The organism is Nonomuraea sp. B1E8 (genome assembly GCF_039871515.1).
In the GTDB taxonomy this organism is placed as follows: Bacteria; Actinomycetota; Actinomycetes; order Streptosporangiales; family Streptosporangiaceae; genus Nonomuraea.
In genome coordinates, this window is sequence record NZ_JBDPLS010000004.1 from 567,655 (window position 1) to 661,816 (window position 94,162).

Sequence of the window (94,162 nt, forward strand, 5' to 3'; positions counted from 1 at the left end):
CGGGTCGATGCGGTCGACGTCGGGTAATGCAGCGATCTCGGCCGCCAGCTTCTCGTCCGCGGTGACCTGTACCGCGTTGACGATCCAGTACGGGGTGTACACGGCGTGCTGGGAATCCAGCAGCTTGCGTAAGCCCGCCTGGGAGTTCCTGGCCCGTTCGGTCTTGGCCTTGAAGACCTGCTCGGCCTTCGCGTCCTTGGTTTCGGCCCGGCGGGCGCCGCTCAGGTCGGCGGATCCCTTCATCCGGACCCAGAAGGTGGCCTTGTCGTCCTGCGCCAGCTGCGCCTGGACGACACTGTCGATCTTGCCCGGGTCGGGCGCCGCCTGGGCCGCCTGTGGGACGAGGAGGCCGGCGGCGGTGACGATCCCGGTGAGGATCGCACGCCAGCGGGGGGTGTGGGGCACGCGCTCTCCTTTGGACAAAAGAGGTGATCTTTACGCCTCTGTGGAGAAGAGTGAAGAGCTCATGTCCGGAAAGCAAGACTTGTCATGAAATGTTACTTTGCGAGAAAAAATGTAATCTGGTCAGCTGAAATGTCGCTATAGAGACCACGTCGCGGACCGGGTTCCGTTCCAGCTCTTCGCGCAGGTGGAGCGCCTCCCCGGGACGGCCGGGCTAGCCCTCCGCTCCCGCCGGGCGCCAGCCGAGCTGCCGCGCGACGCGCAGGAAGTAGGCCTTGATCTCGGCGGCGCTCTCGTCGTCGGGGTGGGTGCCCAGGTGGTGGAGCACGGCGCCGCTGAGCGCCTCCTGCACGGTGTCCAGGTCGACGCCGGCCGGAAAGCACCCGCTCTCGCGCGTGCGGAACAGCAGCTCGCGCACCACCGCGGCCCGCCGCCCGCTGTTGACCTGGCGGTACGTCGTGGTCAGCTCCGGGTAGTCGTCACGGGCGCCGTAGACCCGGCGCAGCAGGCGGCGGTTGCGTAGCACCGCCAGGTGGGCGGCCCACTCGTCGAGCATGTGGTCGATGTCCCGCCAGCCGGTGAACGCCGGGTCGTGGTCGTGGTTGGCCCACTCCAGGGCCCGCACCAGCAGCGCGGTCTTGTCGGCGAAGCGGCGGTAGACCGTCGCCCTGGTGACCCCGGCCCGCCTGGCGACCTGCTCGATGCTGGTGTGCCGGGCGCCCTGCTCGATGAGCACGTCGAGCGCGGCGGTCAGGATGGCCAGGTCCGCCTCCTGGCTGCGCGGCCGGCCGGCCGGCCGCGGGGACGTCGTGCGGTCGGTCATGTCGGTCGCTCCTCGTCATCCGTTGCGGGTCATCCGTTGCGGGTCATCCGTTGCGGGTCATCGGTTGCGGGGCGCCGGCCCGCGGGAACGGCGGCTCCGGGAAAGGAAACCCGTGGGAAAGGCGGCCCCAGGAGTCTAGTGAGCCGTGCCGCGCCGGGCGTTCAGCTCGCGTCCCAGGTGACCGGGAGGCGGTGGACGCCGTAGATGAGCATGTCGGTGCGGAGCGGCACCTCGTCCGGCTCGACGGCGAGCCGCAGCGACGGGAACCGCGCGAACAACGCCGGGTAGGCCGCCCGCATCTCCACCCGCGCCAGCTGCTGGCCGAGGCACTGGTGCACGCCGTGACCGAAGGCGACGTGCCCGCCGCTCGGCCGGTGCAGGTCGAGGGTGTCGGGGTCGGGGAAGCGCTCGGGGTCGCGGTTGGCGGCCGGGATCGAGATGGTGACCGACTGCCCGGCCCGGACCAGCTCGCCGCCGAGCTCGACGTCCTCCAGCGCGGTGCGTACGAGGAAGGGGATGATGCTGAGGTAGCGCAGCAGCTCCTCCACGACCTGGTCGATCCGGTCCGGCTCCCCGCGCAGGACGGCGAGCTGCCCGGGGTGGCGCATCAGCGCGAAGGCGCCCAGCGCGATCATGTTGGCGGTGGTGTCGAGCCCGGCGCCCAGCAGCGTGAAGCCGATGTTGGTCAGCTCCTCGTCGGTGAGGTCGCTCCTGGTCAGGCCGCTGAGCAGGTCGTCGGTGGGCTTGGCACGCTTGGCCAGGACCAGCTCTTTCATGTGCGCCTGCAGGGCGAGGAAGGTGGCGATCCGCTCCTCGCGCGGGAGGTCCATCCGCGTCATCCTGCCGCCCTGGGCCTGGAAGCGCTCGCTCTCCTCCTCCGGCACGCCGAGCAGCTCGCCGATCACCAGCGCGGGGATCGGCATCGCGAACGTCTCCACCAGGTCGGCGGGCGGCCCCTGCCGCTCCATGGTGTCCAGCTGCGCCGTGGTGAGTTCCTCGATGCGCTCGGTGAGCCGGCGCATCCTGCGCACGGTGAACTCGCCGGCCAGCAGGTGGCGGTAACGCGTGTGGACGGGCGGATCGGTCGAGACGAACATCCCGGGAGGCGCGGCCTGGGCGGGCCCCTGGCCGGGCTCCTCGACGGGGTGGTGGCGCAGCTCGGACCTGGCGCTGAAGCGCTTGTCGGCCAGCACGTCGCGCGCCAGCGCGTGGGAGGTCACCAGCCAGCCGCGGTGGCCGTCGGGGTAGGCGAGCGGGGTGATGGGCCGGGCCTGGCGCAGCTCGGCCAGGTCGCCGGGCGGGTCGAAGGGCGTGGGCCGCGCGGTGGGCAGCGTGATCGCTTCGGTCTCGGTCATCCGGGGTCTCCTCTCGACCGGTAAGATTTGAATACAGTACAGCTCTGTATTGGAATTGGCGACACCGGGGGCGGCGGGCGGGTCGCGTTGCGCGATCATGGTGGGGGAGCTAACCTGTCTGCATGCGAAATCACGCTCAGCTCCAGTGGTGGCGCCGCTTCTAGGCGGCGCGTGTTTCGCATTCCTCAAAGGACGGCCGCCCCGGATGGCGGCCTTTCTCGTGTCCGCCCCCGGGGCTCATCATGTTGACGTGATAAGGGGCAGCAAGTGGAGACGAGCGGATATACCACCGCGGGGGGCATCGTCGTCGAGCGCGAGACGCGCGAGGTGGACGAGGCGGCGCTCGAAGAGATCGTGACGGCCCTCGGAGAGAGACGCGGGGGAGCCTTCTCCTCGGGCATGGACTATCCGGGCCGCTACAGCCGCTGGGCGTTCGGCTACGTCGATCCCTGCCTGGAACTGGTCGCCAAGGGCCGCACCATCGCGGCCATCGCGCTCAACGAGCGCGGCAGGGTCGTGCTGCCCGCCGTCGCCTCCTGCCTGCTGGCCGCGGGCAAGCCCGTCAGCGAGCCCACGGCCGACCGCGTCGAGGTGCACGTGGCCGAGCCCGGCAGCGATCCCGGAGATCTCCTGCCGGAGGAGATGCGCAGCCGCCGGCCCACCGTGTTCACCGCGATCCGCGAGGTCATCGCCGCCTTCAAGGGCGACGACCCCCACCTCGGCCTCTACGGCGCCTTCGGCTACGACCTGGCCTTCCAGTTCGAGCCGATCCGGCAGGAGCTCGTCCGCCCCGACGACCAGCGCGACCTCGTGCTGCACCTGCCCGACCGGCTCGTCGTGATCGACCGGCAGCGCGAGACCAGCCTCGAGTTCCGCTACGAGTTCACCGTCGACGGCGCCACCACCCGCGGCCTCGACAGGACGGGCGCCACCGAGCCCCCGGTCGCCCCCGCCCAGGTGCCGCCCGACCCGGAGAAGGGCGAATACGCCAAGGTCGTCGCCGCCGCCAAGGAGAAGTTCAAGCGCGGCGACCTGTTCGAGGTCGTGCCCGGTCAGGTCTTCCACGCCACCTGCGCCGACCCGTCCGCCTTCTACCGCGGCCTTCGCCAGAGCAACCCGGCCCCGTACGAGTTCATCATCAGCCTCGGCGAGGGCGAGCACCTCGTCGGCGCCTCGCCCGAGATGTACGTCAGGGTGAGCGGCGACCGTGTCGAGACCTGCCCCATCTCCGGCACCATCGCCCGCGGCAGCAACCCGGTCGAGGACGCCGAGGCCATCCGCACCCTCCTGTCCAGCGTCAAGGAGGAGTCGGAGCTGACCATGTGCACCGACGTCGACCGCAACGACAAGTCGCGCATCTGCGTGCCCGGCACGGTCAAGGTCATCGGCCGCCGCCAGATCGAGCTCTACTCCCGCCTGATCCACACCGTCGACCACATCGAGGGCCGCCTGCGCCCCGAGTTCGACGCGCTCGACGCCTTCCTGACCCACATGTGGGCCGTCACGGTCACCGGCGCCCCCAAGACGTGGGCCATGCAGTTCATCGAGGACCACGAGGCCACCACCCGCCGGTGGTACGGCGGCGCCATCGGCGTCATCGGCTTCGACGGCTCCATGAACACCGGCCTGACCCTGCGGACCGCCCAGATCAAGAACGGCGTGGCCACCGTGCGGGCCGGCGCCACGCTGCTGTTCGACTCCGACCCCGAGGCCGAGGAGCGCGAGACCGAGCTGAAGGCGAGCGCCCTGCTCGGCGCCCTGGCCGCGGTCGGGCGGACCGGCGCGGAGGCCGTCGCCGAGACCAGGGAGCAGCCGGGCCGCGGCATGAAAGTGCTGCTCGTCGACCACGAGGACTCCTTCGTCAACACCCTGGCCGACTATTTCCGCCAGGAGGGCGCCGCGGTGACGACGCTGCGCCACGGCTTCCCGCCCCGCATGCTCGACGAGATCGCCCCCGACCTGGTGGTGCTCTCGCCCGGCCCCGGCTGGCCGACCGACTTCGGCATGTCGGCGCTGCTCGACCAGATCTACGCCCGCGACCTGCCGGTCTTCGGTGTCTGCCTCGGCCTGCAGGCCATGGTCGAGCACGCCGGCGGCACCCTGGAGCTGCTCGACTACCCCGAGCACGGCAAGCGCGGCCAGGTCGCGCGGCTCGGCGACGGCGCGCTGCTGGAAGGGCTGCCCGCGGAGTTCACCGCGGCCCGCTACCACTCGCTGCACGCCAAACGGCCCGGCGTCGTCGGCTTCACGCCGACCGCGCTCACGCCCGACGGCAACGTCATGGCCATCGAGGACACCGAGCGGCGTCGCTTCGCCGTGCAGTTCCATCCCGAGTCGATCCTGACGCAGGAGGGCGGCGCGGGCGCGAAGGTCATCGCCAACGTGCTGCGTCTCTGCCGTAGGTGAAACGCCCGCGGGCGCGTGCGGGGCTCCCCTGGAGTTCCCGCATGCTCCCCGCAGACCTGCCCGGCACGGTACGCGACGCAATGCTCGCCCGGCTCGTCGACCACCACTGTCACGGGGGCAGGTCGTCCACCACGACGACCGCCGTCGGCGTCCCATCGCCTGCCGAAGCGCTTCAATCGGCTCGGATGCGTGGCCGTACGACGGCGACCGGGCAGGAGGCGTAGTGGAGCACGCCGTGGCCGACCGAGCCGAGCACGGCCGAGCGGATCACTCCCCGGCCTCGCGAGCCCACGACGACCAGGTCGGCACGAGCGGACGCCTCGCACAGCGCCGCGACGGGATTGCCGCGGACGACCGATACGGTCACCTCGACCCCAGGGTGCCGGTTCGTCCATGGTGCCAGCACGGTGCGAGCACGTTCCTGCTGTGCCTGGTCGATGATGTCGGTGCCCGGCCTGCTGGATGGCATGTCCCAGGCGTGTACGACCCGTAGCCGGGCACCGCGTGCCCGTGCCTCCTCGAAGGCGTAGTCGAGGGCCGGGTGTACGGCGTCCTCGGGATTGAGCCCGGCCACGATCTCGCCCTGCACGATGGCGGGTGCGCCGTGGACCACCACCACGGGCCCCGCCACGTGCCCGGCCAGGCCCAGGCCAACCGAGCCCAGCAGGAGCCCGGGGAAGCCGTCCAGGCCGCGGCTGCCCACCACGATGGCCGCGGCCTCGACGGCCTCCGCACGCAGGATCTCGGTGGTGTGGCCGTAGAGCAGCTCGGTGCTCACATGGACGTCCTTGCGAGATTCCGTGGCCAGCGCGGCGGCCTCGGCCAGCATCCGCTCGCCTTCCTCGCGAGCCGCGTCGTCGAGCGAGCGCTCATACGGTTTCCCACCGTGGGCGGGCGGTGCCATGACGTGGATGATCCGCAGGTCGCATGCACGTCGGGCCGCGACGTCGGCGGCCCACACCACCGCGGCCAGCGCTGCCCGTGATCCGTCCACGCCTGCGATGATTGGTTCGGACATGCGGTCAGCCCTTGTCGCCGCAGATCGGCAACGCCCCGACGTCGAGTTCGCGCATGCGCTGCGCGGCGAAGGCGAGATCCTGGTGCTCACCGATGCACTCGACGCCTGGATGCATGATGTTTCGTGCCGTCGTCACGATTACCCCCCCTCTGGGCGGTCCACCCTCTCCGAACCACCCATCCCCTTCCCGGCACTTACCCCCCGGCTCCGCCTCCTATCAGGCGTGACGGGATGGGTCGAAGGCTCTCAGGGGTGAAGCGAGCGGCGACGCCGGCCGGCCCGGACGGGGAGGTGGTCCTCCTCGTCCGCACCCCTCCGTCCGGCGACCGTCCAGCGCACGCTGCCGGCCTGTGGGGTCATACGTCCAGCGTCACCGTGCAGGTCCACCTGTCTGCGTGGTGTTCGAAGGTCAGCAGATGCAGGGCGACGGCTTTGGGCACTGCTCCGGTCTGGGGCACGGCCGCCAGGTCGGCCATGGTCAGGTGGAGGCGCCGACGGTTCTGATCGTGTGCGGCAGCCGCTCCGATCGGGATCCGTCCGGTGGTGTCCATCAGGTAGATGACCTCGTCCAGGACGGCCACCAGTTGATCTTGAGGGTCGCCGGGCTCGATGTCGACGTCGTGCTCACCGGTGGCGGCGGCGCCGTCCAGGTCGAGGAAGCTGTCCGCCACGCCGAGCACCGCCTGGGCGATGCATTCCCCCTCCGTCGGTGCCCAGGCTTGGATCCGGGTGTCGGCGGTGTGGGGAAGCGTGCGGTGGCCGGCCTCGGCGCTCATTGCCGTTTCCCTTCTCCTTCAGCCTTTGACGACGCCGAGGGGGACCAGGCGGGCGACCCTGCGGCACAGCCCCGCCCCCTCACTGGCGCTGACCACGGCGTCGACGTCCTTGTAGGCGGTGGGCGTCTCCTCGGCCAGCCCGCGCCAGCCGGCGCCGCGTACGACAATGCCTTGAGCCTCCAGGCGATCGCGCAGTTGCCGGCCGCTGATGGACCGTGCCGCCTGGTGGCGGCTTTGGGTACGGCCCGCGCCGTGGCAGGTGGAGTGGAACGCCTCACCGCCGGCGACGCCGGTGAGCACGTAGGAGGCGGTGCCCATGGTGCCCGGGATCAGCACAGGCTGGCCCACCGCGGCCAGATCGGCCGGGAGATCGGGATGGTACGGCGGCAACGCCCGGGTGGCGCCCTTGCGGTGGACGCACAGCCGCATGCCGTCGTGTGGTTCGATCTTGGCCAGGTTGTGCGAGACGTCGTACACCAGATCCAGGCGGCTGCCGGCGATGTCGGAGAAGGCCCGCCGCACGGCCTCGCCCAGCAGTTGCCGGTTGGCCCTCCCGTAGTTGGCCGCGGCGGCCATGGCCCCGAGGTACGCGCGGCCTTCGGGAGAACCCACCGGGGCACAGGCGAGCTGACGGTCGGGCACGGTGATGCCGTAGCGCGGCATCACCTTGTCCATCGTGCGTACGTGGTCGGTGCAGATCTGGTGGCCGAGCCCGCGGGAGCCGCAGTGGATCATCACGCACACCTGGCCGCGGCTCAGGCCGAACGCGGCCGCCACCGCCTCGTCGTAGACCTCCTGCACCGCCTGGACCTCCAGGAAGTGGTTGCCGGAGCCGAGGCTGCCCACCTGGTTCAGTCCGCGCTCCATGGCCCGGACGCCGACCTGCGAGACGTCGGCGTCGGTGACGGCGCCGAAGTCCTCGCAGCGCTCCAGATCCCGCGCCACCCCGTGGCCCTGCTCGACGGCGTACCGGGCACCTCCGCGCAGGACCTGTTCGAGTTGTGACCGCCCGGCCAGGTGCCAGACGGCACCACGCCCGGTACCCCGCGGGATGACATGATCGAGGCGATCCAGAAGCCGGTGCAGGCGAGGCGCAAGCAGGTCGCGATCGAGGCCGGCCGCCAGCAGCCGTACACCACAGGAGATGTCGAAGCCGACACCGCCCGGGGAGACCACGCCCCCGGCCGCGATGTCGGTGGCGGCCACGCCACCGATCGGAAATCCGTACCCCCAGTGCAGGTCGGGCATGGCGTAGGAGGCCCGGACGATGCCCGGAAGGGTGGCGACGTTGACGACCTGCTGCAGCGCCTGGCCCTCCGGAAGCAGCACGCGGGAGGCCAGGACGACGCCGGGCACCCGCATCGGTCCTTGCCGCTCGATGCGGAAGCGATAGGGCGTCTCCTCGACGAGTTCGATCGTGTATCCCATGTTCGTCCCGATGGCGCAGGCGCCGAGTAGGTGCGAGAGACCCGCCTGGAATCACCCCGGCCCCGGACAGGTACCAGCGACAGCCTGAGAACGCTCAGCTCAGGCGAGTTCCCAGATGGTCGGTGAACCAGTCGCGTGCCAGGTCGGCGACGGTTTCGAGCGCTCCGGGCTCTTCGAACAGGTGAGTGGCGTCAGGGATGATCTCCAGGTGGTTCTCGCAGCGCAACCGCTGTTGTGCCGTCTGGTTGAGGTCGAGCACCAGTTCGTCCCGGCTGCCCACGATCAGCAGCGTCGCCGCTCGTACCGCGGAGAGGCGCGGCCCGGCCAGATCCGGCCGTCCGCCTCGGGAGACGATGGCGGCCACCTGGTTGCCCGGTTCCGCCGCCGCCCACAACGCGGCCGCCGCTCCGGTGCTGGCTCCGAAGTAGCCGACCGGCAGTCCTGCGGCCTGGGGCTGATCGCTGAGCCAGCTGGTCACCTTTGCGAGCCGTTCCGCCAGCAGCTCGATGTCGAACACGTTGCCGCGGTCGTACTCCTCCTCGGCCGTGAGCAGGTCGAACAGCAAGGTGGCCTGGCCCGCGCGGTTGAGCACCGAGGCCACGTACCGGTTGCGGGGGCTGTGCCGGCTGCTGCCACTGCCGTGCACGAAGACCACCACCCCCTCGGCCTCCTCGGGGACGACGAGTTGCCCCGGCAGCCGGACGGGACCGACATTCACCATCACCTCGTCGACACGGCCCGGTCGATCAGACGTCACCGCGCCGGCCTTCCCGCTCAGCGCGCCTTCGGCGGCGGGTGCGGCGGCCCGCCGCAGCAGCTCGACCACCTGCTCGTCGGTGATCTGGGTGAAATCGGAGTACCAGACGCCGATGGCCCACAGAGCGGCAGGTGTCTCCAGACAGATCACCTCGTCGGCGTCCTTGCGCAGGCTCGCGACGGTGTCCGGCGCGCCGACCGGGACCGCCAGGATCACTCGTGCGGCGCCGCGTGCACGCGCCACCTGGCAGGCGGCGCGAGCCGTGCTCCCCGTGGCGACGCCATCGTCCACCACGATGACCGTGCGGCCGGCGAGGTCGACCGGCGGGCGGTCATCGCGGAATCGGCGCGCCCGGCGCAGCACCTCGGCCCGCTCACTTTCTGCTACCGCGGCCATCTCCGGCGGGGTCACGTCCGCCATCCGGACGACCTCGGGATTGATCACGCGTACGTCGCCCTCTCCGACGGCACCGAACCCGAGCTCGGGCTGGTACGGCACCCCCAGCTTGCGGACCACGATCACATCCAGCGGAGCGCCCAGTTCCCGGGCCACTTCGAAGGCCACAGGCACGCCGCCCCTGGGCAGCCCGAGGACGACCACATTCTCCTCGGTGGCCAGCCCGGTCAGGCGTTCGGCCAGCTGCACACCCGCATCATGACGATCAACGAACATCGGCGTACCTGCCCCCCGGCGCTTCACCATGCCCTGACACGAATCCCCGCGTCCGTGGCGAAGGACACTCCTCTCATCACCATCAGGCGGTAAGGAGCCTGGTGCGTGGGGTCCAAGGGCCCATCAGAGTCTCCCGAGGGGACCGTCGCCTTGAGGCGACGGCCGAGGTCACGCCGCGTCAGGGCAAGGCGTGGCGTCGGCCATGGCCGCGGGCCGGCAGGCAGCGGTCAGAGGCCGACCACGATGACGGGGGCGCGTGCATGGTGGACCACGGCATGAGTGACGCTGCCCATGCCGAGCGGGGCCGGTGCTCCGCTGTGCGCCCCGATGATGACGAGATCGGCCTCGGCGGAGGCGTCGATCAGTGCCAGTGCCGGATGCCCGTGCATGTTCTGTGGGATGAGCGCGACGTCCGGGTACTTCTCCCGCCAGCCGGCGATGACCTCGGCGAGCAGGATCGCCTCCTCCTGGCCCACTTGGCCGATGTCGTAGACGAGGGGTTGCATATCGCCCGGGAATCTTGTGGCGGGATGCACCCAGGCGTGGACCGCCTGCAAGGTGGCGTGGCGCAGTGTGGCCTCGCGGAAGGCGAAGTCCAGGAGGGGGTCTTGGCCGGGTTTTCCTGTGACACCCACGACGATCTGACCGCGCTCGCCGGCGTGCGTCTGCCGGATGACGGCCACCGGACACGGTGCTCTGGCCACGACGTCGTGGCTGACCGAGCCCAGGAGCAGCTCGGTGAAGCCGCCACGGCCGCGGTTTCCCACGACCACGAGCTGTGCCTCTTCGGCCGCCCCGACCAGTGTGTCCGCCGGCCGGCCGGCGATGATGTCGGTGGTGATGCTCAGCCGCGGCCTGCCCGCCCTGGCGTGGACGGCGGCGCGGTCGAGCATTTCCCTGGCGGCGGCCTCCGCCCCTGTTCCCCACGTACGGGGTTCGGGGACGAGCGGTACGTCCTGGCCCCACCCGGGCACCGCGTACAACATCCGCAGCGGAGCGCTGCGGAGGGCGGCCTCCTGTCCGGCCCAGCTCGCGGCCTGCAGCGAGGGCGCTGATCCGTCCACGCCGACGACGACTGGCATGGTCATGGGTCACCTCGCACATCGGCGATTCACGCGGAAGATTCCACGACAGCCTCACCTGTCTCCCCTCAGGCGCAGCCTCCGGGCCGCGGACGAAGCCAGGAACGGTTCCCCTCACGACCTTCGGATCCCTTGCCCTTGCCTGTGCGTCCTATGCCGGAGACCGCGTCTCATCCCGGTCGAGACGAGCTCCCGATTCGCCCGTCTTCGGCTGGTCGCGGCCGTGGCGTGTCCGGGCACCGTGGAGAGGGCGGATCATCCCTTATCGATGGGAACCTCACGGACCTGCCGTCGAAGGACCTAAGCCCCTGTGACACTGCTGCCGACCAGGGGCAGGGTGGTAAGGGGAGAGCGAACGCCTCCTGGGAGGTGGGTCACATGTCTGCACCCCGGCCCGAAGTGGGGTCTACAGCCGAACGGACGCATCCGCTCGAGGCCGAACTGAACCGTCTCAAAGCCCGGGTCGACGAGGTCGACAAGCAGGTCCAAGCGTTGGCCGAGGTCAGTCTGGCCCTCGCCCGCGGCCTGGAGAGCGGGCCGATGGAGGAGCCCGGGCAGATGCACCCCGAGCAGGCCGCGCGGCTCGCCCACGAGCTGTTGCTCGCCGCCGGCCTGGTCAGGAGCGGAGGTGACACGACATGAGCCGTCGACATGCCTCTATCGCTCTTGACCCCGGGCAGGTGCAGGTGGAGACGCGCGGAGCCGTCTCGCCCGGGGCTGCCGACAAGGCCCGCGAGGTGGTGGCGGCATCGACCGCGTTCGCCCACGGGCCGGTGCTCTTCGCCCGGGTCAAGCTTGTCGCCTCGGCCGATCCGGCCGTGGCCCGGCCCTGCACCGCGCAGGCGAACCTCGACGTCAGCGGGCGGCTCATCCGCGCCCAGGCGGTCGCCGAATCGATGCACCAGGCCATCCGGTTGCTCGGCGACCGGCTCCGGGTCCGGCTGCGCCGCACCGGCCGGGACTGGGAGGACCTGCGCGGGCAGCGCCCGGAGGACGCCGATCATGAGTGGCGGCATTCCAGCCCTCACCGTCGTCCTCTGCCCTACTTCCCCCGGATCGAGGGGGAGCGGGAGATCGTCCGGCACAAGACCTACGAGCTCGCCTGGGCCACCCCGGATGAGGCGGCCTTCGACATGGAGCAGCTCGATTACGACTTCCACCTGTTCACCGAGCCGGAGACCGGTCAGGACAGCGTCATCTACCACGGCCAAGACGGTTACCGGCTGGCGCAGGTCAACCCCGCACCCGACCGGCTGGGCCCGGTGTCGATCCCGCTCACGGTCGGCTCCGCACCGGCGCCGGTCCTGTCCGTCGGGCAAGCGGTGGAACGTCTGGAGGCCACCGGCCGGCCGTTCGTCTTCTTCGCCGATGCCCGTACCGGACGGGGCAACATCGTCTATCACCGCTACGACGGCCACTACGGCCTCATCACCCCCAGCAGGTGACCGCCAGGCCTCATCGACGCTGGTAGCGCATCGTACGACCTGGCCGACAGCATGATCCGCTGCCCCGGCGGCCGGGCCACCACATGACGCGGGACCGGCGATATGTCTTGATTGAATAAGGGTGGGGTTTTGGACCTGACATCGGTGTCCGATGAGGAGCAGGGTGGAAGGCTCGTAGTGACCCGAGGCACCGGGCGCGGGGCTGACGAAGCATGTCGGCCCGAATGAGGCTGTCAGCCCAGCCGGCACGTGCCTGTCCGGTGCCGGGAGGACGCTCCGCACAAGGGTCCCCTCTCTGCCAGGAGGGCGGGAACCCGTGCCATTTCATGGACCTTCGTTCCTGGGGTGGCAAGCAGGGCAGGCGCCGCCGTCCTTCATCAGGAGACCGTTTCGCATCAGGAGGAGATGCATCATGACGCTTCCGGCTCGTCGTCGAGGATCGGCCATCGCCCGTCCAGGTGCGGCCATGGGGATGCGATGGGCGCCGTTCGCCCAGATCGAGGATCTCTACGACCGGATGGACCAACTGATCGAGTCCGCCTTCGGCGGCAGGGCGGAAGGCATGTGGATGCCGCTGGCCGACCTGGCCGAGACCGACGAGGCCTTCGTCGCCGACATCGATCTGCCTGGCGTGAAGAAGGACGACATCGATGTGGAGTTGAACGACCGGGAACTGGTGGTGACCGCCGAGATCAAGGAGAAGGAGACGACGGGCCGGCCGCACCACCGCATGCGCCGGACCGGCCGCTTCGAGCACCGCGTCCTCCTGCCGGGCGAGGTCAACCCCGAACAGGTATCGGCCACGTTGTCCGACGGGGTGCTCACGGTGACCGTGCCGAAAGCCGAGAAGGCCAGACCCCACCACGTCAAGGTCAAGACCACCTGACCCCGTACGGCCCTTCGCGTGATCGGCTGGGCGGCGCCCGGGTGGCGGTGACGAAGGCGCGGCGCACGTCCTTCGGGCACCGATGCGCGCAGGAGGGCGGCGCGGGCGCGAAGGTCATCGCCAACGTGCTGCGTCTCTGCCGTAGGTAAAACGCCCGCGGGCGCGTGCGGGGCTCGCCTAGAGTTCCCCGCATGCTCCCCGCAGACCTGCCCGGCACGGTACGCGACGCGCTGCTCGCCCCGCTCGTCGACCACCACTGTCACGGGGTGCGGCGAGACGACCTGACCAGAGCCGAGTTCGAGCTGCTCATCAACGAGGGCGGCAGCCCGGCGCCGCCCGGCACCACCCACTTCGACACGCCGTTCGGCGCGGCGGTGCGCCGCTGGTGCGCGCCGCTGCTCGACCTCGAACCGCACGCGCCTCCCGCCGTCTACCTCGCGCGCCGCGCCGAGCTGGGCGCGGGCGAGGTCAACCGGCGGCTCCTGGCGGCGGCCGGCGTGGTGGCCTTCCTGGTGGACACCGAACCGGCCGGCGCCTGGGAGGACGGCGAGCTGCTGTCGGCCACCGAGATGGGCCGCCACGGCGGCGCCGCCGCCGACGAGCTCGTACGGATCGAGGCCGTCGAGCGCGACGTGGCCGAGACCGCGCAGATCTCCGTCGACTACCTCGACGACCTCGGCGAGAAGCTGACCGCGAGGGCCGCCAGGGCGGTCGGGTTCACGACGGTCATCGGGTCGCTCTACGGCCTCGACTTCGACCCGTCCCGGCCCAGCAGGGGCTCGGTGATCGCGGCGGTCAACCGGCGGCTGTCCGAGCCCAAGGAGCCGCTGACGGACCCCTTCCTGCTGCGCCACCTGCTGTGGATCGCGATCGACGTGGCCAGGGAGCGGGGGCTGCCCGTGCAGTTCCACACCGGCTTCGGCGGCTCCGGGCCCGACCTGCACCGCAGCGATCCGGCCAGGCTGGGCGCCCTGGTCAGGGCACTGCAGCCGGCCGCCGTGCCGGTCATCCTGCTGCACTGTTACCCGTTCCACCGCCAGGCCGCCTACCTGGCCGGCCTCTACCCGCACGTCTACGTGGACGTCGGGCTCGCGCTCCCGCACACCGCCGCCGCCTCGGCGAGGGTCGTGGAGGAGCTGCTGGAGCTGGCGCCTTTCCACAAGCAGCTGTTCGGCTCCGGCTGCCACTCCGTGGCCGAGACCGGCTATCTGGGCGCGCTCTCCTACCGGCGGGCGATGGGCGCGGCGCTGCGGGCCAGGCTCGGCTCGGGGGAGTGGAGCGTCGCGGACGCGGCCAGGGTCGCCCACATGATCGGCTCGGGGAACGCCCGCCGGATCTACCGGCTGTGACGCGGGGCTCCGAGTGACGCGTCGAGTCCGTCAGGTTCGCCGCCCCTACGAGAGATCGAAGGGGGCGGGGAAGTGGCCTTCCCAGATCCGGCGGGAGGCCTGTTCGGGGTAGGGCCGGGTCTGCGACTCGGCGTCCAGGACACGGGTGAGCCGCTGATCGGGCCGGTGAGCGGCCCATCCCGCGTCACCGGTGGTGACGAAGCGGACCCATGCCTCCTTGAGCTCGCGAGAGAGCGCGACGGCCTCGGGGGTGGGCTCGTCGCCGATGAGCTGCGTGCCGACGGGGCTGCCCAGCGTGCCGAACGCCAGGGGGATGTCGAGGCTGTGGCAGGCGCCCAGGGCGCCGCCGAGGACCGGGGCGGTCCAGCGCAGTTCGAACAGGTACGACGTGCCGCCGGCTGCGGCGTTGGCCTCGGCCAGCTTCTGCGACGGCATGCGGAAGAGGGCGTCGGAGTACACCGTCTCCACCAGCTCCTCCGGGCCGGCCTGCGGGAACGCGGCGCGGTACGCCTCGGGGCCGTGCGGCTGCGGGGCGAGCAGTTCCAGGGCGGCCTGGGCGTCCTGCTCGGTGTAGGTGCCCTGTCGTCCGCTCATGACGCTGAAGAAGCGGAACTCGTCCCGGGTGTGGCCGACGAGCAGCTCGGTCCCGCTCGCGCGCCCGCCGGTCAGCGCGGGCCAGGGCGTTTCGGGGAGGACCTCGCCGTCGACGACGGGGCACAGGGCGGTGCCGGTCTCCGTGAGCCGTCCCCAGCTCTCCCGGTGTGCGTGGAGGCCGGCGTTGAAGGAGGTGAGCTCCGCGGCCAGGTGCCAGGGGTCGATGTCGCGCAGGGCCGCGGCGGTGGGGGCCGCCGCGCCGAGCCGGTCCGCGAACGCGGCGGTGACCTGCCGTGCCAGCGCGGGGGTGCTGTACAGCCCCGGCACCGAGTGGGCCATGGCCCGCCGGAAGAGGCCGCGCGCCGGCTTCATCGTCAGCAGGGCGGCGACCGACCCCGCGCCGGCGGACACCCCGGCCACGGTGACCCGGCCGGGGTCGCCTCCGAAGGCGGCGATGTTGCGCTGCACCCACTCCAGCGCCGCGATCTGGTCGAGGAATCCGCGGTTGGGCGGCGCGTCGTCGAGGAACGCGAAACCTTCCGCGCCCACGCGGCAGTTGATGCTCACCACGACGAGTCCCGCCCCGGCCAGCGCCGCCGGGTCGAACATCGGGTCGCTCGACGCCGCCGAGACGTAGCCGCCCACGGGGATCCACACGAGCACCGGCAGTCCCGCCGCGCCCGGATCCGGAGTGCCGACGTTGAGCGTCAGCCAGTCCGTGCCCTGCGGCGGACCCGTGTCGACCGGCAGGGACAGCGGTACCACGGGGCCGAAGTCCGCCGCCTGCCTCGTCCCTTCCCAGCGGTGCGGCGGGGCCGGCGCGGCGAAGCGGAGCGTTCCCACCGGGGGCTGGGCGTAGGGGATGCCGCGGAACACCGCGTGCCCCTGCCGCCGGCGCCCCCGCACCACACCTTCGGCGGTCCGCACCTCTGGCTGTTCAGGCAGTCGTCCGGGCATGGCACTTCCTTCCACGAGGGGGTTCCAGGTTATAAGTCAACTGTATTATGTCAACTGTATGGGAAAGGCCCCGGGGCACAAGGGAGAGGCCGGCGATGCCGAAACAGGTGGATCACCGTGGACGCCGCGAAACGATCGCCCGCGCGCTGTGGCGGGTGGTGGAGCAGCGCGGCGTCGCGCATCTGACGATGCGCGTGGTGGCGCAGGAGGCGGGCATCTCCCTCGGGCAACTGCAGCACTATTTCGCCTCCAGGGCCGCCATGCTCTCCTTCGCCATGGATTTCGCGTCCGAGCAGACCTCGCTACGCGTCGGCCAGGGACTTGAGAAGCTCGGTGACCGTCCGCACCCCCGTGACGTGCTGCGACTGACGCTCGCGGAAATGCTCCCCCTGCATGCCGACGCCCGCGCGACCAGCCGGATGAGCGCCGCCTACGTCCTGGAGGCGCTGCACGACGAGGCCGTCCACGAGCAGGCGCGCCGGGGTCTCGTCCACGGACGGGCCCAGGTCGAGCAGCTGGTCCGCCAGGCGGTCGCCGACGGGCACATCGACCCTGACCGCGACCCGGAGACCGAGACCAACCTGCTTCTCGCCCTCACCGGCTTCACCCCGCTGATCGAACTGGGCGTGATCGGGCCCGGGGACGCGCTCGCCGCGATCGATCTGCATCTGGACAGGCTGTTCAGCGGGAACGGCCGGAATGCGTGACCACCAGCCGTGCCGGCACCGTGGCTTCATCCCCCGGGCACAAGGTCACCGCCGTACGCCTGCGCGGCACGCGCGAACGCTCATGACGTCTCTCCGCGTGGCCGCACTATCGCGACCGGGCACGCGGCACGGTGCAGCACGCCGTGCCCGACCGACCCGAGCATGGCGGAGGTGAAACCACCCAGCCCGCGGGAGCCGACCACGACCAGGTCCGCCGCGGCGGAGGCGTTGACGAGGGCGAGGACCGGGTGCTCGCACACCTGCTGGTCGTCGATCTCGATGTCGGGGTGGTCCCTCCGCCAGCGGACCACCCGCTCCTGAGCCTTACGGGAGTCTTCCCGGCTTGCGTTCTCGAGCAGGTCGCTGTATCCGGATGCGTAGGCCGAGACCATCGGCATGTTCCACGCGTAGACGACGGCCAGCGACGCACGCCGGGCGCGAGCCTGCTCGACGGCGTACGCCACCGCCTGCGCCGCGCAGTCCGAGCCGTCGTCGCCCACCACGATCCGGCCATGTTCCGCGTCGGCGGATTCACGCACGATGACGACCGGCCCGGCGGCATGTCCCGCGACCGCCACGCTGACCGAGCCGAGAAGCAATCCGGTGAATCCTCCCCTGCCCCTGTTGCCCAGCACCAGGGAGTCGGCGGACAGCGACTGGCCGATCAGCGCTTCGACGACATTCCCGCTGAGCAGCTCGGTGCTCACCTCGACCTCCCCTCCCGCGGCGCGGGCGCGGTCGGCGGCGGCCGCCACCATTCCCTCGCAGTACTTCCTGGTGTCGAAGCCGGCAAGCCTCCCTTCGCACACATGCACGACCTTCAGTGGCAGTCGCCGCCGCCGGGCGTCGCCCGCCGCCCACTGCACCGCCGCGTTCGCTGCATCGGAGCCGTCCGCGGCGGCCACGATCGGTCGAGCCATATCTGCCTCCCCATGAGTTCTCCCCTCACGCCATGCTTCCCGGATCGGGCATCCGTGCACGTCGACAGCCGGGCCACCCGCGGCCGGTCCGCGGGGAAGGGGAAGCCGTCCTGCGGGAGAACCCGACGCTCGGCCAAGGGGCGTCGGCGTGGTGCACGAGGTGGGTGGCGAGGCGACGGCGGCCGGCGGAGGCCACGTTCGCCGTCCTATCGGGAGGGATCTTTGTCCACCATCTGACTGGTGCCGGAAAATCCCCTCCGGCAGGATCGTTGGGAGCTGATCACGAAGAAAGGGACGGCTCTCATGCGGATCTCGCGCGTGCCCGGCTTCGGGCGCCTGTCGTGGACGGTGGTGGCGCTCCTCGTCACCACCGCCGCCCTGCTGACGGCTCCCGCCTCGGCGGCCTCCCCAGCGTCGTCCTCCGCGACCGCGACGTACAAGATCTGGCACTGGAACATGGCCGGGCATCATGCGCACCTGGGCTCGACCACGAACGGCATCATCCAGGCGATCGCCGGATCGATCAGCTATCGCAAGCCGGACTTCGTGTCGATCAACGAGATCTGCCGCAACCAGTACGGCGCCGTGATCGATGCCCTGCAGGGCATGGGCTGGCCGCAGAATCGCACGAACTTCGCCCGCTACGAGCCGATGACGGCGGCGGGCGACCCCGGCTACTGTGCCGGGCACGGCATCGGCATCGCGATCTTCAGCCGCTTCGCGCTGGGCGAGACACTACGGCAGACCCTGCCGAACGACGGGTCGGGCAAGCAGCGCAAACTCCTCTGCGCGCACGTCGCCGCGCAAGCCGGCACCAGATTCTGCACCACCCACCTGACGACCGTCGCCACCTACAGATCCGCCCAGCTGGACCAGGTGCACGGCGTCCTGGAGTCCTACCGCTCCAGGGGGGACGTCCCGATCATCGCGGGCGACTTCAACGTGCAGCCGGACTCACCGCTGCTGAACACCTGGTACGACGCCACGGTCAACACCGACGCCAACCACGGCAACATCGGCCGCTACCACGAGCTCGACGACCGCGAGGCCGTGTGCCCCGGCTGGGGCGAGCAGACCACCGAGAGCAACACGCTCGGGGCCTGCGGCCAGTCGGGGAAGGTCGATCTGATCTTCGTCCCGGCCGAGCGGCTGACCCGCTACAGCGCCGACGCCCATCCGATCGGGCACGTCTGCGGCGGCAACCGCGACAAGCCCTGCTCCGACCACCGCATCGTCGACGCCACCGCCTCGGTCACGATCGGGGAGTGAGCTCAGGCGAGGGCGGGCAGCACGTAGACCTCGGCGCCCGGCGGCAGCGCGCAGTCGAGGCTGCCCAGCCCCCGGGCGTTCTCGCCGCACACGATCATGCTGATGTGCCTGCGGATGCGGCCGTACTCGTCGCGCAGCCGCTCCTCCAGCAGCGGATGCGTGCGCCGGAGCATGTCGAGGGCCGAGCCCAGGGTGGGCGGGGAGTCACGGTCGGCGCCGACGGCGAAGACCTTGACCTCCTGCATCCCGCTCACCCACCTGCGCAACGAGCTGGGCAGCACGAACACGACCAACATCACCGGTCTGCTCATCGGCTAGAGCACCGCCGCGCGCACGGTGAGCACGTCGGGCAGGTGGCGGCCGACCAGCGACCAGGTCTCGCCGTCGTCGCGCGAGCAGTGGACCTCGCCGTCGCGCGTGCCGAAGAACACCCCCGCCTCCGACGCGGTCATCGCGTCACGCAGCACGGTCGCGTGCACCGGCCCTTCCGGCAGGCCCGCGGAGAAGGGCCGCCACGTCTCGCCGGCGTCGTCGCTGCGGAAGACGCGGTAGCGGTGGCCGACGGGCGTGCGGTCCATGTCGGCCGTGAGCGGCAGCACGAAGATCGTGTCGGGCCGCGTCGGATGGGCCACGATCGGGAACCCGAAGTCGGACGGCAGCGCCGAGCCGATGTCGTGCCAGCTGCCGCCGAAGTCGTCGCTGCGGTAGACGCCGAAGTGGTGCTGCAGATAGAGCCGCTCCGGCCGGGCCGCGTCGGTGGTCACCTTGTGCACGCACTGCCCGAACTCGGGGAACTGCCTGCCCTCCGGCATGAACGGGGCGCGGATGTTCTGGTTGGCCGCCTCCCAGGTCAGGCCGCCGTCGGTCGTGCGGTAGAAGCCGCCGGTCGAGACGGCCACCCCCATGACCGCCGGGTCGGCGGGGTGGCTGACGATCGTGTGCAGGCACAGCCCGCCGCCGCCAGGCTCCCAGAGCGGGCGGTGGGGGTGCTCCCACAGCCCCTCGACGAGCCGGTAGGTGGCCCCGCGATCCTCCGAGCGGAACAGCGCGCCCGGCTCGACGCCCGCCCACACCACGCCGGGCTCGGACGGCGAGGGCGCGAGCTGCCACACCCGGGTGAGCGTGGCCCCGGTCTTCTCGGGGAAGGCGATGGGCGGCTGCTCCGCCTCCTGCCAGGTCTGCCCGAGGTCATCCGAATACATGACGGACGGACCGAAGTGGCCGTATTCGACGCCGGCCAGCAGCCGGGGGCCGCCGCCGCGCGTGTCGATGGCCACCGAGGGCACCGCGATCGTGGAGAACTGGATCGGCTGGATCTCGAACGGGCCACCGCCTGCCGAGCGGGCCAGGAACAGGCCCTTGCGGGTGCCGATCGCGAGCACTGCGTCACTCATGACACGCTCCCAAGTTCGCTTTGCGGCCATCGTGTCACGCGCCACCGACAGTTACCGAAGTCTGGGAGATTCCCGTCGCTCCCCACTGGTCAGGTCGCGCATGACCCGGGACGTAATCGTCGCCATTCCCACCAGGCGCTAACGTTCCGGATATGGGAGCGGTAGCCGTACATGAGGAGTCGTTTGGTGAGTTGTTGCGGTCGTGGCGGCAACGACGGCGGGTGAGCCAGCTCGATCTGGCCATCGAGGCCGGCGTCTCCGCCCGCCACGTCAGCTTCCTGGAGACCGGGCGCGCCCGGCCCAGTCGCGAGATGGTGCTGAAGCTGGCCGAGGAGCTGGAGGTGCCGCTGCGGCACCGTAACAGGCTGCTGGTGTCCGCGGGGTTCGCCCCGATCTATCCCGAACGCGCCGTCCGGGCTCCGGAAATGCACCTCGTACGGCAGGCGCTGGACAGGATCCTGGCCGGGCACGAGCCGTATCCGGCGCTCGTGGTGGACGCCGTCTGGAACCTGGTGGCGGCCAACAAGGCGGCCGGGACGTTCATGGAGGGCGTGCCGGCGGAGCTGCTGGCGGAGCCGGTCAACGTGATGCGGTTGTCGCTGCACCCGGACGCGATGGGCGGGCGGCTGCTCAACCTGGCCGAGGTGCGGGCCCACCTGCTGCACGGGTTGCGCAGGCAGGCCGAGACGTCCGGCGACGGGCGCCTGGCCGAGCTCCACGACGAGCTGGCGTCCTACACCTATCCGGGCGTGGACCTGAACGTGGCGCACGTGCCGGGGCCCGGCGATATCCTGCTGCCGCTGCGCATCGCCGCCGGTGACCGGGTGTTGTCGATGTTCACCACGATCGCGACGTTCGGCACGCCGATGGACGTGACGGTCTCCGAGCTGGCCATCGAGACCTTCTGGCCCGCCGACGAGGAGACCGCCGCCGCCTTCCGCTGACCGCCCGCCCCCGGCCGCCGCGCCCGCCGTGCCCGCCGTCGAGCCCGGGCGGGGCCGTCGCGCTCGTGGCCACCACGGCTAACGGGCCGTGGCGGGCGGGGCCGGCGCCTCCTCGCCCGTCGCGATGGCAACCTCGACGGAGATCGGGGCCGGGCCTCCGCCCGTGATCGGCAGGCCGCCGGTGACGGTGTAGGTGCGGACGTCGTACGCCCCGCCCGAAGGCGGCGCCGCCACCGTGAAGGCCGCGTGGGCCCCGCCACCGGGGACGACCGAGGTGGAGATGTAGTCGCCCGCCATGCGGCCCTGCGCGGTGTCGGCGAACCAGTCCAGCGGCATCGCCCCGTGCAGCTCCTCAGGGGCCGCCCAGGTGGCCCCGCCGTTGGCGGAGGAGGTGTAGCCGACCGTGAGCCTGCACGTGGCGGCGGTGCAGGCGGCGTCGGCGTAGCGGTAGTAGGTGAGCGCGAGCCGTACCGTGCCGCCCGCGCTGGCGCGGTCGACGCCCAGGCCGGGGATGAAGTGGTCGCCGCCGTCGCTGGTGGCCCGCATGACACGGCTCCACTCCTCGCCGGTGGCGGACCTGCTCAGCACGATGTCGTTGCCGGAGCACCGGTATTGGAAGCGGCAGTCGTGCCAGGCGACGTACACGGCGCCGGTCGCGTCCGTCTCCGCCGACGGCAGCGGCGCCGCTCGCAGCCCGCCCGCGACCGTGTGCCGCCGCACCGCCGTGACCAGCACGCTGGGTTCCCAGCTCGCGCCGCCGTCGCCGGAGCGGATGGAGCGGATCTCGTCCTCGTCGCTCAGGTACGGCACCACCACGGCCCCGTCAGGCCGCACGACCGGCTGCGCGCCGAGCCCGTTCTCAGGAGTGGCGGTCACCGTCCAGGTCAGGCCGCCGTCGGAGGAACGCGCCATCGTGATCGCGTTGCCCGCGGCGTGGTCGTCGAAGGCCGCGTGGCAGTGGCCGTAGAAGGGGCTGGACGGGCTGTTGTCGCAGACGATCCAGCTCTTGTCCAGGTCGCCGCCGCCGTCCCCGTCCCTGTCGCCGTCGCCCGCCGTGGCGACCGTGACGGGCGCGTCCCACGTACGGCCGCCGTCGGCGGAGCGGCTGGCGAGCACCGCCGTCCCGGTGATCCCGCCCCGCTCCGTCAGCGCCAGCGACGCGATCAGCCAGACCCGGTGCCGGGCGTCGTAGGCCACCGACGGGTCGCTGACCCGGTCGTGGGAGCCGCCGCCGAACGTGGTGATCCCGGGCAGCACCCCCTTCGTCCAGGTGCCGCCGTTGTCGGGCGAGGCGGCGAACGCGATGCCGGTGGCGCCGCCGTCGAAGAACCGGCCCGACTGGTGCGCGGTCACGAGGGCCGAGCCCCATTGGAAGGTGTCGGGCCCGGCCTGGGTGCCGTGCTGGCTGGTGGCGTTGGCGTACGCGTCGGACCCGATCTCGGTCAGCGGGACCGCCGCGGCGGCTGGGGAGGAGGAGGTGAGCAGGAGGGTCGCGGCGACGGCGGCCGGTACGGACAGGAGCCCGCCGATTCCTCGGCGCCTGGCGGGGGATGGCATCGTCCACCTCCACGTGGCGTGTCAGTTCCAGCTGGCACCGTTTCGCCGCCGCTGTCAACCTCCTGATCGCCGATCGGGCCCCCTCACCGTTCCGCGTGCTCGACGTCGCGGTGGATCCGCGACAGGGGCACGCCGTCGCGCTGCAGGCAGCGGACCGTCTCGTTCACCATGGGCGACGGGCCGCAGACGTACACGTCGTGCTCGGTCCAGGAGCGTAAGCGCCGGGTCACCTCGGGCAGGCGGCCGCGCATCCCGTCGTACGACGGCTGGTCCGAGACCACGGGCACGACCCGTAGCCATGGGAAGGCGGACTCCATCCTGATCAGGTCGGGCAGGTCGTACAGCTCGCCGGCGGTGCGGGCGCCGTGCAGCAGGTGGATGGCGGGCCGGCGTCCGGAGGCGATGATGGACTCCACGATCGCCTTCAGCGGCGCCAGGCCCGTGCCGCCCGCCACGCACAGCACGTCGCGCACGCTCTGCTCGCGCGGTGTCATCGTGCCCATCGGCGGCCCCAGCATGACCGTGTCGCCGACGCGCGTGTGCCTGGCCAGGGTCGTCGACACCCAGCCGCCGGGCACCGAGCGCACGTGCAGGCTGATCGTGTTGTCCTGGCGGGGCGCGTTGGCGATGGAGAACGTGCGCCACACGCGGGGCCAGCGCGCCGTCTGCACGGTGACGTACTGGCCGGACGTGTACGGCAGCCGCTGCGCGGGACGCAACGTGATGACTGCGATGTCCTGGTGGCGCAGCTCGTGGCCGACCACCTCGGCCAGCCACCAGGCGGGCGAGACCCCCGCGTCGGCCTCGGCCGAGTCGATCATCATCTTGGCGGCGGCCGCGTACGCCGCCACCCAGGCCTGCTCGATCTCGGGGCTCCAGACCTCGGCGGCGAAGCGGCGGACCGTGGCGAGCAGCGCCTTGCCCACGGCCGCGTAGTGCTCGGCGACCACGCCGTACTTGCGGTGGTCCCTGCCCAGCTGGCCGAGGAACGCCGCCATGCTCTCCGGACTGTCCAGGCTCCACACGATCCTGGTCAACGCGCTGAACAACCGGTCGCGCTGGACGTCCAGTGCCGGCGGGAACATGCCTCGCAGGTGTGGATTCTCAGCGAACAGCCGGCCGTAGAAGTAGGCCGTGGCCTGCTCGGCCACCGGCTCGATGACGGAGAAACTCTCCTTGACCAGGCGCGGATTCAACGACATATTCCCACCCCACTTGTGACCGGAAACGTATTCCGGTCTTGCCGTTCACCTCCCTGACGGTTCCGGGTGATGAGCGCACGTCCCTCCCCGGCACTTCTGCTGCGCTCGCAAATGAGTCTTACACCACCGATGACGCGTCACAACCATTTCCCTCCAATAAGGTGCGAAGCAGAATCCTGTGCAGGGCTGGCCGTACGATATTTCTCAGTTTTTCGGACAATAATCGTGAATAAAAGTCGCATTCATGTGATGGGGTGAGCCGGATGCGCCGTCCGGGCATCGCGGCGCCTCGCCGCGCGCCCGGGCCCGTCGATCGTCCGGGGGCGTGGGAGGCACGTGGCGGGAGGGGATCTTGGGGAGGGGTGACATATCGGAAAGGCTGTGCGCCATGATGGGCATGTAGCCGTCACCTCGACCGGCTGGTGGCCGAACGAACTCCACCATGCCCCTGGAGATCGCATGTCCCGTCCGCTGATCGGTATCACCGCCTACTTCGAGGCCGCCCGCTGGAGCGACTGGGTGCGGGAGGCCGTGCTCTCGCCGCCCTCCTACGCCAAGGCGGTCGACAGGGCCGGGGGCGCGCCCGTGGTGCTCCCGCCGCTCGGCCTGCACGCCATCGACGACTACGTACGCGGCCTGCGGGGGGTGGTCCTGGCCGGAGGGGTCGAGGTGGACGCCTCCGCCTACAACGGCGAGCGCGACGACCGGGTCCCCGAGGGGCAGCCGCACCGAGACCGCTTCGAACTGGCCCTGGCCAGGGCGGCGGTCAAGGCCGACGTGCCGATCCTGGCCATCGCCAGGGGCATGCACGTGCTCAACGTCGCCCAGGGCGGCACGCTGATCCCCTGGTTGCCCGACGTGCTCGGCAACCACCATCATGCCGAGCCGGGCAAGTCCCACACGCTCCAGGTCAGCGTGTCCAGCAAGCTCGGCAAGGCGATCGGCGACCGGGTCGAGGTCGTCGCGCCGCACCACCAGTCCGTCCGCCGCCTCGGCACCGGGCTGCTCGCCGTGGCCTGGGCCGACGACCAGATCGTCGAGGGCATCGAGGTGCAGGGCCACAGGTTCGGCGTGGGCGTGCAATGGCATCCCGAGCGCGATCTGGAGGACCGGCTCTTCGATGCGTTCATGGAGGCGGCCCGATAGGCTTCGATCATGCCGCTGCACCCTCAGTCGCGGGACTACATCGCCGTCCATCCGTCGGATCTGGGCGCCGATCCGGCCATGCTCGACCTGGCCGGGATCCAGGAGTTGCGCGCACATGACGGCCTGGCGGCCCAGCGCGGTCCGCTCACCAAGCTGCCGTTCGTCCGCGACGAGCGCGCCGAGGGCGTGCCGATCCGGATCTACCGCGCCGACCCCGGCGACGGCCCGCTGCCGGTCGTGGTCTATTTCCACGGGGGCGGGTGGGTCTTCGGCAGCGTCAAGCGCAACGACGCGTTAGGGCGCGACCTGGCCGTCCGCACCGGCGCGGTGGTCGTGTCCGTCGACTACCGGCTGGCCCCCGAGCACGCCTTCCCGGCCGCCGCCGACGACGCGTGGACGGTCGTGCGCGACATCTTCGCCAGGCCCGCCTTCTACCAGAGCAACGGCCGCGTGGCCGTCGTGGGCGACAGCGCGGGCGGCAACCTGGCGGCCGTCGCCGCATGGCAGGCCCGCGACGCCGGGCTCCGGCTGGCCCACCAGGTGCTCGTCTACCCGGTGCTCGACGTGGCGATGCGGACGCCCAGCTACACGGAGTTCGCCAAGGGCTTCGGGCTGGAGGCCGAGGAGATGGCGTGGTTCGCCCGCCAGTACGCCCCCGACGCCGACCCGGCCGACCCGCGGCTGTCGCCGCTGTGCCTGCCCGACGTCGCAGGCCTGGCGCCCGCCACCGTCGTGACGGCCGAATACGACGTGCTCCGCGACGAGGGCGAGAGCTACGCCCAGCGCCTGGCGGACGCGGGCGTGCCGGTCGAGCTGCGCAGGTTCGACGGCGCGGTGCACAACTTCTTCGGCCTGCCCGGCCTGTTCGACCAGGCGGGCGAGGCCCGCGACCACATAGCGGGGCGGCTGCGAGAGGCGCTGTGACCTACACCAAGCTGAAGATCGACACCCCGGCCGACGGCGTGCTGCGGGTCACGATCAGCGAGCCGGGCCGGCTCAACGCCGTCGACGCCGCCGCCCACCGCGAGCTGGGCGAGATCTGGCGCGACGCCGACCGCGACGACGGCGTCAGGGCCGTGCTCGTCCAGGGAGAGGGCACGGCGTTCTCCGCCGGCGGCGACCTGTCCATGATCGAGGAGATGACCCGCGACCACGCCACCAGGCTGCGCGTCTTCGCCGAGGCCCGCGACATCGTCTACAACGTCCTCAACTGTTCCAAGCCGATCGTCTCGGCCATCCAGGGCCCCGCCGTCGGCGCCGGGCTCGCCGTCGCGCTCCTGGCCGACATCTCCGTCGCCGGGCGCACCGCGCGGATCATCGACGGTCACACGAGGCTCGGCGTCGCCGCGGGCGACCACGCCGCGATCGTCTGGCCGCTGCTGTGCGGGCTGGCCAAGGCGAAATACCACCTGCTGCTGTGCGAGCCCGTGACGGGCGAGCAGGCCGAGCGGATGGGGCTGGTCAGCCTCTGCGTCGACGACGACCGGGTGCACGACAGGGCGATGGAGATCGCGGTACGCCTCGCCGCCGGTGCCCAGGAGGCGATCAGGCTGACGAAATACGCGCTCAACAACTGGCTGCGCCTGGCGGGGCCGTCGTTCGACGCCTCCCTCGCCATGGAGTTCCTCGGCTTCACCGGGCCCGACGTGACCGAGGGCGTGCGCGCCCTGCGGGAGAAGCGGCCGCCGTCGTTCGGCTGAGCGCCGGGTGTGCTTGCCGCCCGCGCGGGTAGGCGCAGCCCCAAGGTCGACCAGATGACCGCGCCGGCACCGGCAGGCACTGTTCGCCGTGGCCGAGAACGTCGCCCCGGCGGACGCGGAGCCGACAGCCTCGCAGGGCGTCCGGCGCACGCCGTACGAACGACGAGGGGGGAGAACGCGCGGCGATGGCCCGGTGGACGAGCGGGGTGGACGAGCGGGGCGAACGCGCCAGAACGGGCGGGCGTCGGCGCTCCACGCTTCGCGGCGGGCCCGACCGGCCCGGCCGCTAGAAGCTTCGGGGGAGTCCGAGCACCTGGGTCGCGAGGTAGTTGAGCAGGAGCTCCTCGGTCACAGGTGCCACCTTCGCGATCCTGGCGTCGGTCAGCAGCCTGGCGACCGGATATTCGTAGGAATAGGCCATCCCGCCGTGCGTCTGGAACGCCGCGTCGGCCGCCTCCCAGGCCGCCTGTGACGCCGTGAGCTTGGCGATGTTGGCCTCGGTGCCGCACGGCAGCCGCCGGTCGAAGCACCACGCGGCCTTGTAGATCATCAACCTGGCCAGCTCGATCTTGGCCTTCACCTGGGCCAGCGGGAAGGAGATCGCCTGGTTGGCGCCGATCGGCCGGCCGAACACCTCCCGCTCCTTGGCATAGTCGACGGCCACCCGCAGCCCGACCTCCGCCGTGCCGAGCGCCGAGGCGGCCAGCAGCACGCGCTCGGGGTTGAGGATGTCCCACAACACCGCCACGCCCTGGTCCACCTCGCCGACCACGTTGGAGGCGGGCACCCGCAGATCGTCGATGAACACCATGTTCGACGGCGTCGTGTTCGCGCCCATCTTGGGGATCGGCCGGTAGGACAGGCCTCCGGCGGCGACCGCCTCGGGCACGTTGACCAGCAGCACCGTCAGCCCGTGGCTGCGCGGACGCGCTTCGGCGGCCGGGACCGTCCTGGTCACCAGCAACATCCAGGTGGCCCGCTGCACGCCGGTGATCCAGATCTTCTGCCCGTTGACCACGAAATCCCCGCCGTCGCGCCGGGCCGACGTGGTGATCGCCAGCGAGTTGGACCCGGCGTCCGGCTCGGTCAGCGCGAAGCAGGTCTCGACCTCGCCCGTGGCCAGCCTGGGCAGCAGTTCCGCCCGCTGCCCGGCGTCGCCGTGCCGGTCGATCGTGAGCGCTCCGAAGCCGGGGGTCAGCACGTACGTGAACGCCGACCCGCCCGCCGCGCCCGACGCCGAGAGCGTCTCCGTGGCCACCGCCAGCTCCAGCAGCCCCTGCCCGCCGCCGCCGTGCTCTTCCGGCACCGCCAGGCCCAGCCAGCCGCCCTTGGCCAGCTCGTCCCAGACCTCCTCAGGCCAGCGCTTGTCGCTCTCGCACCGCTGCCAGTAGGCGAGGTCGTATCGGGAGCAGATGGCGCCGATGCCCCGCTGGACGGCGAGGGCGCTCTCGGGAAGGGTGAAATCCATCGCGCCATCGTAGAATCACGTTCTGATCAGGGTCGAGGCCGCCGCGCGTGGAAGACGAAGGCCGGGGGAGGGTTGCGCCACACCGTACGCCCCGCCACGACCTCCTCGAAGCGTTCGGCCAGCAGCGCACGGAAGCGCCGGGCCGAGCTGAGCGGGATGGCGTGCACGTAGGAGAACGTGGTGAACGCCGCCACCGGGCTCATCGCCGACGTCACGGCCCCGAGCAGGTCACGCTGCGTCTCCTCGGGGAACGCCGCCCACGGCAGCCCGCTGACCACCACGTCCGCCTGCCGCAGCCCCCGCTCGCGCAACAGGTCGCCGAGCCGGGCCGCGTCGGCGTGCGCCACGTCCACGGTGGGGAAGCGCTCGGCGAGCAGCTGCGCCATCAGGTCGTTGACCTCGACGGCGAGGTGGTGGCCCCGCCCGGCGAGCCGCTGCTGGATCTCCGCGGTGAACGGGCCGGTGCCGGGTCCCAGCTCCACCACGGTCGGCTCGCCCCGCTCGGGGATCGGCGCGCAGACGTTCGCCGCCAGCCGGCGCGAACTCGGGGCGACCGCGCCGATCTTGGAGGGGGCACGCAGGAACTGGCCAAGGAAGAGTGAGGCGTCGTTCGACATGGCACGACTTTAGGGGCAGGATCTTGGTGGGTCGCTCCCCCCTCCGGGCGGATGTGCGGCCAGTAGGAGGAGGCGGAGCCGTCCAGGGGAAGGCCCGGCCTTCCACGCTGGGCGGATACCGTTGTGCGCATGCGCTGGCGCGGTGTCCCTCTCGATGTCCTGCTCGCCGTCTCCGGCGTGGGCCTCGATCTGCTGACGACGGCGCACGCGGGCGACACCGAGTTCCTGCCCGCCGAGATGAACCTCCCGATGGCGCTGCTGGTGGGCCTGCCCATGGGGCTCGTCCGGCACCGGCCGGTGACCGTCACCTTCCACCTGGCCGCGCTGCTCATGGTGACCGACCAGATCGGCTCGTTCACCTCCAACACCGCGCAGATCCTCATCTGCGTCGCGCTCGGCGTGGTGGGGCACCGCTCCGGCCTGCGGGCCACCACCGCGGCCGTGGCCGTCACGATCGTCGCCACCGCGTGCAACATCGTCGACCCCGGCATCGAGCCGAGCGCCAACACCTGGATGTACTCCGTCCTCCTGCCGGTCTTCCCCGCCGTGCTCGGCGCCTACCTGCGCAGCACGGCGGGGCGGCTGGAGGAGCGCGACGTCACGCCCGACGCGCTGCTCGCCGCCGGCGGGGTCGCCATCACCGTGCTCAGCACGTGGACCTCCTGGCACCTGGGCGCGCAGCCCGTCTGGGTGGTCGGGCTGCTGGCCGTCGTGGGCGGCCTGTCGCTGGGCATCGCCAGGCGGCTGCCGGGACTGGTGGTCCTGCTGCAGGGCGTGCTGCTCGTCTCCGCCGACACGTACCTGAACAACACGGTCAACACCTGCGTGATCCTCACCCTGACCGCGATCGGCGTGTTCTCCATGCGGGTGGGGTCGTGGGCCTGGGTCGCGGCCGCCTACCTGACCGGCTGCCTGCTCACCGCGATCGCCGTGGTCGGCCACGAGACCGAGATCACCCCGGTCCGCGTCGGCGTGCTGATGACGCTGGTGGCCACGCCGATCGCGATCGGCCGCTACCTCGGGATGCGGCAGGCCGCCCTGGCCGCGGAACGGCTGCGCGCCGAGGAGTCCGCCCGCGCGGCCGTCGCGCAGGTGCGGGCCGACCAGCTGGCCGAACGCGAGCGCATCGCCCGCGACGTGCACGACATCGTCGCCCACCACGTCGGCGCCATGGTGCTGCGCGCCGGCGCCGCCCGCTACGCCGCGCCCGACGGCCCCGTCGCCGACGCGCTCACCGACATCCGCGACACCGGCCACCAGGTGCTGCAGGACCTGCGCGAGCTGCTCGACCTGCTGCGCGACCCCGACAGGCAGCCCGGCCTGCTGGCCAACCCCGCCGACGTCATCCGCGAGTCGGCCGACCGCATGGCCGCCGCCGGCCTCGACGTCGAGCTCGACCTCGACCCGGCCGCCGACAGCACCCCGCTCATCGCCCGCGCCTCCGCCGCCCGTATCGTCCAGGAAGGACTCACCAACGTGCTCAAACACGCCGGACCAGGCACGCAGGTCCGCGTCAGCGTCACCCCGTCAGGCGACGGGCTCTCCGTGGAGATCCGCAACGGCCGGCCGCCCACCGACATCGAGCGGCTGCCCTCCTCCGGGCGCGGCCTGGCCGGCATGCGCGAACGCGTCCGCGCCCTCGGCGGCACCCTGTCCGCCGGCCCCGACGGCGAGGGCGGCTGGCTCCTGGCCGCCCGCCTGCCCGCGCGCCTGTCCCAGGGGAGCATCGCGTGATCCGCGTGCTGATCGCCGACGACCAGGCGCTCGTCCGCGCGGGCGTGCGCATGTTGCTGCAGGCCGCGGGCGACATGGAGGTGGTCGGCGAGGCCGTCGACGGCGCCGAGGCGGTGCGGCTGGCCGACCGTCACCTGCCCGACGTGATCCTCATGGACCTGCGCATGCCCAAGGTCGACGGCCTGGAAGCCATCAAACGCGTGCTCAGGGCCCGTCCGGGGGTCAGGATCGTGGTGCTGACGACGTTCGCCGAGGACGCCAACGTCTACGCCGCCCTGCGGGCCGGCGCCGTCGGGTTCCTGGTCAAGGACGACGATCCCGAGCGCATGGTGGACGCCGTGCGCCGCGCGGCGGCCGGGGAGCAACTGCTGGCGCCGTCGGTGTTGCGCAGGGTCGTGGAGCGGTTCCTGGCCGCGGGGGAGGAGCACGTCGCGCCCGCCCCGCCCGCCGGGCTGACCGAGCGGGAGGTCGAGGTGCTCGCCCTGGTGGGGGCGGGCCTGTCCAACGCGGAGATCGCCGAGGAGCTGTACGTGGGCGTCACCACCGTCAAGACCCACATCGCGGCGGCGATGGACAAGCTGGGCCTGCGCAACCGCATCCAGGCCGCCGTCGTCGCCCACCGCACCGGCCTGGTCGACGCCTCCTTCCGCCCCGTACGCCCGCCCCGCGGCTGAGGGCCCGGGCCCGCGTACCGTCCGGCGGCGGCACGTCCTGCCGGGTCGCCGCCGGACGGTCCTGACCGTGGGAGGGCACGGTCGCCGGAGAGGGCCGCCGCCGCTAAGGTCGGGAGTGTGTACGTGAAGATCTGCGGGCTGAGCGAGCCCGAGCACGTTGCCGCCGCCGTCGAGGCGGGAGCCGATGCCATCGGGCTGGTCATGACCCGCAGCCCCCGCAGGATCACCGTCGAGCGGGCGGCCGCGCTGGCCGCGCTCGTTCCCGCCCATGTGCTCACCGTCGGGGTGTTCCGGGGCGAAGACCCCGAGACGGTGCGCGCGGCCGCGCTGGCCTCCGGGGTGCGGGCCGTGCAGCTGCACGGCAAACATCCGCACGGCGACTTCACCGCTCTGAAGGATCTCGGCGTGCGCCTGGTCAGGGCCGTCGACGCGGAGGCCGACCTGCGGTGCGGCGCCTTCGACGAGGATCTGCTCATCGTCGACGCGCCCCACGCCGGATCCGGCCTGCCCTGGGAGTGGGCGGCCGTGCGCGGCAGGCCGTCCGGCCGGTGGTTGCTGGCGGGCGGCCTCGCCCCGGCCAACGTCGCCGACGCGATCGCGGCCGCCGAGCCGTGGGGGGTCGACGTGTCCAGCGGCGTGGAGACGTCGCCGGGCGTGAAGGACCCGGCTCTCATCAGGGCGTTCCTGACGGCTGTGCGCGGCTGACAGGCGAGCTCGCCGAATCTGATCATGGCCTACCGCGGCGGATCCCCCACGACCCGCCCGCGGCGGTCCTTCTCACCGCCGTCGAGGCCGCGAGGGCCCGCCAGGAAGGGAGATCGGGCGGGACCGCTGCGGTGGAGTTTCACGCAGTAGGGTCTCCTGCGTGAGCGATACTTCCGCCGAGGACCGGATCTGGACGGTTCCTAACCTGCTGAGCTTCCTGCGCCTCCTGGGCGTCCCCGTGTTCCTCTGGCTGGTTCTGGGGCCCAAGGCGGACGGGTGGGCCATCGGGATCCTCGCGGTCGCCGGGTTCACGGACTGGCTCGACGGAAAGATCGCCCGGGCGTTCAACCAGACGAGCAGGCTGGGCCGGATCATCGACCCGGCCGCCGACAAGCTCTACGTCTTCGCCACCATCTTCGCGCTGCTGCTGCGGGACGTCATCCCGTGGTGGCTGGTCGCGGTCATCGTCGCTCGCGAACTCTTCGTCGCGTGTTCCTTCCCCGTACTTCGCAAACATGGCTATAAGGCACTTCAGGTGCATTTCCTGGGCAAGGCCGCCATGTTCAATCTCATGTACGCCTTCCCTCTCCTCTTCCTTGCCTCCCACACTGGGTGGTATGCCGATATAGCCCGAATTGTCGGGTGGGCGTTCGCCCTATGGGGAACGGGCCTGTACTGGTGGGCGGGGGTGCTGTATGTGGTACAGGTGCGCCAGCTCGTAATCTCGGCCAAGAAGGAGTGATCGGGTGAAGGCGGTCGTCATGGCGGGCGGGGAGGGCACTCGGCTGCGTCCGATGACCGCCAACCAGCCCAAGCCTCTGCTCCCCGTGGCCAACCGCCCGATCATGGAGCACGTCCTGCGCCTGCTCAAGCGGCACGGCATCACCGAGACGGTGGTCACCGTCCAGTTCCTGGCCGCACTCGTACGCACCTACTTCGGCGACGGCGACGAGCTCGGCATGAACCTCCAGTACGCCACCGAGGACCTGCCCCTCGGCACCGCGGGCAGCGTCAAGAACGCCGCCGACCGCCTCCGCGACGACCGTTTCCTGGTCATCTCCGGCGACGCGCTGACGGATATCGACTTAACGGACATGATCCGGTTCCATCGCGAGAATGCCGCCCTGGTGACGATCGGGCTGAAACGCGTACCGAATCCGCTCGAGTTCGGGATCATCATCGTCGACGACCAGGGCAGGGTGCAGCGTTTCCTGGAGAAGCCCACCTGGGGACAGGTCTTCTCCGACACCGTGAACACCGGCGTCTACGTCATGGAACCCGAGGTCCTCGACGCCGTGGCCACCGGGGAGCCCGTCGACTGGTCCTCCGACGTCTTTCCCGCGCTCCTCGCCCGCGGCGCGGCCATCTACGGCTACGTGGCCGACGGCTACTGGGAGGACGTCGGCACCCACGAGAGCTATCTCAAGGCCCACGCCGACGCCCTGTCCGGCAGGGTCGCGGTGGACATCGGCGGCTTCGAGCTCTCGCCGGGCGTCTGGGTCGCCGACTCCGCCGCGGTCGACCCCGACGCCGTGCTCAAGGGCCCGCTGCTCATCGGCGACTACGCCAAGGTCGAGGCGGGGGCCGAGCTGCGCGAATACACCGTGCTCGGCAACAACGTCGTCGTCCGCGAGGGCGCCTTCCTGCACCGCGCGGTCGTCCACGACAACGTCTACCTCGGCCCCGGCGCCCACCTGCGGGGCTGCGTCATCGGTAAGAGCACCGACGTGATGTCCGGCGCCCGCATCGAGGAGAACTCCGTCATCGGCGACGAATGCGTCATCGAGGCGGAGGCGTACGTCTCCAGCGGTGTCCGGGTCTACCCGTTCAAGACGATCGAGGCCGGCGCGGTCGTCAACACCAGTGTCATCTGGGAGTCGCGCGGCCAGCGCAACCTCTTCGGCCCGAGGGGCGTCAGCGGCCTGGTCAACGTCGAGATCACCGCCGAGCTGTGCGTCCGCCTGGCCAGCGCGTACGCCACCACCCTCAGGAAGGGCGAGCACGTCGTCACCTCGCGCGACTGCTCACTGGCCGCCAGGGCGCTCAAGCGGGCCGTCATCGGCGCGCTGACCGCCGGCGCGATCAACGTGCTCGATCTGGAGGCGGCCCCGCTGCCGGTGGCCCGCTTCCACACCGCCAGGGGCTCGGCGGCGGGCGGGATCGCGCTGCGCACCACGCCGGGCGACCCGCAGAGCGTGGACATCGTCATCATGGACGACCGCGGCGCCGACCTGCCCCCGGCCGCCCAGCGCAAGCTGGAGCGGGTCTTCTCCCGCCAGGAGTTCCGCCGCGCCTTCCCCGGGGAGATCGCGGAGCTCGCCTACCCGGCCAGGGCCGTCGAGGACTACACCCACGACCTGCTGCGTCACGCCGGCGTGACCGGGGTCAAGGACATGAAGGTCGTCGTCGACTGCGCGGGAGGCACCTCCTCGCTGGTGCTGCCCACGCTGCTCGGCCGGGTCGGCGTCGAGGTGCTCACCGTCAACGCCCGCCTCGACGACGTCTCGCCCACCGAGACGCTCGCCGGGCGGCGGCGTGACCTGCAACGCCTGTCGGAGCTGGTCAGCTCTTCGCGGGCCGCCTTCGGGGTCAGGTTCGACCCGGTCGGCGAGCGCATCGCCCTGGTCGACGAGATGGGCCAGCTCATCAGCGAGGAACGCGCGCTGCTCGTCGTGCTCGACCTCGTGGCCGCCGAACGCAGGAGCGGCCGGGTGGCCCTGCCCGTCACCACGACCAGGGTCGCCGAGCAGGTGTGCCGCTTCCACGGCGTACAGGTGCAGTGGACGTCCACCGCGCTCGACGCCCTCACCTCCGCGGCCGCCGGCCCGGACATGATCTTCGCGGCCGACGGGCGCGGCGGCTTCGTGGTGCCGGAGTTCAGCCCCGCGATCGACGGGCTGGCCGCATTCCTGCGCCTGCTCGGCCTGGTCGCCCGCACCCGGCTGTCGCTCAGCCAGATCGACGCGAGGATCCCCGAGGTGAAGCTGCTCAGGCGGACGGTGCCGACGCCGTGGGCGGCCAAGGGCGCCGTGATGCGCTCGGTCATCGAGTCGGCCGAGGCCGAGCCGGAGGGCCGCCGCATCGACACCACCGACGGGGTGCGGGTGGCCCGCGACGACGGCAGCTGGGTGCTGGTGTTGCCGGCCGCAGCCGAGCCGGTCACCGACCTGTGGGCCGAGGCCTCCGACGTGGACGGCGCGCAGGCGCTGCTCGAACGCTGGGCCCGCATCGTGGAACAGGCCGCCACGTGACCCCGCGGCCGGGCAGGCGCAAGAATGGCCGAGCCGGTATGTGCGCGGACGGTCCCGCAAGATCGTAATGTAGAAACGCGCGGCGGCATGGACCGCAGGGCGGGGGCGGCGGTAACTTTGTCTGCGTCCTGACCACAGTCCAGCGCCCCCGTCTTGACCTTTGCCGCTGATCAGCGTAAGTTGCGGCATTCGCAAACTTGAAAAAGCGAAGCGAGGCGCGCTCCAGAGCACCGTCGCCGCGTCTTCGCGGTAGGAGGCCGAGCCGATCGATGCCGAGCGTCTACTGCACGCAGTGCGGGCACGCCAACCCCGAGGATGCCCGTTTCTGTTCCCGCTGTGGGTCACCGCTGACCAGACTCGAGGTCTCCGGGGACACCACATCGACGATCTCGGTGGCGGGAATCGAGGCGTATGAGGCTGAGACAGGCGACATGCTCCTGGCCGAGCGGGCGCTGGTCGAGCAGCTGCCGCCCGGCGCGGCACTGCTCACGGTGACCAGGGGGCCCAACCAGGGCAGCCGCTTCCGGCTCGACAAGGACCTGACCACGACCGGGCGCCATCCGGAGAGTGACATCTTCCTCGACGACATCACCGTCTCCCGCCGCCACGTCGAGTTCTACCGCCACCGCGGCGGCCAGTTCTCCGTGCGCGACGTGGGCAGCCTCAACGGCACCTACGTCAACAGGGAGCGGATCGAGGAGGTTCCCCTGCACTCCGGCGACGAGGTGCAGATCGGCAAGTTCCGCCTCGTCTTCCTGATGCGGGGCAACTCCGGGGCATGAGGGGGCGAAGCGGGCGACCGGCGGACGCCGTCTCGTGCGTGACCATGCGGCAAGGGGAGGAGCGCGCATGACGTCGCAGGCGGCACGCTCGCACATGAGCATCGGGGAGGTGCTCGCGCTCCTGCAGGGCGAGTTCCCCGATGTCACCATCTCCAAGATCCGTTTCCTGGAGGGGGAGGGGCTGATCGAGCCCGAGCGCAGCCCGTCCGGCTACCGCAAGTTCACCCACCTGCACGTGGAGCAGCTGCGCTTCATCCTCACCGAGCAGCGCGACCACTACCTGCCGCTGCGGGTGATCAAGGACAAGATGGCGGAGGGCCTCGGCCGCCCGCGCGCCCTCCAGGACAACGACAAGCAGGAGATCAGGCTCAGCCGGGCCGAGCTGATCGAGGCCGCGAGCATCGACGAGGAGACCCTTGCCGAGCTGGAGGATTACGGCCTGCTCGCCCCGGTGGCCCGCCGCTACGACGAGGAGGCGCTCGCGGTGGCGCGCTCCGTCGGCGCCCTGGCCCGCTTCGGCCTGCGCGCCCGGCACCTGCGCGCGGTCAAGGCGGCGGCCGAGCGCGAGTGCGGCCTGGTCGAGCAGACCGTCGCACCGATACTCAAGCGGCGCGCCCCCGGCGCCATCGGCGAGGCCGACGAGGTGGCCAGGGAGCTTTCCGCACTCCTTCTCGACCTGCACGCATCCCTTGTGCGCACGGGCGTCCGGTCCGTGCTGGGGCGCTGAGAGCGCGGTGAGCTGGGAGGCGGGGGCACATTCCAGGCCTGCCGGGTGTTACGTTGAAATGCAGAAGCCAGTCAGCAGAAGCAACGACCAAATAGCTGTGCCGGGTCACCGGTCAGGAATACGGAGCAGCCCGTGTTGCAGATGGAGGTTGTGGGCGTTCGGGTTGAAATGCCCACAAATCAGCCGATCGTCTTGCTGAAGGAGGCACACGGGGAGCGGTTCCTTCCTATATGGATTGGCATGACGGAAGCCACGGCCATCGCCCTGGCCCAGGCAGAGGAGCCTCCGCCGCGGCCGCTCACCCACGACCTCTTCCGTGACGTGCTGAGCGCGCTGGGCGTAGGCCTGCGGGCGGTCAACATCGTCGCCCTGCGTGACGGCATCTTCTTCGCCGACCTGGTGTTCTCCAACGGCGTGGAGGTGAGCGCGCGGCCGTCCGACTCGATCGCGCTGGCCCTGCGCACCGGGGCGCGCATCTTCGCCAGCGAAGAGGTCGTCCAGGAGGCCGGGGTGATCATCCCGGACGACCAGGAAGACGAGGTGGAGAAGTTCAGGGAGTTTCTTGACACGATCACTCCCGAGGACTTCGGCCGGGCGGGGTAGGTATTTCAGTGCATTTACGCTTCACGACGCGCCGAGCCGGATCGTTGACTGAGCATGGTCGCGGTCCTACGGTGCAAGTGAAACCCGTGGCCGCGCTTCACGTACCCCCAGATCAGGCCACGGGATGAGAGAAAGCCGGAGGTCCGCGTGGCGGTCAGCAGCGGCGAGGGAAAGACGGCCGGCCAGGAAGATCCGGTGCGGCGCGAAAGCGCGCGGCAGCGTGCCGGGGAGCAGGGTCTGCTCTTCGACGAACAGCCCGCGGCGCTGCCGGGCGACATCGGATACCGCGGGCCGACGGCATGCTCGGCGGCCGGCATCACCTATCGGCAGCTCGACTACTGGGCGCGCACGGGCCTCGTCGAGCCCACGATAAGAGCCGCGCAGGGCTCCGGCTCCCAGCGTCTCTACAGCTTCCGCGACATCCTGGTCCTCAAGGTCGTCAAGCGGCTCCTCGACACCGGGGTGTCGTTGCAGCAGATCCGCACGGCCGTGCAACATCTGCGTGACCGCGGGGTCGCCGACCTCGCGCAGATCACGCTCATGAGCGACGGCGTCAGCGTCTACGAGTGCACCTCGGCCGACGAGGTGATCGACCTGCTCCAGGGCGGCCAGGGCGTGTTCGGCATCGCGCTCGGCCGGGTCTGGCGCGAGGTCGAGGGCTCCCTCGCGGAGCTGCCGGGGGAACGCGCGGCGGTCGAGGACACCGTCCCGGCCGACCATCCCGCTGACGAACTCGCCCGCCGCCGCCGCGCCCGCCGCACGGGGTGAGCACGGCTCCTGGCAGCCGTACGAATCGGGCGTAGTAACCTGAGGGCAGCAAGGCCGACGACCCCGTGCGGGAGAGTCCCCGGGCCCCTGGGCTCCGGGGCGCCGAAGGAGCAACCCTCCCCGGAATCTCTCAGGCATCCCGTACCGCTCGGGCGAGGCAACTCTGGAAAGCAGGCGCACCCGCCAGGCGCGCCTCACCGACGGTGCAAGCCCCACCGGGGGTGAAGCTCTCAGGTCGCGGCCCCGTGCTTGTCCGGGCCGCGCTGACAGAGGGGGAGATCCGGCACACGCCCGCGCCCTGGCGCCGGTCTCCACAGCCTCGGGAGGCATCTCCATGACCGATCTGTCCGCCCCGCCGTTCTCGTCCCGGCACATCGGCCCCTCCGAGCCCGAACAGCAGCGCATGCTCGAAGCCGTGGGCTTCGAGTCCGTGGCGGACCTGGTGGCGGTCGCCGTCCCCGAGTCCATCAGGGCCAAGGACCGGCTCACGCTGCCCGCCCCCGCCGCCGAGGCCGAGGCCATCGCCGAGCTGCGCGCCCTGGCCGATCGCAACCAGGTGCTGACCTCGATGATCGGGCTGGGCTACCACGACACCGTCACGCCCGCCGTCATCCGCCGCAACCTGCTGGAGAACCCGGGCTGGTACACCGCCTACACCCCCTACCAGCCGGAGATCTCGCAGGGCCGCCTCGAGGCGCTGCTCAACTTCCAGACCGTCGTCTCCGACCTCACAGGCCTGCCGGTGTCGGGCGCCTCGCTCCTCGACGAGGCGACCGCCGCGGCCGAGGCCATGACGCTGGCCCGCAGGGCGGGCACGTCCAAGAGCGCCGTGTTCGTCGTCGACGCCGACGCGCTGCCCCAGACCAAGGCCGTCCTCGCCACCAGGGCCGAGCCGCTCGGCATCACGCTCGTGGAACACTCCCTCGACGGCGAGCTGCCCGAGTGCTTCGGCGTGCTCGTGCAGTACCCCGGCGCGTCCGGCCGGCTGCGCGACTTCCGCGCCGTGTCCGCCGCCGCGCACGAGGCGGGCGCCCTCGTCGTGGCCGCCGCGGACCTGCTGGCGCTGACGCTCGTGGCCGCCCCCGGCGAGCTGGGCGCCGACATCGCCGTGGGCTCCTCGCAGCGGTTCGGGGTGCCCTTCGGGTTCGGCGGGCCGCACGCCGCCTACATGTCCGTACGCGAGGGCCTGCAGCGGCAACTGCCCGGCCGCCTGGTCGGCGTCTCCGTCGACGCCGACGGCGACCCCGCCTACCGCCTGGCCCTGCAGACCCGCGAGCAGCACATCCGCCGCGAGAAGGCCACCAGCAACATCTGCACCGCGCAGGTCCTGCTCGCCGTCATCGCGAGCATGTACGCCGTCTACCACGGCCCGGAGGGCCTGCGCCGCATCGCCCACCGGGTGCACCGCCACGCCGCCGCCCTGGCCGAAGGGCTGCGCCGGGCGGGCGTGGAGGTCGTGCACGCCGAGTTCTTCGACACCGTGCTCGTGCGCGTGCCCGGGCGGGCGTCCGCCGTGGTCGCCGCCGCCGCCGAGCGGGGCGTAAACCTCTGGCAGGTGGACGCCGACCACGTCTCGATCGCCTGCGACGAGAAGACCGGGGCCGCCGAGCTGGCCACGGTGCAGGCCGCGTTCGACGTCACGGCCCCCTGCACCGACGCCGAGGGCGCCGCCGACGCGCTGCCCGCCTCGCTGCTGCGCGAGTCCGCCTACCTGACCCACCCGGTCTTCCACGACCACCGCTCCGAGACCGCGATGCTGCGCTACCTGCGCCGGCTGCAGGACAAGGACATCGCGCTCGACCGCTCCATGATCCCGCTGGGCTCCTGCACGATGAAGCTCAACGCGACCACCGAGATGGAGCCGATCACCTGGCCGGAGTTCGCCGCCGTCCATCCTTACGCGCCCGCCGCCCAGGCCGAGGGCTACCTTGAGCTGATCGGCACGCTGGAGCGCTGGCTGGCCGAGGTGACCGGCTACGACGCCGTCTCCATCCAGCCCAACGCCGGCTCCCAGGGCGAGTTCGCCGGGCTGCTGGCCATCCGCGCCTACCACCACGCGGGCGGTGACAGCGGGCGCGACGTCTGCCTCATCCCCTCCTCGGCCCACGGCACCAACGCCGCCAGCGCCGTCATGGCCGGCATGCGGGTCGTGGTCGTGGCCTGCGACTCCGAGGGGAACGTCGACCTGGCCGACCTCGACGCCAAGATCGCCAAGCACCGCGACGCGCTCGCCGCGATCATGGTGACCTACCCGTCGACGCACGGCGTCTACGAGGAGACCATCACCGAGATCTGCGCCAAGGTGCACCAGGCAGGCGGCCAGGTCTACGTCGACGGCGCCAACCTCAACGCGCTGGTCGGGCTGGCCAGGCCCGGCGAGTTCGGGGCCGACGTGTCCCACCTCAACCTGCACAAGACGTTCTGCATCCCGCACGGCGGCGGCGGCCCCGGCGTCGGCCCCGTCGCGGTCCGCGGCCACCTGGCCCCCTACCTGCCCGGTCACCCGCTGCGTGACGGCTCGCCGGTGGGGCCCGTCTCCGCGGCACCCTACGGGTCGGCCGGGATCCTGCCGATCTCGTGGGCGTACATCCGGATGATGGGCTCCGACGGCCTCACGGCGGCCACCGAGCAGGCCATCCTGTCGGCCAACTACCTCGCCAAGCGGCTGGCACCCCACTTCCCGGTGCTCTACACCGGACGCGGCGGGCTGGTGGCCCACGAGTGCATCATCGACCTGCGCCAGATCACCAAGGAGACCGGCGTCACCGTGGACGACGTGGCCAAGCGCCTCATCGACTACGGCTTCCACGCGCCCACCATGTCGTTCCCCGTCGCCGGGACCCTCATGATCGAGCCGACAGAGAGCGAGGACCTCGGCGAGCTCGACCGGTTCGCCGACGCGATGATCGCCATCAGGGGCGAGATCGCCAAGGTGGCGTCCGGCGACTACGACAAGACCGACAACCCCCTGCGCAACGCGCCGCACACCGCGGAGTCGGTCAGCGCCGACGAGTGGCACCACCCGTACACGCGGACCGAGGCCGCCTACCCGCTGCCGTCGCTGCGCGACGGCAAATACTGGGTGCCGGTGCGCCGCATCGACCAGGCCTACGGCGACCGCAACCTGGTCTGCTCGTGCCCCCCGCTGGAGGCGTACGAGGACTAGACACCGGGAGGGTCAGACCTTCGGCGGCAACCGGGCAGACATGATCGCCGGAAGTCGTTAGGCTCAGGGCGACCGTCGCCAGAAGGAGCTCTCTTGACGTCCTCAGAGCTGGAGACCCCGCCTCTCGACACCGCCCGGCGTCTGGCCGAACGCGGCGACCTCGACGGCGCCGCCGCCATTCTCGGCGAGCTCGCCGCCGACCCCGACGAGCCCGACAGGGCTCAGGCCGCCGTCGGGCTGGCCGTGGTGCTGGAGGAGCGCGGCGACGTCGAGGCCGCCAGGGCCGCCGCCAGGACCGCCCTGGCGACAGGGCACCCCGAATACGCTTCGCAGGCCGCCTGCCACCTGGCCCAGGGGTTCGAGCGGGAAGGGCGGGCCGAGCAGGCCAGGGCCGCCTGGCAGGCCGTGCTGGGGGTCGGGGCGGCCGCGTACGTCCCGTTGGCCCACCTCGCGCTGGCCCGGCTGGCCGTGCGGGCGCTGGACCTGGAGGAGGCGGAGCGGGAGCTGCGGGCCGCGATGGCGGCCGGCGACGGCGAGGTCGCCGCGCGCGCCGCGCAGGAGCTGGCCGACCTGCTGATGGAGCACGGAGAGCCCGGGGCGGCGGCTGAGCTCCTCCTGGACGCCCTGGAGGCCGTGCCCGAGGAGGAGACGCCGGGGCTGCGGGTCCGGCTCGGCATCGCGCACCTGGAGCTGGCCTGCGCGGAGTTCGCGGAGACCGTGGAGGGAGGCGCGGACGCGCAGACGAGCGCGCTGGCCATCGAGCTGCTCGCCCGCACCCTGCCCCTGCGCGGGCGCGACGACGACGCGGGGCGGGTCTGGTCGTACGGGCTGGAGCACGCCGACGAGACGCTGGCCGCGGAGGTCAGGCTCCGCTACCAGCGCGACACCTGACGCCGCGAGGTCCGCAGCGAGCGCGACACCTGACGCCCGGGGCCGGTGCGCGTGACGCCCTGACCCATGCCACCGAGGCGCTCCTCCCGGGCATGCCCGCGGAATGGCGGAGGTGCTCCCGTCCCCTCCGCCTAGCGGTGGTCAGCCGCGGCGCATGATGGCCGCAGCGGCGGCCACGTTGATGACGACGATGGCCAGCCACGTGATGATCAGCCCCACCAGCCCGGCGTTGGCCACCCCGATGCCCGTCAGCGGGATGCCCAGGACCATCGAGCCCAGCGCGACCGGGATCATCGCCGCGCCCGGCGTGGACTTCTTGTGCGGCGGGGGCCCGTAGCGGTCGAGTTCGGCCCGCACCCGGGCGGCGATGGTGGCCTCGAGGCGCTCGGTGAACGAGTCGACGAGCGCCGCCTCGTAGTCGGGCCCGAGATCGCGGCGGGCGTCGAGTGTGGCCTGAAGGTCTTCCCTGATGGGACGCTGGTCCGGCATAAGGTCATCATCCATCCCGGAAGTGGTGTCGTCATCCGACCTGAGGGCTAGCGTGTCATCCTCCCCAGGTACGGTGCTTGCATGGAGGTGACGACCCCGCGCGGGCCCGCGCTCGTGGAGATCGACGAGGTGCCGGGGGCGCGGCTGCTGCTGGTCCTGACCCACGGTTCGGCCGGGGGAGTGGACGCTCCCGATCTGCTGGCCGTGCGCGACGCCGCCATGGGCGTGGGTGCCAGCGTGGCGCGGGTGACGCAGGCGTTCAGGATGGCGGGGGCGCGGGCGCCCGGCTCGCCGGCGAGGCAGGACGAGGCGTGGGAGATCGTGCTGTCCGAGCTGCGTGCGCGTTTGCCGGGGCTGCCCGTCGTGCAGGGCGGGCGGAGCAACGGGGCTCGGGTGGCGTGCCGTACGGCGAAGGCGGTCGGCGCGGCGGCGGTGGTGGCGCTGGCCTTTCCGCTGCACCCGCCGGGGAAGCCGGACCGCTCCCGGGCCGGGGAGCTACGCGGCGCCGGGGTGGACGTGCTGGTCGTGAACGGCGATCGTGACCCCTTCGGAGTGCCGGACGCCGCGGATGCCGCGCGCCTGGTGGTGCTGCCGGGAGAGGGCCATGATCTGAAAAAGGACCCCGCCCGGGTGGGCGAGGTCGTGGCGGAGTGGATCATCCGCTATGGCGGGCCGCCACGGCAGGGCAGCACCGGCCGGCGGCGCCGCCCGCGTGTGGATCAGGCCGCGCCCACCAGCGGATCGGGCCGATGAGGTGCGATGACGGTGCCGCTGGGCAGCAGCTCGCCGGTGTCCTCGAACAGGACGACGCCGTTGCAGAGCAGGCTCCACCCCTGCTCGGGGTGGCAGGCGAGGGTGCGTGCCGCCTCGCGGTCAGGCGCCTCGGCATCCGGACAGGCCGGGTCGTGCGGGCACATCGGCGTGCCTCCGATATCTCGTGGGATGCTCCCGTTCTGGAGGGGCGGGAGCCGGCTCGGGTTGTTGTCCTGGCAAGTGTGCGACCGTGTCACGCGTTTCGACATAGCCCGTTCGGGCTGTTACAGGAGGATCCCTGGTGCGTGTGACCTTCGACACAGCGTGCCTTATGCAGGATAACCGGCCAAGCGCGACACGCGCATCACGTTTGCAATCCCTTGAGAAGAGCGTCGAGCCCGCGCTCGAAGTCGATATCTGCTCTTTCATCCCGTCTGACCCATTCGTCGACGTCCGGGTCGGCCCAGCCTGACTGCTGCACCTCGACGGCGACGCTGCCGAAGACGAAGGCCCGCAGCGTGCGCACGGCCTCGGCGGCGTCCGGGAGGCCCGCGTCGGCGAGCTGCTCGGTCTGCTCCTTGACGGCGACCGCCGTCGCGCCTTTGGGCGGCTTGGTGAGGGCCAGGGCCAGCACGCCGGGATGCTCGCGCAGCGCCTCCCGGCTCGCCCGGCACCAGGCCCTGGCCGTCTCCTGCCAGGTGGAGCGCTGCTCGACGTGGATGGCGGTGACGTGCTCGGCCAGCGCGTCCATCAGCGCTTCCTTGCCCCGGGGCAGGTGGTGGTAGATGGCCATCGCCTCCACCTGCAGGGCGTCGCCCAGGCGGCGCATGGTGAGCCGGCGCAGGCCCTGACCGTCGGCGATGTGGAGCGCGGCCTCGATGATGCGCTCGCGGGAGAGGGGGACGGGTGGTCGCTTGGCGGGCATGGAGATCATCTTACTATGTAAAGGCGCTCGTTCCGGGCCGATTTCCGCACGTGTCGCGGGACGGCGTACGCTAAGCGTCGGAACGAATGACCACAGCGTGAAAGGGCCGAGTCGATGGCGTTTTTCCGTCCGCGGGTGAGCCGGGAGGCCGAGGTTCGCTTCCACGCGGACCAGGAGATCTCCAGGAGCTTCCCCGAGCTGCTCGAGAAGGCCCGTGAGGCCGAGCGGACGCTGCGCGAGCTGCAGGCCTCGGCGGCCGACGAGATCGAGCTGCTGGCCGCGGGCCGGGCCCTCGACCGGGCGCTGACCGACGCGCTGCGGGCCGCAGAGGCGGGGCAGCGGGCCACGTTCGGGGTGAAGGCCTACGACGACCGGATCGCGCGCCGCAAGGCCAAGGCGACCCCCGCGGGGGCCATGTGGACGGCCGAGGTCGAGCGCCTGCGCACGCTGCGCGAGGACAACCGCATGTGGGGCATCCCGCGGGTGCCGCGCCCGGTGCCCGCCACCGTCTGAGCGCCGGTCACCAGGCGTCCAGGAATCGAGAGCCCCGGCACGGGTGTGCCGGGGCTCCCTTGTCAGCTGGCCCAGTCGAGCAGCGGGCGGGTGTTGCTCGGGTGGCGCAGCTTGGACAGCGACTCCTTCTCCAGCTGGCGGATCCGCTCCCGGGTCAGCCCCAGGTGCCTGCCGATCTCGTCCAGCGTGTGCGGCTTGCCGTCCACCAGGCCGAAGCGCAGTGCCATGATCTTCGACTCGCGCGGTGAGAGGTTGTCGAGCACGCCGCGCAGCTGGTCGCCCAGCAGCTGGCGGTCGACGATCTCCGACGCCTCGGGGGAGTCGACGTCCTCGATGAGGTCGCCGATCGTGGTCTCGCCGTCCTCGCCGATCGTCGCGTTCAGCGAGATCGGCTGGCGGCTGGTGCGCAGCAGTTCCTCGATCTGGTCCGGGGTCTTGTCCAGCTCGACCGCCAGTTCCTCGGGGGTGGGCTCGCGTCCCAGGCGCTGGTGCATGTCACGCTCGATGCGCGACAGCTTGGACAACATCTCCAGCACGTGCACCGGCAGCCGGATCGTCCGCGCCGAGTCGGCGAAGCCGCGCTGGATGGCCTGCCTGATCCACCACATGGCGTACGTCGAGAACTTGAAGCCCTTGGTGTAGTCGAACTTCTCCACCGCCCTGATGAGCCCCAGGTTGCCTTCCTGGACCACGTCGAGCAGCGACATGCCGCGGTCGGTGTACTTCTTGGCCACCGACACGACCAGGCGCAGGTTGGCCTCCAGCATGTGGTCCTTGGCCTGCTTGCCGTCCTCGACGACCATGCGCAGGTCCTCCCGAGCGGCGGGCGGCAGGTCGGGCTGGGTCTCGAGCTTGTACTCGGCGTACAGGCCGGCCTCGATCCGCCTGGCCAGCTCGACCTCCTGCGCGGCGGTGAGCAGCGTGCGGCGGCCGATCGACTTCAGATAGGTGTGCACCGAGTCGCCCATGACCGACTGGGTGTCGTCGAGGTCGGCGGAGTCGCCGTCGTCCCCGGCGCTCAGCTCGATCTCCTCCGGCAGGTCCTCCTCGTGCTCCGGCTTGGGCTCCGGAGGGATGACGGCCTTCACGTCCGCTTGGGAAACGGTTTTTGCCTCGGCTGCCTTGCGGCCGGTAGTCTTGGCCCGCGAAGGCTTCTTGGGGGTGGCTGCCTTCTTCTGGGTGGTCTTTTGGGGGGTGGCGGTCGTGCTGAGAGACGGCTCGTTCTCGGCGGCCAGGCTCACGCCGGCCTCTGACAGCTCCCGCAATATCGTGCGGCCCTCAGAGGGGCTGATCCCGGCTTTGCCGAACGCGTCCCGCAGCTCCGCCAGAGATAGGTGACCCTGGGCTCGCCCTCGTTCGAGCAGCTGGTCGAGAGACACGGGCGGGGTCGCCAAGGCGGTTCTGGGCATGAGGACACCTCCTCCGTACGGAGTAGAAGCGATCAGGCAGGTTGTGGTGGGGCGGCTTCGTCGTCCGCACGGCGCACCAGTATCAATAACGCCAATCGCCGCCATTTGTTCCCCGTGCGGACGAATGTCATGAAAAAGGGGCGGATCGCCTCTTTCGGCGGACCACCCCTCGGCTCGCTCGCTAGTCGCCCACCTCGATCGAGACCTCGGGCATCGGCATGGGATCGGCGTCCTCCATGCGCTCGCCGGTCCAGTATTCGATGACCTGGCCGGGATCGGGGTTGACCTCGCGGGAGACGACGACGTCGTCGCCGGTGGGGTCGCCGGTGGGGTCGCCGGTGGGGTCGCCGGTGGGGTCGGACGTGGAGGTCTCTGGCCGGCCGGACGGCGACGCCTGCTCCACCACGGCCCTGGTCTCCTCGTCGACCTGCGAGAGCTTGCCCGCCGAGGCGGCCGCCGCGATGGAGGCGCCTCCGACCACGATCACGCCGACGACGGCGACGGATGCCCACATCTTGCGGGTCTGGTCCATGAAGGCTCCCTCCCTTTCTCCGGTTTGACGCAGCCGCAAGTCATCAGGTTCCTGCCCTCAACCGCACAAGGTCGGTCTTTCCGTTCGGCAACAGCGGCAGCCGGAGTTCCAGGCGCAGCTCGCGCGGGGCGGCATAGGGGGGAAGCCTATCGCGGCAGTATGCCGTTAATTGTGCAAGCGTGGGAGGTGTGTCGGGGTTGGCGGGAACGACGACGGCCGTGACCCGCTCACCCCATTCGGGGTCGGGCGTGCCGAACACGGCGGCGTCGGCCACCTCGGGATGCGTGCACAACACGGCGGTCACGGCGCCGGCCACGACCTTCTCGCCGCCGGTGTTGATGACGTCGTCGGCGCGGCCCAGCACGCGCAGGCGGCCCCCGGTCAGCTCGCCGAGGTCGGAGGTGACGAACCAGCCGTCCTCCAGCGGGGCCGGCCCGCCGAAACGGTAGCCCGAGAACAACACGGGGCCGGCGATCCTGATCAGGCCGTCGTCGCCGACCTTGAGATCTACATTGTAAAAGGGCTGGCCGTCGTACACGCAGCCGCCGCACGTCTCGCTCATCCCGTACGTCGTCACCAGCCGCGCCCCGAGATCCCTTGCCTGCTCCAGCAGCCCGGGCCGGGGCGCCGCGCCACCGAGCAGGATCGTGCGGAAGACCGACAGGTCCGCGCCCACCCCGACGAGCCGGTGCAGCTGGGTGGGCACCAGGGAGACGTGGTCGGCGCCGGAGGCGAGGACCGCGTGCGGGTCGAACGACGGGTGGATGATCGGCTCGCTCTCGGACAGCAGGGCGCGCACGAGCACCTGCAGCCCCGAGACGTGGGAGACGGGCAGGCAGCACAACCAGCGCTCGCCCTTGGAGGCCTCGACGCGGCGCAGGGAGGCCGCCGCCGAGCTGCGCAGGGCCGTGGCCGAGAGCAGCACCCCCTTGGGGGCGCCGGTGCTGCCGCTGGTGGCGATGACGACCGCCACGTCGCCCGGCACGCCTTCGCCGCCGGTCTGGAGTGCTCCGTTGACGTGGGTGGGGCGCAGGGCCGCCAGCGCAGCCTCGGAGTGGCCGGGTGGCAGGGGGAGGACGGCCGGGCCGTCGCCCGCGAGCGCGTCACGGATCGCCGCGAACAGGGCCGGTCCTGGAGGCTGCACAATGGCATGAAGCGGACGGTCCGGATGCGACGGGTTCCTCCACATGCTCGTAAGGTTAGTGGCGACAGGTCGGACAGATGTGCAGGGAGGGTCGTGACGCGTTCTCCCATGGCGCCCGAGCACCGTGACCACCACGGGGTTCATGTCTTCCGCATCCCGATGCGCACGCGTTTTCGCGGGCAGACCGTCAGGGAAGGGGTCCTGCTCCAGGGTCCCGCCGGCTGGGGCGAGTTCTCCCCGTTCCCCGAATACGGCCCGCGTGAGTGTGCCCGCTGGCTGGCGTGCGCCCGCGAGGCGGCCTTCGAGGGCTGGCCCGAGCCGGTGCGCGACAGCGTGCCCGTCAACACGACCGTGCCCGCCGTCGATCCCGCGCGGGCCCACGACATGGTGCGACGCTCCGGCTGCGGCACGGCGAAGGTGAAGGTGGCCGAGCGGGGCCAGACGTTCGATGACGACGTGGCCAGGGTGGAGGCCGTGCGCGACGCGCTCGGGCCGTCCGGCCGGCTGCGGGTCGACGTCAACGGCGCGTGGGAGGTCGGCGAGGCCGTGCAGCGGCTCAAGCGCCTCGACCGGTTCGGCCTGGAATACGCCGAGCAGCCGTGCGCCACCCTCGATGAGCTGGCCGCGGTGCGGCGGGCGTGCGACGTGCCGATCGCGGCCGACGAGTCGATCCGCAGGGCGGAGGACCCGCTGCGGGTCAAGGCGGCGGAGGCGGCCGACATCGCGGTGGTCAAGGTGCAGCCGCTGGGCGGGGTGCGCGCGGCGTTGCGGGTGGTGGAGGCGTGCGGGCTGCCCGCGGTGGTCTCCAGCGCCGTCGAGACGTCGGTGGGGCTGGCCGCGGGGCTGGCGCTGGCCGCGGCGCTGCCGTCCCTGCCGTACGCGTGCGGGCTGGGCACGATGCCGCTGCTGTCGGGTGACGTCGTGGACGACTCGCTGGTGCCGGTGGACGGGCGGCTGGCCGTACGGCGTCCGACGGTGAATTATCAGCATTTGTCGGCATATGAAATCGACTCTCCCCAGTGGCTGAGCCGGATGCAGGAGGCGTCACGTTGAACCCCGCTACCGCGCTGGCCACGGTGCTGGTCGACGAGCTGGTGCGCTGCGGCCTGACCGACGTCGTGCTGGCCCCCGGCTCCCGCTCCGCGCCCCTGGCGCTGGCGCTGCACGCCGAGTCGCGGGTGCGCCTGCACGTGCGGATCGACGAGCGCTCCGCGTCCTACCTGGCGCTGGGGCTGGCCAAGCGCTCCGAGCGCCCGGTGGCGCTGATCTGCTCCTCCGGCACGGCCGTCGCCAACTTCCACCCGGCCGTGATCGAGGCGAGCGAGGCGGGTGTGCCGCTGCTGGTGCTCACCGCCGACCGCCCGCCCGAGCTGCGGGGCACCGGCGCCAACCAGACGATCGACCAGATCAAGCTGTACGGCGACGCCACCCGCTGGTTCGCCGAGGTCGGCGTGCCGGAGGACCGGCCGGGGCAGGTGGCCTACTGGCGGTCGCTGGCCTGCCGCGCCTACCAGCGGGCGTCGGGCCCGGCCGCGCCAGGGCCCGTCCACCTCAACCTGGCCTTCAGGGAACCGCTGATCCCCGACGGTGACACCGCGTGGAGCGAGCCGCTCGACGGCGGCGCCAACGGCCCCTGGTCCCGGGCCAGGGTCGCGCCCCCGCCGGTCGCCCTGCACCTCCCGCCGACCAGGCGCGGCGTGCTCGTGGTCGGCGACGGAGCCGCCAACGTGCGCCGCTACGTCGCCGCGGCCGGCATGGCGGGCTGGCCGGTGCTGTCGGAGCCGAACGGCGGCGGACGCTACGGCGACCACGCCGTCTCCACCTACCACTACCTGCTGGGCACGCCGGAGTTCGCCGACACGCACCTGCCCGACGTGGTGGTGACGCTGGGCCGTCCCGGGTTGTCGCGGCCGCTGCTGTCGTGGTTGCGGCGCGCGGGGGAGCACATCGTCGTGGCGCCCGACCTCGACCGCTGGCCCGACCCCACCAGATCGGCCACCCAGGTGGCGCAGGCCGTGGAGATCCCGGTGGCCTCCGGCGACGACACGTGGCTGCACTCCTGGCGCCAGGCCGACGTCGCGGCCAGGACGGCGCTCGACGAGGTGCTCGACGAGTCGGGCACGAGCGAGCCCCGCCTGGCCAGAGACCTGGTCGACGCGCTGCCGAACGGAGCCCTGCTGTTCTGCGGGTCCTCGATGCCGATCCGCGATCTCGACCAGGCGATGCGCCCGCGGCGCGGCATCCGGCTGATGGCCAACCGGGGCGCCTCCGGCATCGACGGGCTGGTGTCGACGGCCATGGGGGCGGCGCTGGCGCACAACGGCCCGGCGTACGCGCTGATGGGCGACCTGTCGTTCCTGCACGATCAGAACGGTCTGATCCTCGGGCCCCGCGAGCCCCGGCCCGACGTGTGTTTCGTGGTCGTCAACAACGACGGCGGCGGCATCTTCTCGCTGCTGCCCCAGGCGGCGGTCCGCGACCCGTTCGAGCGGGTCTTCGGCACGCCGCACGGGGTGGACCTCGGTTATGTGGCGGCCGCGACGGGGACGCCGTACACGCTGGTGGGCGAGATCACCGAGCTGCCCAAGGCGCTGCGCGGCGAAGGGCCGCGCCTGGTCGAGGTGCGCACCGACCGCGAGGAGAACGTGCTCGTGCACGGCCGCCTGCGCGACGCCGCGCAGGCGGCCGTCCTGGCCCTGCTCGGGAGCTAGCCGCCCAGGGCGTCGAGCAGCCGGTTGAGCGGGCTGTCGAGCCCGTGGCGGTCGGCCAGGCGGATGAGCGCCTCGGGGTCGCGCGGCTTGGCGGGCAGGGTCAGGTCGGCGGCCGGCAGCGGCGCGCCGGAGGCCACCTCGACGACGGCGGGGGCGGCGCGCAGGTAGTCGCGGGCCGCGGCCAGGCGGGTGCGGCTGCCGGCGGGGAAACCGTCGGTGACGCCCGCGTCGAGGGCTTCGAGCAGGGCGTCGAGCGAGCCGAAGCGGGTGATGAGCGCCGCGGCGGTCTTGTCGCCGACGCCGGCGACGCCGGGCAGGCCGTCGCTGGGGTCGCCGCGCAGGGTCGCGAAGTCGGCGTAGGCACGCCCGGGGATGCCGTATTTGGCGGTGACGAACGCCTCGTCGACGATCTGCAGGTTGCGGATCCCGCGGGCGGTGTAGAGGACGCGTACGGGGCGCGCGTCGTCGACGAGCTGGAACAGGTCGCGGTCGCCGGTCACGATGTCGACGGCGCCCGCGGCCTGGTGGGTGAGCGTGCCGATCACGTCGTCGGCTTCGTAGCCCGGCGACTCCAGGCGGGCGATGCCGAGCGCGTCGAGTACCTCCTGGATGACCGCGATCTGCGGCACGAGCGCCTCGGGCACCTCCTCGGTGTCGCCGTGGGCGACCCTGTGCGCTTTGTACGTCGGGATCGCCGCCACCCGGAACGCGGGCCGCCAGTCGGCGTCCATGGTGGCCGCCATCGCGGTGGGGGAATGGCCGCGCACCAGGGTGGCGATCATGTCGATCAGGCCGCGTACGGCGTTGACGGGCGAGCCGTCGGGCCCCTTGACCGACTCGGGGACGCCGTAGAAGGCGCGGAAGTAGAGCGATGGGGTGTCCAGAAGCATGAGCACGCCTCTATCGTCGCACTCTGGCCGCTCACCCGGGCCGCTCCTCCTCGCGCGTGGGCACGCCGACGGCGAGCAGGCACGCGTCGTCCTCGGGGTTGGGGCCGCCGATGTCGGCCAGCAGGCGGTCGAGACCCGACTCCAGGTCGCGGACGGACACGTCGCGGGCGGCGGCCATGACCAGGTCGAGGCCGACGTCGATGTCGCGCGTGCGCCGCTCGACCAGCCCGTCGGTGAACATCAGCAGCAGGTCGCCGGGCAGCAGCCGGGTGGTCGCCGGCTCGTACGGGCCTGGCCAGCCGGCGCCGAGCAGCACACCGCGGGGCTGGGCGAGCCGGCTGGCCACGCCGTCGCGCACCAGGACGGGCGCCAGGTTGCCCGCCTGGCTCCAGGCGAGCACGCGCGTGCCGGGGTCGAGGTGGCCGACGATCGCGGTGGCGGTGGTGTCCTTCAGCTGGTGCATGACCAGCTCGTTGAGCCAGGCCAGCAGCCGGTGGGCGGGCCGGCCGGTCATGGCCAGGCCGACGAGGGCGTGGCGGAGCTGGGCCATGCGCGCGATGGCGGGCAGGCCGTGGCCGGAGACGTCGCCGACGGCCAGCAGCAGCCGGCCGTCGGGTGCGGGAGCGGCCTCGAACCAGTCGCCGCCCAGGTTGGCGGTCTTCTCCGCGGGCACGTAGCGCACGGCGATCCTGGCGTGCGGCAGGTCGAGGCGTCCGGCGGGACCGGGCAGGACGGCGTCGCGCATCGCGAGCATGACGTGGCGTTCCTCGGCGGCCTGCTCGCGGGCTTCGAGGAGCCGCCGGCGCGATTCGGAGACCATGCGTTCGGCGCGGCGGCGGCCGGTGATGTCCTGGATGACGCCGTGCATGCCCACGTGGCCGCCGGGCGTGGTCAGCGGTTCGAGGACGACCCGCAGGTCGCGCAGCTCGGCGGAGCCCGGTCCGCGGCGGATGCGGAACTCGGCCTGCACCGGCTCGACGCCGCGCACGACCGACCGCAGCAGGCGGTCGAGCGCGCCCATGTCGGCGGGCTCGACGAGCTGGGCCAGCTCGGGCAGCGGGATCGGGCCCAGGGCGGGATCACGTCCGAAGATCACGTAGACCTGGTCGGACCAGATGGTCTCGCCGGTGTGCGGGTGCCACTCCGCCCAGCCCATGTTGCCCAGCCGCTGGGCGTGCGCCAGTCGTACGGCCAGCAGCTCGGCGTCGCTCTCGTGCCCGAGCAGCCCGGCGGCGCCCATGACGTCGACCATGGGGTCTCACTCTCAAAGCGCAGTGGAACTGGACAATTGGCCTCACAGTACGTGAGCGACGCGGGGCGGAGTGTAGCGACGTCTTCCGGTGTCGTGAGAGCTTTTCGCGGATTTTAGGAGGTGCCGTCAGGAGTAGATTTGGGCCTGTGACGTCCTCAGATCTTTATCCCGTGTCCCGCCTTGCCGCCGTTCACGAGGCCACCGCCAAGGGCGGCCTCGACGCCCTGCTCCTCACTCCCGGTCCCGACCTGCGCTACGTCAGCGGCTACGACGCCAAGCCGCTGGAGCGGCTGACGTGCCTGGTGGTGCCCGCCTCCGGCGAGGCCTTCATGATGGTGCCCCGGCTGGAGGTGCCGGCCGCCGAGGCGTCGCCCGCCGCGCGGCTGGGGCTGGAGTTCGTGGCGTGGGACGAGACCGACGACCCTTACGCGGTCGTGGCCGCGCGCCTGGGCCGGGTGGCCAGGGTGGGCCTGGCCGACCGCATGTGGGCCATGTCGTCGCTGCGTTTCCGCGAGGTGTTGCCGGACGCCGAGCAGGTGCTCGCCGGGAGCGTGCTGCGGGAGCTGCGCATGCGCAAGTCGCCGGCCGAGGTGGCGGCGCTGCGCGAGGCGGGTCGGGCCATCGACTCGGTGCACCGGCAGGTGCCGGAGTTCCTGCGGGCCGGGCGCACCGAGCGGGAGGTGGGCCGCGAGATCGCCGAGGCGATCCTGGCCTCCGGGCACGCGACCGTCGACTTCGTGATCGTGGCCTCCGGCCCCAACGCCGCCAGCCCGCACCACGACGTCTCCGACCGGGTGATCGAGGCCGGGGAGCCGGTCGTGGTCGACATCGGCGGCCAGCTGCACAACGGCTACTGCTCCGACTCCACGCGCACCTACAGCGTGGGCGAGCCGCCCGCCGAGTTCGCCGCCTACTACGAGGTGCTGCGCCGGGCCCAGGACGCGGCCTGCGCGGCGGTGCGGCCGGGGGTGCGGTGCGAGTCGATCGACGCGGCGGCCCGCGACCTGATCGCCGGGGCGGGCTACGGCGACGCCTTCATCCACCGCACCGGCCACGGCATCGGCATCGAGACGCACGAGGAGCCCTACATCGTCGCCGGCAACGGCGAGGTGATGGAGCCAGGCTTCGCGTTCTCGGTCGAGCCGGGCATCTACCTGCAGGGGCGGCACGGCGCCAGGATCGAGGACATCGTGGTCTGCACCGAAAATGGCGGGGAACGGCTGAACACCACCCCGCGTGACCTGGTGATCGTCTGAACGCCCGTCCAGATTCCCGCGAATCGGTCGCCAGTCGTGACTCTACGACTCCTTTACGTGTGCTTAGGTATTCCTTTGACTTGTTGTGTGCCGGAGTGGAGTTGAAGGGTGTCAAGGTACGGCTGGTGTCATTCGGCGTTCGCGCCGGCGGTGAGCCTGATGGTCTCGATGCTGTTGCTGGTGTCGGGGGCGGTGGGCGCGCTGCTGACATTCGTGGGCGCGACGACGGCGCCGGCGGGCGCGGCGTTCGTGGTCACGCTCATCATCGCGGTGTTCCTCACCGCCGTTCTCCGGATCGTCAGGGCCGTGCCCGACATCCGGCGGGAGAGCGCCGCGACGGCGCGGGCGGTGGCGAACGTGCAGGCGGTGAAGCCCGGTGACGACACCTTGGTGGGGCGCCGGCTGCGCCTGTTCAGGGAGGCGGCCGAGGCGGGCAACGACTGCGAGGCGGTGCTGAGCGCCCGCTCCGCGCTCGACGACAGCGAGATGGCCAACAAGCACCATCTCGACCACGCGCTCATCTGGGCGTTGCCCGTCTTCGGGTTCATCGGCACCGCCCTGACCATGGCCGGCATGGTCACCTCGTTCTCCAACGCCCTCGACGACCAGGGCGACCCCAGCGTGCTGATCGACGCGCTGAAGCAGCACGTGCTGCCCGAGCTGGCCTCGGCGTTCGGCGTCACCCTGATCGCGCTGTTCCTGAGCGTGGTCGCGTTCGGTGCGATGGCCCTGGTCGAGCGGGCCGAGCGGGCCAGCGTGGTGGCCGCGGACGAGGTGTTCCTCATCTACATCGCGCGCCTGCCCGCCAAGCAGGCGGCTCCCGCCATGCACGGCCTCACCCAGGAGCTGGCCCAGTCCCGGCAGGAGATGGCCCAGACGAGGGGCAGGACCGAAGAGCTGGTCAAGGGCCTCGACGCGCTGCGCACCGCCGTCGAGCGGATGAGCGCGGCCGAGACCCGTCCGCAGAAGTACACCCTGGTGAGGGAGCCGTGAGGAAGCGGCCCTCCACCTCGTTCGCGCCGCCGCTCGACCTGCGCTTCATCGACCTGTTCATGGCCATCGTGCTGGCGCTGTCGTTCATCGCGATCATGCTGACCGTCGTGGCGCGGATGTTGCCGACGGAGGACGCCACGCCGCCCCAGCGGCAGCAGAAGACCGTGGCCCAGCTCGAACGCGAGCTCGACGCGGCCGTGGCGGCCCAGCGCAAGGCCGAGGCGGAGCTGCGCACCACGCAGCAGCAGATCGCCGACCAGACCGCCTTCGCCCTGCCCTGGTGGCTCATCGGGTTCTGCGCGCTGCTCGGCGTGCTCGCCGTGTTCATGAACTGGCGGCTCCGGCTGTGGAGCAAGGGGAGCCTGCCCCGGCTGCGCACCTGGTTGCTGGTGACCGTGGTGATCGCCGTGGTCACGGTGGTGATCAGGGAGCTGAGCGACCGCGACGGCTACCTGCTGCTCGCCGAGATCCCCTGGTGGGCGGCCGACGCCCTCTGCCTCGGGCTGCTGCTGGTCGCGTACGTGCTGATCACCGGCATCCGCGACAGCCAGGCCAAGCTCAGCGAGATCCGGGCCCGGCCGGTGGGCGGCGCCGCCCCCGGCGAGGAGCGCCGGCGCGTGCCGTCCGCCCGCTGACCGGGCGGGTGTGGCACAGTCGCTGCCATGTTCACTGAGGTCACGTACGCCACCTGCGCCGGTTCTCCGCGCAGGAACGAGGACCTGGTGATCGCCGGGCCGTCGTGGATCGTCGTGCTCGACGGGGCCACCGCGGCGGCCGGGGTGGACAGCGGGTGCGCGCACGACGTCCCGTGGCTCGTGGCGCGGCTCGGGGGAGCGCTGGCGGCGCGGCTGGCCACCGGCCAGGGCGATCCGCTGGCCGCGATCCTGGAGTCCTCCATCGAGGAGCTGGCGGCGGCCCACGGCGGCGGCTGCGACCTGGGCAACCCCGACTCGCCGTCGTCGACGGTGGCGATGGTGCGGGCGGATCGCGGGCGGGTCGACTACCTCGTGCTGGGGGATTCGCCGGTCGTGTGCTCCCTGGCCGACGGCGGGGTCCTGGCGGTGGTCGACGACCGGCTGGAGCGGTTGCCGGGCGGGCGGCCGTACTCGCTGGAGCTGGTGCGGCGGATGCGCAACGTGCCCGGCGGCTTCTGGGTGGCGGGCGCGCGCCCCGAGGCGGCCTGGGAGAGCGTGTGCGGGGCGGTGGCCGCCACCGGGGTGGCGGTGCTCACCGACGGGGTGGCGAGACTCGTCGACTGGTACGGATGGAGCTGGGCGGACGTGCTTGCGGCGCTGGCCGGCCAGGGGCCCGCCGCGCTGATCGCGGCCGTGCGGGAGCTGGAGTCGGCCCGCGGGCCGGTGTCGGGCAAGCCGCACGACGACGCCACCGTGGCCTGGGGACGAGTGGACGGTTAGACCTGCCCGGGCCTCCGCCCAGGGCGCCCCGGGGGTCAGCCGGCGTCCGCTGCCGGGCGTGGGGCCGGCCAGGGGAGTGTCGCCCGCGGTCATCGGAGCGGGCTGGTCGGCCACGCTGCTCAGCTCGCCAGGATGCCGGCGTGCATGGTCAGGGCGTGGGTGTGGCGCGAGAGGGACGCCGTGCCGACGCTGGAGCGCTACCTCGACAACGCCGACAGCCGCGGCTCGTGCTTCGTCGACCTGTCGCACTGGATCTACACCGCCGACCGCCGGGCCAGGGCGCACCTGGAGGACCTGCGGGACGTCGGCAGGCTGGTCCAGCGCTACCTGCATCTGCTCGGCGACGTCACCTCCTACCGCAAGGACGTGAGCTGGGGCGACCTGAACGTGTTGTCGCTCGGCGTCAGCGGCACCGAGGTGAGGGAGGCGATGGCCGGGCTGGCGCGTGAGGCCGCGGGCCTCATCGAGCCGGTACGGGAGCGCAGCCCGCGCACCGCCACCTACCTGCGAAGACAGATCGGCTGCACCGCCGGCGTCAACGGAGTTTCGGACTTCGACCGGACAGCGTAAAAGACTTGTCGGATTCCTTGACAGGCGAGCTTGACTCTGGCCAGGCAGTATCGGCGAATAAGGGTGTTATGGGCAACAAACCGTGACATTTTGTTTCTTGTAAAAGCTCGCGGCTTGAGTGGAAAATGTGGCGTTGCTAGGGTGTCTCGATGCCAGGCATGTGGATCGACCTCCTCAACGCGCCTTGACAGGTACCACTGACCACGGCACCACAGGGGCGGGGTTGTGCATGAGCGGGAGAGGTACAGGCGGTGCTGGATGGAATTCGGTCACACTGACCGTTGGCGGCTTCCCACGGCGATCAAGATCCTGATCGCCGGGGGCTTCGGCGCGGGAAAGACCACCATGGTCGGAGCCGTGTCCGAGACCCGGCCCCTGCGCACGGAAGAGGCGCTCACCCATATCGGGGCGCACATCGACGACCTCGCGGGTGTCGAGCGCAAGCTCACCACCACCGTGGCCATGGACTTCGGCCGCATCACGATCCGCAACGACTACATGCTCTACCTGTTCGGCACCCCCGGCCAGGAACGGTTCTGGTTCGTCTGGGACGAGCTGGCCGTGGGCGCGCTCGGCGCCGTGGTGCTGGCCGACACCCGCCGCCTCGACGACTGTTTCCCCTCCGTCGACTATTTCGAGAAGCGCGAGCAGCCGTTCATCGTGGCGCTCAACTGCTTCGACGGCAGCAGGCCCTTCACCGTCGGAGAGGTGCGCTCGGCGATCGGCCTGGAGCCGGACATCCCCATCGTGCTCTGCGACGCCCGCAAGCGCGACTCCGGCAGGGAGGTGCTCATCACGCTGATGGAGCACGCGATCCGCAGGGGCGTCTCCCCGGTCGGGACCATGTCGTGACCATGACCGGCTACCTTTGACCGGTGGAGGAAATCGACCGCCGGATCGTCACGCTGCTGGCCCGCGACGGCCGCATGAGCTTCACCGATCTGGCCAGGGAGACCGGGCTCTCGGTCTCGGCCGTGCACCAGCGCGTACGCAGGCTCGAGAAACGAGGAGTCGTCCGCGGATACGCCGCGATCATCGACCACGACGCCGTCGGGCTGCCGATGACCGCGTTCGTGTCGATCAAGCCGATCGACCCCGCCGCCCCCGACGACGCCCCGGATCGGCTGGCGCACCTGACGGCCATCGAGGCCTGCCACAGCGTGGCGGGTGACGAAAGCTACATCCTGAAGGTCCGCGTGGCCTCGCCGGTGGCGCTCGAAGACCTGCTGCAGCAGATCCGGGCCTCGGCCAACGTCTCGACCCGGACCACGGTCGTGCTGAGCACCCCCTACGAGCACCGCGCCCCCGAGCTGGCCGGCGAAGCCGCCGCGGAACGCACCGGCTGACCCCGTCCCGCCGGAGGTCGCGTGAGGCCCTCGCCGGCGAGGCACGCCAGGGGAGCCGGAGATCGGCGCCTTCCGGGGGAGCGTGGCCGATGATGTGGACGTGTCCCTGTCAGGGGAGACGCCGCGGACGTGGCGGGAAATGCGAGGCGGGCGATGGGGGAGTCCGAATGGCGTGGCCCGGCCGTCGCCGCGCTGCTCGCCGTCCAGGCGGCGGTGCTGGCCGCGATCTTCCAAGCGCCCCCCGGCAGCACCCTGGCGGGGTGGTACGCGATCACGTGGGCGTTGTTCGGGGCCGCGGTGTGGGTGTCGCGCGGCGTGCCGGGACCGGCGGCGGGAGGGCTGGTGCTGGCGGGCGGCCTGGCCGTGATCGCCACCGGGCTGCTCGGGCCTCCGGCGACCAGCACCGACTCCTTCCGCTACGCCTGGGACGGCCGCGTCCAGTCGGCCGGCATCTCGCCCTACGACCACGCCCCGGCCGACCCCGCTCTGGCCTCGCTCCGGGACCCGTGGCTGTTCCCCCGCTGCTCGGAGGGGCACTTCTACCCGATCGAAGGGGGCGCGTGCACGAGGATCAACAGGCCGTCCGCGCACACCATCTACCCGCCGCTGGCGGAGGCGTACTTCACGGTGGTGGACCGGCTGTCGCCCGGCGACGCCCGGCACAAGCCGTTCCAGGTCGCCGGTGCGCTGCTGGCCGCGGGCACGCTGCTGGTCCTGCTGCGCGGGAGCGATGCCCGGCGGGCCGCGTACTGGGCGTGGTGCCCGGCCGTTCCCATGGAGGCGGTGAACAACGCCCACGTCGACATGCTCGCCGTCGCCGCCGTGGTGCTCGCCCTCGGCGGGCGGGCGGGACCTTCCTCGCGGGGGGTGCTGCTCGGCGGGGCGATCGCGGTCAAGCTGGTGCCCGCCGTGGTGCTGCCCGGTGCACTGTCCGGGGCGCTGTCGGGCGGCCGGGCGGCACGGCGGGCCGCGGGGACGACGGCGCTCGCCGTTCTCGTCGTGGCCGCCGCCTACCTGCCCTACGTCCTGGTGTCGCGGGGTTCGGTGCTGGGCTACCTGTCCGGGTACGTGGCCGAGGAGGGTTACGGCGAGGCCGGGGCGCGTGACCGCTACGGGCTGCTGCGGCTGGTGCTTCCCGACTCCTGGGCCGTGCCCGCCGTCCTCCTCGTCATGGCGGCGGTGACGTTCCACGTCGTCAGGCGCGGCGACCCGGACCGGCCGTGGCGGGGTGCGCTGGTGGTCACCGGCACGGCGTTCCTGCTGCTGACCCCCGGATATCCGTGGTACGCGCTGCTGATCGTCGCCCTGGTGGCCCTGGACGGCCGCTGGGAGTGGCTCGGCGTCCCCCTGGCGGGCGCGGTGGCCTACCTCGCCCCGGCGGCGGGCACGCCCGCCTACGCCGCCGCCGGCGCGGCGGTCCTGGCGGGCGCCGTTCTCCGCAGGGCGGGCACGGCCCGGGTGGGCGCCGCCCACGGCCTTCAGTAGCGGGCGCCCGGGCTCCGCCGTGTGTCGTGTGGTGGCCGTGCACGCAGTGTTCGCTCTGGATGACCGGGCGCAGGACGTGACTGCTCCGCTCCCTGATGAGAGCGGCGTCTCGCCCCGCTCGCGCGGGCGGCGGCGAACCGGGTACCCGCCACGTGACGGATCGCTGATAATCCGAGAGTCGCAGTGAACGGGACAGAGTGATGGGAGTGCCGCATCAGGCGTGCTAATGTCATCGTTTGTCGTAACAACAAGCAGAATGGCCCGGAGTGTCCCATTAACCACATTAATGGTCAGACGGTAACGCGTCAAACGGAACGCGCCAGAGAGCAGGCGTACGTCACCCGCCTCTATGACCGTCTCGACGAGCTGCGCGAGCGCACCCAGCGACAGCTGAAGGAGGTGCTGGCCAGCGGCGCCGTCGGCACGATGCAGAACAGATCGGAGCGCGACACGTTCGCCGAGATGTACGCGGTGAGGCTCGCCCGGCTCTGGGCGGTCGAGCGCGGCCTGGTCTTCGGCCGGCTCGACCACGCCGAGGAGGGCCGCCTCTACATCGGCAAGCTCGGCCTCACCGACGACGAGCAGCAGCGCCTGCTGATCGACTGGCGGGCGCCTGTCGCGCAGCCGTTCTACCGCGCCACACCCGCCGCCCCGATGGGCGTGACCAGGCGTCGCCACCTGCAGACCAAGGGCCGCGCGGTGGTCGGCGTCGACGACGACCTGCTCGACCTCGACTCGCTCACCGACGACGACCGCGCCACGCTCAACGGCGAGGCGGCCCTGCTGGCCGCGCTGGACGAGCGGCGCACGGGCCGCATGCGCGACATCGTGGCCACCATCCAGTCCGAGCAGGACCGCGTCATCCGCGGCGACCTGAACGGGGTCCTGGTCGTGCAGGGCGGCCCCGGAACCGGCAAGACCGTCGTGGCCCTGCACCGCGCCGCGTACCTGCTCTACACGCACAGGGAGCGGCTGGAGCGCAGGGGCGTGCTCATCCTCGGGCCCAACCTCACGTTCCTGCGCTACATCGAGCAGGTCCTGCCCTCGCTCGGCGAGAACGACGTGCTGCTGTCCACGGTCGGCGAGCTCTATCCCGGCGTCACCGCCACCGCCCGCGAGCGGGCCGAGGTGGCGGCGCTGAAGGGGGACGCGCGGATGGCCGCGGTGATCGCCAAGGCCGTACGCGACCGGCAGCGGGTGCCGCGCAAGCCCGTCGAGCTCACCCTCGGCCGCCTCACCCTCACCATCGACCGCGCCATGCTCGACGCGGCCAGGAACAAGGCGACCCGCTCGCGCCGCCCGCACAACCAGGCCCGCGCGGTGTTCGTCAGGTCGCTGCTCAACGCGCTGGCCCGGCAGCAGGCCCGCAAGATCGGCAAGGGGCTCGTCGACGAGGACGACCTGGCCGACATGCGCGAGGAACTGCGGACCGAGCCGGTCGTCAAGTCCGCGCTCAACCGGCTGTGGCCGTACCTCACCCCGCAGCGCCTCCTGCTCGGCCTGTACGGCTCGCCCGAGCGCCTGGAGTACGCGGCCTCGTCCCTCACCCCCGGCGAGCGCGCGCTGCTGCGCCGGGACGGCGGCGCGTGGACCGAGTCCGACGTGCCGCTGCTCGACGAGGCGGCCGACCTGCTCGGCGACATCGACGAGCAGGTGCTGCGCGCCAGCGCCATGCAGGCGGAGGAGGAACTGGCCGCCGCCAGGCAGGCCGAGGAGAGCGAGCGCGAGGCCGAGCTCGCCTACGCCCGCGAGGTCCTGGAGCTGACGGGCCTGTCCGACGTCATGGAGGCCGAGCGCCTCGCCGAACGCCAGCGTGGCGACGGCCCCCACCTCACCACCGCCGAGCGCGCCGCCGCCGACCGCACCTGGGCCTACGGGCACGTGATCGTGGACGAGGCGCAGGAGCTGTCGCCGATGGCCTGGCGGGCCGTCATGCGGCGCTGCCCCACGCGTTCGATGACGATCGTCGGCGACATCGCGCAGACCGGCTCGGTGGCCGGCGCGCGCTCCTGGGCGGAGGTGCTCGACCCGTACGTGGCCGGGCGCTGGCGCCAGGAGCGGCTGACCGTCAACTACCGCACGCCGGTGGAGCTGATGGCGGTCGCGGCGCGCGTCCTGGCCACCGTCGATCCCGCGCTCGAGGCCCCGGTGTCCGTCCGCGAGCTGGGCGTGCAACCCTGGTCGGCGCCGCTCTCCGCGCTGGCCGAGCTGGTCAAGGGGGAGGTGGGCGAGGGCGGCAAGGTCGCCGTGGTGGTGCCCGACAGGTTGCTCGCCACGCTCGGCGCCGAGGTCGCCGCGGCCGTGGCAGGCACCGTGGTGGTGACGCCGGGGGCCGGCCGGGCGAAGGGCGCGGAGGCGCTCGACGCGCCGGTGGCCGTGATGGGAGTGACGGACGCGAAAGGGCTGGAGTTCGACTCGGTCATCGTGGCCGAGCCTGACCTCATCGCCGCCCAGTCGCCACGAGGGCCGAGCGACCTGTATGTTGCTCTCACCCGTGCCACGCAACGGCTCGGCGTCGTGCACGAGCAGCCGCTCTCCGAGGCGCTGAGGGGCTTGCCGGGCCGCTCGCAGGCGCCCGCAAAGGGGCTTTGATCCGCTTTACCGCGGGCCGCCGATCATGTACCACCTGCGAAAACTTGATGTCTCTGCTGATCGGGACACGGTTGACATCTGAGGTGGAGTCGGTAGTTTGCTGCGCAGTCCAGCACGGGACTTGGCCGGTTGGCCGTCTCTGACATCGCCGGATCCTGCGTCCGTGACGGAGTGTGACTTCGTCCACACAGCCAGGTGCAGGGCCGTCGGTCCGTCGAGTCGGGGCACCCCAACCGGGCGGGGGGTTGGACCCGGGACGGGCCCGGGAGCCCAGTAGACAACGGAATTCCGCGCTCGCCGCCGACGAGACGGGTCCGGTCCGAAGGGTTTCCGGGCCCTCTTCCCGTTCTCGTGCGCAGGACCGCCGTGCGCCGGGTGGTCCCGTCACCCGCGGGATCACCCTGCCGCGACCGCCCGCCTTTTTTCGATCTCCCCGCGCCGCGCTGCATGAAGTGGGGCCGTGGGACGGTAGCGTTTTCGCAAGCAGGCGTGCGATGACGGCGGAGGAGACCCCGGAGTGGTTCAGGACAGAACGAGCCTACCGCCCACACCCGGGCGCGACTCGACCCCTGGCGGTGGTCACGCCCCTGCCGCCGGCGAGCCGCGGCGCGTGCTGGCGGCCAGGGTCGCGGCGGCCGTGGCCGGCGGGCTGGCGCTGTTCGCCGCCTTCCCCCCGCTCGACTGGTGGTGGCTGGCCCCGCTGGGCATCGCCCTGATCGTCGCCTCCCTCCACGGCACCCGCCCCAGAAGGGCCGCCTGGCTCGGCTACGTGGGCGCCGCGGCGTTCCTGTTCCCCGGCGTGGCGTGGGTGCGCACGATCGGCGACGACGTCTGGCTCATGCTCGTCGGCGCGGAGAGCGTCTTCTACGCCGCCATGGCCGCCGCGGCGGCGCTCGTGTTCCGCCTGCCCGGCTGGCCGGTGTGGTTCGGCGGCCTGTGGGTGGCCATGGAGTGGTTGCGCGGCCTGGTGCCCTTCGGCGGGTTCCCGTGGGCGCGGGTGGGTTTCAGCCAGGGGGAGTCGCTGTTCACGACCTACGCGGCGCTGGGCGGCGTGCCGCTGGTGTCGTTCGCCGTCGTGTTGTGCGGCGCCCTGCTGGCCCGCGCCTTCCTGTCGCGTGGCGGGCACGCGCTCTGGCGCAGGGCGGCTCCCGTGGCGCTGGCCCTGGCCGTGCCCGTGCTGAGCCTGGCCGTGCCGAGGCCGGGCGACGAGGGCCGTACGGTCAACATCGGCATCGTGCAGGGCAACGTGCCCGGCCGGGGAATGAACGTGCTCGGCGACGAGCCCGCCGTCGTCCTGCGCAACCACGCGAACGAGACCAAGCGCCTGGCCCAGGCCGTACGCGAGGGCAAGCTCCCCAAGCCCGACCTGGTCGTCCTGCCGGAGAACTCCACCGACATCGACCCCTACCGCGACCAGTTCGCCCGGGAGACGATCCACGACTCCGTCCGGGACGTCGGGGTTCCCACGCTCGTCGGCGCGGTCGTGGCGATCGGCGACGAGCACCGCGCCACCCGCAGCCTCGTGTGGGACCCGGTGACCGGAGCGGGCGACTATTACGACAAGCAGCACCTGGTGCCGTTCGGGGAGTTCACGCCGCTCAAGGAGATCGTGCTGGCCCTGTGGGAACGGGCCGGCCTGGTGGGCCGCCAGTCGGTGCCGGGCGACAAGCCGGGCGACCTGAGGATGGGGCCGGTGACGATCGGCGCGGTCAACTGTTACGAGGTGGCCTACGACGGCACCGTGCGCGAGACGGTGCGTGCCGGGGGCACCCCCCTCGTGGTGCAGACCAACAACGCCAGCTACGCCCTGTCCAACCTGCCGCCGCAGCAGCTGGCGATGTCGAAGCTGCGGGCGGTGGAGCACAACAGGGCCGTCGTGACCGCGGCCACCACAGGGATCTCCGCGTTTGTCACGCCTGACGGTAAGGTCTCCTGGCAGACCCGCGAGCTGGTCGCGGACATGAACGTGGTCAAGGTGCCCGTACGCACTGAGAAAACGCTTGCAACCAGGGTGGGGGCGTTTCCTGAGTGGGCATTGATGGTGATGGGAGCGGCGGCGGCCGGAGTCGCCGCGTGGCGTGGCGGGCGGCGAGAAGACCGGATGAGGAACGACTGACATGGAGAGTCTCGGCCGGGTGCTCGTCGTCGTGCCGACATACAACGAGCGCGACAACCTTCCCAAGATCGTCGAACGGCTGCGGGCCGCCGTGCCGACGGCCCACGTGCTCGTGGCCGACGACAACAGCCCCGACGGCACCGGTGAGATCGCCGACGGGCTGGCCGCGGGCGACGACCACGTGCACGTCCTGCACCGGCCCGGCAAGCAGGGCCTCGGCGCCGCGTACATCGCCGGGTTCCGCTGGGGCCTGGACGAAGGCTACGACGTGCTGGTCGAGATGGACGCCGACGGCTCGCACCAGCCGGAGGAGCTGCCCAAGCTGCTGGAGGCGCTGGCCGACGGGGCCGACCTGGCGATCGGCTCCCGCTACGTGCCCGGCGGCAAGGTGGTCAACTGGCCGCACCGGCGCGAGATGTTGTCCAAGGGCGCCAACATCTACACGCGGGTCATGCTCGGCCTGCCCGTGCGCGACGCGACCGCCGGGTTCCGCGCCTACCGCTCGGCCACGCTGGACAAGGTGGGGCTGGCGGGGGTGGAGTCGCAGGGCTACTGCTTCCAGGTCGACCTGACGCTGCGCACGTCACGGCACGGGTTGCGGGTGGTCGAGGTGCCGATCACGTTCGTGGAGCGTACGGTCGGCAAGAGCAAGATGAGCGGCAAGGTCATGTCCGAGGCGTTGTGGCGCATCGGGCTGTGGGGTGTCACGGGCCTGCCCGGACGTCTGCGCGGCAGGCGAGGCCGCGGCTAGGGCGAGGATCACCGATCTCGGACGCGGCGGAACGGTTCGGCGGCGCCGCGCGTTGTTCCTGCTGTACGCGCGTGTGGAATCGAGGAAACGATGCGGCTCCTGCTCTTCCTGCCCTTCCTGCTCTTCCCCGTCCTGGAGATCTGGCTGATGTTCCAGGTCGGGGCCGCGATCGGCGGGCCGGCGACCGTGGCCCTGCTCATCGCCGGCAGCCTGCTCGGGGCCTGGCTGATGCGCCGCGAGGGACGCAGGGCCTGGCGTGTCCTTCAGGAGTCGATGCAGACCGGGCGCATGCCCGAGCGCGAGCTGGCCGACAGCGGCCTGGTCCTGGTGGGCGGCGGGCTGCTGCTGGTGCCGGGCTTCGTCACCGACGTCCTCGGGCTGGCGTGCGTCCTGCCGGTGACCCGGCCGCTGATGCGCCGCCTGGGCTCGTCGTTCGTCGAACGCAGGGTGAAGCGCATGGCCGCCGCCTCCCCCTACGCCGGCATGTTCCCGCCGGGTGGCGACTTCCCCGGCACCGCCTCTCCCGATGAGGGCGCGCCGAAGGGCGCCCGGGTGGTGCACGGCGAGGTGATCCGGGAAGACCGCGAATCCTGACGTTCCCGCACGAGAAAACCCCCGGGCGCCGCCCGGGGGTTTCACCGTGAGAGGAGATCAGGCGCTCTTACGACGCTGGGCTCGCAGCACGGCGAGCCGCTCGTTGAGCACCTCCTCGAGATCTTCGATGGAACGCCGCTCCAGGAGCATGTCCCAGTGTGTCCGCGGCGGTTTGGTCTTCTTGGATTCCGGCTGCTCGCCGTCCACGCGGACGGCGGTCGCACCGCACATGCGGCACTCCCACGTCGCGGGGATCTCAGCCTCGGCGGCAAGCGGAACCTCGAAGCGATGCCCCTTAGGACAGGTGTAGGACACCTCCTGGCGTGGGGCCAGATCCGTGTTACGGTCGTTCTCGTAGCTGGTTGCCCCGAGCCGGGTGCCACGAAGCGCGCGCTCGCCCATGTTTAAATGCCTCCTACAGGGCCCCCATGCGTGGGGGGTCTGTCTCCCACGGTGTCTAACGCTTGGTACCGTGATGGGATTCCCACCCGCGGGGTGATCCAATCGCGCTTGGGGCCTCGGTTCTTGCTGCGAGGCCCGGCCGGCGGTCTCCCGGCCGGGGGATCGGGGGTTCCGGGCCAGCTCAGCGCGTACGCACCGCCTTCTCAGCCGGTTGATCGGCCCGTGGCCGTTTCCCGCGACGCCCGCTCACGATCGCCGCCGCGAACCACAGCGCGCCGGCCATGATGAGGGCGCCGTGCGCGATGCGCAGCGGATACGGCCCGAAGAACTGCGGGATGAACAGCACGAATCCGAGTGCCGGCACCGTCCCGCTCCACTTGGGCAGTGTTCCTGACCGCCAGACGGACACCGCGGCCATCACCGTGCCGGCGGCGAGCAGGACGAGCCCGGCCGCGAACATGGTGACGGGGACGGCCCCGAACCTGAACTCCGCCGCCAGCTCCGTCAGCGCGGGCGCCTGGTCGCGCAGGGAGCGCCGGGCGATCACGTGGAGCCCGAACGTCTCCGCGCCGTAGTAGGGGAGTGTCAGGCCCGCGCCTGCCCAGGTCGCCGCCGCGGCCCTTAGCGACAGCCGGTCGCCGAGCACCTGGTGCAGCCCGAGCACCGCCAGGCCGAGCAGGACGAACCCGATCATCGCGGCGGAATGCCCGGCGACCCAGGCGGAGGAGGCCATGGCCGCGGCATCGTCGCCCGAGGGACGGATCGCGGGATAGAGGAAGAAGAGGATCCCTGCCGCGGCGAACGCCGCGGCGACCGGTTTGGTGGACATCGGTGCTCCTTGAAATGTGCTCCGCTCTTGTATGAGAGCAATGCTCTCCATATGCGAGGCTCATGTCAAGAGCACTGCTCTCGATTGAGGTCGGCTACCTTCTGCCGCGCCGGGTCACCAGCGGCACCAGCGTCCTGTCGCCCAGCCGGGTCATCGCCGCCAGCGGCCTGACGGCGGCGCCGACCAGCAGTGCCAGGCCCGGCCTGCCGGACGCGCGGGCCATGCCGGGGCCCAGCGCGCCCATCAGCGCGGTCAAGGCGGGCAGCGGCCGGACGAACAGGGTGATGTCGCTGACCAGCCCGTCGTCGTCCACCTCGACGACGGCGGCCTCGTGGATCTCCAGGCTTGCCAGGCGGGCGGTCGCGGTCAGCGCGCGGGTCCGGTCGTCGCCGATGTCGCTGTGGTAGCGCATGCCGGACAGGACGCTCAGCACGACGGAGAACAGCTCGCCCACCTGGTCCTTGCCCTCGAAGGTGACTTCGGCGCTGAGTGGGGAGTGCAGGGTCACGTCGGCGGCGAGCGTGGTCATGAGCGCGTCGAGGTCGTGTGCCTCGCCGGCCCGGCGGTAGGCCGCGGCTGGTGAGTCCTGAATATGAACTGTCATGAGTACATTTTATCAACCCACTATCCTGGGTCCATGAACAGGTTCGGTGAGATGCACTGCTCCATCGCCCAGGCCGTCGGGGTGGTCGGCGAGCCGTGGACGCCGCTGATCCTGCGCGACCTGTTCCTCGGGCTGCGCAGGTTCGACGATCTGGCGGAGGATCTGGGAATCTCCCGCAACCTCCTGGCCGGCCGCCTGGAGCGCCTGGTGGCGGCGGGGGTGGTGGAGAAGCGGCCCTACCAGGAGCGGCCGCTGCGCCACGAGTACGTCCTCACGGAGGCGGGCCGCGACATCGTGCCCGCCCTGACGACCCTGATGGCCTGGGGCGATCGCTGGTCCACCCCGCCGGGCGGCCCGCCCGCGCTGCTGGTGCACTCCTGTGGCGAGCGTTTCACTCCCGTGGTCACCTGCCCGCACTGCGGCGGGGAGGTCACCGCCGGCACGGTGACGGCCGTGCCCGGCCCTGGAGCGTCCCAGGGGCCGGGCACGATGCTCGTCGGCATCCGGATTGCCGACGGCGCCGGAGGGGGCGCCGGCTGAGCGCTCAGATGCGCTCGGGAACCTCGTTGCCCGCGGCGCGAATGGCCTTGGGCAGGTTGGTCAGGGCCAGGAGCACGAAACCGAGCACGAAAAAGATGATCATGGAGACGATGGCGATGCGGTAACTGTTGGTGAGCTGCAGCGCCACCGTCACCGTCAGCGAGCCGATGAACGCCGAGCCCTTGTCGCTGATCTGCAGCAGGCTGAAGTATTCGGCCTCGCGCCCCTTCGGGATCACCTGCGAGAACAACGAGCGCGACAGCGCCTGGGTGCCGCCGAGCACGATCGCGATCGCGAACGCCATCAGGTAGAACTGCAGGGCCTGCCTCTCACCGACGAACATGGCCACCACCACGATCGCGGTCCACACCACCAGACTGGCCAGCACCGTGCGCTTGGTGCCGAAGACGCCAGCCAGCCTCCCGAGCAGCAGCGCGCCGAAGAACGCCACGAACTGCACCATCAGGATCGCGCTGATCTGCACGGTCTTGTCCAGCTTGAGAGCCTCGGAGGCGAAGGCCGCGCTGTTGCCGATGACCGTCTGCACGCCGTCGTTGTAGACGAGGTAGGCCACCAGGAACAGCAGCGTCAGCGGGTAGCGGCGCAGCTCGGCCAGCGTGCGGCCGAGCTGGCGGAAGCTGCCTCCGGCCGAGCGCAGCGCCGTGGTCTCGTGCGCGGGCACCGGCCGGTTGCGCAGCCGCAGCAGCGGGACGACGGTGAAGATGGCCCACCACAGCCCCGCCGACATCATGCTGATGCGCACCGCCATGCCCTCGGCCAGCCCCAGGCTCTCGTGCTGGAGGTAGAGCACCAGGTTGAGGGCCAGCAGCAGGCCCCCGCCGAGATAGCCGACGGCCCAGCCGCGCGAGGAGACCGTGTCGCGTTCGGCCGGGGTGGAGATCTGCGGCAGGAACGAGTCGTAGACCACGACCGAGGATCCGTAGGCCAGGTTGGCCACGACGAACAGCACGCCGCCGAGCATGTAGCGGTCGCCCTCGACGAAGTACAGGCCCATGGTGGCCAGCGCGCCGACGTAGGCGAAACCGCCGAGCATCTCCCGCTTGCGCCCGGTGTGGTCGGCCAGCGCGCCCACGATGGGCAGGAACACGATCTGCAGCAGCACCGCAACCGTCATGATCAGCCCGAAGAACGCGGCCGGCCTGATGCCGGCGCCGAGCACGTCGACGTACCCCAGCCCGGGGTTGGCGAGCACCAGGTCGTCGAAGGCGGCCACGCACCGGCCGGAGGGCATGCCGGGGAAGTCCTGGGCGCAGGCGGCCGTCTTGGCGACCGGGATGAGGTAAGGGCCGAGGAAGACCGAGATGATCGTGGTGTAGAAGGCGGAGTTGGCCCAGTCGTAGAGGTACCAGCCGCGCTGCTCGCGCCGGCGGGCTGCGGGGGAGTCGTCGAGGGCCCCGGGGGGTGCGGGTGCGGGCATGGTGTCGTGTCGCTCCTATGAGGGCAGGGCGGGGATGCGTCGCTCTCAGGCGGCCAACCGGCCGGGGTGCCACTGGCCGCGACGCTGGAGGACGTCGCGCAGGCCGGTGACGTTGTCGGTCATGCTTGACGCACGGCCTATTTTCGCAGGTCGCGGTTGAAGTCCGCGTGTCGTGCCCATGACCATACAATGATCACCTTTCCGGGGAAAGGACTCAACCCATGACTGGAGTCGGCCCGGTTCGGTGGACACCTGTTCTCTACTGATGAGGCTGACAAGCGTCACCACGCAACGGCCCGCCTCCCATATCGGGAGGCGGGCCGTTCTCGCGCGTGGTGCCGGAGCAGCCTAGGCGCGGACGAACCCGTTGACCACCAGTGGCAGGCTTGCGTCCAGGCCCGCCACGTTCAGCACGCCCTCGTCGCGCGGGTCGCCGATCGAGTAGCCGGCCGCGGTCATCGCCGCCACGACGACGCGGGTGTCAGCGGCGACCGTGCGCCGGTAGGCGTCGAGTTCCTGCGTCGGGTGCTTGCGGCCCGCCCAGGTCTCGTTGTCGGTGAACAGGACCATGCCGTCCACCGTCATGCGCTGCTCGCGCGCCCACCGGAGCGGCAACGACAGGTCGGTGCCGCCGCCGGACGGACGCCAGGAGGCGATCTCGCGCAGGTTGGTGCGCGGGGTCACCTTCGAGGCGTGGACGCTGGTGTCGACGTCGATGACGTGCACATTCCCGCGCTCGATCCGGGCCAGCATGACCGCCATGGCGCAGCCGACCTCGTACGGCGTGCCGATCGGCGAGCCGCCGATCATGACGCCGCCGCCCCAGCTCATGGAGCCGGACGAGTCCACCGCGACCAGCAGCCGGCGGCCGCTGGGTTCGACGGTGGCGAACGCCAGCTCGTACGTCTCTTCCAGCGCGTCCCGGATCGCCGGGGCCGGCGCCCAAGTCTGCGCGCCGGCGCGCGGGTTCGGCTGGGCGCGGCCAGAGCCGTACACGCGCAGCGCGAGGAAGGCGTCCATCGGGTGGATGCGGGCCTTGAGCAGCGCCTGCTGGTCGGTGAGCCTGGCGACCGCTCGCCGGGTGGCGTCGCTCATGGGCTTGAGCGTGCCGATCCGGGTCATGCGGGCCAGGTTGCGCAGGAGCGCGGTCATGCCGATCGTGTCGATCAGCGCGTCCCACACCTGCGGCTCCCTGAGCATGGCGTCCGGCAGGAACTCCCACGGCACCTTGCGCTCGGTCACGACCTCGATCGCCTCGCGCGGTGTGGTGACGGCCTTGGCGGTCAGGAAGCGGTCCACCGACTCCAGCACCTCACGCGCCCGCTCGTCGGCCACGTTCCCGGCGATCCAACCGAACAGCCGCCCCCGCTCGGGCGTGTCGGCCTTGGGGTGCGCGATGCGCAGCACATCGCGCAGGTCGAACGCCTCGCCCTGCGGCGTCTTACGCTGGCGGGCCTTGCACACCCGGAACGCGACGTTGTCCGCGTCGCCGGTCAGGAACCAGGACGCGAGCGCCGTCCGCAGCGACCGGCCGACGACGGGCGCGGTGCCGCGAGCGGTCGGCTTGCCACCCACGTTCTTGTAGTAGCCGAAGAACTGGGCCAGGTGGTCCGTGGTGCGCGCCACCTTCGGCAGCGCGAGCTTGGCGGCCTGGCGGGTGGCCGCGTCACCCTTGGCGTACGCCGCCGCGAGCGCGAACAGGGCCGGGCGCTGCTTGGGAGCGCGAGGCGGACGCGCGGTCGAGATCTCCGTCAGCAGCTCGACGACGCGCGGCCCGTCCTCGGCGATCGCCTCGAACAGCACGCCGGCGTTCTCGGCGGTCAGTTTGTCCTCGCCCACGTAGTAGGTGCCGCCCGTGGTGCCGAGGATCAGGAAGTCCTCCAGCCTGCGCCACAGCTCCTTGGCGAACACATAGCCGCCTGCGGCGTTCTGCACCTGGTTGGCGCGGCCGGGCAGCGGCTGAGTCTGCGGCGTGGCGACAGCCGAAACGCTTGCAAGAGGGTCACGGTTGCGGGTCATGGATTTCCTCCTCTGGATCGACCCGCCCGGGTGGCGGATGTGGGGGAGGAGAGGGCGGATGTGGGATGCAGACCGGCTGTTGAGCGTGCTGCCACTTACACCACGAGCCGCACGAGGCGGCTCGCCAGGACTCGAACCTGGACCACTCGCTCCTGAAGCGATAACCGATCAACTTCGACCCGCCCTCCCCGTGATCGTCTGCCATGCCGGAGGCACGGATGTGGGGTTCCGGCCGGGTGCCCAGCCGACCTGGGCCGCTTGGCCCAGGCATGGGCCAAGAAGGAATCGAACCTCAACCTGGGGGGTAACCGACCAGATTCGACCCATGCCCGCGGCAGGGCTGACGAGTGGAATGGTGCGGTTCGGAGAAGACACGGATGTGGGATGTCCACCGGCGTTCGGCGCTCTGCCAACTGAGCTACCGGAGCCAAGGCTCCGGACAGGACTCGAACCTGCGACTTCCCCATTGGAAGTGGTAACCGACGAACTTCGACCCGTGCCCTCACCGAACCGCACCGAGAACCGCTGAGCGGGGAACGAGTGCGGATGTGAGAAGTGGCACCGGATGTGATCTTTTTGCAGAAAGAGATAACCGGCGCCATTCGCCCCGTACTCGCTCCGAGCCCGACGGGGTCGGGGATTCAGAACGTTTGACTGGTCGAAACCGTAGCATGGGAGGCCGAAGAGAGGGCAAGTGCATTTGCTTCAGCCGCCCGGCCCCGACCGCAAAGAGTGGCCCCGGCTTGAGGACGAGGCCACTCTGAAGTCTCCCACCCGAATGGGGGCCGATTCTCGCCCTATCGGTTGGCGAGGACATTCACCTCAGCGCCACGCTGAACAGCCTACGACCGTGCCGAAAGAAAAGCACTCTCCGCCCTTCGCAGGCTGTGGGCACCCCTGCCTCTGCGGGAGGAGAACGACCCGGAGGCGTTCGTCACGCGCAGCCGCAACCTGGAGCCCTGCTGCTCCGAGGGCGGGCACATCGAGTGGGACGCCGGCCTCGCGGCGATCGACGACGAGGAGCAGCCGTGAACGTTACGAACATCGGGAAGCCTCGTCAAGCTGCGATAACGTACTGGATTGCCTGTCACGCTGCCAGGCTGCCCGGATGCCACTGGCCGCGGCGCTGGAGCACCTCGCGCAGGCCGGTGACGTTGTCGGTCATGATGCCGTCGACGCCGAGGTCGAGCAGGCGCTCCATCTGAGCGGTGTCGTTGACGGTCCACACGTGCACCTGCATGCCGATGGCGTGCGCCGTGCGGACCAGCGCCCGGGTCGTGACGCGCAGGCCGCGGAAACCCGCCGGCACCTGCGCGCACGGCACCCTGGCTCGGGACAGGCGGGCGAGCAGCCGCCCGTAGCCGGAGGTCGCGGCGGCGGCGCGCAGCGCGGCGACGCCCCGCGGGCCGAGCGCCGAGCACACCTCCCTGCCCAGCGCCGCCCTGGCCAGGGCCAGGCGCTCGTCGGAGAAGGAGGTCAGGCAGATCCGGTCGTAGGCGTTGGTACGCCGGACCGCCGCGGCGAGCGGGGCGATGGCGGCCGGCTCCTTGACGTCGATGTTGAAGCGGACCTCCGGCCAGGTGCCCAGCAGGTCCTCCAGCAGCGGGATCTCGTGCACGCCGTCGATGCGGGCCCGTTTGACCTCCCGGTAGGGGAGCTCGCAGATGCGGCCCCGCCGGTCGGTCACGCGGTCGAGCGTGTGGTCGTGGAAGGCGAGCAGCACGCCGTCGGCGGTGGCGTGGGCGTCGGTCTCCAGATGGGTGTATCCGAGGCCGACCGCCCGCTCGAACGCGGCGGCGGAGTTCTCCGCGTTCTCCGCCGCTCCGCCACGGTGGGCGAAGGCCAGCGGGCCCGGGTGGTCGAGAAAGGCGAAACGGCGGCTGAGCACGTCCTGAAGTATGCCCTTCCGGGGGAACGGTGCGGATTACGATTCGGGGAGATTCTCCCATTCCTGGCGGCGAACCTCGGCCAGGGCGATGGCCGTCGCCACCGCGACGTTGAACGAGCCCACCCGGCCGACCTGGGGGATGTAGCAGGCGCCGTCGGCGGCGTCGAGCAGGGCGGGGGAGCAGCCGTGGTCCTCGCTGCCGACCACCAGGCACACGTCGCGGCCGAGCTCCGCCCGGTGCAGGGGCACGGCATCGGCGGTCAGTTCGACGGCCAGCACCGTGTAACCCTCTTCGCGTGCGGCCTTGACCGCCTCGGTGGCCGGTATCGCCTCGTGCCAGGTGACGAGCCGCTCGGTGCCCAGCGCGGTCTTGCCCGCCTTGGGGTTGGTCGGCGGGGTCGCGTTGCCGGCGAGCCAGACCTCGTCGACGCCGAAGGCGGCGGCGCTGCGGAAGATCGAGCCGATGTTGAACGGGCCGGTGACCGACTCGACGATCAGGCCGAGGCGGTTGTGGGTGTTCCTGCGCCAGGTGCGGTTGAGCCGCTTGACGTCGGTGGGGCGCAACTGCCTTCTCATCGGGTCACCTTCAGGATGCGGTAGGCGGCTCGGCTGGCCTCGCGGGAGGCCTGCCAGCCCTGCTCGCCGAGCCAGCGCTGCAGGGAATCGGAGCCGAGGTGTTTCTGGACGACCAGGTAGGCCACGCCGTCGGGCGTCAGCCGGGTCAGCCACCTGGTGAGCATGTCGTGCAGGGCCTGCTTGCCGATGCGGATCGCGGGATTGGACCAGATGGCGCGGAATCTCACGTCGTCCGGCACGTCGTCCACATGCACGGACCTTACTGTGTAAAGGCGGGCGGCTTCGGCATTGCGCGCGGTCAGCTCCAGGCTCCGCCGGTTCACATCGACGGCCCACACCGTCGCCCGCGGCGCGCGCGACGCCATGGTCAGCGCGATGGGGCCGTAGCCGCAGCCCAGGTCGAGCAGGTCGCCCTCCTGCGGCGGCGGCGGGACGCTCTCCAGCAGCACGCGCGTGCCGAGGTCGACCCGCTCGGGGGAGAACACGCCGCTGTCGGTCTCCAGCCGCAGGTGCAGGTCGGGCAGGACCAGGTCGGCCGAGCCCGGTTTGCTCGCGCTCTTCGGCTGCTCGGAGAAGTAGTGGGCCACGGGGCAGAACGTTACGGGATCCTGGTGCCGAACAGCACGGCCGCTCCCGCCACCAGCAGCCCGGCCATGATGGCGGCCACGATGAACCACTGGGTGATCTCCTGGTTGACCAGCTTGTAGCCGAGCGAGGTGCCGATCTGCTCGTAGACCTCGCGCAGCTCGGAGCCGGACTCGGCGGTGTAGGCGCGGCCGCTGGTGCCGTCGGACAACGACTGCAGGGTCTGCTTGTTGACCGGCACGTTCACCGGCCTGCCGTCGATGTTGACGGTGCCCTCCTGGGTGCCGTACGCGATCGTGGAGACCGGCACGCCGGCCTGCTGGGCCGCCTCGATGGCCTCGTTGACCGACCGGCCGGAGGTGTTGTCGCCGTCGGACAGCAGCACGACGGCGGACGGCGGCGGGTCGGTGACGGCCTGCTGGTCGAACGAGCGCACCGCCTCGAGGGAGTTGAAGACGGCCTCGCCGATCGCGGTGCCCGGCCGGGTGGTGAGGTTGCCGATGGCGGTGATCACGGCCTGGTGGTCGGTGGTGGGGGAGATGACCACGTTGGCGGAGCGGGCGAAGGAGACCACGCCGACGTTGAAGCGGTCGGGCAACTCCTTGGCGAAGGCCTGCGCGGCCGCCTTGGCGGCGCTGATCCTGTCGGGGTCGACGTCGTCGGCGTCCATCGACAGCGACACGTCGAGCGCGATCATGATGGTGGCGCGGTCGCGCGGCACGCGTACCTCGCCGGCGGGTTTGGCGGCTCCGACGACCAGGAGCGACATCATGACCAGGAACAGCGCGGGCGCCACGTGGCGGCGCCAGCCTGGCCCGGCGGGGGCGACGAGGTTGAGCAGCGCCAGATTGGTGAAGCGCACGGTGTAGCGGCGGCGGGCGAGTTGCGCCGCGAGATAGCCGGCCACCAGCAGCAGCACCAGCACGAACAACCACAGCCAGGCAGGGGCGAGAAAGCTCACCAGGCCTCCTTCCCGGGCCTCGTGACCACGATAGCGTCGGTGATGGTCTCCTCGTTTCGCTCGCTCACACGGGTCTCCGGTGGGCCAGGTGGCTCATGCGGCGCTGGCGCAGGACGAACTGTGCCACGTCGAACACCCAGTCGCGGTCGGTGCGCAGCACGAGGTGGGCGATGCCGGCGCGGCGCAGCGCCCGGCGGGTGCCCTCGCGTTGCTGGGCTGCCGCTTCGGCATAAGCTTGCCGGATTTTGGGTGAAAGATGCACTTCGCGTTCGTTCCCGGTCTCGGGGTCGGCGAACGCGACCCGGCCCACGTCGGGCAGCTCCAGCTCGCGCGGGTCGATCACCTCGACGGCCAGCACCTGGTGGCGGGCCGCCAGGCGCCTGATGGGGCGCTCCCACGGGCGTTCGGCGTCGGGGTCGAGGTCGGGGTGGGCGTCGAGGAAGTCGGAGACGATCAGCCGCATGCCGCGCCGCCTGCGGCTGGCCGACAGCACCTCGATGCCCTCGGCCAGGTCGGGCGGGTCCGGCACGATCTGGCCGCGGGGGGCGTCCATGAGGGAGTGGAGCAGCCCGTACAGGGCGGGGCGGCCGGTGCGGGCGGGCATGCGGTGAACGTACTCGTCGTGGATCACCAGCGCGCCGAACCGGTCGCCCATCCTGCTGGACAGGAACCCGATCGCGCCGACCGCCGCCACCACCAGGTCGCGCTTGTCGGTGTCGGCGGTGCCGAAGTCCATGCTGGGCGACAGGTCGGCCAGCGCCCACGTCTCCAGCTCGCGATCGGCGATCAGGTCGCGTACGTGGGGGATGGTGGTGCGGGCGGTGACGGCCCAGTCCATCCGGCGCACATCGTCCTCGCCGGGCACGTAGACGCGGCTGTCGCCGGCCTCGCTGCCGGGGCCGGGCAGCAGCCCCTGGTGCGCGCCGTGCAGCAGCCCGTCGAGCCGCCGGGTGACGGTCAGCTCCAGCCGGCGCAGCGCCTGCTCGGCGGTGTTCATCGGGTCACCGGTTCTGGTTCCAGACGACGACGGGCGGGGGCACGGCGTGCAGGATCTGCCGGACGACCTGCTCGGGGTCGACGCCGTCCGCCAGGGCGTCGAAGGTGAGCATCAGCCGGTGCGACATGACGTCCACGGCCACGTCGCGCACGTCGTCGGGCAGCAGGTAGTCGCGGCCCCGCAGCAGGGCCAGCGCCCGCCCGGCGGAGACCAGGCCCAGCGTGGCGCGGGGGCTGACGCCGATCTCGATGGTGTCGGCCAGCTCGTCGAGGCCGTACTCGCCGGGGGAGCGGGTGGACATGACCAGGCGTACCACGTAGTCGGCGACGAGCTGGTGGACCGAGACGTCCTCGGCGGCCTTCTGCAGCGTCAGCAGCTTGGCGGGGTCGAGCACCCGGTCGGGGACGGGCGGGGTGACGCTCATCCGGTGCAGGATCTCCAGCTCCTCGTGGGCGCTGGGGTGGGGCACCCGCACCCGGAAGAGGAAGCGGTCGCGCTGCACCTCGGGCAGGGGATAGACGCCCTCGGACTCGATGGGGTTCTGGGTGGCCAGCACGATGAACGGCTTGGGCAGCGGGTGGGTGACGCCGGCCAGGGTGACCTGGCGCTCGGCCATGACCTCCAGCAGCGCGGACTGGACCTTGGCGGGGGCGCGGTTGATCTCGTCGGCCAGCAGGAAGTTGACGAACACGGGACCGAGCTCGACGTCGAACTTCTCGTTGGAGGGGTGGAAGACGCGGGTGCCGATGATGTCGCTCGGCACGAGGTCGGGGGTGAACTGGATGCGGGCGAACGTGCCGCCCACGACGGTGGCCAGCGTGGACGCGGCGAGGGTCTTGGCGACGCCGGGAACTCCTTCCAGCAGGCAGTGCCCGCGGGCCAGCAGGGCCACGATGAGTCTTTCGACCATGTGGTCCTGTCCGACGATGACACGCCGGACCTCGTCGAGACTTTGACGCAGCAGTGCCGCGTCGTTTCCGCCCGGCAATTCTTCGGCGACGCTCATGAGCCCCATTCCACCAAACGTGCCGCAAACTCGCACGACGCCACGTCTGTGCTTTCATGGCAAACGTGGCAAGTCCCCTGCAGTACGGCGATCCGCCCCGGCTGGGGCCCTACCTGGTGCGGGCGCGCCTGCAGACGGCGCCGGCCGGTTTCGTGTACCTGGGCCAGGCGCCCGACGGGCGCGCCGTGTCGCTGGCGGTGCTCACCAGAGGCGCCGCGCTCGACGCCGCCGCGCGCGACCGCTTCGTGACGGCCATCAAGGACGCCGGTGAGAGCCGGCCGTCCGGGATGCGCGGATGGCTCGGGCGGGCGGCGCGGCCGCGTGCCGCGGTGCTGGAGGGCGCCCCCGAGGTGCTCGACATGGACGGCGGGCGGGCGCCGTGGGTGGCGGTGCCGTACGCGCCGGGCCGGCCGGGGGCGGAACGGTTCCTGGAACCGGTGATGGTGGGCGGGACGCTCATCGGGGAGGCTCACGGGCCGGACTTCGTACCGTACTGGCTGACCGACCGCGCGCCGGCGCTGCCCCGGCTGACCAGGCGGCGCAGGCCGCTGACCGAGACGCGCAAGCGGGTGCTGATGGCCGCGCTGGCCCTGGTGCTGCTGCTGCTCCTGGTGACAACCATCCTCCTGCTGCTGGTGCTCGGCCGGCAGGACAGCGAGCCGCAGCCCAGGCAGCTGCCGCCGACGGTGTTCGTGCCGACGCCGCCGCCGACGCCGGAGACTCCCGAGCCGCAGCCCTCGCCGTCGCAGTCGCCCGAGCCCAGCCGGACCGGGCCGGGAACGCCGGGAGAGTCGCCGGGCGACGAGAGCGGCGAAGAGCCGGAGCTCTGACGCGCCGGGGCCGGTAACGCGTTTGACCCTCACGTAACGTGAGACTTTAGGGTCCTGCGCCATGGAGTTCATCATTCATGACACGTTGACGCCGATGGCCGGGATGTTGGGCGGGCCGCTCGACCGGCGGCCGGACGCGCTGCGGGAGATGCTGGCGCCGCTGCGCGACGCGATCCCGATGCCGGGCGACATCGTCGACATCCACCACAACGGCGGCGGCTTCCGGGCCGACGCCGAGGATCCGCGCTACCTGCCCGCCGTCGAGCGCATGATCGAGGCCGATGTGCTGGGCCAGGTGCGGCGTGAGCTGACCCGTGCCTCCGAACGCCTGTCCCGGGCCAAGCAGGGCGACACGCTGGACGTGTGGTTCGTCATGGGCAACCCCGACAACGAGCACCTCATGACGACGGCCGGCGGCTACTACGGCATGGGCGGCGCGCCGGGCATGATCTACCTGCTGGCCTGGCCGTCAGACGAGGTGATCGGCAAGATCGGGCATCTCGCGGTGCACGAGTTCCACCACGGCGTGCGCTACACCAACGTCGAGTGGAACCCGGTCACCGTGACCGTCGGCGAGCACGTGCTGGCCGAAGGGCTGGCGGAGGCGTTCGTGCGGGAGCTGTCGGGGGCGCAGGCGATGGGGCCGTGGTCGTCGATGGTGACGGGGGAGAGGTACGACCTGGCGTACGAGAAGATCATGGCGGCCTTCGACCTCGCCGGGATGCAGAACACGCCGGCGTACGTGCTGGGCGACAGCGCGACGCGCAACTTCGGGCAGGAGCCGCGCGGCATTCCCGACATGGCGGGATATGCGGTGGGGCTGCGGCTCGTCGACCAGATCCTGGAGGCCACCGGGCTGACGGCGGCCGAGGCGACCGTGCTGCCGGCCGCCGAGCTGATGAGGCGCGCGGGCCTGCGCGGGTAGTCAGCGGGTGGTCAGCGGGTGGTCTCAGCCGGGGGAGACGAAGCCGGACTCGTAGGCGGCGATCACCGCCTGCGTGCGGTCACGGGCCCCCAGCTTGGCCAGCACGTTGCCGACGTGCGTCTTGACGGTCTCCTGGCTGACGACCAGCTCGGCGGCGATCTCGTGGTTGGACAGGCCCCTGGTCATCAGGCGCAGCACGTCGCCCTCGCGCCCGGTGAGCCGGTCGATGCCCGGCACCTTGGCGGGCGAGAAGGCGGTCTCCTGGCGGCGTCCGGCGAGGGTGCGGATCGCGGCGGGGAACAGCAGCGACTCGCCGGCCGCGACCAGCTTGACGGCCTGCACCAGCTCGTCGGGCCTGGCGCGTTTGAGCAGGAAGCCGCTGGCCCCCGCGCGCAGCGCGTCGTAGACGTAGTCGTCGTTCTCGAAGGTCGTCACCACCAGCACCTTGGGCGGGTCGTCCAGCGCCATGAGCCGCTCGGTGGCCTGGATGCCGTCGAGTGCGGGCATACGCACGTCCATCAGCACGAGGTCGGGGCGCTCGCGGCGGACGACGGGCAGGACCGCGGCGCCGTCGGCGGCCTCGCCCACCACGCTCAGGCCGGGCTCTGCGTCGATGATGATGCGCAGGCCGGCCCTGATGAGGTCCTCGTCGTCGGCGATGACGACTGTGAGAGTCATGGACTCGACCGTAGCGGCAGACGCGCGGAGACCGTCCACCCGGCCTGGGTGGGGCCGGCGTGGAGGTCGCCGTCGAGCAGGCGCACGCGCTCGCGCATGCCCGCCACGCCCCTGCCCCCCGACGGGCGGGCGCCGTCGCCTCCGGCGGCGTTGGTGACCTCGAGCCGCAGCTCGCCGTCCTGGACGCCGGCCGACAGAAGCACCGGGCCCCGGCCGTGCTTGATGGCGTTGGTGAGCGCCTCCTGCAGGATGCGGTAACCCTCCCGGGAGACGACGGCGGGCACGCCGGACAGGTCGCCGACGTCCTGCCGCACCTGCGCGCCCGAGGCGGCGACGAGGTCGCCGAGATCGGCGAGCGTGGCCTGCGGGCGCCTGCCGGCCGCACCGCCGCCGTCGCGGGCGCCACCGTGGAGGCTGTCGCGGGTGCCGTTGTGGTCGCCGCTGCGGGTGCCAGCGTGGAGGCTGTCGCGGGCGCCGCCGCGGTCGCCGTCGCGCAGCACGCCCAGGACGTGGTCGAGGTCGTCGAGGGCGGCGCGGGCGGACTGCTCGATGGCGGCCAGCGCGGTCTTGGCCGTGCCGGGGTCGTGGTCGAGCACCCGGCCCGCGGCCGCGGCCTGCAGGGTGACGACGCTCAGCGCGTGGCCGACCGAGTCGTGCAGCTCGCGGGCCAGCCGGTTGCGCTCGGCCAGCGTACGGGCCTGCTCCTCGGCGGCGGCCAGGCGCTCGGCCGGGGTGGGGCCGAGCAGGACGGGCGCCAGCCTGGCCAGCAGCGCGCCCGCCCCCGCGGCCACGACGACCAGCGCCGCCAGCGTCGCGAGCCCGCCCAGCGCCCACGACACCGCGTTCCACCCCGGCGTGACGACGGCGCCGAACACCGGCGTCGGGTTGCCGACGATGGGCAGCAGGAGCGTGAAGGCCGTGAACGGCACGATCGCCAGCGTGCAGCCGCTGACCACGCCGCCGACCGCCAGGTGCAGCGTGAACCAGGCCGCGGTCCGGCGGCGCTCCTGCCAGGAGCGGCCCGCCTGCCGCGGCGGGGTCTCGACGTGCGCCCCGAGCAGGCCCTGCGCCGCGTTCACCTCCAGCCCCCGCACCGGCAGGAACAGCCCAGTCGCCGCCACCACGGGCAGCACCGCCACGAACACGCCGATCTGGGTGGGCAGCAGGACGTTGGCGTTCTCGCCCTGCCAGATCGCCGCGACCAGGACGCCGACCATCATGTACGGCATCAGCAGCGCGCCGCCCAGGATGAGGCACGCCCACCGGCGCGGCAGGTTCCTTCTCACACCGGCGATTATATGTCGATGTTTATTCGCTCACAGAATAATGCGCCCTTAGAGAAATGCGCCGCCAGCGAAAACAATTCTTCATTGGCGCCTTCCCGCACTAGCGTTTTTCGCGGAAATACCCGCACAGGAAGGTGACGGTCATGACGGAGACCCAGCGCGCACAGTGGCCTGACCAGCTCAGCCAGCGCCTGCTGAAGGAGCGCATCCTCGTTCTCGGCCAGGAGGTCGACGACGAGATCTGCAACCGGCTATGCGGCGAGCTGCTTTTGCTGGCGGCCGAGGATCCCGCGCGCGACATCACCCTTTACATCAATTCTCCCGGCGGTTCCGTGCATGCGGGGCTGGCGCTCTACGACATGATGCAGTTCGTGCCGTGCGACGTGGCGACGGTGGCGATGGGGTTCGCCGCGTCGATGGGCCAGGTGCTGCTCTCGGCGGGGGCCAAGGGCAAGCGCTACGCCCTGCCCAACGCCCGCATCGTCATGCACCAGCCGCTCGGCGGCATCGGCGGCTCGGCCAGCGACATCGCGATCCAGGCCGAGAACATGCTCTTCACCAAGCGCAGGATGGCCGAGATCATCGCCCACCACACCGGCCAGCCGCTGGAGCGCATCCAGGCCGACTCCGACCGCGACCACTGGTTCACCGCCCGCGAGGCGCTCGACTACGGCTTCGTCGACCACATCGCGGAAGGGATGAACTGAGGTGAGTCCCCCCTCACGGACTCATCCGGGAGGTCCGCGCGCTCACCGGCCGGACCTTCCCGCGGGTGTCACAGGCGGTTCCGGCTCGCACACAGGTGCACCGCCGTTTCCCGCATGCGACGTTTCGCCCGGACGGCGAACCGTCGATCCACGCACCGCCACGCGGCGGTCCGTTTCCTCCCCAGGGCTCGAGCCCGAGGGCTCCGGCGAAAGGAAAGTCCGATGAACGGCCGTTACGTGCTGCCCTCGTTCACCGAACGCACCTCCTACGGCATGAAGGAGATGACCCCCTACACCAAGCTGTTCGAGGACCGCGTCATCTTCATGGGCGCGCCGATCGACGACACCGTGGCCAACGACGTGATGGCGCAGTTGCTCACGCTGGAGTCGCTCGACCCCGACCAGGACATCAACATCTACATCAACTCGCCGGGTGGGTCGTTCACGGCGATGGCGGCCATCTACGACACGATGCAGTTCGTCCGGCCGGAGATCCACACGGTCTGCATCGGCGAGGCGTCCTCGGCGGCGGCGGTGCTGCTGGCGGCCGGTTCCCCGGGCAAGCGGGCGGCGCTGCCGCACGCGCGCGTCCTGCTGCACCAGCCGGCCACGGAGGGCGGGCGCGGGCAGGGCAGCGACCTGGAGATCCACGCCAGAGAGATCCTGCGCATGCGCGACCAGCAGGAGGAGATCCTGTCGCGGCACACCGGGCGGGGCACGCTGGAGATCAGGAAGGACATCGAGCGCGACCGTATCTTCACGGCCGAGCAGGCCCGCTCCTACGGGCTGGTGGACGACATCTACGCCTCCAGGAAGCGCACGCCGGCCGGGGCCCGCTGACCGCCCGGATCCCCTCACCGGCGGCTGACGCACGACTTGTACACTCTTGAGGTTTCTTGGGGGAAATCGGGGGAGTGGCGTGCCGCTGGAGCAGGTCCTGATGTTGCTGTGCGCCGCCGCGGGAGCGGGGTGGGTCGACGCCGTCGTGGGCGGCGGCGGGCTGCTGCAGCTGCCCGCGATCATGGTGACCGGCATGCCGACGGTCGAGGCGATGGCCACCAACAAGTTCTCCTCCGTCTTCGGCACCGCGTCGGCGGCCGTGGCCTACGCGCGCTCCACCAAGGTCGACCGGCAGGTGGCGCTGCCGGGCGCCGCGCTGGCGGTGCTCAGCGCCGGGCTCGGGGCGTGGGCGGCGGCGTCGATCTCGGCCGAGGTGCTGCGGCCGGCCGTCATGGTGGTGCTGCTGGCGGTGGCGGCGTTCGTGACGCTGCGACCGGCCATGGGCGCCGTGCCGGAGCCGCACCTGCGCACCCAGGGCCGGGTGGCCGCTGCGGTGGCGACGGCGGGGGTGGGCATCGCCTTCTACGACGGCATCATGGGCCCCGGCACGGGAACGTTCCTCATCATCGCCTTCACCGCCATCCTCGGTCTGGACTTCGTCTCGGCCTCCGCGTCCGCGAAGATCATCAACATCGGGACGAACCTGGGGGCGCTGCTGGTGTTCGGGGCGCAGGGGCACGTGCAGTGGGCCCTGGGGCTGGGCATGGCGGTGTGCAACGTGGCCGGCGCCCAGCTCGGTGCGCGCATGGCGCTCAGGCGGGGCGCCGGCTTCGTACGCGTCATCCTGCTGTGCGTGGTGGCGGCCATGGTGGTCAGGCTGGGCTGGCAGCAGTTCGGCTGACATCCATCCGGCGCCGGCCCTCCGACGGGAACCCCAGACGGCCTCAGCCTGGCGGGCCGGCCGGTCGCCCGCCAGCCGTCCCGCGGTCATCGTGACGGAGAACGCGGCGTCTCATCCGGCCTGCCTGACTCTCACGCCGGCCGCCGAGAGGGCCTCGCGCTCCCCGGGCGGGAGGCCGGGGCCGGTCACCACGACGTCGAGCCGGGAGATCGGGCAGACCGCACTGAGGGCCTCCTCACCGCGCAGCAGCACAAACACGAGTTATGTGCGCAAATACACTGTGGCCATGCGTGCCAGCCGCCTGCTCTCGCTGCTCCTGCTCCTGCAGTCGCGTGGCCGCATGACCGCGCCCGAGCTGGCGGCCGAACTGGAGGTGTCGGTACGCACGGTCTACCGCGACGTCGAGGCGCTGTCGGCGGCCGGCGTGCCGGTCTACGCCGACCGCGGGCCTGCGGGCGGCTACCAGCTGCTCGACGGCTACCGCACCCGGCTCAACGGGCTGACCTCCGAGGAGGCCTCCTCGCTGTTCCTGGCGGGGCTGCCCGGCCCGGCCGCCGAGCTGGGGCTGGCGGAGGTGGCCGCCAACGCCGAGCTGAAACTGCTGGCCGCGCTCCCGCCCGAGCCGCGCTCGCACGCCTCCCGGATGCGCGAGCGTTTCCTGCTGGACGTGCCGGGCTGGTACCGCACGAGCGACGACGTGCCGCACCTGACCGAGGTGGCCGAGGCGGTGTGGGAGCAGCGGCCGCTGCGCATGACCTACCGCCGCTGGGGGCCACGTGAGGTCGAGCGGGTCATCCATCCGTACGGGCTGGTGCTCAAGGGCGGTTCCTGGTACTTGGTCGCCGCACCGGCGGACGGCACGCCCGGCGGCGATCCCCGGACGTACCGGGTGGCGCGAATCCTGACCGTCGAGACGCTGCCGGGGCGGTTCAGCCGCCCGGAGGGGTTCGAGCTGGGCGGGTTCTGGCGCGCGTACGCCCAGGAGTTCCGCGAGCGCATGTACACCGCCGAGGTCGTCATCAGGCTAGCGCCCGGCAGAGGCGAGCTGCTGGCGTACACGATGGGCGGCGAGGTCGTCGGCGCGGCGCTGGCCGCGGCGGGGGAGCCCGACCCTGAGGGGTGGCTCACGCTCACCGTGCCGGTCGAGTCCCTCTCGCACGCCCGCTGGCTGCTGCTGCGCATGGGCGCCGACGTCGAGGTGCTGGAGCCGCCGGAGCTGCGGGCCCTCATGCGTGAGGCGGTCGCCGAGCTCGGCAAGTTGTACGAATAATGAGGCGATATCCGGGCCTCGACTCTGCCAGCATTCCGGCATGTTTCTTCTCGCTTTCGCGGGCGCGTGCGTCCTGGTGGCCATGGCGCCAGGGGTGAGCACCGCCGTCATCATGCGCCAGACGCTGCGTGCGGGCCGTGGCTCGGGCCTGGCCGCCACACTCGGCAACGAGACCGGCATCCTGCTGTGGGGGCTGGGCGCCGCCTCCGGCCTGTCGGCACTGCTGGTGGCCTCGCAGCTGGCCTACGACGCCATGCGGGTCGCAGGCGCGGTGGCGCTGGTCGTCATGGGCGCGCAGGCGCTGTGGCAGGCCCGCAAGGGGTTGCCGCCCGCCGAAGGCGAGGTGGTGGGAGGACTGCGCGGGCCCTACCTGGCCGGGCTCGGGACGTGCCTGGCCAATCCGAAGGCGGCGGTGTTCGCGATGTCGTTCCTGCCGCAGTTCGTGCCGGCGGGCCAGAACGTGCCGTTCACGCTGGTCACGCTCGCCCTCGTGTGGGTGCTGGTCGACCTCCTCTGGTACACGCTGGTCATCTGGACCGTCGCGCGGGCCAAGGCGTGGCTGGGCCGGACCGCGGTGCGGCGGCGGCTGGAGCAGGTCTCCGGCGTGGTGCTGATCGGGCTGGGCGTACGGCTGGCGGTGGAGTCGCGATGACGATCTGGCACGACGAGCGGGGGACGGGCGAGCCCGTGGTGCTGCTGCACTCGACGGCGGCCGACTCCGGCATGTGGGACGCGCAGTGGGAGGCGCTGTCCGAGCGGTTCCGGGTGATCAAGGTGGATTTCCGCGGGTACGGGCGCAGCCCCTACCGTGCCGACGGGCCGTACAGCGACAGCGGTGACGTGGCCCGCCTGCTGGCCGCGCTGGAGATCAGCCGTGCGGCGCTGGTCTCCTCGTCGGGCGCGGGCCGGGTGGCGCTGGAGCTGGCCGCGGCCGGGCTGGCCGACCGGCTGGTGCTGCTGAACCCGATCTCGGACCTGCCTCCCACGCCGGACCTGCGGGCGTACTGGGACGAGGAGGAGCGCCTGCTGGAGGAGGGCGACGCGCAGGGCGCGGCCGAGCTGAACGCGCGCACCCTCCTCGGTCCCGAGGCCTCCCCGGAGGCGTGGGATCGGCTGGTGGCGATGCAGCGGCACGCCTTCGAGGTGCAGCTGGCCGCCGACCCCGAGCCCGAGCAGGTCGAGGGGGAGCTGTCGGCGCGAGCGATCGACGTGCCGGCGCTGGTGGTGGCCGGCGGGCACGACCTGCCGTACTTCACGGCCTCCGCCCGCCACCTGGCCGCCGAGCTGCCCCGGGCGCGGCTGGTGGAGCTGGAGTGGGCCGGGCACCTGCCGGCGCTCGAACGTCCTGAGGAGATCAGCGCGCTGCTGCTGGATTACCTTTAGTGCATGACGAACGACCTGGCGACCCTCATGAGGCAGGCGCAGGACGATGATCCGCTGCGGGCCCTGCACGCCACGACCGCGCTGCGCCGGGAGATCGAACGTCTGGAGGCGGTCCAGGTGCGGCGGGCCAGGGTGGCCGGGCTGGCCTGGGCGCAGATCGCCGAGGCGGTCGGCGTGAGCAAGCAGGCCGTGCACAAGAAGTACGGCCGCCGCTAGGTCACCCACCGGCCGGCGAACCAGCGCAGCGCGATCTGCCAGGAGTAGCCGCGCCGGATTCGATCGGCGACGTCGGGCGGCAGCGTGTCCAGGCCGCGGTGTTCCAGCAGGACCTCGGTGCCGCCCGTGACGGAGGTGAAGGAGACCTCGATCTCCATCCGCCCGGTCTTGTTGATCAGGTCGGCCCATGCCAGGCGGTGCGGCGGATCCCAGGTGAGGACCCTGCCGGTGTCGACGTGGCCGCCGTCGGACCACAGCTCGCGCAGATAGCCGTCCTCGAAGCGGATGCCGACCGCGCGGGCGGGATCGACCCAGCTGTGGCGGCCGCGCACCCACCAGCTGTCGATCTCGTCGGTGAAGGCGCGGAACGCGTCCGCGGGCTCGACGGGGACGGTGACGCTGGCCCGCACGGAGCTCATCCGTCACGCTCCACGTGGTCCTTGAACGAGCCGAGCTGTTCGGCCCAGAACGCCTGCACCTGGTCGAGCCAGGCCTGCAGCGCCGTGAACGGCTCCTGGCGCAGGGTGTAGAGGCGCAGCCGGGCGTCGTCACCGCCGGCCTCGGCCTGCACGAGACCGCCCGCCCGCAACACGCGCAGGTGCCTGCTGAGGGCGGGCGCGCTCATCTGCACGGCCTGCGCGAGCTCGCCGGCCGGGCGTGGCCCGTCGCGGAGCAGGTCGATGACCTTGCGCCTGGTGGGGTCGGCGAGCGCCGCGAGCGTGCCGTCCAGATCGTTAACGTTGTTGTTAATGGTTGCCGCCTTTTGTTAGGCTCTCTCCTTAACGATAGCGACAATTATTGCGGAGGTACGCCCATGGCCGCCGATCTCGGTTACTACACCCTGTCCGTCCGGGACATCGACAGGGCAGCCGCCTTCTACGGGCCGCTGCTGGGCTGGGAGTTCAGGCGCGAGCGCGACACGTACCTGCATGTCACCAACACCGCTGTGCCGATGGGCTTCGTCGCCGGCGAGCCCAGCGCGCAGCCGAACCTCTACTACCACGTGGACGACATCGAGGCGGCGGTCGAGCAGGTGCGCAAGCTGGGCGGCAGCACCGGGGAGGTGTTCGCCGGCCGGTCGGGGCGCGGCTGTTCCTGCACCGACGACCAGGGCACCCAGATCAGCCTGTGGCAGCCCGCCCCGGGGTTCGGCTGATCCGATGGTCAGGCGCTCCCGTGGCGCGAGCGGTTGCGACCTGGTGTTCTTCGACGTCACGAGGAACGCCTCGCGCCGGTTCTGCGGCGTGTCCTGCCGGAATCGCGCCAGGGCCGGCGCCTACCGGGGGGCAGGCCACGTACGCCTGCAAGGGGCAGTGGCCCGTCCTGCGAGGAAAGGGCCGGCGACCGGCGCTCGGGTCGCCGTCCCCGGCGGCAACGATCAGCCAGCCCTCCCCCCTTCATCTCAGGCCTGCCCCAGACGCCCCTACTCTGTGGGGTGCGAGGTGGAGATTGGCGGGGTTGTTCTCGTGGAGCCCGCTGCTAGAGGTACTGGCCCGCCTCGGCACTGTCCGTCTTCGACACACGCACCGACACCACGTTGGCGAGGTTGACGACCACGCCGTGCACGTCGTCCTCACGGTCATATCTCGCCCGCATCAACACCAGGCTGCGTCGCTCGTCCACAGCACGAGCGATCGCCGCCACCGCCTCCGGCTCCCCGTCGAAGTCCCCGCTCATCACGGAGACGTCTTCGCCGCCCATCAGGTGGAAACGAATGATCAGTGCGACATTCTCCCGCACGGCCGGCTCCTTTCGCCATAATCCGCAAGGGACCCCTGCCCAGGGTCGAACGCTGTAGGCAGCTGCGCTCCATTCGCTGGCGGCCCGCGCCGATGGGAAGGGGCCGGCACCCACGCCGCGACCGGGTCGACTTCGGGAATCGTGAGATAGAGTGGAGATACCGAGGTCTTTTCGAGCGTTGGCATTCAGGTCTGCGTCGCCCCCGGCGAACCACCACCGGCCTCTTCGAGGGCCTGGACAGGTCAGGCGACCATGACGCCGACACTTCTTTCTCAACCCGCACCGCTCAGCTCAGCCTCGCCCGCGATCCCTCGGGTCGATTCCGCGCTACGGCTCAGTCTCCGCCCGGTGCCGAACCGGCTGGCTGTGGTGGACGGGGCCTGGTGGCCCTCCTCCCGCGACGCGGCCGCCGAACTGCCCGGCCTCATCGGCGCCGTGGACCGGCTGCTGGATCGGGTCACGCTCCGCATCGGCCTGCACGGCGATGCGTGGCAGAACATCCCACGCCGCATCCCGGCGCGCGGGCGTCAGGTCCGCGTCGGCTGGTTCCGCCACACCGACCCGCGCGTGATCACTCTCAGCTTCGCCGCCGGCGAGCCGGTCGTCCTGCTGATCATCCCGTCAGGCACCGCCGCCGGCGCCGCCCGGGCCACGCTCAAGCTCACCGCCCAGGACATCGCCGGCTTGGACATCGACGCCATCCTCACCCTCGCGCATCTGTCGGCCGCCCCCGCTCCGCGCGCGACGGCCGACGACTCGGCCCGCTGGGAGGACGAGGGCGGGTCGGTCATCGGGCAGGCGGCGCAGCCATCCATGGGCCGGCCGGCAACGTCGCCATGACCCCCGTGTGCCGCCTGCCGGCCGGATCGAGCGGCCCTGGCACCGCCCGTACTGGCGGCGGGCCGATCTTCGGCCGGCAGGCATCCCAGCACCTTTCAGCGTCTCCCGTGAGGAGGACTTCCATGACCGTCATCGACACCGCCCCGCTCGCCGGGGCGAGCGCCTCGACGCCGACCCTTGTGCACCTGTCGGGGGACATCGACATCTTCACCACAGCCCGCCTGCGCCAGAGGCTGATCAACGCCCTCGACCACAGCACCGACCTGCTCATCCTGGATCTGTCCCAGGTCACCTTCTGCGGGGCAGGCGGGATCGGCGTGCTGATCGGCGTGCAAGGCCGTGCCCGGACACGAGGCATCACGCTGGCCCTGACCGGTGTTCCCCCGAGCGTGGCCCGGCTGCTGAGCATCACCGGCCTGGACCACCACTTCCCGATCATGGCGTGACCGGCATGCCGACCACCCGCACCGCCGCCGAGGCGGGCTATGACGGCAATGCGCCGTTCCCCCGCCCCGCCGCGCCCGCGCGGGCCGGTATCGTCCCGGTGACGCTGACCGCGACGATCGTCATCGCGCCGTTCATCGCGCTGGGCGCCGGCATCTGGCTGGCGTGGGGCAGCGGGATCACCCTCACCGACCTGCTGCTGGCCGCCGCCTTCTACATGGTGACCGGGCTGGGCGTGACGGTCGGCTTCCACCGGCTGCTGACCCACCGCTCCTTCACCGCCCGCCCCTGGCTACGCGTCATCCTGGCCATGGCCGGATCGATGAGCTTCCAGGGCAACCTCATCGACTGGGTGGCCGTCCACCGCCGCCACCACGCCTTCACCGACCGGCCCGGCGACCCGCACTCTCCCTACCGCTACGGCACCGGTCTTGGCGGGCAACTGCGCGGCCTGGCCCACGCCCACCTGGGCTGGCTGTTCTCCAGCGAACCCACCTCGGCCACACGGTATGCTCCCGACCTGCTCCGCAACGACCCGGCCATGCTGCGCATCTCACGCGCCTTCCCCGCCTTGTGCGCCGCCTCCCTGATCCTGCCGTTCGCGGCGGGCTGGGCGATCAGCGGCAGCCTGTACGGCGGTCTGACCGCGTTCATCTGGGCCGGACTGGTCCGCATCGCCCTGCTGCAGCACGTCACCTGGAGCGTCAACTCCCTGTGCCACATGATCGGCGAGCGGCCGCACACCACCCGCCGCCACGACCGCTCCACCGACCTGTGGCCGCTGGCTCTGCTGTCCTTCGGAGAAAGCTGGCACAACGGCCACCACAGCCGGCCCAACTGCGCCCGGCACGGCCGCAGCCCTCGCCAGATCGACCCCTCGGCCGCGCTCATCGGCCTGTTCGAACGCCTGAACTGGGCCACCGACGTGCACTGGCAGCCCGCCGACGTCCTCGGCCACCATCGCACGGTGGCCGGCAAACACACGCTGCGCTCCAGCACCCGCCCCGGCGCGCCCGGGGGACGTTAGCCCTGGTCAGCACGCTTGAGAGAAGCTCGTTCCGGACGGAGAGAAGATCTATGGTGAGGGGAGGATCTCCAGGGAAGGCGCCAGAGTGACAGGTGATGGTGAGCGGATGCTGGGCGGCTTGCTGGGTGCCAGCCAGCTGGCTGCGATGGAGGATCTGCCGGGCCTGGTCGCCGCGTACGGACGGCTGGCCGGTTTCTCCCACACCATGATCTACGTAGCTGACCTGCAGCAGCAGATGCTGGTGCCGTTGGCCGGGCGGCACGGCGAGTTCGGCGAGCCACCCGAACCGATCCGCATCGACGCCTCCATGGCCGGGCGCGCCTTCCGCAGCGTGGAGATCGTCCAGGCTCGGCACCTGCTGGATCCCGCCGCGCCCGAGACGGTGCGGGCGTCGCCGGCCGGGGACGGGCCGCAGCGACTGTGGGTGCCGTTGCTGAACGGCACCGAGCGGATCGGTGTCCTGGAAGTGACCGTGCCGCGGGAGTCACAAGGCGTTGCGTTGCTGGCCGGCCGGCTGGCCTTGCTCGTCTCGCTGCTGCTGATCAGCAAACGCCCGCACAGCGACTCCTATACGCGCCTGGTCCGCGCTCAGCCGATGACACTGTCGGCTGAGGTGCTGTGGAACCTGCTCCCGCCGAGAACCTTCGCCGACGACAGGGTGGTGGTCAGCGCCGTGCTGGAGCCCGCCTACGAGGTGGGCGGCGACGCTTACGACTACGCGATCGACGACGACACCCTGCATGTGTCGATCTTCGACGCGATGGGGCACGACGCCGCGGCCGGGCTGACCGCCACCATCGCCATGGGGTCCGCTCGCACCAGCCGCCGCCAGGGCAAAGATCTGCCCGCCACCAGCGAGGCGATCGACGCCGTGATCGCCGAGCAGTTCACCGGACGCTTCGCCACGGGCGTCCTGGCCGATCTGGACCTGCGGACCGGCCGGTTGAGCTGGGTCAACCGAGGCCACCATCCGCCCCTGGTGATCCGAGGTGGCCAGCAGGTCGCCACCTTGAGCGGCGCGCCAGATCCGCCGATGGGTTTCGGCCTGGGACTGTTCACCGGCCTGCTGCGCTACCAGCTCGAACCCGGGGACCGGCTGCTGTTCTACACCGACGGCATCATCGAGGCCCAGAGCCCGGACGGGCAGATGTTCGGGCTGGAGCGCTTCATCGACTTCATCGTCCGCCGCGAGGCCGACGGCACGTCGGCTCCGGAAACCCTGCGCCGGCTGATCCAGACCATCCTGAAGCGCCAGCGCGGCCGGCTCCAGGACGACGCCACCGTCCTGACGGTCGAGTGGCGTACCAAGCGGCAACAGCACCTCATTTTGGAGAACGTCAGGGTGCCGGTGCCGCAACAGGCAACATGAGTGTGCGGCCTGGAGATAACGCGGCACTCGCCTGGTGGCGCGGTCGCGGTGTGGTGCAGGCGGGTGGGGTGCGGGCTTGGTGGTGTCGGGTCGGCCGTGGCTGCTTTCGGTCTCTGGGGTCGGGGAGCCCAGGAACAGCCGGTTGGCGGTGAGAATGATCTTGAGCGAAGTGTGACGTCCCGCGTCGGTATGTGATCGCTTGGGGGTTTTACCCGGAGGCTTGTCGCGGAACACCTATACGGGACACCCTGACCTGGGGCGCTGTCTCGGCCGGTTGTCAGAGTGCGTTCCGCGAGCTTATGTCCGTGATGTCGCAGTGTGATCGTATGGATTTGTAGCGTTACCGCCGGTCGTCAGGGCAGGATGTGCTGGGATGGCCGCGTGACCGAGCGCAAGCCGTACCCCAGCGACTTAACCGACGCACAGTGGGCGCTGATCGAGCCAGTGCTCACGGCATGGAAGGCCACACACCCATCCGTCAGCGGCCACCACGGCAACTACGAGTTACGTGAGATCGTCAACGCGATCCGCTACCAGGGACGAACCGGCGTCCAATGGGACTACCTCCCGCATGATCTGCCGCCCAAGAGCGCCACGTACTACTACTTCGCCGTGCGCCACGAGGCGTTGCGCGACCGAGTGGAGGTGAAAGACCTCGACCGTGGGGCCGTCGCAGCGGTCCTATCGAAGATGGGAGCAGCCTGAGCCGGGGAACGCAGGGGAAGGCGGGAAGCAGCTCCGACAAAGCCGAGACGTCTCAGCACCGCCAGATGGGGTGGGCTCGGCAATCGAGACCAGAAGGTGCAGCGGAAGCGAATCAGTGGTTGAAGCCCCGTAAGAGTAGTGCCGTCTCAAATCTGGTGGATAGGGGACGGTGAGCAGTACGTGGCTCTCGGTAGTGAAGCGGGAGCCGCCCCCCTGGAGCAAGCTGGAAAGGCTAACCAGGGTGGTCAGGGTGAAGGTCTGCGGCGTAGCCGTGACGATGCTGTCGGGGTATAGCTGGGCGCCTACCTGGTCGATCGGTACGCAGTGAACGTGGGAACCGTCTGCGGTCGCCCTCCCTGGCCAGGCAGCCAGTCCCGGCAGGCGGGCAGATCCGTTGCCGATTGCAGGCCGTAGGCGGGGCGGAGGCTCCGTAGTACTCCGGGCACGCGAAAGGTGTGCACATGGGGAAGGGAGCCAGCAAGTCAGCGGCAAGGAGGCTGGAATGCCAGGAGTGACGCTGGTGAATGCCGGCGGGCCGGAGCTGGAGTATTCCCTTTACAGGGCCGAGCGCCGGGTACTGGAGATCCAGGCCAAGCTGCACCGATGGGCTGGTGATGATCGCCATTGCCGGTTCGATGATTTGTTCAACCTCGTCTGTGATCCCGCGTTCTTGTTGGTGGCGTGGGGTCGGGTGCGGAGCAACAAGGGTGCCCGCTCAGCTGGTGTGGATGGCCGGTCGGCCTTCTATATCGAAGCGAGGGTCGGAGTCGAGGAGTTCCTCGATCGGCTGCGTGCCTCTTTGAAGGACCGCAGCTTCCGGCCGGAACCGGCGCGGGAACGGATGATCCCCAAGGCGAGCGGCAAGATGCGTCGCCTGGGCATCTCGACCGTGGCCGATCGGGTGGTCCAAGCATCCTTGAAGCTGGTCCTGGAGCCAATTTTCGAGGCGGATTTCCTGCCGTGCTCGTATGGCTTCCGGCCTAATCGCCGAGCCCATGACGCGGTGGCCGAGGTTCGCCTGCTCACGTCCAAGAAGTACGAGTGGATAGTAGAAGGCGACATCAAGGCATGTTTCGATGAGATCTCGCATCCGGCTCTTATGGAACGCGTGCGGGAACGAGTCGGAGACAAACGCGTCCTGAGCTTGGTGAAGGCGTTTCTGAAGGCGGGCATCCTGACCGAGGATGGCCTGCTGCGAGACACCGAAACCGGCACTCCGCAAGGATCGATCTTGTCTCCGCTGCTCAGCAACGTGGCCCTGTCCGTGCTGGACGAGCACATCGCCCGGCTGCCGGGAGGGCCTGC

General features: G+C 71.3%; 98 protein-coding genes and 1 riboswitch (1 of these 99 cut by a window edge). Of the genes, 56 read left to right on the plus strand and 42 right to left on the minus strand.

Annotated features, from left to right (window positions below; genetic code table 11):
• The 3 genes from ABGA98_RS17505 to ABGA98_RS17515 all read right to left on the minus strand — a co-directional run.
• A protein-coding gene (locus tag ABGA98_RS17505; protein WP_347619365.1) for a S8 family serine peptidase crosses the window boundary here: on the minus strand, nucleotides 1-405 show its 5' end (the start). Its footprint begins 3,081 nt before the window's first position; the window shows 405 of its 3,486 coding nt (coding positions 1-405); its start codon is at nucleotides 403-405; its stop codon lies beyond the left edge, outside the window.
• 211 nt (nucleotides 406-616) lie between these two features.
• The gene (locus tag ABGA98_RS17510; protein ID WP_347619366.1) at nucleotides 617-1,225 is read right to left on the minus strand and encodes a TetR/AcrR family transcriptional regulator; all 609 of its coding nucleotides are present in this window, start codon (nucleotides 1,223-1,225) and stop codon (nucleotides 617-619) included.
• A gap of 161 nt (nucleotides 1,226-1,386) precedes the next feature.
• The gene (locus ABGA98_RS17515; protein WP_347619367.1) at nucleotides 1,387-2,580 is read right to left on the minus strand and encodes a cytochrome P450; all 1,194 of its coding nucleotides are present in this window, start codon (nucleotides 2,578-2,580) and stop codon (nucleotides 1,387-1,389) included.
• 267 nt (nucleotides 2,581-2,847) lie between these two features.
• Between ABGA98_RS17515 and ABGA98_RS17520 the strand changes: the two genes are divergently transcribed.
• Nucleotides 2,848-4,986: an anthranilate synthase component I gene (locus tag ABGA98_RS17520; RefSeq protein ID WP_347619368.1), complete on the plus strand. Its 2,139-nt coding sequence runs from the start codon at nucleotides 2,848-2,850 to the stop codon at nucleotides 4,984-4,986.
• Nucleotides 4,987-5,158: 172 nt separating this feature from the next.
• Here ABGA98_RS17520 and ABGA98_RS17525 read toward each other — a convergent pair whose 3' ends face one another.
• The 6 genes from ABGA98_RS17525 to ABGA98_RS17550 all read right to left on the minus strand — a co-directional run bounded on the left by ABGA98_RS17525 (nucleotide 5,159) and on the right by ABGA98_RS17550 (nucleotide 10,725).
• The gene (locus ABGA98_RS17525; RefSeq protein WP_347619369.1) at nucleotides 5,159-6,004 is read right to left on the minus strand and encodes a universal stress protein; all 846 of its coding nucleotides are present in this window, start codon (nucleotides 6,002-6,004) and stop codon (nucleotides 5,159-5,161) included.
• Between the two features lie 4 nt (nucleotides 6,005-6,008).
• Nucleotides 6,009-6,140: a hypothetical protein gene (locus tag ABGA98_RS17530; protein ID WP_347619370.1), complete on the minus strand. Its 132-nt coding sequence runs from the start codon at nucleotides 6,138-6,140 to the stop codon at nucleotides 6,009-6,011.
• Between the two features lie 220 nt (nucleotides 6,141-6,360).
• Complete coding sequence (locus tag ABGA98_RS17535) at nucleotides 6,361-6,780, minus strand: archease (protein ID WP_347619371.1); 420 nt, start codon at nucleotides 6,778-6,780, stop codon at nucleotides 6,361-6,363.
• Between the two features lie 18 nt (nucleotides 6,781-6,798).
• Nucleotides 6,799-8,208: an RtcB family protein gene (locus tag ABGA98_RS17540; RefSeq protein ID WP_347619372.1), complete on the minus strand. Its 1,410-nt coding sequence runs from the start codon at nucleotides 8,206-8,208 to the stop codon at nucleotides 6,799-6,801.
• A 94-nt stretch (nucleotides 8,209-8,302) separates the two neighbouring features.
• Nucleotides 8,303-9,610 carry a phosphoribosyltransferase gene (locus tag ABGA98_RS17545; RefSeq protein ID WP_347619373.1) on the minus strand — a complete coding sequence of 436 codons (1,308 nt, stop codon included), beginning with the start codon at nucleotides 9,608-9,610 and terminating at the stop codon, nucleotides 8,303-8,305.
• A 254-nt stretch (nucleotides 9,611-9,864) separates the two neighbouring features.
• Nucleotides 9,865-10,725, minus strand: coding sequence for a universal stress protein (locus ABGA98_RS17550; RefSeq protein WP_347619374.1), 861 nt, complete (start codon nucleotides 10,723-10,725; stop codon nucleotides 9,865-9,867).
• Nucleotides 10,726-11,097: 372 nt separating this feature from the next.
• On the opposite strand from ABGA98_RS17550, the gene ABGA98_RS17555 reads away from it, so the two are divergent.
• From ABGA98_RS17555 to ABGA98_RS17570, 4 genes are all read left to right on the plus strand, one after another.
• Nucleotides 11,098-11,361, plus strand: a complete 264-nt coding sequence (locus ABGA98_RS17555) for a hypothetical protein (RefSeq protein WP_347619375.1) — start codon at nucleotides 11,098-11,100, stop codon at nucleotides 11,359-11,361.
• Entirely contained in the window at nucleotides 11,358-12,164 is an 807-nt protein-coding gene (locus ABGA98_RS17560; RefSeq protein ID WP_347619376.1) for an HPF/RaiA family ribosome-associated protein, read from the plus strand. The genes ABGA98_RS17555 and ABGA98_RS17560 overlap by 4 nt, the downstream gene beginning before the upstream one ends.
• 466 nt (nucleotides 12,165-12,630) lie before the next feature.
• Entirely contained in the window at nucleotides 12,631-13,050 is a 420-nt protein-coding gene (locus tag ABGA98_RS17565) for an Hsp20/alpha crystallin family protein (protein WP_347619377.1), read from the plus strand.
• Nucleotides 13,051-13,241: 191 nt separating this feature from the next.
• Complete coding sequence (locus ABGA98_RS17570) at nucleotides 13,242-14,399, plus strand: amidohydrolase family protein (protein ID WP_347619378.1); 1,158 nt, start codon at nucleotides 13,242-13,244, stop codon at nucleotides 14,397-14,399.
• Nucleotides 14,400-14,444: 45 nt separating this feature from the next.
• Here the strand turns inward: ABGA98_RS17570 and ABGA98_RS17575 are convergent, their stop codons facing one another.
• A complete protein-coding gene (locus ABGA98_RS17575; RefSeq protein ID WP_347619379.1) occupies nucleotides 14,445-15,950 on the minus strand; it encodes a carboxylesterase family protein in 1,506 nt (501 codons plus the stop codon).
• A 95-nt stretch (nucleotides 15,951-16,045) separates the two neighbouring features.
• On the opposite strand from ABGA98_RS17575, the gene ABGA98_RS17580 reads away from it, so the two are divergent.
• On the plus strand, nucleotides 16,046-16,657 hold the full coding sequence (locus tag ABGA98_RS17580) for a TetR family transcriptional regulator C-terminal domain-containing protein (RefSeq protein ID WP_347619380.1): 612 nt from the start codon (nucleotides 16,046-16,048) through the stop codon (nucleotides 16,655-16,657).
• Between the two features lie 80 nt (nucleotides 16,658-16,737).
• Here ABGA98_RS17580 and ABGA98_RS17585 read toward each other — a convergent pair whose 3' ends face one another.
• On the minus strand, nucleotides 16,738-17,577 hold the full coding sequence (locus ABGA98_RS17585) for a universal stress protein (protein ID WP_347619381.1): 840 nt from the start codon (nucleotides 17,575-17,577) through the stop codon (nucleotides 16,738-16,740).
• A 303-nt stretch (nucleotides 17,578-17,880) separates the two neighbouring features.
• Here ABGA98_RS17585 and ABGA98_RS17590 point away from each other — a divergent pair, with 303 nt between their 5' ends.
• Nucleotides 17,881-18,846: an endonuclease/exonuclease/phosphatase family protein gene (locus ABGA98_RS17590; RefSeq protein WP_347619382.1), complete on the plus strand. Its 966-nt coding sequence runs from the start codon at nucleotides 17,881-17,883 to the stop codon at nucleotides 18,844-18,846.
• Nucleotides 18,847-18,848: 2 nt separating this feature from the next.
• Here the strand turns inward: ABGA98_RS17590 and ABGA98_RS17595 are convergent, their stop codons facing one another.
• Together ABGA98_RS17595 and ABGA98_RS17600 are read right to left on the minus strand one after the other, a co-directional pair.
• Complete coding sequence (locus ABGA98_RS17595; protein WP_201761224.1) at nucleotides 18,849-19,157, minus strand: hypothetical protein; 309 nt, start codon at nucleotides 19,155-19,157, stop codon at nucleotides 18,849-18,851.
• A 3-nt stretch (nucleotides 19,158-19,160) separates the two neighbouring features.
• On the minus strand, nucleotides 19,161-20,240 hold the full coding sequence (locus tag ABGA98_RS17600) for an exo-alpha-sialidase (RefSeq protein ID WP_347619383.1): 1,080 nt from the start codon (nucleotides 20,238-20,240) through the stop codon (nucleotides 19,161-19,163).
• Between the two features lie 152 nt (nucleotides 20,241-20,392).
• Between ABGA98_RS17600 and ABGA98_RS17605 the strand changes: the two genes are divergently transcribed.
• Nucleotides 20,393-21,184: a helix-turn-helix transcriptional regulator gene (locus tag ABGA98_RS17605; protein WP_347619384.1), complete on the plus strand. Its 792-nt coding sequence runs from the start codon at nucleotides 20,393-20,395 to the stop codon at nucleotides 21,182-21,184.
• Nucleotides 21,185-21,262: 78 nt separating this feature from the next.
• On the opposite strand, the gene ABGA98_RS17610 is transcribed toward ABGA98_RS17605, so the two are convergent.
• The gene (locus ABGA98_RS17610; RefSeq protein WP_347619385.1) at nucleotides 21,263-22,741 is read right to left on the minus strand and encodes a sialidase family protein; all 1,479 of its coding nucleotides are present in this window, start codon (nucleotides 22,739-22,741) and stop codon (nucleotides 21,263-21,265) included.
• Between the two features lie 83 nt (nucleotides 22,742-22,824).
• The gene (locus tag ABGA98_RS17615) at nucleotides 22,825-23,943 is read right to left on the minus strand and encodes a globin domain-containing protein (RefSeq protein ID WP_347619386.1); all 1,119 of its coding nucleotides are present in this window, start codon (nucleotides 23,941-23,943) and stop codon (nucleotides 22,825-22,827) included.
• Nucleotides 23,944-24,402: 459 nt separating this feature from the next.
• Here ABGA98_RS17615 and ABGA98_RS17620 point away from each other — a divergent pair, with 459 nt between their 5' ends.
• Genes ABGA98_RS17620 through ABGA98_RS17630 form a run of 3 tightly spaced genes read left to right on the plus strand, consistent with a single transcriptional unit; the run spans nucleotide 24,403 to nucleotide 26,789 of the window.
• Complete coding sequence (locus ABGA98_RS17620; protein ID WP_347619387.1) at nucleotides 24,403-25,089, plus strand: gamma-glutamyl-gamma-aminobutyrate hydrolase family protein; 687 nt, start codon at nucleotides 24,403-24,405, stop codon at nucleotides 25,087-25,089.
• A 9-nt stretch (nucleotides 25,090-25,098) separates the two neighbouring features.
• Nucleotides 25,099-26,013 (plus strand): alpha/beta hydrolase, encoded by a 915-nt coding sequence (locus tag ABGA98_RS17625; protein ID WP_347619388.1) that lies wholly within the window; start codon nucleotides 25,099-25,101, stop codon nucleotides 26,011-26,013.
• Nucleotides 26,010-26,789, plus strand: coding sequence for an enoyl-CoA hydratase/isomerase family protein (locus ABGA98_RS17630; RefSeq protein WP_347619389.1), 780 nt, complete (start codon nucleotides 26,010-26,012; stop codon nucleotides 26,787-26,789). Before ABGA98_RS17625 ends, ABGA98_RS17630 begins: the two co-directional genes overlap by 4 nt.
• A gap of 286 nt (nucleotides 26,790-27,075) precedes the next feature.
• Here the strand turns inward: ABGA98_RS17630 and ABGA98_RS17635 are convergent, their stop codons facing one another.
• Nucleotides 27,076-28,257, minus strand: a complete 1,182-nt coding sequence (locus ABGA98_RS17635) for an acyl-CoA dehydrogenase family protein (RefSeq protein WP_347619390.1) — start codon at nucleotides 28,255-28,257, stop codon at nucleotides 27,076-27,078.
• Between the two features lie 26 nt (nucleotides 28,258-28,283).
• A complete protein-coding gene (locus tag ABGA98_RS17640; RefSeq protein ID WP_347619391.1) occupies nucleotides 28,284-28,874 on the minus strand; it encodes an SAM-dependent methyltransferase in 591 nt (196 codons plus the stop codon).
• A gap of 129 nt (nucleotides 28,875-29,003) precedes the next feature.
• Here ABGA98_RS17640 and ABGA98_RS17645 point away from each other — a divergent pair, with 129 nt between their 5' ends.
• The 11 genes from ABGA98_RS17645 (at nucleotide 29,004) to ABGA98_RS17695 (ending at nucleotide 42,175) form a co-directional block, all read left to right on the plus strand.
• Nucleotides 29,004-30,608, plus strand: coding sequence for a histidine kinase (locus ABGA98_RS17645; protein WP_347619392.1), 1,605 nt, complete (start codon nucleotides 29,004-29,006; stop codon nucleotides 30,606-30,608).
• Entirely contained in the window at nucleotides 30,605-31,282 is a 678-nt protein-coding gene (locus tag ABGA98_RS17650) for a response regulator transcription factor (protein WP_347619393.1), read from the plus strand. Before ABGA98_RS17645 ends, ABGA98_RS17650 begins: the two co-directional genes overlap by 4 nt.
• A gap of 117 nt (nucleotides 31,283-31,399) precedes the next feature.
• A complete protein-coding gene (locus tag ABGA98_RS17655) occupies nucleotides 31,400-31,987 on the plus strand; it encodes a phosphoribosylanthranilate isomerase (protein ID WP_347619394.1) in 588 nt (195 codons plus the stop codon).
• Between the two features lie 160 nt (nucleotides 31,988-32,147).
• Nucleotides 32,148-32,729, plus strand: coding sequence for a CDP-alcohol phosphatidyltransferase family protein (locus ABGA98_RS17660; protein ID WP_347619395.1), 582 nt, complete (start codon nucleotides 32,148-32,150; stop codon nucleotides 32,727-32,729).
• Between the two features lie 4 nt (nucleotides 32,730-32,733).
• Nucleotides 32,734-35,238 (plus strand): mannose-1-phosphate guanyltransferase, encoded by a 2,505-nt coding sequence (locus ABGA98_RS17665; RefSeq protein ID WP_347619396.1) that lies wholly within the window; start codon nucleotides 32,734-32,736, stop codon nucleotides 35,236-35,238.
• Nucleotides 35,239-35,507: 269 nt separating this feature from the next.
• Entirely contained in the window at nucleotides 35,508-36,020 is a 513-nt protein-coding gene (locus tag ABGA98_RS17670) for an FHA domain-containing protein (RefSeq protein WP_132341167.1), read from the plus strand.
• 67 nt (nucleotides 36,021-36,087) lie between these two features.
• Complete coding sequence (locus ABGA98_RS17675) at nucleotides 36,088-36,747, plus strand: MerR family transcriptional regulator (protein ID WP_347619397.1); 660 nt, start codon at nucleotides 36,088-36,090, stop codon at nucleotides 36,745-36,747.
• Between the two features lie 132 nt (nucleotides 36,748-36,879).
• Complete coding sequence (locus ABGA98_RS17680) at nucleotides 36,880-37,350, plus strand: bifunctional nuclease family protein (RefSeq protein WP_090771501.1); 471 nt, start codon at nucleotides 36,880-36,882, stop codon at nucleotides 37,348-37,350.
• Nucleotides 37,351-37,497: 147 nt separating this feature from the next.
• Nucleotides 37,498-38,118 carry a MerR family transcriptional regulator gene (locus ABGA98_RS17685; protein ID WP_132507171.1) on the plus strand — a complete coding sequence of 207 codons (621 nt, stop codon included), beginning with the start codon at nucleotides 37,498-37,500 and terminating at the stop codon, nucleotides 38,116-38,118.
• A gap of 58 nt (nucleotides 38,119-38,176) precedes the next feature.
• Nucleotides 38,177-38,275, plus strand: a riboswitch (glycine riboswitch).
• A 177-nt stretch (nucleotides 38,276-38,452) separates the two neighbouring features.
• On the plus strand, nucleotides 38,453-41,284 hold the full coding sequence (gcvP, locus tag ABGA98_RS17690) for an aminomethyl-transferring glycine dehydrogenase (RefSeq protein WP_347619398.1): 2,832 nt from the start codon (nucleotides 38,453-38,455) through the stop codon (nucleotides 41,282-41,284).
• A 93-nt stretch (nucleotides 41,285-41,377) separates the two neighbouring features.
• On the plus strand, nucleotides 41,378-42,175 hold the full coding sequence (locus ABGA98_RS17695; protein ID WP_347619399.1) for a tetratricopeptide repeat protein: 798 nt from the start codon (nucleotides 41,378-41,380) through the stop codon (nucleotides 42,173-42,175).
• A 141-nt stretch (nucleotides 42,176-42,316) separates the two neighbouring features.
• Here the strand turns inward: ABGA98_RS17695 and ABGA98_RS17700 are convergent, their stop codons facing one another.
• Complete coding sequence (locus ABGA98_RS17700; RefSeq protein ID WP_347619400.1) at nucleotides 42,317-42,664, minus strand: hypothetical protein; 348 nt, start codon at nucleotides 42,662-42,664, stop codon at nucleotides 42,317-42,319.
• 81 nt (nucleotides 42,665-42,745) lie between these two features.
• Between ABGA98_RS17700 and ABGA98_RS17705 the strand changes: the two genes are divergently transcribed.
• Nucleotides 42,746-43,417 (plus strand): alpha/beta family hydrolase, encoded by a 672-nt coding sequence (locus ABGA98_RS17705; protein ID WP_347619401.1) that lies wholly within the window; start codon nucleotides 42,746-42,748, stop codon nucleotides 43,415-43,417.
• Here ABGA98_RS17705 and ABGA98_RS17710 read toward each other — a convergent pair.
• Together ABGA98_RS17710 and ABGA98_RS17715 are read right to left on the minus strand one after the other, a co-directional pair.
• Nucleotides 43,384-43,581 carry a DUF5999 family protein gene (locus ABGA98_RS17710; protein WP_132341476.1) on the minus strand — a complete coding sequence of 66 codons (198 nt, stop codon included), beginning with the start codon at nucleotides 43,579-43,581 and terminating at the stop codon, nucleotides 43,384-43,386. The genes ABGA98_RS17705 and ABGA98_RS17710 overlap by 34 nt on opposite strands.
• Before the next feature lie 200 nt (nucleotides 43,582-43,781).
• Complete coding sequence (locus tag ABGA98_RS17715) at nucleotides 43,782-44,342, minus strand: TetR/AcrR family transcriptional regulator C-terminal domain-containing protein (RefSeq protein WP_347619402.1); 561 nt, start codon at nucleotides 44,340-44,342, stop codon at nucleotides 43,782-43,784.
• A 114-nt stretch (nucleotides 44,343-44,456) separates the two neighbouring features.
• Between ABGA98_RS17715 and ABGA98_RS17720 the strand changes: the two genes are divergently transcribed.
• Entirely contained in the window at nucleotides 44,457-44,855 is a 399-nt protein-coding gene (locus ABGA98_RS17720; protein ID WP_347619403.1) for a hypothetical protein, read from the plus strand.
• A 62-nt stretch (nucleotides 44,856-44,917) separates the two neighbouring features.
• On the opposite strand, the gene ABGA98_RS17725 is transcribed toward ABGA98_RS17720, so the two are convergent.
• The 3 genes from ABGA98_RS17725 to ABGA98_RS17735 form a co-directional block, all read right to left on the minus strand.
• Complete coding sequence (locus ABGA98_RS17725) at nucleotides 44,918-46,264, minus strand: RNA polymerase sigma factor (RefSeq protein ID WP_347619404.1); 1,347 nt, start codon at nucleotides 46,262-46,264, stop codon at nucleotides 44,918-44,920.
• A 181-nt stretch (nucleotides 46,265-46,445) separates the two neighbouring features.
• Nucleotides 46,446-46,796 (minus strand): hypothetical protein, encoded by a 351-nt coding sequence (locus ABGA98_RS17730; protein ID WP_347619405.1) that lies wholly within the window; start codon nucleotides 46,794-46,796, stop codon nucleotides 46,446-46,448.
• Between the two features lie 43 nt (nucleotides 46,797-46,839).
• Nucleotides 46,840-47,940: an AMP-binding protein gene (locus tag ABGA98_RS17735; protein WP_347619406.1), complete on the minus strand. Its 1,101-nt coding sequence runs from the start codon at nucleotides 47,938-47,940 to the stop codon at nucleotides 46,840-46,842.
• Nucleotides 47,941-48,048: 108 nt separating this feature from the next.
• On the opposite strand from ABGA98_RS17735, the gene ABGA98_RS17740 reads away from it, so the two are divergent.
• Both ABGA98_RS17740 and menD read left to right on the plus strand, forming a co-directional pair.
• The gene (locus ABGA98_RS17740; RefSeq protein ID WP_347619466.1) at nucleotides 48,049-48,993 is read left to right on the plus strand and encodes an o-succinylbenzoate synthase; all 945 of its coding nucleotides are present in this window, start codon (nucleotides 48,049-48,051) and stop codon (nucleotides 48,991-48,993) included.
• A complete protein-coding gene (gene menD, locus ABGA98_RS17745) occupies nucleotides 48,990-50,651 on the plus strand; it encodes a 2-succinyl-5-enolpyruvyl-6-hydroxy-3-cyclohexene-1-carboxylic-acid synthase (RefSeq protein WP_347619407.1) in 1,662 nt (553 codons plus the stop codon). The genes ABGA98_RS17740 and menD overlap by 4 nt, the downstream gene beginning before the upstream one ends.
• Here the strand turns inward: menD and ABGA98_RS17750 are convergent.
• Nucleotides 50,648-51,541, minus strand: a complete 894-nt coding sequence (locus tag ABGA98_RS17750) for a 5'-3' exonuclease (RefSeq protein WP_347619467.1) — start codon at nucleotides 51,539-51,541, stop codon at nucleotides 50,648-50,650. The genes menD and ABGA98_RS17750 overlap by 4 nt on opposite strands.
• 31 nt (nucleotides 51,542-51,572) lie before the next feature.
• Nucleotides 51,573-52,793 (minus strand): SpoIIE family protein phosphatase, encoded by a 1,221-nt coding sequence (locus ABGA98_RS17755; RefSeq protein ID WP_347619408.1) that lies wholly within the window; start codon nucleotides 52,791-52,793, stop codon nucleotides 51,573-51,575.
• Between the two features lie 170 nt (nucleotides 52,794-52,963).
• Between ABGA98_RS17755 and ABGA98_RS17760 the strand changes: the two genes are divergently transcribed.
• From ABGA98_RS17760 to ABGA98_RS17815, 12 genes are all read left to right on the plus strand, one after another.
• The gene (locus ABGA98_RS17760; RefSeq protein ID WP_347619409.1) at nucleotides 52,964-54,049 is read left to right on the plus strand and encodes a Xaa-Pro peptidase family protein; all 1,086 of its coding nucleotides are present in this window, start codon (nucleotides 52,964-52,966) and stop codon (nucleotides 54,047-54,049) included.
• Nucleotides 54,050-54,157: 108 nt separating this feature from the next.
• A complete protein-coding gene (locus ABGA98_RS17765; protein ID WP_347619410.1) occupies nucleotides 54,158-55,042 on the plus strand; it encodes a hypothetical protein in 885 nt (294 codons plus the stop codon).
• Nucleotides 55,039-55,677, plus strand: coding sequence for a hypothetical protein (locus tag ABGA98_RS17770; protein ID WP_347619411.1), 639 nt, complete (start codon nucleotides 55,039-55,041; stop codon nucleotides 55,675-55,677). Before ABGA98_RS17765 ends, ABGA98_RS17770 begins: the two co-directional genes overlap by 4 nt.
• A 27-nt stretch (nucleotides 55,678-55,704) precedes the next feature.
• A complete protein-coding gene (locus ABGA98_RS17775) occupies nucleotides 55,705-56,457 on the plus strand; it encodes a protein phosphatase 2C domain-containing protein (RefSeq protein WP_347619412.1) in 753 nt (250 codons plus the stop codon).
• 144 nt (nucleotides 56,458-56,601) lie between these two features.
• Nucleotides 56,602-57,027 (plus strand): terpene synthase family protein, encoded by a 426-nt coding sequence (locus ABGA98_RS17780; RefSeq protein WP_347619413.1) that lies wholly within the window; start codon nucleotides 56,602-56,604, stop codon nucleotides 57,025-57,027.
• Between the two features lie 258 nt (nucleotides 57,028-57,285).
• A complete protein-coding gene (locus ABGA98_RS17785) occupies nucleotides 57,286-57,879 on the plus strand; it encodes an ATP/GTP-binding protein (RefSeq protein ID WP_347619414.1) in 594 nt (197 codons plus the stop codon).
• Nucleotides 57,880-57,902: 23 nt separating this feature from the next.
• Entirely contained in the window at nucleotides 57,903-58,373 is a 471-nt protein-coding gene (locus ABGA98_RS17790) for an Lrp/AsnC family transcriptional regulator (protein WP_347619415.1), read from the plus strand.
• A gap of 129 nt (nucleotides 58,374-58,502) precedes the next feature.
• Nucleotides 58,503-59,858, plus strand: coding sequence for a glycosyltransferase 87 family protein (locus ABGA98_RS17795; RefSeq protein WP_347619416.1), 1,356 nt, complete (start codon nucleotides 58,503-58,505; stop codon nucleotides 59,856-59,858).
• 399 nt (nucleotides 59,859-60,257) lie between these two features.
• A complete protein-coding gene (locus ABGA98_RS17800) occupies nucleotides 60,258-62,450 on the plus strand; it encodes an ATP-binding domain-containing protein (protein ID WP_347619417.1) in 2,193 nt (730 codons plus the stop codon).
• A 517-nt stretch (nucleotides 62,451-62,967) separates the two neighbouring features.
• Nucleotides 62,968-64,566 carry an apolipoprotein N-acyltransferase gene (lnt, locus tag ABGA98_RS17805; protein WP_347619418.1) on the plus strand — a complete coding sequence of 533 codons (1,599 nt, stop codon included), beginning with the start codon at nucleotides 62,968-62,970 and terminating at the stop codon, nucleotides 64,564-64,566.
• A gap of 1 nt (nucleotide 64,567) precedes the next feature.
• Nucleotides 64,568-65,317 carry a polyprenol monophosphomannose synthase gene (locus ABGA98_RS17810; protein ID WP_347619419.1) on the plus strand — a complete coding sequence of 250 codons (750 nt, stop codon included), beginning with the start codon at nucleotides 64,568-64,570 and terminating at the stop codon, nucleotides 65,315-65,317.
• A 90-nt stretch (nucleotides 65,318-65,407) separates the two neighbouring features.
• On the plus strand, nucleotides 65,408-65,911 hold the full coding sequence (locus ABGA98_RS17815; protein ID WP_347619420.1) for an FxsA family protein: 504 nt from the start codon (nucleotides 65,408-65,410) through the stop codon (nucleotides 65,909-65,911).
• A 57-nt stretch (nucleotides 65,912-65,968) separates the two neighbouring features.
• Here the strand turns inward: ABGA98_RS17815 and ABGA98_RS17820 are convergent, their stop codons facing one another.
• The 3 genes from ABGA98_RS17820 to ABGA98_RS17830 form a co-directional block, all read right to left on the minus strand.
• Nucleotides 65,969-66,313 (minus strand): RNA polymerase-binding protein RbpA, encoded by a 345-nt coding sequence (locus tag ABGA98_RS17820; RefSeq protein WP_043625492.1) that lies wholly within the window; start codon nucleotides 66,311-66,313, stop codon nucleotides 65,969-65,971.
• Nucleotides 66,314-66,494: 181 nt separating this feature from the next.
• Nucleotides 66,495-67,142, minus strand: coding sequence for a hypothetical protein (locus tag ABGA98_RS17825; protein WP_347619421.1), 648 nt, complete (start codon nucleotides 67,140-67,142; stop codon nucleotides 66,495-66,497).
• 94 nt (nucleotides 67,143-67,236) lie between these two features.
• A complete protein-coding gene (locus tag ABGA98_RS17830; protein ID WP_347619422.1) occupies nucleotides 67,237-67,746 on the minus strand; it encodes a nuclear transport factor 2 family protein in 510 nt (169 codons plus the stop codon).
• Nucleotides 67,747-67,779: 33 nt separating this feature from the next.
• On the opposite strand from ABGA98_RS17830, the gene ABGA98_RS17835 reads away from it, so the two are divergent.
• The gene (locus tag ABGA98_RS17835; RefSeq protein WP_347619423.1) at nucleotides 67,780-68,286 is read left to right on the plus strand and encodes a helix-turn-helix domain-containing protein; all 507 of its coding nucleotides are present in this window, start codon (nucleotides 67,780-67,782) and stop codon (nucleotides 68,284-68,286) included.
• 4 nt (nucleotides 68,287-68,290) lie between these two features.
• Here ABGA98_RS17835 and ABGA98_RS17840 read toward each other — a convergent pair whose 3' ends face one another.
• From ABGA98_RS17840 to ABGA98_RS17875, 8 genes are all read right to left on the minus strand, one after another.
• A complete protein-coding gene (locus ABGA98_RS17840; RefSeq protein WP_347619424.1) occupies nucleotides 68,291-69,724 on the minus strand; it encodes an MFS transporter in 1,434 nt (477 codons plus the stop codon).
• Between the two features lie 348 nt (nucleotides 69,725-70,072).
• Nucleotides 70,073-71,743 (minus strand): TROVE domain-containing protein, encoded by a 1,671-nt coding sequence (locus ABGA98_RS17845; protein ID WP_347619425.1) that lies wholly within the window; start codon nucleotides 71,741-71,743, stop codon nucleotides 70,073-70,075.
• 1,087 nt (nucleotides 71,744-72,830) lie between these two features.
• Nucleotides 72,831-73,631, minus strand: coding sequence for a glycerophosphodiester phosphodiesterase family protein (locus ABGA98_RS17850; RefSeq protein WP_347619426.1), 801 nt, complete (start codon nucleotides 73,629-73,631; stop codon nucleotides 72,831-72,833).
• 36 nt (nucleotides 73,632-73,667) lie between these two features.
• Nucleotides 73,668-74,207: a TrmH family RNA methyltransferase gene (locus ABGA98_RS17855; RefSeq protein ID WP_347619427.1), complete on the minus strand. Its 540-nt coding sequence runs from the start codon at nucleotides 74,205-74,207 to the stop codon at nucleotides 73,668-73,670.
• Nucleotides 74,204-74,794: a methyltransferase gene (locus tag ABGA98_RS17860; RefSeq protein WP_347619428.1), complete on the minus strand. Its 591-nt coding sequence runs from the start codon at nucleotides 74,792-74,794 to the stop codon at nucleotides 74,204-74,206. The genes ABGA98_RS17855 and ABGA98_RS17860 overlap by 4 nt, the downstream gene beginning before the upstream one ends.
• Nucleotides 74,795-74,805: 11 nt before the next feature.
• Entirely contained in the window at nucleotides 74,806-75,753 is a 948-nt protein-coding gene (locus tag ABGA98_RS17865; protein WP_347619429.1) for a VWA domain-containing protein, read from the minus strand.
• A 64-nt stretch (nucleotides 75,754-75,817) separates the two neighbouring features.
• On the minus strand, nucleotides 75,818-76,750 hold the full coding sequence (locus tag ABGA98_RS17870; RefSeq protein WP_347619430.1) for a DUF58 domain-containing protein: 933 nt from the start codon (nucleotides 76,748-76,750) through the stop codon (nucleotides 75,818-75,820).
• Between the two features lie 4 nt (nucleotides 76,751-76,754).
• On the minus strand, nucleotides 76,755-77,756 hold the full coding sequence (locus ABGA98_RS17875; RefSeq protein WP_347619431.1) for an AAA family ATPase: 1,002 nt from the start codon (nucleotides 77,754-77,756) through the stop codon (nucleotides 76,755-76,757).
• 56 nt (nucleotides 77,757-77,812) lie between these two features.
• On the opposite strand from ABGA98_RS17875, the gene ABGA98_RS17880 reads away from it, so the two are divergent.
• Nucleotides 77,813-78,586 (plus strand): hypothetical protein, encoded by a 774-nt coding sequence (locus tag ABGA98_RS17880; protein ID WP_347619432.1) that lies wholly within the window; start codon nucleotides 77,813-77,815, stop codon nucleotides 78,584-78,586.
• 61 nt (nucleotides 78,587-78,647) lie between these two features.
• Complete coding sequence (locus tag ABGA98_RS17885; RefSeq protein ID WP_347619433.1) at nucleotides 78,648-79,511, plus strand: DUF2268 domain-containing putative Zn-dependent protease; 864 nt, start codon at nucleotides 78,648-78,650, stop codon at nucleotides 79,509-79,511.
• A gap of 24 nt (nucleotides 79,512-79,535) precedes the next feature.
• On the opposite strand, the gene ABGA98_RS17890 is transcribed toward ABGA98_RS17885, so the two are convergent.
• Both ABGA98_RS17890 and ABGA98_RS17895 read right to left on the minus strand, forming a co-directional pair.
• A complete protein-coding gene (locus ABGA98_RS17890; RefSeq protein ID WP_347619434.1) occupies nucleotides 79,536-80,189 on the minus strand; it encodes a response regulator transcription factor in 654 nt (217 codons plus the stop codon).
• Complete coding sequence (locus ABGA98_RS17895) at nucleotides 80,186-81,475, minus strand: histidine kinase (protein ID WP_347619435.1); 1,290 nt, start codon at nucleotides 81,473-81,475, stop codon at nucleotides 80,186-80,188. Before ABGA98_RS17895 ends, ABGA98_RS17890 begins: the two co-directional genes overlap by 4 nt.
• A gap of 143 nt (nucleotides 81,476-81,618) precedes the next feature.
• On the opposite strand from ABGA98_RS17895, the gene ABGA98_RS17900 reads away from it, so the two are divergent.
• From ABGA98_RS17900 to ABGA98_RS17910, 3 genes are all read left to right on the plus strand, one after another.
• Nucleotides 81,619-82,182 (plus strand): ATP-dependent Clp protease proteolytic subunit, encoded by a 564-nt coding sequence (locus tag ABGA98_RS17900; RefSeq protein ID WP_347619436.1) that lies wholly within the window; start codon nucleotides 81,619-81,621, stop codon nucleotides 82,180-82,182.
• 222 nt (nucleotides 82,183-82,404) lie between these two features.
• Complete coding sequence (locus tag ABGA98_RS17905; protein WP_347619437.1) at nucleotides 82,405-83,022, plus strand: ATP-dependent Clp protease proteolytic subunit; 618 nt, start codon at nucleotides 82,405-82,407, stop codon at nucleotides 83,020-83,022.
• A gap of 79 nt (nucleotides 83,023-83,101) precedes the next feature.
• Nucleotides 83,102-83,863: a TSUP family transporter gene (locus tag ABGA98_RS17910; RefSeq protein WP_347619438.1), complete on the plus strand. Its 762-nt coding sequence runs from the start codon at nucleotides 83,102-83,104 to the stop codon at nucleotides 83,861-83,863.
• Between the two features lie 111 nt (nucleotides 83,864-83,974).
• Here ABGA98_RS17910 and ABGA98_RS17915 read toward each other — a convergent pair whose 3' ends face one another.
• Nucleotides 83,975-84,115: a hypothetical protein gene (locus ABGA98_RS17915; protein ID WP_347619439.1), complete on the minus strand. Its 141-nt coding sequence runs from the start codon at nucleotides 84,113-84,115 to the stop codon at nucleotides 83,975-83,977.
• A 34-nt stretch (nucleotides 84,116-84,149) separates the two neighbouring features.
• On the opposite strand from ABGA98_RS17915, the gene ABGA98_RS17920 reads away from it, so the two are divergent.
• From ABGA98_RS17920 to ABGA98_RS17935, 4 genes are read left to right on the plus strand one after another with little or no spacing between them, the layout of a single operon-like run.
• Nucleotides 84,150-85,133 (plus strand): YafY family protein, encoded by a 984-nt coding sequence (locus ABGA98_RS17920; protein ID WP_347619440.1) that lies wholly within the window; start codon nucleotides 84,150-84,152, stop codon nucleotides 85,131-85,133.
• 40 nt (nucleotides 85,134-85,173) lie between these two features.
• Nucleotides 85,174-85,785 (plus strand): LysE family translocator, encoded by a 612-nt coding sequence (locus tag ABGA98_RS17925; protein ID WP_347619441.1) that lies wholly within the window; start codon nucleotides 85,174-85,176, stop codon nucleotides 85,783-85,785.
• On the plus strand, nucleotides 85,782-86,516 hold the full coding sequence (locus tag ABGA98_RS17930; protein WP_347619442.1) for an alpha/beta hydrolase: 735 nt from the start codon (nucleotides 85,782-85,784) through the stop codon (nucleotides 86,514-86,516). Before ABGA98_RS17925 ends, ABGA98_RS17930 begins: the two co-directional genes overlap by 4 nt.
• 3 nt (nucleotides 86,517-86,519) lie before the next feature.
• Nucleotides 86,520-86,732, plus strand: a complete 213-nt coding sequence (locus tag ABGA98_RS17935; protein ID WP_132599661.1) for a hypothetical protein — start codon at nucleotides 86,520-86,522, stop codon at nucleotides 86,730-86,732.
• Here the strand turns inward: ABGA98_RS17935 and ABGA98_RS17940 are convergent.
• Both ABGA98_RS17940 and ABGA98_RS17945 read right to left on the minus strand, forming a co-directional pair.
• Nucleotides 86,729-87,151 (minus strand): SRPBCC domain-containing protein, encoded by a 423-nt coding sequence (locus ABGA98_RS17940; RefSeq protein ID WP_347619443.1) that lies wholly within the window; start codon nucleotides 87,149-87,151, stop codon nucleotides 86,729-86,731. The genes ABGA98_RS17935 and ABGA98_RS17940 overlap by 4 nt on opposite strands.
• On the minus strand, nucleotides 87,148-87,483 hold the full coding sequence (locus ABGA98_RS17945) for a metalloregulator ArsR/SmtB family transcription factor (protein ID WP_347619468.1): 336 nt from the start codon (nucleotides 87,481-87,483) through the stop codon (nucleotides 87,148-87,150). Before ABGA98_RS17945 ends, ABGA98_RS17940 begins: the two co-directional genes overlap by 4 nt.
• Nucleotides 87,484-87,546: 63 nt before the next feature.
• On the opposite strand from ABGA98_RS17945, the gene ABGA98_RS17950 reads away from it, so the two are divergent.
• Nucleotides 87,547-87,888 carry a VOC family protein gene (locus ABGA98_RS17950; protein ID WP_347619444.1) on the plus strand — a complete coding sequence of 114 codons (342 nt, stop codon included), beginning with the start codon at nucleotides 87,547-87,549 and terminating at the stop codon, nucleotides 87,886-87,888.
• A gap of 4 nt (nucleotides 87,889-87,892) precedes the next feature.
• A complete protein-coding gene (locus ABGA98_RS17955; RefSeq protein ID WP_347619445.1) occupies nucleotides 87,893-88,282 on the plus strand; it encodes a CGNR zinc finger domain-containing protein in 390 nt (129 codons plus the stop codon).
• Here the strand turns inward: ABGA98_RS17955 and ABGA98_RS17960 are convergent.
• Nucleotides 88,212-88,472, minus strand: coding sequence for a hypothetical protein (locus tag ABGA98_RS17960; RefSeq protein WP_347619446.1), 261 nt, complete (start codon nucleotides 88,470-88,472; stop codon nucleotides 88,212-88,214). The two genes, ABGA98_RS17955 and ABGA98_RS17960, sit on opposite strands and share 71 nt — an antisense overlap.
• Before the next feature lie 252 nt (nucleotides 88,473-88,724).
• Here ABGA98_RS17960 and ABGA98_RS17965 point away from each other — a divergent pair, with 252 nt between their 5' ends.
• From ABGA98_RS17965 to ABGA98_RS17990, 6 genes are all read left to right on the plus strand, one after another.
• Nucleotides 88,725-89,312 carry a DUF5994 family protein gene (locus tag ABGA98_RS17965; protein ID WP_347619447.1) on the plus strand — a complete coding sequence of 196 codons (588 nt, stop codon included), beginning with the start codon at nucleotides 88,725-88,727 and terminating at the stop codon, nucleotides 89,310-89,312.
• A gap of 122 nt (nucleotides 89,313-89,434) precedes the next feature.
• Nucleotides 89,435-89,758, plus strand: a complete 324-nt coding sequence (locus ABGA98_RS17970) for an STAS domain-containing protein (protein WP_347619448.1) — start codon at nucleotides 89,435-89,437, stop codon at nucleotides 89,756-89,758.
• A gap of 5 nt (nucleotides 89,759-89,763) precedes the next feature.
• The gene (locus tag ABGA98_RS17975) at nucleotides 89,764-90,783 is read left to right on the plus strand and encodes an acyl-CoA desaturase (protein ID WP_347619449.1); all 1,020 of its coding nucleotides are present in this window, start codon (nucleotides 89,764-89,766) and stop codon (nucleotides 90,781-90,783) included.
• Between the two features lie 106 nt (nucleotides 90,784-90,889).
• Nucleotides 90,890-92,152, plus strand: coding sequence for a PP2C family protein-serine/threonine phosphatase (locus ABGA98_RS17980; RefSeq protein WP_347619450.1), 1,263 nt, complete (start codon nucleotides 90,890-90,892; stop codon nucleotides 92,150-92,152).
• Between the two features lie 381 nt (nucleotides 92,153-92,533).
• Complete coding sequence (locus ABGA98_RS17985; protein ID WP_347619451.1) at nucleotides 92,534-92,857, plus strand: transposase; 324 nt, start codon at nucleotides 92,534-92,536, stop codon at nucleotides 92,855-92,857.
• A 502-nt stretch (nucleotides 92,858-93,359) separates the two neighbouring features.
• A partial coding sequence (locus ABGA98_RS17990) for a reverse transcriptase domain-containing protein (protein WP_347619452.1) occupies nucleotides 93,360-94,162 on the plus strand: 803 nt, incomplete at its 3' end.

Bases quoted from the DNA above. Each gene is read 5' to 3' on its own strand.
- ABGA98_RS17510 (WP_347619366.1), bottom strand. From the start codon at position 1,225: ATGACCGACCGCACGACGTCCCCGCGGCCGGCCGGCCGGCCGCGCAGC.
- ABGA98_RS17515 (WP_347619367.1), bottom strand. From the start codon at position 2,580: ATGACCGAGACCGAAGCGATCACGCTGCCCACCGCGCGGCCCACGCCC.
- ABGA98_RS17525 (WP_347619369.1), bottom strand. From the start codon at position 6,004: ATGTCCGAACCAATCATCGCAGGCGTGGACGGATCACGGGCAGCGCTG.
- ABGA98_RS17535 (WP_347619371.1), bottom strand. From the start codon at position 6,780: ATGAGCGCCGAGGCCGGCCACCGCACGCTTCCCCACACCGCCGACACC.
- ABGA98_RS17540 (WP_347619372.1), bottom strand. From the start codon at position 8,208: ATGGGATACACGATCGAACTCGTCGAGGAGACGCCCTATCGCTTCCGC.
- ABGA98_RS17550 (WP_347619374.1), bottom strand. From the start codon at position 10,725: ATGACCATGCCAGTCGTCGTCGGCGTGGACGGATCAGCGCCCTCGCTG.
- ABGA98_RS17555 (WP_347619375.1), top strand. From the start codon at position 11,098: ATGTCTGCACCCCGGCCCGAAGTGGGGTCTACAGCCGAACGGACGCAT.
- ABGA98_RS17560 (WP_347619376.1), top strand. From the start codon at position 11,358: ATGAGCCGTCGACATGCCTCTATCGCTCTTGACCCCGGGCAGGTGCAG.
- ABGA98_RS17565 (WP_347619377.1), top strand. From the start codon at position 12,631: ATGGGGATGCGATGGGCGCCGTTCGCCCAGATCGAGGATCTCTACGAC.
- ABGA98_RS17570 (WP_347619378.1), top strand. From the start codon at position 13,242: ATGCTCCCCGCAGACCTGCCCGGCACGGTACGCGACGCGCTGCTCGCC.
- ABGA98_RS17575 (WP_347619379.1), bottom strand. From the start codon at position 15,950: ATGCCCGGACGACTGCCTGAACAGCCAGAGGTGCGGACCGCCGAAGGT.
- ABGA98_RS17580 (WP_347619380.1), top strand. From the start codon at position 16,046: ATGCCGAAACAGGTGGATCACCGTGGACGCCGCGAAACGATCGCCCGC.
- ABGA98_RS17585 (WP_347619381.1), bottom strand. From the start codon at position 17,577: ATGGCTCGACCGATCGTGGCCGCCGCGGACGGCTCCGATGCAGCGAAC.
- ABGA98_RS17590 (WP_347619382.1), top strand. From the start codon at position 17,881: ATGCGGATCTCGCGCGTGCCCGGCTTCGGGCGCCTGTCGTGGACGGTG.
- ABGA98_RS17595 (WP_201761224.1), bottom strand. From the start codon at position 19,157: ATGAGCAGACCGGTGATGTTGGTCGTGTTCGTGCTGCCCAGCTCGTTG.
- ABGA98_RS17600 (WP_347619383.1), bottom strand. From the start codon at position 20,240: ATGAGTGACGCAGTGCTCGCGATCGGCACCCGCAAGGGCCTGTTCCTG.
- ABGA98_RS17605 (WP_347619384.1), top strand. From the start codon at position 20,393: ATGGGAGCGGTAGCCGTACATGAGGAGTCGTTTGGTGAGTTGTTGCGG.
- ABGA98_RS17610 (WP_347619385.1), bottom strand. From the start codon at position 22,741: ATGCCATCCCCCGCCAGGCGCCGAGGAATCGGCGGGCTCCTGTCCGTA.
- ABGA98_RS17615 (WP_347619386.1), bottom strand. From the start codon at position 23,943: ATGTCGTTGAATCCGCGCCTGGTCAAGGAGAGTTTCTCCGTCATCGAG.
- ABGA98_RS17620 (WP_347619387.1), top strand. From the start codon at position 24,403: ATGTCCCGTCCGCTGATCGGTATCACCGCCTACTTCGAGGCCGCCCGC.
- ABGA98_RS17625 (WP_347619388.1), top strand. From the start codon at position 25,099: ATGCCGCTGCACCCTCAGTCGCGGGACTACATCGCCGTCCATCCGTCG.
- ABGA98_RS17635 (WP_347619390.1), bottom strand. From the start codon at position 28,257: ATGGATTTCACCCTTCCCGAGAGCGCCCTCGCCGTCCAGCGGGGCATC.
- ABGA98_RS17640 (WP_347619391.1), bottom strand. From the start codon at position 28,874: ATGTCGAACGACGCCTCACTCTTCCTTGGCCAGTTCCTGCGTGCCCCC.
- ABGA98_RS17645 (WP_347619392.1), top strand. From the start codon at position 29,004: ATGCGCTGGCGCGGTGTCCCTCTCGATGTCCTGCTCGCCGTCTCCGGC.
- ABGA98_RS17670 (WP_132341167.1), top strand. From the start codon at position 35,508: ATGCCGAGCGTCTACTGCACGCAGTGCGGGCACGCCAACCCCGAGGAT.
- ABGA98_RS17675 (WP_347619397.1), top strand. From the start codon at position 36,088: ATGACGTCGCAGGCGGCACGCTCGCACATGAGCATCGGGGAGGTGCTC.
- gcvP (WP_347619398.1), top strand. From the start codon at position 38,453: ATGACCGATCTGTCCGCCCCGCCGTTCTCGTCCCGGCACATCGGCCCC.
- ABGA98_RS17700 (WP_347619400.1), bottom strand. From the start codon at position 42,664: ATGCCGGACCAGCGTCCCATCAGGGAAGACCTTCAGGCCACACTCGAC.
- ABGA98_RS17705 (WP_347619401.1), top strand. From the start codon at position 42,746: ATGGAGGTGACGACCCCGCGCGGGCCCGCGCTCGTGGAGATCGACGAG.
- ABGA98_RS17710 (WP_132341476.1), bottom strand. From the start codon at position 43,581: ATGTGCCCGCACGACCCGGCCTGTCCGGATGCCGAGGCGCCTGACCGC.
- ABGA98_RS17715 (WP_347619402.1), bottom strand. From the start codon at position 44,342: ATGCCCGCCAAGCGACCACCCGTCCCCCTCTCCCGCGAGCGCATCATC.
- ABGA98_RS17720 (WP_347619403.1), top strand. From the start codon at position 44,457: ATGGCGTTTTTCCGTCCGCGGGTGAGCCGGGAGGCCGAGGTTCGCTTC.
- ABGA98_RS17725 (WP_347619404.1), bottom strand. From the start codon at position 46,264: ATGCCCAGAACCGCCTTGGCGACCCCGCCCGTGTCTCTCGACCAGCTG.
- ABGA98_RS17730 (WP_347619405.1), bottom strand. From the start codon at position 46,796: ATGGACCAGACCCGCAAGATGTGGGCATCCGTCGCCGTCGTCGGCGTG.
- ABGA98_RS17740 (WP_347619466.1), top strand. From the start codon at position 48,049: ATGGCGCCCGAGCACCGTGACCACCACGGGGTTCATGTCTTCCGCATC.
- ABGA98_RS17750 (WP_347619467.1), bottom strand. From the start codon at position 51,541: ATGCTTCTGGACACCCCATCGCTCTACTTCCGCGCCTTCTACGGCGTC.
- ABGA98_RS17755 (WP_347619408.1), bottom strand. From the start codon at position 52,793: ATGGTCGACGTCATGGGCGCCGCCGGGCTGCTCGGGCACGAGAGCGAC.
- ABGA98_RS17775 (WP_347619412.1), top strand. From the start codon at position 55,705: ATGTTCACTGAGGTCACGTACGCCACCTGCGCCGGTTCTCCGCGCAGG.
- ABGA98_RS17780 (WP_347619413.1), top strand. From the start codon at position 56,602: ATGGTCAGGGCGTGGGTGTGGCGCGAGAGGGACGCCGTGCCGACGCTG.
- ABGA98_RS17785 (WP_347619414.1), top strand. From the start codon at position 57,286: ATGGAATTCGGTCACACTGACCGTTGGCGGCTTCCCACGGCGATCAAG.
- ABGA98_RS17810 (WP_347619419.1), top strand. From the start codon at position 64,568: ATGGAGAGTCTCGGCCGGGTGCTCGTCGTCGTGCCGACATACAACGAG.
- ABGA98_RS17815 (WP_347619420.1), top strand. From the start codon at position 65,408: ATGCGGCTCCTGCTCTTCCTGCCCTTCCTGCTCTTCCCCGTCCTGGAG.
- ABGA98_RS17820 (WP_043625492.1), bottom strand. From the start codon at position 66,313: ATGGGCGAGCGCGCGCTTCGTGGCACCCGGCTCGGGGCAACCAGCTAC.
- ABGA98_RS17825 (WP_347619421.1), bottom strand. From the start codon at position 67,142: ATGTCCACCAAACCGGTCGCCGCGGCGTTCGCCGCGGCAGGGATCCTC.
- ABGA98_RS17830 (WP_347619422.1), bottom strand. From the start codon at position 67,746: ATGACAGTTCATATTCAGGACTCACCAGCCGCGGCCTACCGCCGGGCC.
- ABGA98_RS17835 (WP_347619423.1), top strand. From the start codon at position 67,780: ATGAACAGGTTCGGTGAGATGCACTGCTCCATCGCCCAGGCCGTCGGG.
- ABGA98_RS17840 (WP_347619424.1), bottom strand. From the start codon at position 69,724: ATGCCCGCACCCGCACCCCCCGGGGCCCTCGACGACTCCCCCGCAGCC.
- ABGA98_RS17845 (WP_347619425.1), bottom strand. From the start codon at position 71,743: ATGACCCGCAACCGTGACCCTCTTGCAAGCGTTTCGGCTGTCGCCACG.
- ABGA98_RS17855 (WP_347619427.1), bottom strand. From the start codon at position 74,207: ATGAGAAGGCAGTTGCGCCCCACCGACGTCAAGCGGCTCAACCGCACC.
- ABGA98_RS17870 (WP_347619430.1), bottom strand. From the start codon at position 76,750: ATGAACACCGCCGAGCAGGCGCTGCGCCGGCTGGAGCTGACCGTCACC.
- ABGA98_RS17875 (WP_347619431.1), bottom strand. From the start codon at position 77,756: ATGAGCGTCGCCGAAGAATTGCCGGGCGGAAACGACGCGGCACTGCTG.
- ABGA98_RS17880 (WP_347619432.1), top strand. From the start codon at position 77,813: ATGGCAAACGTGGCAAGTCCCCTGCAGTACGGCGATCCGCCCCGGCTG.
- ABGA98_RS17885 (WP_347619433.1), top strand. From the start codon at position 78,648: ATGGAGTTCATCATTCATGACACGTTGACGCCGATGGCCGGGATGTTG.
- ABGA98_RS17890 (WP_347619434.1), bottom strand. From the start codon at position 80,189: ATGACTCTCACAGTCGTCATCGCCGACGACGAGGACCTCATCAGGGCC.
- ABGA98_RS17900 (WP_347619436.1), top strand. From the start codon at position 81,619: ATGACGGAGACCCAGCGCGCACAGTGGCCTGACCAGCTCAGCCAGCGC.
- ABGA98_RS17905 (WP_347619437.1), top strand. From the start codon at position 82,405: ATGAACGGCCGTTACGTGCTGCCCTCGTTCACCGAACGCACCTCCTAC.
- ABGA98_RS17920 (WP_347619440.1), top strand. From the start codon at position 84,150: ATGCGTGCCAGCCGCCTGCTCTCGCTGCTCCTGCTCCTGCAGTCGCGT.
- ABGA98_RS17925 (WP_347619441.1), top strand. From the start codon at position 85,174: ATGTTTCTTCTCGCTTTCGCGGGCGCGTGCGTCCTGGTGGCCATGGCG.
- ABGA98_RS17930 (WP_347619442.1), top strand. From the start codon at position 85,782: ATGACGATCTGGCACGACGAGCGGGGGACGGGCGAGCCCGTGGTGCTG.
- ABGA98_RS17935 (WP_132599661.1), top strand. From the start codon at position 86,520: ATGACGAACGACCTGGCGACCCTCATGAGGCAGGCGCAGGACGATGAT.
- ABGA98_RS17940 (WP_347619443.1), bottom strand. From the start codon at position 87,151: ATGAGCTCCGTGCGGGCCAGCGTCACCGTCCCCGTCGAGCCCGCGGAC.
- ABGA98_RS17950 (WP_347619444.1), top strand. From the start codon at position 87,547: ATGGCCGCCGATCTCGGTTACTACACCCTGTCCGTCCGGGACATCGAC.
- ABGA98_RS17955 (WP_347619445.1), top strand. From the start codon at position 87,893: ATGGTCAGGCGCTCCCGTGGCGCGAGCGGTTGCGACCTGGTGTTCTTC.
- ABGA98_RS17965 (WP_347619447.1), top strand. From the start codon at position 88,725: ATGACGCCGACACTTCTTTCTCAACCCGCACCGCTCAGCTCAGCCTCG.
- ABGA98_RS17970 (WP_347619448.1), top strand. From the start codon at position 89,435: ATGACCGTCATCGACACCGCCCCGCTCGCCGGGGCGAGCGCCTCGACG.
- ABGA98_RS17975 (WP_347619449.1), top strand. From the start codon at position 89,764: ATGCCGACCACCCGCACCGCCGCCGAGGCGGGCTATGACGGCAATGCG.
- ABGA98_RS17980 (WP_347619450.1), top strand. From the start codon at position 90,890: ATGCTGGGCGGCTTGCTGGGTGCCAGCCAGCTGGCTGCGATGGAGGAT.